Annotated in this window: 80 protein-coding genes and 1 tRNA gene (2 of these 81 running past the window's edge); 32 read left to right on the top strand and 49 right to left on the bottom strand. The window is 69.5% G+C overall.

All coding sequences use genetic code 11. From position 1 onward, the window contains the following. The 5 genes from ACQP2F_RS04850 to ACQP2F_RS04830 form a co-directional block, all read right to left on the bottom strand. Nucleotides 1–53, bottom strand: the beginning of a protein-coding gene (locus tag ACQP2F_RS04850; RefSeq protein ID WP_433301003.1) for a Bax inhibitor-1/YccA family protein. Its footprint begins 739 nt before the window's first position; the window shows 53 of its 792 coding nt (coding positions 1–53); its start codon is at nt 51–53; the stop codon falls past the left edge of the window. 116 nt (nt 54–169) lie between these two features. Further along, nucleotides 170–2590, bottom strand: a complete 2421-nt coding sequence (locus ACQP2F_RS04845) for a penicillin-binding protein (protein WP_433307349.1) — start codon at nt 2588–2590, stop codon at nt 170–172. Between the two features lie 85 nt (nt 2591–2675). Further along, nucleotides 2676–6620 (bottom strand): LamG-like jellyroll fold domain-containing protein, encoded by a 3945-nt coding sequence (locus tag ACQP2F_RS04840; protein ID WP_433301001.1) that lies wholly within the window; start codon nt 6618–6620, stop codon nt 2676–2678. 108 nt (nt 6621–6728) lie between these two features. Continuing rightward, nucleotides 6729–6896 carry a hypothetical protein gene (locus tag ACQP2F_RS04835; RefSeq protein ID WP_433300999.1) on the bottom strand — a complete coding sequence of 56 codons (168 nt, stop codon included), beginning with the start codon at nt 6894–6896 and terminating at the stop codon, nt 6729–6731. Then, entirely contained in the window at nt 6869–7033 is a 165-nt protein-coding gene (locus ACQP2F_RS04830; protein WP_433300997.1) for a diguanylate cyclase domain-containing protein, read from the bottom strand. Before ACQP2F_RS04830 ends, ACQP2F_RS04835 begins: the two co-directional genes overlap by 28 nt. A 374-nt stretch (nt 7034–7407) precedes the next feature. Between ACQP2F_RS04830 and ACQP2F_RS04825 the strand changes: the two genes are divergently transcribed. Then, nucleotides 7408–8610, top strand: a complete 1203-nt coding sequence (locus ACQP2F_RS04825) for a sensor domain-containing phosphodiesterase (RefSeq protein ID WP_433300995.1) — start codon at nt 7408–7410, stop codon at nt 8608–8610. A 40-nt stretch (nt 8611–8650) separates the two neighbouring features. Here ACQP2F_RS04825 and ACQP2F_RS04820 read toward each other — a convergent pair whose 3' ends face one another. Then, the gene (locus tag ACQP2F_RS04820; protein WP_433300993.1) at nt 8651–10468 is read right to left on the bottom strand and encodes a hypothetical protein; all 1818 of its coding nucleotides are present in this window, start codon (nt 10466–10468) and stop codon (nt 8651–8653) included. Between the two features lie 167 nt (nt 10469–10635). Between ACQP2F_RS04820 and ACQP2F_RS04815 the strand changes: the two genes are divergently transcribed. The 4 genes from ACQP2F_RS04815 to ACQP2F_RS04800 all read left to right on the top strand — a co-directional run bounded on the left by ACQP2F_RS04815 (nt 10636) and on the right by ACQP2F_RS04800 (nt 19335). After that, nucleotides 10636–12258, top strand: a complete 1623-nt coding sequence (locus tag ACQP2F_RS04815) for a glycoside hydrolase family 44 protein (protein ID WP_433300991.1) — start codon at nt 10636–10638, stop codon at nt 12256–12258. Nucleotides 12259–12372: 114 nt separating this feature from the next. Next, nucleotides 12373–15069, top strand: coding sequence for an MGH1-like glycoside hydrolase domain-containing protein (locus tag ACQP2F_RS04810; RefSeq protein WP_433307347.1), 2697 nt, complete (start codon nt 12373–12375; stop codon nt 15067–15069). 52 nt (nt 15070–15121) lie between these two features. Beyond that, nucleotides 15122–17878 carry an ATP-binding protein gene (locus ACQP2F_RS04805; protein WP_433300990.1) on the top strand — a complete coding sequence of 919 codons (2757 nt, stop codon included), beginning with the start codon at nt 15122–15124 and terminating at the stop codon, nt 17876–17878. Between the two features lie 92 nt (nt 17879–17970). Further along, nucleotides 17971–19335: an alpha/beta hydrolase gene (locus ACQP2F_RS04800; protein WP_433300988.1), complete on the top strand. Its 1365-nt coding sequence runs from the start codon at nt 17971–17973 to the stop codon at nt 19333–19335. On the opposite strand, the gene ACQP2F_RS04795 is transcribed toward ACQP2F_RS04800, so the two are convergent. Further along, nucleotides 19336–20547: a monooxygenase gene (locus ACQP2F_RS04795; protein WP_433300986.1), complete on the bottom strand. Its 1212-nt coding sequence runs from the start codon at nt 20545–20547 to the stop codon at nt 19336–19338. It abuts the gene before it with no gap. A 118-nt stretch (nt 20548–20665) separates the two neighbouring features. Then, nucleotides 20666–21385, bottom strand: a complete 720-nt coding sequence (locus ACQP2F_RS04790; RefSeq protein ID WP_433300984.1) for a spermidine synthase — start codon at nt 21383–21385, stop codon at nt 20666–20668. 300 nt (nt 21386–21685) lie between these two features. Between ACQP2F_RS04790 and ACQP2F_RS04785 the strand changes: the two genes are divergently transcribed. Both ACQP2F_RS04785 and ACQP2F_RS04780 read left to right on the top strand, forming a co-directional pair. Continuing rightward, the gene (locus ACQP2F_RS04785) at nt 21686–22852 is read left to right on the top strand and encodes an FIST signal transduction protein (protein WP_433300982.1); all 1167 of its coding nucleotides are present in this window, start codon (nt 21686–21688) and stop codon (nt 22850–22852) included. 6 nt (nt 22853–22858) lie between these two features. Continuing rightward, on the top strand, nt 22859–25075 hold the full coding sequence (locus tag ACQP2F_RS04780; protein ID WP_433300980.1) for a putative bifunctional diguanylate cyclase/phosphodiesterase: 2217 nt from the start codon (nt 22859–22861) through the stop codon (nt 25073–25075). An 856-nt stretch (nt 25076–25931) separates the two neighbouring features. On the opposite strand, the gene ACQP2F_RS04775 is transcribed toward ACQP2F_RS04780, so the two are convergent. The 8 genes from ACQP2F_RS04775 to ACQP2F_RS04740 form a co-directional block, all read right to left on the bottom strand. Next, on the bottom strand, nt 25932–27221 hold the full coding sequence (locus tag ACQP2F_RS04775; protein WP_433300979.1) for a DUF2399 domain-containing protein: 1290 nt from the start codon (nt 27219–27221) through the stop codon (nt 25932–25934). Then, complete coding sequence (locus ACQP2F_RS04770) at nt 27218–30304, bottom strand: hypothetical protein (RefSeq protein WP_433300977.1); 3087 nt, start codon at nt 30302–30304, stop codon at nt 27218–27220. Before ACQP2F_RS04770 ends, ACQP2F_RS04775 begins: the two co-directional genes overlap by 4 nt. Before the next feature lie 3 nt (nt 30305–30307). Further along, entirely contained in the window at nt 30308–30958 is a 651-nt protein-coding gene (locus ACQP2F_RS04765) for a hypothetical protein (protein WP_433300976.1), read from the bottom strand. Then, nucleotides 30955–31374 carry a hypothetical protein gene (locus ACQP2F_RS04760; protein ID WP_433300974.1) on the bottom strand — a complete coding sequence of 140 codons (420 nt, stop codon included), beginning with the start codon at nt 31372–31374 and terminating at the stop codon, nt 30955–30957. The genes ACQP2F_RS04765 and ACQP2F_RS04760 overlap by 4 nt, the downstream gene beginning before the upstream one ends. Before the next feature lie 125 nt (nt 31375–31499). Then, nucleotides 31500–32699, bottom strand: a complete 1200-nt coding sequence (locus ACQP2F_RS04755) for a hypothetical protein (RefSeq protein WP_433300972.1) — start codon at nt 32697–32699, stop codon at nt 31500–31502. A 70-nt stretch (nt 32700–32769) separates the two neighbouring features. Beyond that, nucleotides 32770–35349, bottom strand: coding sequence for a pPIWI_RE module domain-containing protein (locus tag ACQP2F_RS04750; protein WP_433300970.1), 2580 nt, complete (start codon nt 35347–35349; stop codon nt 32770–32772). A gap of 1 nt (nt 35350) precedes the next feature. Next, on the bottom strand, nt 35351–38686 hold the full coding sequence (locus tag ACQP2F_RS04745) for a transposase (RefSeq protein WP_433307345.1): 3336 nt from the start codon (nt 38684–38686) through the stop codon (nt 35351–35353). Continuing rightward, entirely contained in the window at nt 38683–39795 is a 1113-nt protein-coding gene (locus tag ACQP2F_RS04740; protein WP_433300968.1) for a hypothetical protein, read from the bottom strand. The genes ACQP2F_RS04745 and ACQP2F_RS04740 overlap by 4 nt, the downstream gene beginning before the upstream one ends. 197 nt (nt 39796–39992) lie before the next feature. On the opposite strand from ACQP2F_RS04740, the gene ACQP2F_RS04735 reads away from it, so the two are divergent. The 13 genes from ACQP2F_RS04735 to ACQP2F_RS04675 all read left to right on the top strand — a co-directional run bounded on the left by ACQP2F_RS04735 (nt 39993) and on the right by ACQP2F_RS04675 (nt 63531). Next, the gene (locus tag ACQP2F_RS04735) at nt 39993–41843 is read left to right on the top strand and encodes an N-6 DNA methylase (protein ID WP_433300966.1); all 1851 of its coding nucleotides are present in this window, start codon (nt 39993–39995) and stop codon (nt 41841–41843) included. Nucleotides 41844–41926: 83 nt separating this feature from the next. Then, a complete protein-coding gene (drmD, locus tag ACQP2F_RS04730) occupies nt 41927–43420 on the top strand; it encodes a DISARM system SNF2-like helicase DrmD (RefSeq protein ID WP_433300964.1) in 1494 nt (497 codons plus the stop codon). Next, complete coding sequence (drmD, locus tag ACQP2F_RS04725; RefSeq protein WP_433300962.1) at nt 43318–45069, top strand: DISARM system SNF2-like helicase DrmD; 1752 nt, start codon at nt 43318–43320, stop codon at nt 45067–45069. Before drmD (ACQP2F_RS04730) ends, drmD (ACQP2F_RS04725) begins: the two co-directional genes overlap by 103 nt. Further along, entirely contained in the window at nt 45066–48509 is a 3444-nt protein-coding gene (locus tag ACQP2F_RS04720; RefSeq protein WP_433300960.1) for an Eco57I restriction-modification methylase domain-containing protein, read from the top strand. The genes drmD (ACQP2F_RS04725) and ACQP2F_RS04720 overlap by 4 nt, the downstream gene beginning before the upstream one ends. A gap of 33 nt (nt 48510–48542) precedes the next feature. Beyond that, nucleotides 48543–49103 (top strand): hypothetical protein, encoded by a 561-nt coding sequence (locus tag ACQP2F_RS04715; protein ID WP_433300958.1) that lies wholly within the window; start codon nt 48543–48545, stop codon nt 49101–49103. Then, nucleotides 49103–50356, top strand: coding sequence for an AAA family ATPase (locus ACQP2F_RS04710; RefSeq protein WP_433300956.1), 1254 nt, complete (start codon nt 49103–49105; stop codon nt 50354–50356). Before ACQP2F_RS04715 ends, ACQP2F_RS04710 begins: the two co-directional genes overlap by 1 nt. Continuing rightward, nucleotides 50356–54198 carry a DISARM system helicase DrmA gene (drmA, locus tag ACQP2F_RS04705; protein WP_433300954.1) on the top strand — a complete coding sequence of 1281 codons (3843 nt, stop codon included), beginning with the start codon at nt 50356–50358 and terminating at the stop codon, nt 54196–54198. Before ACQP2F_RS04710 ends, drmA begins: the two co-directional genes overlap by 1 nt. Beyond that, nucleotides 54198–56090, top strand: a complete 1893-nt coding sequence (drmB, locus tag ACQP2F_RS04700) for a DrmB family protein (RefSeq protein WP_433300952.1) — start codon at nt 54198–54200, stop codon at nt 56088–56090. Before drmA ends, drmB begins: the two co-directional genes overlap by 1 nt. Then, nucleotides 56087–56854 carry a DISARM system phospholipase D-like protein DrmC gene (gene drmC, locus ACQP2F_RS04695; RefSeq protein WP_433300951.1) on the top strand — a complete coding sequence of 256 codons (768 nt, stop codon included), beginning with the start codon at nt 56087–56089 and terminating at the stop codon, nt 56852–56854. The genes drmB and drmC overlap by 4 nt, the downstream gene beginning before the upstream one ends. Nucleotides 56855–56868: 14 nt before the next feature. Then, entirely contained in the window at nt 56869–58779 is a 1911-nt protein-coding gene (locus ACQP2F_RS04690) for a protein kinase domain-containing protein (RefSeq protein WP_433300949.1), read from the top strand. Beyond that, nucleotides 58776–60932: a UvrD-helicase domain-containing protein gene (locus ACQP2F_RS04685; RefSeq protein ID WP_433300947.1), complete on the top strand. Its 2157-nt coding sequence runs from the start codon at nt 58776–58778 to the stop codon at nt 60930–60932. Before ACQP2F_RS04690 ends, ACQP2F_RS04685 begins: the two co-directional genes overlap by 4 nt. Nucleotides 60933–61134: 202 nt before the next feature. Continuing rightward, complete coding sequence (locus ACQP2F_RS04680) at nt 61135–61305, top strand: hypothetical protein (protein ID WP_433300945.1); 171 nt, start codon at nt 61135–61137, stop codon at nt 61303–61305. A gap of 96 nt (nt 61306–61401) precedes the next feature. After that, nucleotides 61402–63531, top strand: a complete 2130-nt coding sequence (locus ACQP2F_RS04675) for a DUF262 domain-containing protein (protein ID WP_433300943.1) — start codon at nt 61402–61404, stop codon at nt 63529–63531. Here the strand turns inward: ACQP2F_RS04675 and ACQP2F_RS04670 are convergent. From ACQP2F_RS04670 to ACQP2F_RS04630, 9 genes are all read right to left on the bottom strand, one after another. Further along, nucleotides 63517–67533, bottom strand: a complete 4017-nt coding sequence (locus tag ACQP2F_RS04670; RefSeq protein WP_433300942.1) for an Eco57I restriction-modification methylase domain-containing protein — start codon at nt 67531–67533, stop codon at nt 63517–63519. The two genes, ACQP2F_RS04675 and ACQP2F_RS04670, sit on opposite strands and share 15 nt — an antisense overlap. 647 nt (nt 67534–68180) lie before the next feature. Next, nucleotides 68181–68618 carry a MazG nucleotide pyrophosphohydrolase domain-containing protein gene (locus tag ACQP2F_RS04665; RefSeq protein WP_433300940.1) on the bottom strand — a complete coding sequence of 146 codons (438 nt, stop codon included), beginning with the start codon at nt 68616–68618 and terminating at the stop codon, nt 68181–68183. Continuing rightward, nucleotides 68615–69244 carry an AAA family ATPase gene (locus ACQP2F_RS04660; RefSeq protein ID WP_433300938.1) on the bottom strand — a complete coding sequence of 210 codons (630 nt, stop codon included), beginning with the start codon at nt 69242–69244 and terminating at the stop codon, nt 68615–68617. Before ACQP2F_RS04660 ends, ACQP2F_RS04665 begins: the two co-directional genes overlap by 4 nt. After that, nucleotides 69241–70473, bottom strand: a complete 1233-nt coding sequence (fxlM, locus tag ACQP2F_RS04655; protein ID WP_433300936.1) for a methyltransferase, FxLD system — start codon at nt 70471–70473, stop codon at nt 69241–69243. The genes ACQP2F_RS04660 and fxlM overlap by 4 nt, the downstream gene beginning before the upstream one ends. A gap of 340 nt (nt 70474–70813) precedes the next feature. Then, nucleotides 70814–71440 (bottom strand): 3'-5' exonuclease, encoded by a 627-nt coding sequence (locus ACQP2F_RS04650; RefSeq protein ID WP_433300934.1) that lies wholly within the window; start codon nt 71438–71440, stop codon nt 70814–70816. A 72-nt stretch (nt 71441–71512) separates the two neighbouring features. Beyond that, complete coding sequence (locus ACQP2F_RS04645; protein WP_433300932.1) at nt 71513–72742, bottom strand: hypothetical protein; 1230 nt, start codon at nt 72740–72742, stop codon at nt 71513–71515. Beyond that, nucleotides 72739–73263, bottom strand: coding sequence for a nucleoside-diphosphate kinase (locus tag ACQP2F_RS04640; protein ID WP_433300930.1), 525 nt, complete (start codon nt 73261–73263; stop codon nt 72739–72741). The genes ACQP2F_RS04645 and ACQP2F_RS04640 overlap by 4 nt, the downstream gene beginning before the upstream one ends. Further along, a complete protein-coding gene (locus ACQP2F_RS04635; protein WP_433300928.1) occupies nt 73260–74258 on the bottom strand; it encodes a thymidylate synthase in 999 nt (332 codons plus the stop codon). Before ACQP2F_RS04635 ends, ACQP2F_RS04640 begins: the two co-directional genes overlap by 4 nt. Then, on the bottom strand, nt 74255–75274 hold the full coding sequence (locus tag ACQP2F_RS04630; protein WP_433300926.1) for a hypothetical protein: 1020 nt from the start codon (nt 75272–75274) through the stop codon (nt 74255–74257). The genes ACQP2F_RS04635 and ACQP2F_RS04630 overlap by 4 nt, the downstream gene beginning before the upstream one ends. A 145-nt stretch (nt 75275–75419) precedes the next feature. Between ACQP2F_RS04630 and ACQP2F_RS04625 the strand changes: the two genes are divergently transcribed. Further along, complete coding sequence (locus ACQP2F_RS04625) at nt 75420–76694, top strand: helix-turn-helix domain-containing protein (protein ID WP_433300924.1); 1275 nt, start codon at nt 75420–75422, stop codon at nt 76692–76694. On the opposite strand, the gene ACQP2F_RS04620 is transcribed toward ACQP2F_RS04625, so the two are convergent. After that, nucleotides 76663–78429 carry a S9 family peptidase gene (locus ACQP2F_RS04620; RefSeq protein ID WP_433300922.1) on the bottom strand — a complete coding sequence of 589 codons (1767 nt, stop codon included), beginning with the start codon at nt 78427–78429 and terminating at the stop codon, nt 76663–76665. The genes ACQP2F_RS04625 and ACQP2F_RS04620 overlap by 32 nt on opposite strands. A 930-nt stretch (nt 78430–79359) precedes the next feature. On the opposite strand from ACQP2F_RS04620, the gene ACQP2F_RS04615 reads away from it, so the two are divergent. The 4 genes from ACQP2F_RS04615 (at nt 79360) to ACQP2F_RS04600 (ending at nt 82321) form a co-directional block, all read left to right on the top strand. After that, a complete protein-coding gene (locus tag ACQP2F_RS04615; RefSeq protein WP_433300920.1) occupies nt 79360–79563 on the top strand; it encodes a hypothetical protein in 204 nt (67 codons plus the stop codon). Between the two features lie 85 nt (nt 79564–79648). Then, nucleotides 79649–79963 (top strand): hypothetical protein, encoded by a 315-nt coding sequence (locus ACQP2F_RS04610; RefSeq protein WP_433300918.1) that lies wholly within the window; start codon nt 79649–79651, stop codon nt 79961–79963. Further along, a complete protein-coding gene (locus ACQP2F_RS04605) occupies nt 79960–80304 on the top strand; it encodes a hypothetical protein (protein ID WP_433300916.1) in 345 nt (114 codons plus the stop codon). Before ACQP2F_RS04610 ends, ACQP2F_RS04605 begins: the two co-directional genes overlap by 4 nt. Before the next feature lies 1 nt (nt 80305). After that, nucleotides 80306–82321, top strand: coding sequence for a recombinase family protein (locus ACQP2F_RS04600; protein WP_433300914.1), 2016 nt, complete (start codon nt 80306–80308; stop codon nt 82319–82321). Here ACQP2F_RS04600 and ACQP2F_RS04595 read toward each other — a convergent pair. The 8 genes from ACQP2F_RS04595 to ACQP2F_RS04560 form a co-directional block, all read right to left on the bottom strand. After that, nucleotides 82285–82368 (bottom strand) — tRNA-Leu (locus ACQP2F_RS04595). The two genes, ACQP2F_RS04600 and ACQP2F_RS04595, sit on opposite strands and share 37 nt — an antisense overlap. A gap of 46 nt (nt 82369–82414) precedes the next feature. Beyond that, on the bottom strand, nt 82415–83773 hold the full coding sequence (locus tag ACQP2F_RS04590) for an NAD(P)/FAD-dependent oxidoreductase (protein WP_433300912.1): 1359 nt from the start codon (nt 83771–83773) through the stop codon (nt 82415–82417). 98 nt (nt 83774–83871) lie between these two features. After that, entirely contained in the window at nt 83872–84441 is a 570-nt protein-coding gene (locus ACQP2F_RS04585) for a hypothetical protein (protein WP_433300910.1), read from the bottom strand. Further along, nucleotides 84441–85808, bottom strand: a complete 1368-nt coding sequence (locus tag ACQP2F_RS04580) for a DUF58 domain-containing protein (protein WP_433300908.1) — start codon at nt 85806–85808, stop codon at nt 84441–84443. The genes ACQP2F_RS04585 and ACQP2F_RS04580 overlap by 1 nt, the downstream gene beginning before the upstream one ends. Continuing rightward, entirely contained in the window at nt 85801–86799 is a 999-nt protein-coding gene (locus tag ACQP2F_RS04575) for an AAA family ATPase (protein WP_433300906.1), read from the bottom strand. The genes ACQP2F_RS04580 and ACQP2F_RS04575 overlap by 8 nt, the downstream gene beginning before the upstream one ends. A gap of 7 nt (nt 86800–86806) precedes the next feature. Then, complete coding sequence (locus ACQP2F_RS04570) at nt 86807–87379, bottom strand: hypothetical protein (RefSeq protein WP_433300904.1); 573 nt, start codon at nt 87377–87379, stop codon at nt 86807–86809. Then, a complete protein-coding gene (locus ACQP2F_RS04565) occupies nt 87376–88077 on the bottom strand; it encodes a DUF4129 domain-containing protein (protein ID WP_433300902.1) in 702 nt (233 codons plus the stop codon). The genes ACQP2F_RS04570 and ACQP2F_RS04565 overlap by 4 nt, the downstream gene beginning before the upstream one ends. 64 nt (nt 88078–88141) lie before the next feature. Then, complete coding sequence (locus tag ACQP2F_RS04560) at nt 88142–88867, bottom strand: uracil-DNA glycosylase (RefSeq protein ID WP_433300901.1); 726 nt, start codon at nt 88865–88867, stop codon at nt 88142–88144. Nucleotides 88868–88902: 35 nt separating this feature from the next. Between ACQP2F_RS04560 and ACQP2F_RS04555 the strand changes: the two genes are divergently transcribed. Continuing rightward, nucleotides 88903–89583: a GNAT family N-acetyltransferase gene (locus ACQP2F_RS04555; RefSeq protein WP_433300899.1), complete on the top strand. Its 681-nt coding sequence runs from the start codon at nt 88903–88905 to the stop codon at nt 89581–89583. 457 nt (nt 89584–90040) lie between these two features. Here the strand turns inward: ACQP2F_RS04555 and ACQP2F_RS04550 are convergent, their stop codons facing one another. The 8 genes from ACQP2F_RS04550 to eno all read right to left on the bottom strand — a co-directional run bounded on the left by ACQP2F_RS04550 (nt 90041) and on the right by eno (nt 96900). Further along, nucleotides 90041–91117: an IS110 family transposase gene (locus tag ACQP2F_RS04550; protein ID WP_433300897.1), complete on the bottom strand. Its 1077-nt coding sequence runs from the start codon at nt 91115–91117 to the stop codon at nt 90041–90043. Nucleotides 91118–91618: 501 nt separating this feature from the next. Further along, on the bottom strand, nt 91619–92683 hold the full coding sequence (locus ACQP2F_RS04545) for an HAAS signaling domain-containing protein (protein WP_433300895.1): 1065 nt from the start codon (nt 92681–92683) through the stop codon (nt 91619–91621). Beyond that, the gene (locus ACQP2F_RS04540) at nt 92680–93009 is read right to left on the bottom strand and encodes a PadR family transcriptional regulator (RefSeq protein ID WP_433300893.1); all 330 of its coding nucleotides are present in this window, start codon (nt 93007–93009) and stop codon (nt 92680–92682) included. Before ACQP2F_RS04540 ends, ACQP2F_RS04545 begins: the two co-directional genes overlap by 4 nt. A 62-nt stretch (nt 93010–93071) precedes the next feature. Then, nucleotides 93072–93980, bottom strand: a complete 909-nt coding sequence (locus ACQP2F_RS04535; protein WP_433300891.1) for an exopolyphosphatase — start codon at nt 93978–93980, stop codon at nt 93072–93074. Beyond that, the gene (locus ACQP2F_RS04530) at nt 93977–94468 is read right to left on the bottom strand and encodes an amino-acid N-acetyltransferase (protein ID WP_433300889.1); all 492 of its coding nucleotides are present in this window, start codon (nt 94466–94468) and stop codon (nt 93977–93979) included. Before ACQP2F_RS04530 ends, ACQP2F_RS04535 begins: the two co-directional genes overlap by 4 nt. Beyond that, on the bottom strand, nt 94469–94978 hold the full coding sequence (locus tag ACQP2F_RS04525) for a DUF501 domain-containing protein (RefSeq protein WP_433300888.1): 510 nt from the start codon (nt 94976–94978) through the stop codon (nt 94469–94471). 2 nt (nt 94979–94980) lie between these two features. Further along, complete coding sequence (locus tag ACQP2F_RS04520) at nt 94981–95535, bottom strand: FtsB family cell division protein (RefSeq protein WP_433300887.1); 555 nt, start codon at nt 95533–95535, stop codon at nt 94981–94983. An 81-nt stretch (nt 95536–95616) separates the two neighbouring features. Beyond that, nucleotides 95617–96900 carry a phosphopyruvate hydratase gene (gene eno / locus ACQP2F_RS04515; RefSeq protein ID WP_433300885.1) on the bottom strand — a complete coding sequence of 428 codons (1284 nt, stop codon included), beginning with the start codon at nt 96898–96900 and terminating at the stop codon, nt 95617–95619. A 166-nt stretch (nt 96901–97066) separates the two neighbouring features. Here eno and ACQP2F_RS04510 point away from each other — a divergent pair, with 166 nt between their 5' ends. Further along, nucleotides 97067–97690: a hypothetical protein gene (locus ACQP2F_RS04510; protein WP_433300883.1), complete on the top strand. Its 624-nt coding sequence runs from the start codon at nt 97067–97069 to the stop codon at nt 97688–97690. A 146-nt stretch (nt 97691–97836) separates the two neighbouring features. Next, nucleotides 97837–98520: a hypothetical protein gene (locus ACQP2F_RS04505; protein ID WP_433300881.1), complete on the top strand. Its 684-nt coding sequence runs from the start codon at nt 97837–97839 to the stop codon at nt 98518–98520. A gap of 4 nt (nt 98521–98524) precedes the next feature. On the opposite strand, the gene ACQP2F_RS04500 is transcribed toward ACQP2F_RS04505, so the two are convergent. From ACQP2F_RS04500 to mfd, 7 genes are all read right to left on the bottom strand, one after another. Then, entirely contained in the window at nt 98525–99280 is a 756-nt protein-coding gene (locus ACQP2F_RS04500) for a DUF1206 domain-containing protein (RefSeq protein WP_433300879.1), read from the bottom strand. A 106-nt stretch (nt 99281–99386) separates the two neighbouring features. Further along, nucleotides 99387–100178: an HAD-IIA family hydrolase gene (locus ACQP2F_RS04495; protein WP_433300877.1), complete on the bottom strand. Its 792-nt coding sequence runs from the start codon at nt 100176–100178 to the stop codon at nt 99387–99389. Between the two features lie 31 nt (nt 100179–100209). Continuing rightward, nucleotides 100210–101826 carry a DUF885 domain-containing protein gene (locus tag ACQP2F_RS04490; RefSeq protein WP_433300875.1) on the bottom strand — a complete coding sequence of 539 codons (1617 nt, stop codon included), beginning with the start codon at nt 101824–101826 and terminating at the stop codon, nt 100210–100212. Between the two features lie 10 nt (nt 101827–101836). After that, a complete protein-coding gene (locus ACQP2F_RS04485; protein ID WP_433300873.1) occupies nt 101837–102805 on the bottom strand; it encodes a nucleoside triphosphate pyrophosphohydrolase in 969 nt (322 codons plus the stop codon). Nucleotides 102806–102808: 3 nt separating this feature from the next. Beyond that, a complete protein-coding gene (locus tag ACQP2F_RS04480; RefSeq protein WP_433300871.1) occupies nt 102809–103543 on the bottom strand; it encodes a hypothetical protein in 735 nt (244 codons plus the stop codon). Between the two features lie 56 nt (nt 103544–103599). Beyond that, nucleotides 103600–104499: a rhomboid family intramembrane serine protease gene (locus ACQP2F_RS04475; protein WP_433300869.1), complete on the bottom strand. Its 900-nt coding sequence runs from the start codon at nt 104497–104499 to the stop codon at nt 103600–103602. A 795-nt stretch (nt 104500–105294) separates the two neighbouring features. Beyond that, a complete protein-coding gene (gene mfd, locus ACQP2F_RS04470; RefSeq protein ID WP_433300867.1) occupies nt 105295–108912 on the bottom strand; it encodes a transcription-repair coupling factor in 3618 nt (1205 codons plus the stop codon). A gap of 171 nt (nt 108913–109083) precedes the next feature. On the opposite strand from mfd, the gene ACQP2F_RS04465 reads away from it, so the two are divergent. The 4 genes from ACQP2F_RS04465 to ACQP2F_RS04450 form a co-directional block, all read left to right on the top strand. Beyond that, complete coding sequence (locus ACQP2F_RS04465; RefSeq protein WP_433300865.1) at nt 109084–110835, top strand: enoyl-CoA hydratase-related protein; 1752 nt, start codon at nt 109084–109086, stop codon at nt 110833–110835. A gap of 123 nt (nt 110836–110958) precedes the next feature. Further along, nucleotides 110959–113754 (top strand): phosphoenolpyruvate carboxylase, encoded by a 2796-nt coding sequence (ppc, locus tag ACQP2F_RS04460; protein ID WP_433300863.1) that lies wholly within the window; start codon nt 110959–110961, stop codon nt 113752–113754. A gap of 382 nt (nt 113755–114136) precedes the next feature. After that, nucleotides 114137–115126: a glycoside hydrolase family 5 protein gene (locus ACQP2F_RS04455; protein WP_433300861.1), complete on the top strand. Its 990-nt coding sequence runs from the start codon at nt 114137–114139 to the stop codon at nt 115124–115126. Nucleotides 115127–115217: 91 nt separating this feature from the next. Further along, nucleotides 115218–115343, top strand: partial view of an ABC transporter ATP-binding protein gene (locus ACQP2F_RS04450; RefSeq protein WP_433300859.1) — the beginning only. It continues 789 nt past the right edge of the window; 126 of the gene's 915 nt are visible here — the first part of the coding sequence; the start codon lies at nt 115218–115220; its stop codon lies beyond the right edge, outside the window.

Genomic DNA, 115343 nt, shown 5'->3' with positions numbered 1-115343 from the left:
TGCTGATCGGCCGCCTGGCCCAGCCGGGTGAGAACCGGGTTCGAGGATTTCACTGCGTCCAGCCTCCCTTGAGGTTGAAGCACGTCATGTGTGCGACTGTTCCAGGGTACGGGGTCCGTCCCGCGGATGCCTGCGACAGAAGCTGTGAGCAGGCTGGGAAGATATCCGTCTACCTACGCGGGGGCGGGAAGATCGGCGGCGGCGTCTGGCCGGGGCCGGGCAGCGTGGGCGGGGGCACCGCGCCCTTGCCGTTGCTGACCTCGATCTCGACCACGCCGCCCTTGATCGTGCGGCCACTGGGATTGGTGCCGGCCGCGGTGCCGGCGGGGCACTTCGAGTCGACCGACGACGAGCTCAGCCAGACCGAGAACCCGGCGTTCTCCAGGCGGTTCCGGGCGCTCGAGACCGAGTCGCACTCCACGTCGGGAATGCGGCGCTGATCCCCGTACGCGATCTTGCGGTTCTCGGGTTTCTTGAATTGGATCTTGGGCTTGCCCTTCATGTAGTCGGCAAGCGTGTAGTAAACAGCGGGATTGACCTGGTAGTGGCGCAAGTGGTCGGAATGGTTCTGATAGTCCGGGTTGACGAGATAGCCGGCGACCACCAGCGACGTCGTGCCCGCGATCAGACCGGCCGTGCGGTCCTTGTCGGTGGTGCCGGTCTTGCCGAAGACGGGATGACCGACCACCGACCGTACGGCGCCGGCCGTCGCGCCGTGGCACGAGCCCAGCTGGGCCGAGTCGCCCACCGGGCAGCGCGTCGCGTCGAGCGCCGCCCGCGCCACGTCCTTGCTGGTCGCGCGCATGCAGTGGGATCGGCCGACGTCCAGCTTCTCGCCACTCTGGGTGCTGATCCGCTCGATCGGCGTGGGCTCGCAGTACATGCCGTCGGCGGCGAGCGTCGCGTACGCGTTCGCCATGTCCAGCGGCGTCGTCGCCGACACGCCCAGCGTGAACGCCCCCCACTGGTGCGCGCGGCCGGGCGAGGCGTACCCGGCGTCCTCGTCCGAGCGGAACTGCACGCCGAACCGCTTGGCCACGGCGACCACGTTCTCGGCGCCGACCCGCTCCTCGAGCGGCACGAAGAACGTGTTGATCGAGCGGCCGAACCCGGTCCACATGTTGTAGATGCCCTCGCCGCCGCCACCGGAGTTCATCGGGCACCAGAAGTGGGTGCCCTCGCACGCGGAGTCGCTGCCGGGCTCGATGATGTAGTGCGTCTTCGCCTGCTTCTCCGCCTTGATCGTGTACGCCAGGGGGTAGCCCTTCTCCAGGGCGGCCACCATGGTGAACATCTTCATGACCGAGCCGGCCTGGTACCCGGTGATGTCCCCGCCGCCGGTGAGCAGCGGGTTCGTCGTGTTCGGATAGGTGCCCCGCTTGCCCTGCCGGGCCTTGCGCGGGTCGGCCGAGATCCCGTTCTGCGGATGGGCGGGATCGTCGAGCTTGTACCGCCGGTTCGCCGCCAGCGCCCGGACCTTGCCGTCGCCGGGCTCGACCGCGGCGATCAGCAGGGCGTTCTTGCTCGTGTCCTTGATCTGCTCGGCGATCCGCTTACGGGCGCTGGCCTGCGCCTTGACGTCGAGGGTGGTGGTGATCCGGTATCCGCCGCTCTTCAGGCGACGCTCCCGGTCGTACGGCGTCTGGCCGAACTCCTCCCGGCCCATCCACCAGCGGTAGAAGTAGTCGCAGAAGAAGCCCCACATGTTCTTGGCCACCGAGACGCAGCCGTTCGCGATCGGCTTGGCCTTGCTCGGGATCGCTTCCTTGATCGCCTTGGCGGCCTGGGCCTGGGTGATCGACCCCATCTCGACCATGCCCGGGATGACGTAGTTGTTGCGCCGCTCGGACAGCTCCTTGTGGCCCTCGGCGCTGGTCGGGTTGTAGCTGGTCGGCGCCTTCACGATGGCGGCGAGCATGGCGGCCTGGCCGATCGTGAGGTCCTTGGGCTTCTTGTTGAAGTAGACCTGGCTGGCGGCGAAGACCCCGTACGCCTGGTTGCCGAAGGGCGCGATGTTCAGGTAGCGCTCGAGGATCTGGTCCTTGGTGAGCTCCTTCTCGACCTGCAGCGCGTACTTCATCTCGGTGACCTTGCGCTTGGGTGTGTCGACGGTGGCCGCCACCACCTCCTGCGGGTTGGTCGCCGAGTAGGCCAGCGACATGCGTACCCACTGCATGGTGATCGTGGAGGCGCCCTGCTTGGACTTGCCGTTGTTGTTGTTGACCAGGGCGCGGGCGACACCCTTGATGTCGACGCCGCGGTGGTGGAAGAACTCGCGGTCCTCGGCGGCGACGATCGCATCGCGCATGTACGGCGAGATCTCCTTCAGCGGTACGTCGCTGCGGAACTCGTCGTAGAACTGCGAGATCTGGGTCTTGTTGTCGGACGCGTAGATGCGGGTGATCTGCGGCGAGCTGAAGTCCTTGAGCTCACTGGGGAGGCTGGCGAAGGTCTCGCCGCCGGCCTTGGCGGCCAGGCCCGACATCGCGGCCGCCGGGAAGACCCCGGCCGCCACCACGACTCCGGCGAGGGCGCCGCAGATCAGCAGGTTTGTCGTATTGAGGAAGATGTTGTGATCACGCCGGCGCATCCAGGACGTCACCGCATCACCATCCGCGACTCGACTGACTCGGTTGTCAGACTGTAGAGATTCGAGTCAATCAAACATCTCCATGTCAAGACCTCCAGGTCACGACGACCGCCGTGGTGGCGCGCAGCGGGTGCCCGGCCCGGTCCACGGCGACCACCTCGTACGACCATCGGCCGGGCCGGTGAGCCACCTTCACGGCGCAGCTCAGGCCCGTCCGGCACGACTTCAGCACCCGGGTGTGGCGACCCTGGAGCTCGACGATGCGCAGCTGGGCGCCGGCCGGCCAGGAGCCCTTCGCGACGCCGGTCAGGGTGATCGCCTTGCCCGCCTTCGGACGGCGGTTGCTCACCGTGAGGCCGAGCGTCGCGCTGCGGACGGTGAGCGTCACCGTGGCCGAGGACGACGGGAAGGAGCCGCTGCCGGCGTACGTGACCCGCAGGTGGTGCGTGCCCGGCGCCGCCACCGGGATGGTCAGCGTGGCTTGGCCGGTGCCGTCGAGTGTGGGCCGGCCGAGCACCCGGCTGCCGTCGGCGAAGGTCACCACGCCGGTCGGGATGCCCGCCGCCGACGAGACCCGGGCGGTGAGCCGGACCGGGCCATACCCCGGAGCCGGGTTGGGCGACGCCGTCAACTGGGTGGTCGTGGTGACGGGTGGCGTGACCGGTGGGGTGACCGGAGGAGTGACGGGCGGGGTGACCGGCGTGGAGGGAGTCCGAACATATTGGACGCTGGCGGAGGGCGCCGAGGTGCCGCCGGGGCCGGTGACCCGGACCGCGGCGGTGCCGGTGCCGGCCGGGACGGAGACGGTGAGCGCGTACGGCGAGAGGATCGTGAAGGCCGCGGCCCGGCCACCGACCGAGACCGCGGTGGTCGCGCCGAAGCCGGCGCCGGTGACCGTGACGGCGCCGCCGGCGGCCGGCACCGCGGCCGGCGCGACGGCGTCGACCCGCGGCGCCGCCGGGGTGGCGATCGCGCAGGGCAGGCGCAGGAGCAGGCCGAGCGCCGGCGGCGGCAGGGTGAACGGCCCGGCCTCGGCGGCGCCGGCGCAGGCCGGGGAGGTCGCGGTCACCTTGTACGTGCCGGCCGCCGCGTCCCAGTGGAAGGCGCCGCTGTCGCCGGTCGTCTCCGGGTTGACCGACGGGGCGATCGCGTCGCTGCCGCTCGGCACCGGTTCGAAGACACCGCCGGCGTTCTGCCGGCTCAGGGTCACGGTCGCGCCGGCCACCGGCGAGCCGTTGCGGTCGACGACGTTGCCGCTGGGGTCGATCAGCACGTCGAAGTGCTCGGCCTTGATCGCGTCCTGGAGAAGCTTGTTGATGAGGTACGCCGCGAGCACGCCGCCCACGATGAGCAGGACGCCGCCGCCGGTCAGCCCGATCCCGCCGACCAGCAGCCCGGCGTCGAAGCCGCCGAGCGTGATCGCCTCGCCGGTGACCACCATGTCGCCGAGGTCGAGGACGGTGCCGAGCAGGGCGGAGACGAGCTCGCCCTCCTCGACCGCGGTGGCGCCGGCCGAGGCGTCCACGATCGTTCCCCACAGCTGCGAGTAGGTGATGCCGGCCTGGAAGTAGCGGATCGTGTCGACCGCCACCGCGCCATAGTTGATCCTCGGGCCGGTCGCCGGGCCGCCGCCCGAGTACGTGGTGAGCTGCTGGGCGCCGCTGTTGGCGGGCAGGGTCACGTTCACCCGGGTCGACGAGACGTACTCGACGTGGGCCGGGACGGTGCCGACCAGGGCCGCGGTGCTCGGGGTGAAGCCGGTGCCGGTCACCGCGACCACGGTCCCGGCCGTGTTGCCGTCCGAGACGTTGGTGATGTGCGAGTAGTGGAACGTGCCGAGCGTGCGGCTCGCTCCGCCGGCGAGCCGGACACTCAGCGGCACGTCCCCAGTGCCGGCCGGGCTGGTGAGCACGAACAGGCGGGACTGGTTGCGGCTCCATTTCGCGGCGGCCGCCGAGCCGAAGGCGAAGCCGGTGACCGCGGAGTCGTCGATGTCGTCCGGCAGGTGCACCACCACGGTGGTGCCGCCCGCGCCGTCGCCGCCGGTCGGCGCGAACGTCAGCTTCGGCTCGCAGCTGATGAACGGGGTGACCTGCGCGGTGCCGTGCATCGGCGCGAGCGCCGGGATCAGGCCCACGTACTTCCCGGAGCCGGCCGGCGACTCGCGCAGCGAGAAGACCCGGCGGCGCAGCGTGCCGGTGGCGGTGTCGGGGGCGACCATCAGCAGCAGGCCGGAGCCGTTGGCGCAGCCGGTGGTGCGGTAGACCGACGGCTCCGACCAGTTGATCTGCGGTACGCCGGTCTGGGTGCCGCCGGTCGGGCTGGTCAGGGACGCACCCGGGGGCAGGGCCGGCACCGGCAGCGCGATGTCCAGGGTGGTCGTGTCGGCGGTCTCGGCGACCACGACCGGGACGGTCGCCAGGGAGCTGGTCGAGCCGGGGCCGCTCGGCGGCGGGAACGCGGTCACGCCGTACGGGCCGGCCGGCACCGTCATCCGGTAGACGCCGTTGAGGTCGGTCACCGCGGTGAAGCAGCTCGCCGGGGTCTGGCAGGCCTGCACCCGGGAACCGGCCGCGGCCTGGCCGCCCGCGTCCACCCGGCCGGTGAGGATCACCCCGGTGGCGCCGGAGAGCGCGACCGCATAGTGCCGGGCGATCCTTTCGGCGGCCAGCGCCGAGGGATAGATCGAGACCTCGTCGACGGCGCCGTGGTAGACGGTCCGCAGGGGCGCGTCGGCGCCGCTCAGCGACACGTTCGCGGTGGTGCTCACCGCGGCGCCGTCGACGTAGAGCGCGACCGTGCGGGCGCCGGCGTCGTAGGCGTACGCGACCTGGTGCCAGCCGCCGTCGGTGAGCGTGGCCAGCTCGTTGCGCGCCTCGGCCCGGTTGCCGGTGGCGTCCCGCAGCCGCAGCGCGGCGTCGCCGACGCAGCCGTTGTCGGCCAGCACCGACAGTCCGTTGACGGTGAGGTAGCCGGCGGCGCCGCACGGGCTGCTCTCCTGGCCGCCTTTGACCCACAGCTCGACGGTCTGCGACGCGGCCGGGCCGGGCAGCTCGGTCGCGCTCGCGGCCAGGCCGCGTCCGTCCGGGTCGGCCTGCATGGCCACGGCGCCGGCCGGCCCGGCGCCCTGCACGGCGGCGGTGCCCGGGGAGCGCGTGCCGTTGCCGCAGTTGCCGGAGGCGTCCAGGGCGACCCGGGCGCCGGTGGCCTCGTCGAGCGGGAAGTAGCGGACCGCGCGGTCGGCGCGCACGACGTTGCCGTACGCGGTGGTCGAGGCGGGCGCGCACACCGCCCCGGTTACCTGGGCCGCGGTGTAGTGGGCGGCGAGCCGGCTCGGCGCCAGCGCGGCCGGATAGACGGCCAGCTCGTCGATCCCGCCGGTGAAGCGGGTCTGCAGCGGCGCCGGCGAGCCGGTCAGCGTGACGCCGGTGGTGACGTCGACGGCCACGCCGTCGACGAAGAGGGTGACGGTGTGGGCGGGTGCGTCGTAGGCGTACGCGATCTGGTGCCAGGAACCGTCGGTGAGCACCACCAGCTCGTTGTTCGCGCCCGCCCGATTGCCGCCGGCGTCGGCCAGGCGCAGCGCGCCGGCGCCGACGCAGCCGTTGTCGAGGTACAGCGAGAGCCCGTTGAGACCGAGGTATGACGAGGATCCGCAGGTGGCGACGTCGGACGCCTGACCCTGCACCCACATCTCGACCGTCTGCGACGCACCGGCCGCCGGCAGCCCGCTCGCCGGGACGGTCACCACGTTGACGTTGCCCCCGGACCGCAGCGAGCCGTTGGCCTCCGAGCCGAGCGCGCCGTCGGCCCGGTACACGGCGTCGGCCGCGATGGCGCCCGTACGACCGTGTCCCGACGAGTCGGCGGCGGTGCTGCCGCTGTCGTCGAGCCGCAGGTAGACGGCGGGGTCGTCGGCCTTGACCGCGGCCGGGTAGGCCGGCTCGGTCGCGGCCGACGCCGGCCGGCCCGCCGCCACGAGCAGGCCGCTGACCAGCAGGGCGACGCCGAGGAACGATCGTTTGCGCACGCTAGGTATCTAAGGCGAGCACCCGTCGTACCGGATCATGCGCTTCCCCATCCTCGGCCGACGCCCGGCCGATCTTTCGACCCGATCGGCTCGCTTCGACCCGGCCGGTCAGGTTCCGGCCGCGGCCAGGTCGCCCTCGGTGCGGTGCAGGACCCAGTCGTCGGTGGCGCCGCGCTTGGCCGAGTACATCGCCACGTCGGCGCGGCGGAGCAGCTCAGCGGCGTCGCAGTTCTCGGCCTGCTCGCCGGTCACCGCGACGCCGATGCTCGCGCGCAACCGCACGGCGTGGCGGCGAGGGTCAGCGGCCGCCGGCAGTCGGCCAGGATGCGGTCGGCCACCCCGGTCGCCTCCGCCGCGCTGCCCACCGTCGGCAGCACGACGGCGAACTCGTCGCCGCCCAGCCGGCCGGGCACGTCCGAGGCGCGTACGGTGCGGCCGGGCGCTGAACGACAGCAGCGCGGCGAGCAGCAGCGGAACGACCGCCAGGCGGCCGGCGAGGGCCAGCACCATCAGCGGCGACCAGGTCCGGATGCCGAGCGTGAACACCAGCGAGAATCCGACGCCACCGGCGATCAGGGCGACCAGGGCGACGCTGACCAGGCGCCAGGGCCGGCGGGCGCGAGGACGGCGAACACCACGTACGGCAGAACCCGTGCCGCCCGCTTGCTCACGCTGCGTTCCTTCCGATGGCTTTCGAACCTTTCATCGGCGATACGGGGGTTGAGCTGAGCGGCTCGATGCCCGTTCCGCTCAACCGGCGGCCGCCGGAGCCGATAGGTGCTCTGTCGTGGCAGTAGTGACCGAGGAGATGTCGATGGCGCAGCGCACCGAAGCGGCGCAACAGGTCGCCGAACTGCTACAGACCGCCCGCGAGGCGCTGGGCTTGGATCTGGCGTTCCTGAGCCGGCTGGACGGCACCGTGCAGCACCTCGAGGTGGTCGAGACCGAGTTGCCGGTGCCGGACGGCACGACGCAACGCCAAGAGACCTCGTTCTGCCAGGCGATCATCGACGGCACGCTGCCGGCGGTCATCCCGGACGTCACCCGTTTCCCGGGGGCCATGCGGCTTCCCGCGACCGAGCAGGGCATCCGCAGCTTCATCTCCGTGCCGGTCGAGCTGAGCGACGGCACCCTGTACGGCACCTTCTGTGGCGCCGGACTCACCGCCGACCCGGGACTGGCCGAGCGCGACCGCGCCCTGATGCAGGTGCTGGCGCGGGCCGCGGCGCTGATCCTGGAACCGGACGTCCGGCACCGCCGCCGCACCGCCGCGGTCGAGAGCCGGCTGCGCCCGCTGCTCGAGACCGGCCCGGTGGTGCTGCTGCAGCCGATCGTCGACCTGGCGACCGGCCGCCGGGTCGGGACCGAGGCGCTCAGCCGCTTCCCGGCGGAGTGGAACCAGCCGCCGGACGAGTGCTTCGCCGACGCCGCGCTGATCGGCGAGCGGGAGCGACTCGAGCTCGCGGCGCTGCGGCGGGCCGCGGACTACCTGCCGGACGTGACCGGATACATCGCCATGAACATCTCTCCGGCCACGCTGTTCACCCCCGGCGCCGTCGAGTGGCTGTCGGGTCTGCCGCTCGACCGCATCGTGCTGGAGCTGTCCGAGCACGACCCGATCGACGACTACGGGCACCTGGCGGCCGTGCTCCGGCCGCTGCGGACCCGGGGCATGCGCCTGGCGATCGACGACGTCGGCGCCGGGTTCTCCTCGCTGCGGCACATCGTCGCCACCGCGCCCGACGTCATCAAGCTCGACCGCAGCATCGTCAGCGGGGTCGCCGGCGACGCGGTGCTCGCCGTGGTGACACGTGCGCTGGTCGACCTGGCCCGGGCGGTCGACGCCAAGGTCGTCGCCGAGGGCATCGAGACCGAGGCCGACGCGGTCGCGCTGGCCGGCCTCTGCGTCGATCTCGGCCAGGGCTGGCATTTCGGCAAGGCGACAACCGTGGCCGAGCTGCGCGACGACTATCGGCTCGCCCCGGTCTAGCGCGGCCCGGCGCGGCCGCCGAACCTTGCTCCGCGCCCGTTCAGCCCGGCCCCGCGCCCCGGTCCAGCCGCGTGGCTCCGGCTTGCGGAAGCTGGCCGGCGGTGAAGGCGATCCGCTCGGCCAGGACCGGGCTCGCCTGGGCCAGGTCGTGCCGCATGATGTCGAGCACCAGCTGGACCCGGGTGATCGGATCGCCGGGCCCGATGCGCGGCCACGCGTGGCTCTTGGCGAACCGCCGATTGATCTCGGCCAGCCGTTCGGCGCACCGCTGCACGGCGTCGTAATAGGCCTGCTCCCAGGAGATCAAAATCGTGTCGACCTGCTGGTACGCCTGGCCGGACGCCGGCGGGGTCGGCGTGGCGAGCGGTGTGCCCTCGGAGACGGTCGCCTCGATCTCCAGCGCGTAGTTGCCATCGGCCGGGTCGGCGGTCAGCACCAGCGTGTTCGCGGTCACCGACCAGGTCAGCGTGACGTTCTGCGACTGCTGGGTCTTGCTCGTCGGCCGCGGATACGTCGAGACGGCCGGCACGCTGACCGTCGGCCCGGCGCCGAGCGGCACGCCGTTGACGCGCCACGACGCCCGCGGGTTGTCGTAACCGAACGACGTCGCCGTACAGGTGAGCTGGGTGTGTTGATGGTCGATGAAGTAGCGATAGTCGCCGCGGCCACAGATGAGGATCGGCACGTCGTGCGCGACGCCCTCCTCGGCGAGCTCGCTGTACCCGCCGACCGCGACGTCGACGGTGACGGCCCCGGCGTGCAGCAGATCGGCACCGCCCAGGGTGAGATCGACCTGGCCCAGGTCGTCGTCCACGTCGTCGACCCGGACGACGAAGTCACCCGAGGGTGAGTGCCAGTCGGCGTCGCCGGACGTGATCGGCAGCGGCAGGACGCCCTCGTAGACGACGACCGGATCCTTCTCGAGGTCGTACGTGCCGGCGGGGAACTCGTCGAGGCTCTGGAACGAGTGGATGACGACCCCGGGCGAGGTCAGCCCCTTGTCCCAGTCGACGGCGCGACGCAGCTCCACGGTGTAACCCTGCCGGCCGCCGGTCACCCCCGCACCGGCGACGGCGACGGCCAGCACCGGGTGGTTGCCGTGCGTCAGGTCGCGGGCCCGCAACGTCACGGAGCGCCGCCACCCGGCCGTGATCGTCCCGAGCTGCCGGCAGTTCGGCGTGCCGGCGAAGTCGGCGATGTTCGAGTACAGCGTGGCGGCGGCCGGCATCGGCGCCATGCTCGCCCAGAAGTTGTCGCCCGTCGGCGGCCCGCCCACCTGCGCGGTCTGCTTGAAGGTGGCGGTGGTGTTCCCGTAGAACTGCGCGGACATGATGCAGTACGGGTCGTTGTACGGCTGCGGGCTCGGCTGGCCGCCGCGATAGCCCCAGGTGTGCTGAATGCCGAGGGCGTGGCCGTACTCGTGCGCGTAGAAGTCGTGGTTGCTGCCCTCGTACAGCACACAGAAGGGCCACTTGCCGTTCAGCTTGCTCGGCGACGACCCGGCATCCTGCGGGTTGCTAGCCGACGGCGCCACCCAGACGACGATGCCGCGGAAGTCATCGAGCGGCCACCCTTCGTCGAGCGCCTGCTTCACCGCCTGCGCCGCGATCGCACCGCGCAGATAGTTGACGCCGGCCGGCGGCGCGTTGAACCCGGCGAGCTTGCGCCAGGGAAAGACCTGCGTGCCGCGTACGTCGATGGCACCGTACGAGCAGTATTCCCAATATTGCCCGATTCCCCACCAAGGCGTCCCGAGCGGAAAGAACAGGCGATTGAGGACGTTGTCGTCGTAGCTGAGGCCGATCGGGGTGTCGCCCTGAAAGGGCGTGTCCGACCAGGCGAATTTGAGCACTGCCATCGGAAATTGCGCCATGTCACGCTCCGGGCCGCCGCAAGGGCCCTCATCGTCGCAGCGTGGGCGCAACACCGAAACCGCTGCGTCGGGTTGGCGACCTTCTTGACCAGGGGGCCGCAGCCATTCTTTAATCGAAGTTCATCTATAGGTATGTGCTTCGGGAGTCTTCGATGGGTCTTCAACGGTGGGGAGCGGTCGGCGCGGCGGCGACTCTCGTGGCGGGCGCGCTCGCCTTCTCGTCCCCGGCCGCCGCGGCGACCGGGCTCACCCTCTCGCTGAACGTGTCCGCCGCCCGGCACCCGATCAGCCCGGACATCTACGGGCTCAACGGCGCCGACCCCGCGTTCGCCGCCGAGATCGGCATGCCGGTGGCGCGCTGGGGCGGCAACGCGAGCAGCCGCTACAACTTCCGGAACCACACGTACAACACCGGCAGCGACTGGTTCTTCGAGAACATCGTCGCGGGCGACAGCAACACGCTCGAGTCGTTCGTGCGGACCAACCGCGACCGCGGTACCAAGCAGGTGGTCACCGTGCCCATGATCGGCTGGGTGGCCAAGGACTCGCCGTCGTCACACCCGTTCGCCTGCGGGTTCCCGGCGACCCGATTCCCGCAGCAGGACCAGTTCGACCAGTGGGACGCCAACTGCGGCAACGGCAAACTCAACGGCTCGAACCTCACCGGAGCGGTGCCCACCGACACCTCGATCCCGGCCGACGCGTCGTTCGACGGCGAGATGGTCTCGCACCTGGTCAGCCAGTTCGGCACCGCGGCCAACGGCGGCGTCCGGATCTACGAGCTCGACAACGAGCCGGTGCTGTGGAGCTCCACGCACCGCGACGTGCACCCCGACGCGGTGACCTACGACGAGCTGGGCGGCAAGGGCACCGCGACCGCCGCCGCGATCAAGGCGGCCGACCCCACCGCGGCGGTGCTGGGCCCGTCGGGCTGGGGTTACTGCGAGTGGGTCGCCTCCGGGGCGGACGGTTGTGCGCCGGGCGCCGACGCGGCCGCGCACGGCGGCCTCAACCTCTCCCAGTGGTACCTCAAGAACATGAAGGACTACGGCGACGCCCACGGCGGCAAGCGCTTCCTCGACTACTTCGACCAGCACTACTACCCGCAGATCAGCGGCGGCACGGACCCCGGGTCGAACGCGCTGCGGCTCCGGTCCACCCGGTCGCTGTGGGATCCGGCGTACGTGGAGGAGTCGTGGATCGGCCCCAGCGGCGTCAACGCGCCGCCGCTGCAGTTCATCCGCACGATGAAGGCGTGGGTCGCGCAGTACTACCCGGGCACGAAGGTGGCCATCACCGAGTACAACTGGGGCGCGCTGGACGACATCAACGGCGCGCTCGCCGAGGCCGACGTGCTCGGCATCTTCGGGCGCGAGGGACTCGACCTCGCCACCATGTGGGGCGAGCCGCAACCGGCGCAACCCGGCGCGTACGCCTTCCGGATGTACCGCAACTACGACGGCGCCGGCAGCCGGTTCGGCGACGTGAGCGTCTCCGCGACCAGCAGCGACCAGGGGCAGTTGGCGATCTACGGCGCGCAGCGCTCGTCGGACAAGGCGCTGACCGTCATGGTCGTCAACAAGACGGGCGGCGACCTGACCGCGCCGCTGTCCGTAGCCGGCTTCCACCGCACCGCCACGGCGCAGCGGTTCACCTACAGCCCCGCCGACCTGACATCAATCGTTCGGGGTGACGACCTGTGCGTGGACCGCGGCACGGTCACCGCGACATACCCGGCAAACTCCATCACTCTGCTGGTTCTGCCCCGGCGATGACGACCGGCCGGGGCGGAGCGCGCCCCGGCCGTGACTCACCCCGTGCAGATGAGCCGATCGAGAATCGAGGGATGCCACGTTGTGGGCATCCAGCGACGAAAGGCCGTGACTTCGATGGGTGCCGAGCGCGAGCGGGTGGCAGGTTTCGGGCGGCTCGAGGAGGGCCTCAGCCAGGCCGGCGAGTGGTATCGATGGGGACCGTACGTCAGCGAACGACAATGGGGCACGGTCCGCGAGGACTACAGCGAGGGCGGGGACGCCTGGGACTCGTTCCCGCACGACCACGCGCGGTCCCGGGCGTACCGCTGGGGTGAGGACGGCCTGGCCGGATTCTGCGACATCGAGCAGCGGCTGTGCCTTTCGCTCGCGCTCTGGAACGGGCGCGACCCGATCCTGAAGGAGCGCGCCTTCGGCCTCACCGGGACGCAGGGCAACCACGGCGAGGACGTCAAGGAGTACTGGTGGTACCAGGACGCGGTGCCGAGCCACGCGTGGAACCTCTGGCGGTACCACTATCCGCAGGCCGAGTTCCCGTACCAGGACCTGATCGACGAGAACGGCCGGCGCAGCCGATTCGACCCCGAGTACGAGTTGCTCGACACCGGCGTGTTCGACGGCGACCGGTACTGGCAGGTCGAGGTCCGGTACGCCAAGCGGAACGCCGACGACCTGCTCATGGCGATCTCGGTGACCAACGCCGGCCCGGAGACCGAGACGCTGCACGTGCTGCCGACCGCCTGGTTCCGCAACACCTGGAGCTGGGAGATCGACGGCGCGCGTCCGGCGATGACGGCGTCCGGTGACGCGTCGGTACGCATCGAGCACCCCACCCTCGGCCTGCTCGAGCTCACCGCGGACGCGGGCCCGGACGGAACGGCGCCGACGACGCTGTTCTGCGAGAGCGAGACGAACATGGGCCGCCTCTACGGCGTACCGGGAACCACGGAGTATCCCAAGGACGGCATAAACGATCACGTGGTCAACGGCGCCACCACCGTCAATCCCGACCGCACCGGCACCAAATGCTCGTTCTGGTATCGGGTCACGGTCTCCCCCGGCGAGACGGCCGTCCTCCGGGTGCGGCTGCGACCGGCGACGACGGCGGCACCTGCTTTCGGGCCGGAGTACGACCACGTGCTCGACCTGCGGCGGGCCGAGGCGGACGAGTTCTACGCCGAGCTGACGCCCTCGAAGGCGAGCGCCGACGAGGCGATGGTGATGCGCCAGGCGTTCGCCGGGATGCTGTGGAGCAAGCAGCTGTTCTACTACGACGTGAACCGCTGGCTCGCCGGGGACCCGGCCGAGCCGGTGCCGCCGGCGGCCCGGCTGACCGGACGCAACTCCCGATGGCGCAACTTCAACGCGTTCGACATCATGTCGATGCCGGACAAGTGGGAGTATCCCTGGTTCGCGGCCTGGGATCTGGCCTTCCACTGTGTCGCGCTGGCCCACGTGGACCCGGCGTTCGCCAAGTACCAGCTGATCCTGCTGTGCCGGGAATGGTTCCAGCATCCCAACGGGGCGCTGCCCGCGTACGAATGGGATTTCGGTGATGTCAACCCGCCGGTGCAGGCCTGGGCCGCCCTCGAGGTGTTCGCCATCGACGGAGGCCGGGACATCGATTTCCTCAGCCGAGTGTTCGACAAGCTGCTCGTCAACTTCACCTGGTGGGTCAACCGGGAGGACGGCGAGGGCAACAACCTGTTCGAGGGTGGCTTCCTCGGGCTCGACAACATCGGCCCGATCGACCGCTCGCACCTGCCGGTCGGCGGCATCCTCGAGCAGTCGGACGCGACCGGGTGGATGGGGTTCTACGCGGTCGCGATGGGGACCATGGCCGTGGTGCTGAACCGGTCCGGCCGCCGTCCCGGGCAGGATCTCACCCTCAAGTTCCTGGAGCACTTCGCCGCCATCACCGACGCGCTGGACGGCCTCGGACTGTGGGACGAGAGCGACGGGCTCTACTACGACCGTCTCAAGACGGCGAGCGGCGACGTCGTACCGGTGAAGGTGCGGTCGATGGTCGGCATCATTCCCGCCCTGGCGGCGGTGGTCATCGGCGAGGACGATCTGCAGGGCTCGCTGACGGTCGGCAAGCGGTTCGCCGACTTCCTCGCCCGCCACGGCATGACCGACCGGCAGAAGCTCGGCGAGCGCGGCCTGCTGCGGGGCGAGCCCGGCGAGCAACGGCTACTGTTCAGCCTGTGCGGGCCGGACCGGCTGGAGCGCCTGTTCGCCAAGTTGTTCGACGAGGGCGAGTTCCTGTCGCCGCACGGGTTGCGCGCCCTGTCCGCGTACCACCGCGACCATCCGTACCGGCTCGAGATCGAGGGCTTCACGGCCGGCATCGACTACGAACCGGCCGAGTCGACCACGTCGATGTTCGGCGGCAACTCCAACTGGCGCGGGCCGATCTGGTTCCCGCTCAACTACCTGGTGATCAGCGCGCTGGACCGGTATCACCGGTTCTACGGCGACGAGTTCACCATCGAGTACCCGACCGGCTCCGGTCAGCAGCACACCCTGGAGGAGGTCGGCGACGACCTGGCGGACCGGTTGATCTCCATCTTCACGCGGGACGGCAACGGCCGGCGGGCATGCTTCGGCGGCACCGAGCGCATGCAGACCGACCCCGCCTGGCGCGACAACCTGATCTTCAGCGAGTACTTCCACGGCGACAACGGCGCCGCGATCGGCGCCTTCCACCAGACCGGCTGGACCGGCGTCATAGCCGACCTGATCCGCCGCCGGCACGGCGAGGTGGAGGCGGTGGGCGACGTCGTCCGGCGGATCGGCATCCCGGCCGCATGACCGCCGGGTTCGGGCCGGCCGCCACGATCGATGCGCGGCGTATCGTCACCGTGTGCTGCACGGGAGGGACGCCGAGCGGGCCCGTCTGGCCGGTGTCCTGCGCGACGCGCGGGCGGGGCGGGCCCGGACGTTGGTCGTGCACGGGGAGCCGGGCGCCGGGAAGTCCGCCTTGCTCGACGACCTCGTCGCGCAGGCCGGCGACGACGTGTGCGTGCTGCGGACCCAGGGCGTCGAGTCAGAGGCTCCGCTCGCGTTCGCGGCGCTGCACCGGCTGCTGCGCCCGATTCTCGGACTCCTCGACCGGCTCCCGCCGCCACAGGCCCGCTGCCTGCGGGTCGCGTTCGGCCTGGAGTCCGCGCCCGCGGCCACCCTGCAGCCGTTCCTCGTGGCGCTCGGCACGCTGTCCATGCTGACCGAGGCGGCCGAGGCGGCCGAGGCGGCCGAGGCGGCCGAGGCGACCACGGTGCTGTGCCTGGTAGACGATGCGCAATGGCTGGACCAGGCGACCATCGATGCTCTTCTCGTGGCCGCACGCCGGCTCGACGCCGACCACGTCGCCGTCGTGTTCGGCGCCCGCGACGGCGACGACCGCCGGTTCGCACCCGACGGTGTCCCGAGCATGGCGCTCGCACCGCTGACCGCCGAGGCGGCGCGGGCCGTCGTGACCGCCTCGGCCGGCGGCACAGTGGCCGACGAGGTCGCCGACCAGCTTGTCGCCCAGGCCGCCGGGAACGCGCTGGCCCTCGTGGAGCTGCCCACCACCCTCGACGCCGACCAGCTCCGCGGCGCCGCGCCCCTGCCGGCCCAGCCGCACCTGACGGCCGGAATGGAACGGGTCTTCCTCGACCGGTGCCGGCGGCTCCCCGCCTCGGTGCAGACGCTGTTGCTCGTCGCGGCGGCCGACGACTCCGGCCGGGTGTCGGTCGTTCGTCGCGCCGCGGCCCGGCTGGGGGCGGACGAACGGGCCATCGACGCCGCGGAGCGCTCCGGCTTGGTCGTGGTCGAGGATGGTCGCGTACGGGTGCGACATCCGCTTGTCCGCTCCGCCGTCTACCAGGCGGCCACCAGCGGCGAGCGACGCCAGGCACACCGGGCGATCGCCGACGTCCTCGATCCCGAATTCGAGCCCGATCGGCACGCGTGGCATCGGGCGGCATCGGTCGACGGCCCGGACGCCCTGGTGGTGGCCGCGCTCGACGCGGTTGCCCACCGGGCGGAACAACGCGGCGGGTACGCAGCGGCCGCCGCCGCGCACGCACGGGCGGCCGACCTCACCGAGGGCGAGCCGGCCCGCGCCACCCGTCTGTTCGCCGCCGCCCGCAACGCCTGGGCCGCCGGCCAGGCCCCGCGCGCCCGCACGCTGGTCGCCGCGGCGAGAGAAGGCGCCCGCGACCCGTTGCTGCGGGCGGACATCGAACGGCTCCGAGGTCGCATGGAGGTCAACGTCGGTTCCGCCGTCGACGCCCACCGCACCTTCACCACGACGGCACGCAGCGTGGCGGGCACAGATCCCGCCCGGGCCTTGGAGCTTGCGGTGGCGGCGGCTCTGCTACGCACGTACGGGCCCGACAGCGGGACCACCTACGATGTGCACGCCCTCGCGACCGCCGCTACCACCAGCCAATCCATGCGCGAACGATGCCTGGGGCACCTCCTGCTCGGTCTCACCGCGGCCGCCGCACAGGATTGGCCGGCGGCCAGGGCAGCATGGCGAACCGCTCTGCGGGAAGGCGCCGACCTCGACGACCCGGACGTCCTGGCGCATCTCGGCAACACCGCCCTGCACCTCGGCGACGACGAGGCGCACAGGCGCTGCTTCACCCGGATGCTCACCGGCGCCCGTGATGCCGGTGCGGTCATGCTCGTCCTGTACGCGCTGCCCCGGCTCGGGTTCACCCAGCTCAGCACCGGCCGCTGGACCGATCTGCGCCGGAATGCCGAAGAGGCGATCTCGCTGTGCGCCAGCATCGGGCAGCGGGCGCTCGGGGCCGTTCCGCTCGGCTTGCTGACCGTGCTGGCCGCGGTCCAGGGCCTCCCCGGCGACCAGTTCGACGAACTGCTCACCGGCCTCGACGCCGCGGCCCGGCAACCGCTCGGCGTGCTGGCCGACCCCGTCCATGACCTCGGGCGCTGGGCCCGGGGCACCCGCGCCGCGCACGACGGCGACGCCAAGTCGGCGCTGCACCACTTCGCCGGCATCCGGGTGAGCACCCTCGGCCGCCTCGCCGCGCTGGACCGGATCGAGGCGGCCGTCCACGCCGGAGATCACTCGCAGGCAGCCACCTGGATCGCCGACCTGGACCGGTTCGCCGCCGATGACGGGCCGGCGTGGGCGAAAGCCGTCGCCGACCACAGCCGCGCGCTGCTGTCCGCACCCGCGGACACCGCCGATCTGTTCGAGAGCGCCCTCGCCCACCACGGCGAACGGCACCCCTACGAACAAGCGCGGACCCATCTCGCGTACGGGGAATGGCTGCGCCGGACGCAACGCCGTATCGATTCCCGCACCCACCTGCGCGTCGCTCTCGATGTTTTCGAGGATCTGGGCGCCACTCCCCTCGCCGCCCGCGCCGCCCAGGAACTGCGCGCCTCCGGTGAGACCGCCCGTAAGCGCGACGTGTCCACCGTCCTGCACCTCACGCCCATGGAACGGCAGGTGGCGGAGCTTGCCCGCCAGGGGCTGTCGAACAAGGACATCGCCGCCCAGTGCTGGGTGTCCCACCGGACCGTCGCGTTCCACCTGCGCAACATCTTCGCCAAGGCCGGTGTGGCCTCGCGCGGCGAGCTCGCCCAGCTCGTCCGGTCGTAGAACCCTGGTCACTTGACCGGGGCGACGGCACGCCGCAACCGCGAGCGTGGAGCCGTAAGCATCACCGGCCCACGCCCGAGGAGCCAGCCGTCATGACCAGCCACATCCAGACGTCCCCTACTTCCACGCCCGCCACGGTCACCGGACCACGCCGACGCACCGGGCGGGTCATTGCCGCCTCCCTGGCGACCGGGCTCATCAGCGCGCTGCTGCTGGTCACGGCCCCCTTCGTACCGGCGCAGGAGGACGGCGTCATGGGAGCCGTCCTGATCGGGTTCGCGGTCGGCTGGGCGATGATGGCGGTGCTCACCACCCGGCTCACCGCCGCACCACAACGCTGGGCGATCGCCCCCGCGGTGTTCATGGGCCTCGGCGGCCTCCTGCTCGTGACCTTCGGCCCCGCGGCGCGCACGGTGCTCGACTGGGTGTGGCCCCCGGCCATGCTGGCGCTCACTATCTGGATGATTTTGCGCGTACGCCGGATGCCGAGCCGGGGCGGTCGCCGGCTGCTCTACCCGGTGGTTGTCTTCCTGGCTCTCGCCGCCCTCGGCGCCGGCTACGAGACCGCGGCCGAGGCCGTCGACGCCCGGGCTCAGCTCATGCCCGGGCAACTGGTCGACGTCGGTGGGCATCGCCTGCACCTGAACTGCACCGGCTCGGGAAGCCCGACGGTCGTGCTCGAGCCCGGAGCCGGCGCGATGGCCGCCAACCTCGGGTGGATCACTCCGGCAGTCGCCCGAAGCACCCGCGTCTGCACTTACGACCGTGCCGGTCGCGGCTGGAGCGAGCCGGCGGACGGCCCGCAGGACGGCGTCCAGATCGCCGCTGACCTGCATACGCTGTTGCGTAGCGCCGGCGTCCCCGGACCGTACGTGCTGGCCGGGCACTCCTTCGGTGGTCTCTACGTGCTCGCGTTCGCCGACCGCTACCCCGATGAGGTCGCCGGCATGGTTCTGATCGACTCCACCGCCCCCGCAGCGCCCGGAACCTCGGCCGCCGGCGACCGCCGCGGCGAGCCGGAGGCCGTGCGGCGGATCTCCGCACTGACTTCGGCCGCCGCGCGTTTCGGCGTGGTCCGCGTCTTCACGCAGCTGTCTTACCGAGACATGCCGCCCCGGTCCCGCGACGAGCTTCGCGCCGGCGGCGCGACGGCGAGCACCCTTCGGAGCACCATCGACGAGTACGCGCAAGGCTCGGCGTCGGTGCGGGAAGCCGCCGCGATGCAGGACTTCGGCCAGAAGCCGCTGGTCATCCTGACCGCCGGCGCCGGGCATGACGCCACCTGGGCCACCGCACAGGACCGCCTGGCCCGGCTGTCGACCAACGCCGCCCACCGCATCATCGACGGCGCCGCCCATGAAGACCTCGTCGCCGATCGCCGGTACGCCGCGATCAGCGCCCAGGCCGTCGTGGACGTCGTCACCTCGGTCCGGACCGCGCAGCCTCTGCCCCACTGATCAGGTCTGCGGTGACCAGATCACCAGGCCCAGGCACATCTCGTCGCTGGTGCCGTCGCCCCAGACCACGTAGCGCGGTGGGAGGGTGCGCAGTTGGGGCAGCAGTTTGCGCAGTCCCGCGTCGTGCGTACAGGTCACCCGCAGCGTGTCACCCGGCTTGATCGTCAGCGGTGTCGCCAGCGGGTGGATGGCCTGGTCGTCGAAGTTGTACTGCGGGATGTCGAGCAGGGTCCGGGCGCCCGCGGTGCCGGGGTTGAGCTCTATCTTGATCGAGCGGCCCAGCAGGTGCATATGCCCGGCGACCGCGTAGATGGTGCCGGCTTGCGGGACCGGGCGGTCGCAGTGCTGGGTGGTGCCGGGCGTCGGGGCGCCGTGGTCGCACATCTGCACCAGCCCGTCCTCGGTGGAGCCGACCTCCTCGCCGAAGCGGCGGGTCACGTCGGCGACGGCCTTGTTCCGGTCGCACAGCGGGCCGGACTCGCCGGCCGCACAAGGCAGTTCGATCGGGGCGGGCAGTTGCGCGGTGTCCAGCGGCGCGAGCTTTTTCGAGCCGTCGGTGAGGCGCAGCCGGATGCTGGACTGGTCGGTGCCGGCCGGCTTGCCGCCGCTGGCCAGCAGGTTGTAGTGCACCTGCATGACGAGCAGGCTGCCCGGCGGCATCGGGTAGCCGACGCCGGGGGTCAGCAGCGTCTCGTTGGCGCCGGGTGCCCAATGCGCCACCCAACCCGCGTCGCCGCCGATGCCTGCGTCACCGAAGCAGGTCCACCCCTCGCCCGGGTCGGCGGCGTCGACGGCGCGCGCCTCGGCCGCCTGGCCCGGCTCGACCCGGAAGAAGATCGCGTGGTGCACGATGTTCGTGTTCTGCGGCAGGAACTGGCTTCCGGTCAGGTACGCGTTGGTGGACACCTTCGGGTCGACCAGGAAGCACCGGTATTCGTCGGTGCCACCCTGGGGCGGCACCGGCTCGTACGGTTGCGGCATCTGCAACGTGACGAACCGCTCGCCCGCGCGCAGCGGAACGGCCGCCGGGATCGCCCCCGAACCGTGCTCGTGCCCCGCATGCCCGGCCGCCGCCGAACTGGCACCTCCGCCGGTCGCCGCGCCGCCGGTGGTTCCGCCGCCGGTGGTTCCGCCGCACCCGGCCACGATCATCGCGACCGCCAGGCCGGTCGCGATGATGCCGAGCCGGCGTGTTCTCCGTGTCGTCCGCACTGCAGTTCGCCTCCATCCCCGTAGGCACATCCGTATCGAGCATGGACAAGCCGCCCGTGCGGGTACATCCGGGAAAACCCGGGGAGTGTCCCCTGAATCACGGTTGCTGGTCAGGGAGTCAGCAGGCGACGGTTGCGAGGTAAACGGTGTTGGCGGAGGTGCCACCGGTCAGCGGGTTGGCGAAGGTCACCACGTGGGCGGTTGCCGTGGCGAAACACTCCCGCAGGACGGCCAGGAATGCCTCGTCGGGTGCGTCGTCGGACCACAGTCCGAACGCCCCGCCCGGCTTCAGGAAGCGGCCGAGCCGACGGAGTCCGCTGGTGGTGTAGAGGTCGGCGTGGGTGGGATCCAAGACGTTGACGGGCGAGTGGTCGATGTCCACCAGGATGGCTTCGAAGCGGCGGTCCGGGGCGGCCGGATCGAAACCCGTGCCGTCGCGCAGCAGCGCGAAGAAGTCGCCCTCCACCAAGGTGGTGCGCGGGTCGGTGGTGAGTTCGCGGGACTGCGGGAGCAGCTCACGGCGATGCCAGTCGATCACCGGTGCCAGCGCCTCGACCACGATCAGGGACCGGACCCGGTCATCGGTGAGGGCGGCGCGGGCGGTGTAGCCGAGACCGAGGCCGCCGACGACGACGTCCAGCGGTGCGTCCGGCAACGCCGCCAGCGTGATCCGGGCCAGTTCCTCCTCGGCGACCGTGAACAAGCTGGACATCAGGTACTCGTCGCCGAGCTTGACCTCGTACACCTCGGTCCTGGTGGTGGGCTCGACGCGCCGGCGCAGGCTGATCTCGCCGATGCGCGTGGCGGCCCAGTCCAGTTCGGCGAGTCGCGAATGCATGGGCTTGTCCTTTCGGCGCTGCGGGATCGCGCCGGCGAGAGTGGCCGGATGCCGGGAACGCGACATAGCCGACAATAGTCCTGCGGCTCCTCGTAAAGAGAGCCGGCTCCAGGCGCGACAACATCTGATCACGGACCCGTTGACAGGCCCGGCCGGGTGCGTTTCGATCGAGGACCACTGGAGGACTTCGTCGGCGCGAAAGTTCGCTCTCCTGATGGGCTCGACCGGCTTGGGAGTCGATGGCTGCACGTGGACGACTTTCGCCATGCGTACAAATCTCCGAGCACCCGCTGGTTCGAAGTGGGGGTCAGCTCGGAGCCCGATCCGCACCGTGCCGGCGCGGCGGCGGCTTCTCGCGCGCTCACCGGCCCGGATCCTCGGTTGCTGGTGGTGTTCTGCTCGATCCGGCTGGACCCGCACGCGGTGCTCGCCGGCATCAAGGAGGTGGCCGCCGGGATCCCGCTGATCGGCTGTTCATCCGGCGCCGAGCTGGGTCTCGAGGGACCTGGCACGGGTCAGGTGGCGGTCGCCGCGTTCGGCGGCTCCGGCTTCACCGTACGGACCAGCGCCGCGACCGGAACCAGGACGGCGCCGCGCGAAGGCGGCATCGAGGTGGCCCGCTCGGCCTTCGCCGGGATGGACGGCGCCAACCAGCTGATGCTGCTGCTCACCGACGGCCTGGCCGAGGACCAGGACGACATCATCGGCGGGGTCTACGAGATGCTGGGCGCCGGGGTGGCCCTGGTGGGTGGCGGCGCAGGCACCGCCCTCCTTGCCGACGGAGCCACTGCCGACACCTTCCACCTGTACGACGGCGAGGTTCTGACCGACGCCGTCGTGGGCGCGGCGATCACCTCCGACGGGCCGTTCGGGGTGGCGATGCGGCACGGCTTCCGGGAGGTCGGGGAGCCCATGGTGGTCACCCGCAGCCGCAAGGGCCGCATCTACACCCTCGACGATCGCCCGGCCCTGCGCGCCTATCTGGACCGGCTGGGCGCGCCCGAGGAGGCCTATCACGACCGGAAGGCGTTCGTCGCCTTCTCCCGGCTGCGGCCACTGTGCGTCCTGGGACGCGCGACGGAGGAGGTTCGCTTCATCACCGAGCACGCCGACTTCGATGACGGTTCGCTGGTGTGCGTCGGCGACGTTCCGGAGGGTGGCGTGGTCTGGCCACTGGAATCCGATGCGGACAGCACCATCGCCGTCGTCGACCGCGCCTGGCCGGCCGCCGTCGAGGCGCTGGGCGGCCGGCCGCCGCTGGGTTTCCTGGCCTTCGACTGCGGCATCCGGCAGGACCTCCTGAGCCAGACGCCCACCGGTGACCGGGTGGCCGAGGAGGTCGACCGGATGATTCGCCAGGTGGGCGAGCTGCCGTTCACGGGCTTCTATACATGGGGTGAGATCGCCCGTACCCGCGGCGTCAATGGACTGCACCATCAGTCGCTCGTCGTCCTGGCCATCGGCTGATCGCATATGTACGACATCGCCGCTGCCCTCGTCGTACAGCAACTCGCGGAGTTCCTCGGCGCGCTGTCCGCGGTCTCCGACGTGCCGAACAGCTATCGCATCGCCACGATGCGCGCGGCGCGCGCTCTGGACGCCGAGATGGTCGCGGTGCTGCGCGGCGGCGCGATAGCTGCCGCCGTCGGGTTCCCGGCGGGTCAGGCGCCGGTGCGGGACCTGCTGGCGGTGGTGTCCGGTGAGCAGGCCACGGTGGACGTGCCCGGCTGCGGCCCGTGCCGTGCGATCGTCGCGCCCAGCACCGACGAGCCGGCCGAATACCTGGTGGTGGCGCGCAGCGCTCCCGATGGCTTCACGGTCGAGGAGGTCAGCCTCGTACGCGGCATGGCTCGGGTGTTGGAGTTGCACGTCCACATGGTGCAGAGCCTCGCCGCCGAGCGCCGCCAGGCGGCACGCAACAGCGAACTCGTCGAATCGCTGAGCGAGCGCCAACGCCTGCTGGAACACCTGTCCGGGATCCAGCGTGCCATCGCCCGCCGGGCGCCGCTGGCCCGCGTCCTCGACATGATCGCCGTCGGCGCCCACGAGATGCTCGGCGAGGACGGCGTGGCTCTCTGGCTGCTGGACGACGACGAGCCGGACATGCTGGTGATGGCCTCGGAAATCGGTCTGCCGAAGCAGATCGCCCGGCGACGCCCGGCCATCCTCGACGACGGACTGCCGACCGGCGCGGACCCCGGTGTGGTCAGCTTGGCGGTGCCGGTGCACCAGAGCGGCACGGTCGTCGGCGCCCTCGAGGTGACGGCCTACGGCAGCGGGCGCGAGTACGGGAAGCGGGATGAGGACATCCTGCACGCCTTCGCCGAGCACGCCAGCCTCGCCATCACGGACGCGAAGACCTTCCACGCCCTCAACAAGGCCAGTCACGACCAGGTCACCGGGCTCGTGAGCCGTAGCCCGTTCATGGAACAGCTGCAACGTGGCCTGTCCATCGCCGGCCGTGCGGGCGATCGGCTCGGCCTGTTGTTCGTCGACCTGGACGGATTCAAGCTCGTCAACGATTCGCTGGGCCATGCCGCCGGCGACGCGGTGCTGGCCGAGGTCGCCGCCCGGTTGCGGGCCTGCGTCCGCAGCATCGACACCGTGGCCAGGCTCGGCGGTGACGAGTTCGCCATACTCCTGGCCGGTTTTGAAACCGAGGACGAGGTGATCGCCGTCGCCGACCGGGTTCTCGACCAGATCGGCCGGCCGTTCGACCTGACCGGGCAGGACATCTTCATCGGCGCGAGCGTGGGCGTCACGTTCAGCACGCCCGCCTCGCCGGATGCCGACGCGCTCGTCCGCGACGCCGACCTTGCGATGTACCACGCCAAACGGACCGGCAAGGGCCGGTACGAGGTCTTCCGTTCGGAGATGCAGGAAGCCTTCGAGAAGACCGTGAACCTCGCGACGGACCTTCGCCTGGCGCTGGAACGTGACGAGTTCGTCGTCTACTACCAGCCGATCTGCGCGCTTGCCGACGGCGAGCTGACCGGGCTCGAGGCGCTGGTCCGCTGGCGGCACCCGACGCGCGGGCTGGTCGCTCCGATGGACTTCATCCCGGCGGCCGAGGAAACCGGGCTGATCATCCCGATCGGTCATCGGGTGTTGTACGAGGCCTGCCGCTCGACGTCCGCATGGAACCAGCGGCGGGCACTTGCCGGAATGCCGGAGTTGACGATTCACGTCAACGTCTCGACCCGGCAGCTACGGGACGACACGGCCGGCCTGGTCGCCGAGGTGCTGCGCGAAACGGGGCTGGCGGCGTCCCGGCTGGTCCTGGAGATAACCGAATCGCATCCGGCGCTCGATCTCGCAAAGGTGCGCGAGCAGCTGCTGCGGTTCAAGGACCTGGGTGTCGGGCTCGCCATCGACGATTTCGGAACCGGGTACTCGTCCCTGCTCGCCCTGCGCCAGTTCCCGGTCGACACCATCAAGGTCGACAAGTCGTTCGTCGACGACGTGGACGGGTACGACTCGGACCTCACCCGCGCGATCGTGGGCCTGGGGCTGACGGTGCGGCGGGGCGTGATCGCCGAGGGGGTCGAGTCGGAAAGCCAGCGGGCGGCGTTGCTGGACTATGGATGCCTACTCGGCCAGGGCTACCTTTTCGCCCCGCCGCTGGACCACGCCGCGACGACCGCGCTGGTGTCGGAGGAGCCGGCCGCCCGCGGGCCGGAGCCTATTTAACGTCGGGGACGGCGGACGTGAGGGTGGTCGTGCACCCCCGCTCCGCGTATCGCGGGCAGCTCCCCTGTGTGCCCAACATAGGTCACACAACGCACCTCAACCGGAGGCGAATGATCTCGTTGTGGATCTTCTGGGTGCCCGGGGCGGGTCACGCAAAGCACCTCAACCCAAGGAAGGATTCCACGGCGAGCTGGTTATCACCGAAACGGTCTTGCTTAATTACCAATAGCCGGGCGCCGCGCCTTTGCCCCGATGGCGCCGTACCCTGCATCGTGCCTGCGCGGTCCGCGACCGCAGATCGGACGGCTGCGCCACGGCGGCGCAGCCGTCCCGTCGTCGTTGTCGTAATCGGGCAGCCGGTGGCATGACGAGCGTCGATGATCTGCCCGAGGTCGCCTCCCGACGCCTCGCCGCGGACAGGCGGGGTCACTGTCGACGGCGCCCCGTTCACACCCAGAAAGGTCACCCTGGGCCGAGCGCTCGACGGCCAGGGTGGAGTCGAGTTTAAAACCTGCTCCGGATTAGCGTCGGTAGGGCTCACCCTCGCCGACGAGTTCGTCGATCACGCTGAACGCGTCGTCGACTACGTGGGTCGGGTCGTCCATGTCGTCGATGACGAAGGCTTCGATCGGTTCGTCGTCCAGCAGCTGCGGGTACTTCTCTGGCAGGAATCGGCGCCGGTAGGCAATCTCAGCTGGTCAAGCTCGGTCGGCCCGAACGAAGAAGCTCGCCTTTCGATTCATGACCTTGAGCCGCGCGTACCCTCGGCGCCGATGTCTAATCGCCCTCTGGTGGGGCCCAGGCGACGTCCCGCCGTCGTCGGAGCCACATCTGTGCGGCGGTCGGGATCGGCCGATCACCGGTTCACCGAGCTGAGCGCCTCGCGAAGGGCAGCTCGTGCAGTTGCCTCCTGTTCGATCGGATATCCACGGTCCAGGCAATGCTGGGCAAAGGTCCCGATCTGGTCGGTTCGGGCGGCGAGTTGCTGCAGCCGGACCCGGCTGTGGGTGTTGAAGAGCCGCCCGGCATCGTGCTCAGCAGCACCGACGTCGACGACGTGCACGGCAGTACCTGCCGGCAGTTCGTCATGAATCCGGGCGGCGATGCGTACTCCGCCGAGGTCGGCGTCGGTGCAGATGATCGTGACTGTGGCTTGGTGAGCGGCTTGGACGATGAGGGCAAGTACGGCGTCGGGTGGTTGTCCGTGGCACCAGACGACAGGTTGGGAAGGGCGGATGTCGCAGATGGTCTCAGCAGCCTGCCGGTTCTCGATGACGAGTAAGGACTCGGCATTGTCCGGCAGCTTCAAACGGAGCTGGTGGTGCGGGCTGAGCCGAATGTCGTGCGGGCCCGGCAGGACCGACAGATCGAGGAATCCGCCGGCGGAGTGGAGTTGGATCGGGCCGCCGAGGCCGATGTACGGGCTGCGGGCCAGGCCGAGGGCCGAGAGCGCTTCTGGTTCGAATCCCATGTCGGCGAGCAGATGGTGGACATCGTCGCGAGCTTTGGTGTGTCCGGCGTGGTGCTGCACGAAGGCGCGGACGGAGTCGTGGATCCGGCCGTCGGCGAGATCGAGTGCGGCGTTGATGGCCCAGCCGAGCCGCTCCGGGTTATCGGTTCCGTGCAGCGCCTGAGCCACGCCCGGCCAGTCGTCGACGATCATGGAGGCGAGCTCGACCGCCTGGTTCTGCAGGGCGGTGCGATTGTCGCGGCGCCGGTTGCGGCGTTCGTTCTCGCCCGCAGCCAGGTCGGGGTGTGGGTAAACCCGGCGTGGTGGCTGCACCAGGGAGCTGCCGTTGAGGTTGTGGCCGATCGTGATGCAGCCAGCTTGAGCGAGGGCGACCGCGATCGGGTATGCCTGGTCGCCGAATCGGGCGGCGAAACTGCTCCATGTGTGCTCGGTACGGATGATCCATGCCCAGTCACCGTCGCTGAGCAGACCTGGTGGCCGGGTTGGCGGCAGGTCGGGGTCGGCGCGGCGTAGCCGGGCGTTCCTGGGGCGTGGCCGGTTCCGGCTGTCGCGCGGAAATCGACCGCTGGCCGGAACCGGCGCGTAGGCGGTCAAGCCGGGGTGATCCCGGATCCACGTGAGCGCTATCTCGGTGTCCTGTTCGGGTTCCGGGATGTCCTCGTTGGGGTTCGTCATGTCTCTGGGTCCGGCCGGAAGGACGTCATCCAGTTGGCGAGCAGTTGTACTCGTGCGGCGTCCGCGTCGCTGCCGACGACGACGGGGGCCTGGTTGTACGGCACGATGTCGGAGGGCCGTCGCAGCTTGATGTACAAGCTGGAGGACCCGATCGCGTATCGCTCCATGTCGTCCTGCAGTGCGCCGACGACGCTGATCGCGCGGTCGCGACCGATGTTCTCGAAGAGGGCGACGGCATCGCGACGGTGAGCGGAGCCCAGGTTCCGGCCGAGTTCGTCGAGCACCAGCAGGAGCGGCCGATCGCGGCAGCCGGCGAGTGCGGCGGCGCAGACGAGCTTGACGGCCTTGTCGTCCATCTGGGCGGTGTTGCCGCGGAGCCGGTATGAAGAGGGCGGTTTGCCCTCGCCACGCCGCCACCGCGGCGTGATGCTCCACTGCCAGGCCTTTTGCGGGTCGGCGGGCGCCTCGGGTTCGGGGAAGTCGAGACCGCCGCCATATCCGCCGTACGCCTGGTCGAGCCGATCGAATTCCTCGGAGACCTGCCGCAGCTTCCTCTTGATGGCGGTAGCGGTCGTGGCGCGCAGGGCGTTGGACGCCTTCTTGGCCTCGTCGAGAGCGTCCTGGGCGCCACGCAGGGTGAGGGTCTTGTCGGCCCGCTCGTGGCGTATCTGATCGCTGTTTCGCTGGTCGAGGAGTTCGCGTTCTTCGAGGTATGAGCCGACGATCCGCAGTACCTCGGGGATCAGGCGGATGTACGCGGCGGAACGGCGGTCGCGGCGCTGGTCGTCGACGACCCGTAGTTCCTCTGGCAGGTGCTGCTCGGGCGCGTCGGCGGGAAAACACGTGTGCCGGGTCTCGTCGGTGAGCCGGGCACTCAGGTCGTCCCACTCGGCAGCTGATCTGAGCTGTTCCTGCTCGTCCAGGGTGAGCAGGTGCTGCCGGGCGGTGTCGACGGTGCCGGTCCAGGCAGCCTGCCGACCGGGAAGGTCGAGGGCGGCGCGCTGGTCGGTCAGTGTGTTCCAATCCTTCCGGTTTTGCTCGAGTTCCTTCCTGAGGTTGGTCAGGGTGGCGTTAGCCGCTTCGATCTGTTGATCTCGCGCGACGCGCTCGCCGAGCGCGGCCTCCCAGCCTTCCTTCGCCAGCCGGAGGGGGAGAGCGAGATCTTTCTGCGCCTGCTCGATCTCGGCGTTACGCGTTCGCAGCGCGGAGATCGACGCGTCGACCCGTTCGGCTTCTACCTCGGCCTGTGCCCCGCGGACGTGTCCGGCTGCGCGGTCTCGTGCACGTTTCGCGATCCGGATGCCCTCATCGGCCTCCTTGTCGGCGTCCGTGGCCCTGGCCAGGGTTTCCTGTGCCGCCCGGATCCGGCCCGCCCTGCCGGTGAGGGCGTCGGGAAGGTTGGCGACGCCGTGCACTCCGGCGATCGTGTCGATGTGTTGCTCCACACCGCTGCGCTCACGCAGTGCCGCAAGGAAGCCGTTGACCGTCAGGGCGGTGTCCGTGCTGCTCGGCAGGCCGGCGGTAGCCACCTGACCGGTGCGGTCCGCCTCGACGAGTAGCGATCCCGGCATCGCAGTCAGCAGGGCGACGGCTCGCCCGGCAGCGTGGTGTTCGACTACGACGGCGTGCCGGTAGGGCAGGAGTCTCGGCTCCCAGGTTGCTCGTTGGTCGTCGGTCAACGACACCGCGTCGACGAGCGGGACCGCCGTGATGCCCTCTGTCCGCAACGCGCGTACCTGCTCCACCGCGACGTCCTCGCCGCGTTCCGCGGCTTCCAGCGCCTCGAGCGCCGCCTTACGGGCGTGATCGGTGATGCCCTTGGCGCGCTGCGCCGCTCCGACTCCCTCCTCGGCAACCCGGAGTTCGTCCTCGGCTTCCGCCACAGTGCGTCCATCCGCGCCATCGGCCTGCTCTCGCAGCGTTCTGAGCTGCCCGGAGAGGGTGTCGGCCTTGCCGACGTTGCGGCTGTGCTCGTTGTGCAGGTCGTCCGCGGTGTTCTTGACGTCGTCGTAGGCCTTCACCCGGGCGCGGTAGCTGGCCTCGAATGCCTTGTCGTCGGACAGCCGGGTCACCGCTTGGTCGGCTTGGTCGATGGCCTCGTCCAACTCCCGGCGGTGGCGTTCGTTGTTGTCGAGCGTGGCGGCGATGCTCTCTGCCTCGTCCGTGCCGTCGACGAGGCGTCGGGCGCAGCGGTGGCGCCATGTGTCGCGGGCCTCCGAGAGCAGACTTCGAGCGCGTTCCCTGTCCTCGATGCCTTTCTCGACCACGGCCATACGCTCGTCCCAGAGTTCGAAGTCTTTCTGGGCCTGCTCGGCGGTGGCGGCGTGGTCGTGTTCCTCGGCCCGAGCCTTCTGCTCCTGCTCGATCTCCCGAGTCAGTCCGGTGAGCGCGCCGATCGCGTCGAAGATCCGCTCCGGAGACAGTTCGTTCAGCGGCTGGGCGAGTAGGTTCGCGGTCGGGCTGGCCCGCACCGACGTCGACAGGAACGAGACGCATCGCACCGTGCTTCCGTACAGCGTGCGGGCGAGCCGGTTGGCCCGGATGTCCGTACGCCCGTTGCTCCTTGGCAGCGCGTCCCACAACCGGTCGACGCCGCCGGCCCGCTCATCCTCCGTGTCGCCGTAGGCGACGTGCAGGCGAGACGCCCACCGCAGCTCCAGATGAGGACTCTGCCGGTTGATCCGCAGCCAGACGGTCAGCGCGGACGCGTCCAGGTCGTCGACGGTGTCACTGTCCGGCGGGACGAACACCCCGATGATGTAGCCGCGTTCCGCGTTGGCATGCATCGCCTCCTGGCCGGCGAGTTCGGCGGTGAACAGCAGTTCCGCCGCAGCCTGGGCACCGGATTGCAGCCGCCATTGATCGTCGGCGTGCAGCAGGCTGAGGCCGGCGATGAACGAGGACTTCCCGGCGCCGTTGGAGTCCGAGGGCCCCTGCCCGGCGACAGTGATCAAACCCCGCGCGGTGATCGGGACCGGATGGGTCGACAAGCGCGAGATATTGATCATCTGAATGCCCGCCAGGACGCGGGCCCCGACGAGGTCCTCGACGGGGCCGTCCGAGGACGCGACCGGAGTCGTCAACGTTCACGCTCCCTGCTGGTGACTCTGGCGGCGCTCGCGGACGACTGCCGCGAGGGGGTGATCCGGTGCCGCAGCGAGGATGAGTTGATCCTGCAACCGCTCGCGGGCCGCCGGGGTCAGCCGGAGCAACTGCGGGCCGGGCACGTAGCCGCCCTCGTGCTCTTTGCCCCGAACGTTCCGCAGCAGTCCGCTGGCGGTAAGCCGGCCCAGCGCCGCCCGAGCCTCCGCGACCGGCACCTTACTGTTTCTGAAGATGTCGCCGGCGGTGGTCGGGTATGGGCTCGTCCAGGCATCCGGACCGATTTGTTCCTCGCTGCGGGGGATCGCAATCGAGTAGACCAGGACGAGCACCAGCACCGCGCGGTCTACCAGCGGCAACGGTTGCCAGTTCATCGTCGTCAACTCCGCAGCCACGGTGTCGTCGAATCCCGAGGTGAAATGCAGGCCATCCACGGCGACCAACGTGCGGCCGGTACGGCGCAGCAGCTGCTCCAGCCGCTCATGACTCGTCGCATCCTGCAGCGCAGGCAGGTACTGGCGGTGAACGGGCTCGCTGCTGTGCTCCAACACCGCGTAAGCCGCCTCGACCAGTTCACGCTGCCGATCGGGCAGCGAGCCCAGGACCTCCTCGAATATCGGATTAGGTCGCGTCACGACGCCTCCCGCCGGTCGTCCGGCGCGGTGTCGTCGGGTATCACCCGCCACAACTCTCGAATCGTGCTCAACTCGAGGGCACCCCAGGACGCAACCCGCGGCCCGAGGCGCACGGTGTCCGTCCGTTCCTGCAGCAACACCCAGCCGTACGTCGCAAGCCGGCGCAAGCCACCGGACAGCAGCTGCTGCCTGCTCAGCCTCGTGCGCCCCGGCACCAGCCGCTCAAGCACCCGGCCGACATGAGTGATCGAGGCGGACTGGCCGGGCCACAGGTCGGTCCCCGGGTCCGGCCAGCAGCAGCGTATGCAGGCGCCGAGCACCCGAAGCGTGCCCTTGCTGTCGGGCATCGCCGTACCCGGCAGTCCGTACTCGGCCAGCACCACCGGACCGGCACTCTCCGGCAGGTTGGGGATCATCCAGACCCCCTGAGCATCGGCCTCGACGAGTCTGCGTAGCCCAGCCGGTGTGGGCCCGCCCGCGGAGACCCGCTGCGGGCCACCCGACCGGATCCGAGCCCACCACAGTGCCGTGTCACGCTCGCTCATCCCGCAGCCGTCCCCCGACGGGTAAACCAGCCGTCGCTGACCCAGGTGCGCGGCGACGTCACGTCGATGCGCAACCCGTCGCCCCAGGCCAGCCCGTACGGAAGCTCGGACCTCAGATGGATCGCCGTCAGGTCGGACAACACGCGCCGCCCAGCCGGCCAGTCACCCGCATCCGCGAGCAGCTCCGCCACCGTCACCGTCTCACGTCCGTCGAGCAATTCCTCGGCCCGAGCCGCCAGAACCTCTGCCTCCGGGTCGGAATCCAGATCGGTCGGCGGCGGCTCGTCGTCGATACGGGGCCGGGGCGGCGGCAACCGACCCGTATCGGTGCGAAGCCCTTCCTCCACCGCATCCAGCAGGTCGTCCGCGCTGAAGAACGGCGCCGGCGCGTCGAAGAGCAGGCCATCCAACGCTTGTGCCAACACCTCGGCGCTGCTTTCCCGGGCGAAGCTGCGCCACCGCTCGGCCGGCAACAGCCCAAGGGCTCGCGTCTTCCCTGCGTGAGCAAGCAACCGGCGCGCCGCGGTGTTCACCGCATCTCGGTACGCAGCCAGGGCCATCCGCAGCTCGGTGCACTCCGGCAGCAGCTGCGGCCACCGGGTCGCCGCCGCATCGTGATAGATCCGCGCCTTGTCCAGCAGATCGCTGTTGCCCAGTAGCGGTTGCGCTTGCGCCCGCAGCGCCTCCACCGTCGCCGACTTCGCCAGCTGCATGATCGGATTAGCCAGTAGCCGGAAGACGTTCGTCATCTCCCGCAGGTGATCCCGGGCATCCTCCAACGTGGTGGAGTCGTCCTCGACGGCCAGCCGCGCCATCGACAGCATCCGGTGCAGTTCGGCCTGGCCGCCCGTTTCCGAAAGCCGCCGCAGGAACAACAGCATCACGTACGGGGCGAAGGCGGCCTGGTAGAACATCTCGTGCGCCCGCTCGTTCACCCGGGTGACCGCACGGTAGGACTTGAGCACATCGAACCGGCTTCGCACCGTCGAGGCCGGGAAGCCCGCGCAGGCTGTGATCACCTGTTCGATCGTCATGCCGTTCGGCCCGGAGCCGGCGAAAGCTTGCAGGATCGCCTCGTCGATCCGGACCGATTCCGCATCGTCCACCATCCGGTTGGCCTCGCGAGCGAGCACCGCGAAGACCTGCCGGTAGATGCCGAGCACAGCCGACTCCGCAGCGTAGTCGTCGAAGGTCAATGCCGTAGCGTCCGTCATAGCCCACCGACGATATCGCGACGGCCTATCGCCTCGTCGACGATCAGAAGCCTCATTCCGATTCCGACGAGTCGGCGGAGGGCGTCGTGCCGACCTTGGAGGGCAGCAGGTACTCCTCGATCTGCTCTGCCAGGTGCAACGGCCAGGGAAGGATGGTGGTGTTCCGGGCGTAGGGTGCTGCGTCGCGGAGGTCGTGGGCGAGGGCGGCCCAGTGCTCCGGGCTGTCGCCGTCCTGGAGCCCAGCTACGGTCAGTTCGATGAACTGGGGGTTCCAGACCTGAGCCTTCGCCTTCGGTGCTTGGAGCTTCCCGTTGTGTTCGCCGGGCACAAGTTTCGATACGCCCTTGAGTGCTCCGGAGCTGGTGCTGGGTTTGGTGCTGGTGCTGCCGTAGACCCGGCCGAGCAGGAAGCGCCAAAGCCCCCTGGGTTGGCCAGTTTCGGTGGCGCTGACGCCGTAGCACTCCGGAGTTTCGCCGCCTTCCGCGGTGCGCACCCGCACGTGGCGTAGGCCGCGGAGCTTTCCGATCGGCTGAGGTTCGCCGGCACCGAAGCCGAGAGCGTCCAGCTGCATACGGCTGTTGGCGAGGGTGTTCCAGACCGAGCGGAGGTTTTGGGCGTGGGTGAGCAGAAGCGTGTCGGGGTAGGCGTCGACGGCCTGGTCGACAACGTCCTTGATGAACCGGACGACGTCTTCCGGTCCGCATTTCAGATTGGCCTCGACGTAGCGCTTGCCGATCTCGATCAAGCCGGTGCGCAGCGGCTGCCACGGCACTTGGGGTGCACAGACCTGGACCTCACGACCGGTCGGGTCGGCGAGTACCGCGACCGGTACCTGTCGGGCCACTCCCCAGACCTGTCCCTTGTTCTGCCGAATCATCCAGATGCCGAGAACCGCTGGTCGGCGCGGTATGGTGCCTCGGACCGGCTCGGGAAGCGGTTGCGGTCGGACGCCGAGCTGGCGGAACAGGTCGTCGACGGCTGCCGCGAACCGTTCGCGGTTGGCATCGGAGGGTTCTTTGCCCTCACGAACGCGCGGCGGGCGCTTCGGGTCGGCGACCGGGGTGATGAACTGGCTGAGCCGACCGGTCTGCAGCAGACCCTGGCGGATGGCGAATTTGGGATCGTCGCCGCGGCGTCTCCCCTGGTAGTCGTCCGGGTGGCCGATCTCGACCAGGCTGATGGTGGGGTGTGACGCAGTCCCGAGAGTATCGATGATGTCCTCGATGCGGGCCTGCACGGCAAGGCGAGTGGAGCGTCCGGCGCGTTCGAGGTCAGCGCGGATGCTGGGCGCCGGGATGTGCCGAATCCTGACGGTGAGGTCGCCCAAGTCGAGAAGCGTCCCCGTCCCGTCGAGGTCGGCCGAGGAGGGTGCGCTGACGCCGAGGCGGGTGGCCAGTCGGTCGAGGGCGTACCTGGTGGCGGGCTCGGTGTCGGTGAGTAGTTCGATGTCCAGGCGAGGGCCGACGATGTCGCGGAGGTAGCTGGCGGAGATGGGGCCGTCGATGGCGCCGCCGAGGCCCTTGTATACCGCGCATTTTTCGCGTGGCAGCGGGGTGGCGAGCCGGAATTGCGGGTTCAGCTCGGTGGCGATCCAGGTCATCAGCGGCTCGCGGTCGGCGACGGACAGTCCGGCGCTGACCTTCTCGCTCGACAGCATTCCGGTGCTGTAGACCAGCGCTGAGGCGTCGCCGTGGCGCTGCAGGTAGTCCATCGGCTTGTCGACCAGTTGCGCCGGGTCGGGGAGCCGGTCGAGGCAGCCGGCTTCCTGGAGGACCTGGGCGACTGCGTCGTCCCAGCGGGCTTCGTAGGCCGTCGTGCCGTCGGCAGCGGTAACCCTGGTCCGCCGGATGCGGGCGGTGCCGAAATGGCGGGAGTTCTCCAGTCCGGTCAGGTAGGGCACCGTGGGGGCAAGGTAGACCGAGTGGCCGTGGTCGGAGGCGAGCTTGCCGCGGACCGGCATCCAGCGCCGGACGCCGAACGACAGGTAGATCAGGACTTCCTCGCTCGTCGGCAGGGTCTGCGCGGTGATGCCGACCTTGACGGAGAACGGCGTCTGGTCCTCGATCCGCTCGGCCGGCCAGGAGATCAACTCTGCACCATCGGGGCTCGGGCATCGGAGGAACCGCAGGTTGTTGTGCGGACAGCAGGCGTCGGGGCGGGACAGGGTCGCGGCGATCTCCATGGGCAGTAGACGCATGGCGCGCTGGCGGTCGTCGGGCGTGGTCAGATCCAAATGCACGGGCGACCAGGCCAGATCCGTGGCATTCAGCTGGGCAAGCGTCAGCTGGATCTGGTCCGGTGTGGCCTTCTGCGCCCGGACCCACGCGGCGACCAGGGCGAATATCGCCGCAGGGTTGATCTCGCGGTAGGCGAGCAGCCAGTCCTGGTCTGCGTCGCCGCGGCCGGCGTACGGCAGGGTGACGACGCAGTCGGGGACCAGCGCGGTGATGGCCTCGTTGAGTGAGCCGATCGGGATGCTCGCGACATCACCGCCGCGGCGCGCCTGGGCCAACCGGCGCAGCGGTTCCTTCCAGCGGCCCGGGAAGCGCATGAGCTGATATCCGCGGCGGATCGGATGGGCCGGGTCCAGCCGGAGCACGGTGACCGCGAGCTCGTCGTAGCGGGGTGCCATGTCAGTGGTCTCCCATCGCGCTGAGGGCCTGGTAAAGGGGCTGGTAGAGGGCTTGAACGAGGTGCCGGTCGGCGTGAGTGCCGGTGGAGTCGAAGTACGGCTGGAGGATGTCGCGCATGCCGTACAGCAGGCTGGAGCTGGCATCGTCGAGATCGGCGACATCGTCGCCACGGCGCGCGGTGTTCGGGGCGAAGGCGGCGTCGCAGAAATAGACCTTGGCGGCCTGGCCACCACGCAGGAGGCGGCCGACCACCTGCCAGATCGTGACCAGCTGGGTCCAGGCGACTCGGTTGCGTTCGCTGGTGCCGAGCTGGCTGTAGGCCACGAGCGCGTGCAGCAGCCGGCGCCATTCACGCTGCGCGGCACGTCGGCGTTGCCGACCCGCGGTGGCGGGTCGTTCGTGGTCGGGTCCTTCGTCGATCGGAGTCGGTGCGAGCTGTTCCAGGGCGTATTGGTTGATGCGCTGGGTGACGTAGCTGAGGTCCTTGGGCCGCGGGTGAGGGCGGACCAGGAAGAAGGCGGCGCCGATCGCGGCTACGCCGGCGGTGTTCAGGATGTTGTGCCCACGCTCGACGGCGAGGATCGGCGCGACGAGTAGCCACGCGTCGTCGTCGGTGCCGAACTCGGCGACGTCCGTGCGGCGCAGCAGATGGGTGTCGTCCCAGCCGCTTTCCTGCTCGTCGTCGCCGACGAGGCAGCGCACCTGCCCCTGCCAGGAGGACTTCTGCCGCAGCAACTCGTCGGTGACCGTGCGGGCCTCGGCGTAGCTGCCGACCAGCAGCATGATCTTCTCCCGGTCGGGCGGCAGGCCAGCTCGTTCGCGTTCGAGCCGATTCGGCTGCCGGGGTCCGGCGCCGGGCCGGGTCAGGGCGGCCACCATCTGCTTCAAAGCGGCGGTCCGTTCGAGGCCGTATCGGCCGGACACCCAGATCGGTGTGCTGCGCTCCCCCGCGTGCTGGATATCGAGAGCGAATGTGGTCCGGGCGATCGCGGCGAGCTTCTCAGCTGGAGGCCGCAGGATCGCGCCCACCGGCACGTCGATGTGGTAGCGCGGTGAGGTGCCGGCCCAGCTGGTACCGGAGAGCAGCATGACGTTCGGGCCGTGGCCGTCGGCAGGGAACAAGTCAGGCATGTTCACCAGAAGCGCTCGGCCGACGCCGGTGTAGCGGAAGAAGCGGAACTCGCCCAGCTGCCCGTCGCGGCGGCTTGTCTCGTCCTCGATGTACTGGAAGCCGAGCACGTTGCCCATAGGCGACTCGGGAACGGCCACGGCCAGATCGAGCGGCGGGCGCCGCATCTCGGTGGGCAATGTTTCGAAAAGCTCGAGCTCGGCAGCGACCTCGGGCCACATCGCCAGCATCAGGTTGAGCCGGTGCGCCATCACGGCCACCGCGATCGCAAACTCCAGCCGCCACACGTTGCGATCCAGGTCGCTGGGCGTGACCTTGATGCCCTCGACCAGCTCCGTACCGGTGAGATCGGTGAGCCACCGACGGACGTCGCTTTCGCGTACGTCTTCATCCGTGTCCGAGAGCAGGCGCTCCGTCAGATCGGCAAGGCCCCTAGCTACGCCGTCCTGGGCGATGTCCGTGGGCGCGTCGATGAAGGCGTTGAACTGCCTACGCAGCGCCTGGTAGAGCGGGTCATCATCCCACCCTGGGTCCTTGCTGCCAGTCAGCCCGGCCCAGTCCTGGGCGAGGCCGTCGAACAGCGACCACGCGGTGAAGTAGTCGGGGTCGAGCCAGCTCAGCACCGGCTGCCCCGGACGTACGCGGTCGCGGTGCAGCAGTTGGTAGATCACGTCGGACGCCGTGCGGGCGTTGTTGAGGGCGAGCATGAACCGGCGGATCTGTCGCGAACGCACCTGCGCCCGGCCTGCCGCGCGGAGACGGTCGCTGACCCGAGTGCCGATCTCGTCGATCCACGCCTCGTCGCTCCGGCCGAGCAGGACTTGCGAGTTGGCGAACATCGCGTCGAGATTCGCCTGCACCTGGTCTGCCTCGTCGACGAGGATCAGGTCGCTGCGGCGCCACGCGGCTTCGAGGTAGCGGAGCTGACCGTCGCTGAGCGGCGCCGGAACCCGGGTGTGAACGAGGCTCCATGGGGTTGCGATCCAGATGTTCGCGGTAACCAGCAGCCTGGCCGCTTCGTGCCGCTGGCAGCGATGCCACAGGGGGCAGGTCCGGCGTGTTCCGCTGCGCCACCCGTCGAGGGGTTCGTCGCCGTCAGCGGTGATCAGGTCTTGGCACGGGGCCTCCCGGACCGCCAACGGCGTCGCGGTCTCGCGCATTCCGTCCAGCCCGCAGGCGGTGCTCACCAGGTCGAAGCCGTACGGCGACCGCGGCAGCAACCGCCCAGGAGACGGCGGCTGCAGCCGGTGCAGTCGTTCCGCGTGCCGGGTCCGGTTCTGACCCATGACGGGAGCGGCGGCCACTCCCTCGTACGCGGACAGCTCATGTGCCGCCCGCAGCGCAGCCGAGTTGTCGCCGACCACGATGGTGACCTGGAGTTGATGCCGGACGGCCCAGACCGCGAGGATCATGACGAGGGTGCTCTTGCCGACGCTGACCATGCCGACCAGGTGCAGCATTCGGTCTATACGCAGCGAAGACGACTCCACGAAGGTGTCATCGCCGCGGCGGACCTGAACGATGATGTCCTGCAGGCGTTCGGTCCACTTGTTATCGGGCCGGCCCGCGGTCGCGTCGGCGTTGTCCATCCACCGGGCGGTCGCCACCAAATTGGACCACGTGACCTCGACCGCCTGCCGGGCGCGCACCGTCATGTCGTGCCGTGCCGGCGGCGGCGACTCAGGCAGATCGTCCGGGATGGCGATGCCGACGCCGCGTGCCGTCGACGCCATGCGGTATCGGCCGGGTTCGGCGAACCGGGCCTGCACCGGGGCGAACGGCAGCGGGGCAGTGAGTAACTCCTCGAACCAGTCCCACCGCTGCGGGGCGACACGGCACTCGCGCCGGACCGGGCGCCCGAGGTCGTCCAGGCGGAAGCCGCGGACCTCCTCAGGTACCGCCAGGTAGGCGCGCAGTTCGTTGTCCCACCCGTAGGACCGGCGGCTGGGCCAGAGGATCGTGCGCGCGTTCGTCAGCCGCACGACGGCGTCGGCGGGCGGGTCTTCGACGGCGTCCCACAGCGCTCGATAACCGTCGAGCAGCGCCGGCACGCCGGTCGCTGCCTGGCCCTGCGCTACGCCCGCCAAGAGGTAGAGGCAGAGTTCCGTACGCATCAGGGCCGCCGCCGACGGCTGCCCTTCGGTCGGCGTGTAGCTGCCTTCCAACGCCCGGCGAAAGCGGTTCTCGATCGTTCTGATCTGCCTCACGACTCGTTCTCCACCCGTCGGCGTACGGCTTCCAGGAACTGCTTTTCTGAAACGGCGAGAACGCGCTGGCCAGGCCGTACCGCGGGGCAGGCTCGGCGGAGCCGCTCGATGTAGCGCTGTTGGGCCCTGACCTGCTCCTGCCCGATGACGATGAACGCCCGCTCGGCGTCGGCCGGCACTGTGAACATCCGCGCCCGCAGAGCCCGCCCCAACCGGGTGGGGTTCCGCCATGCCTTGACGTCGGCGACCCACGGTCGTTCGGCGAACACGGACAGGTCGCATGCGTCGAAGTCCGGCCACAGGGCGACGGATGCTCCCATGCCCTCTATCGCCTGGGCGATCCGCAGCTCCGCTCGGCCCGGAGCGGCGATGAACGTCCGAAGTTCTCGCCGGAGCCACCGCACGCCTTCTGCGGCCGGATGCTTCGGGCCTGCCCGTCCTGGATCGGGACACGAGTCGTCTTCACAGGTCCAGGTGCGGTCATCGTCCAGCGGGAGCAGAAGCCCGCCGCAACCGCCACACGTGCGGACGACGCCATCCGCTGCCGCTTCCGGCGGCGCGTCGGGGTATGCCTGGCGGACCTGATCGGCGACCAGTGCCAGATCCGGGTCGGCCAGGCGCACGTCCAGCTCGAGCGCGGTGAGCACCGGGTGCTCCACCAGAAGGCGACGGAAGGCCACGTAGGAAGCCGGAGCCTGAGCGGCCTGCGTCCGGTCCATCACCGCGCGGATCAGCGCGTTCTCCCGCATCTCCCCCTCGACGTCACCCCGGAGGCTGCCAAGTTCCTCGCAGATCGCCGTTGGGCGCCCATGAGCCAGCAGGGACTCTTCCGGGTCGACGTCGGCGTCCGGCAACGTGAGCGGCCAGTCGGCGAATGGGGTGCCGGCCCACTGCAGCAACTCCACGACGCTCGCCGGAGCCGCAGTCTCCTGGTGCCAGGCGAGCAGACTCAGCCGGTCCAGCGCGAGTTGGAGATTCGCCGGGTACGGCAGCCGAAACGCGGATCGGTCAGCGGTCTCCTCCGCGTATCGCAGGATCCCGCTGGCGAGTTGGGCCAGCACGATCCGCGGATCGGGAACCCAGGCACGAACAGTGGACGGACGGGACATACAAGAACTTTCTGATGAGAAGGAATCGACACCAAGCCATGTCGTCAATCCGACTCGACGACGGGTGCATCTGAGAAGCCCTCGATGGACTGACGGACGGCGGCTCGTCGCGGAAGTCTCAGTGCGCCGTCAATAAGAGCAGCGTCCGTGAACTATGTCAACGTAGATATCGCGGTGGGATTGTGTACACTGCTCGCATGCAGCCGAGAGCGAGCGTCACCGCCGCCGACATCGCGCGGCTGGCTGGCGTCGGCCGGGCCGCCGTCAGCAACTGGCGCAAGCGCTACGAGTCGTTCCCTGCCCCGGTCGGAGGCACTGCCGTAAGCCCGCAGTTCGACCTTGACGAGGTCGAGAAGTGGCTCGCCGGGCAGGGAAAGCTCACCGAAGTCGCGGCAGAGGACCGGCTGTGGCGTGCCCTGCTCGCCGCGGCCGGAGATCCGGCGGCGGCCCTCGCCGCTGTCGGCGATCACCTGCGCGGCGTACGGTCCCTGCCGTTCGAGAATCTGCGACCAGACCTCGACTCACTCACCGCTCACCACGGCCACCGCAAGGTCTTTGTGGATCTCTGGCAGCGCTTCGCCGACCTGCCCGGCCAACGTGCCGTCACCACACCGGACACGCTTGCCGATCTCATGGTCACACTGGCCGGAGTCCGCGGCCGAACGGTGTTCGACCCCGCCTGCGGCACGGGACGGCTGCTGCGCGCGGCCATCAGCCGAGGCGCCACCGAGGTGTACGGCCAGGACAACGACCCCGCCGCCACCCGCCTCGCCGAACTCTGGGTCGCCGTCGACGACTTGGCCGGCCACATCCACACCGGCGACTCGCTACGCCACAACGGGTTCACCGGCCGCACGTTCGGCGCCGTCGTGGCGAACTTGCCGTTCGGTCTAACCAACTGGGGTCACGAAGAGCTCGGCTACGACCGCCGGTGGGAGTTCGGCGTCCCACCGCGTACCGAACCGGAGTTGGCCTGGGTGCAGCACAGTCTCGCCCACCTTGAGCCCGGCGGCCGGGCGGTCCTGCTGATGCCTCCGTCGGCGGCCAGCCGGCGTGCGGGTCGCCGCATCCGCGCGGAACTTCTGCGTCGCGGCGCAATCCAGGCCATCATCGCGCTTCCAGCGGGTGCCGCCGCGCCGCACGCGGTTGGCCTCCACCTATGGATCCTGCACCGGGACACCGCTGCCTCCGCTGTACTACTCATTGATGCCACAGCGCTAGACGTCAACGACAGCAACGCGAAGCTCGTCGAGGCGGTCGAGACCGGCGCCGGTCTGGCCCAAGCTGTTCCGCTGATCGACCTACTCGACGAGGAAGTCGACCTCACGCCGAGCCGACACGCTCCCGCTCCCGCCTCGGGACCGAACAGCGCAATCACCGTCCAGGAAAGCCAAGAACGCCTGGCGGAACTGGTCGGGTCGGTCCGAGACCTGATGCCCTGCCTCAGCCCGGCAACCGACCCTGCCGGTCCGCTGCCGGCAGTCGCGGTCGGCGACCTGATCCGCGCCGGGAACCTCCAGTTGCTCGGACCGGTCCGAGCAGCATCGGCAGACACCGGCCCCATCCCGGACTATCCGGTACTGACCAGCGACGACGTCCTGTACGGGCGACCAGCGTCCGGCCAGATGGACCGGCGGATCGCGCCGGCCATCCCGCTGCGACCCGGCGACGTCGTGGTGCCGGTGCTCGCGCCGCACCTCACCGCCCGGATCATCGGCGACGAGCCCGCCATGCTCGGCCGCGGGCTGCACCTCCTGCGCTGCGACCCGGACACGCTCGATCCCTGGTTTCTCGCCGGCCACCTGCGCACCTCCGCAAACGAGCGACAGGCGGGCGGTTCATCGGCCACGCTGAGATTCGACGTACGCCGGGCCCAGGTGCCGCGGATTCCGCTCGCCGAGCAGGTCCAGCACGGTGCCGTGTTCCGCGCACTGCAACAGTTCGACGACACGGTTCGGGCGACTGCCGCGCTTAGCGCAGCGCTGATCCGACACGCCGCCGACGGCCTGGCGGCAGGCCTGATCCGCGCGCAAGCCGAGAAGCTTTGACCGATTGTGCGACGAGCGTCCGCGAACAAACCACGTAGGGTGCTCGAACGGCATCGCGTAGCACACGCGACAAAGGGGGAACGATGTCCGTAACGGCGACCTCGGCACCGGCTGATGGCAACCTCGTCTCGGTTCGTGGCCAGCGGTGGGTGGTCAGCAAGGTCGACGGGGCCGGACGAAGCACGCTGGTCAGCCTGCAGAGCGTCGAAGACGGCCGCTACGGCGACACCCTCGAGGTGATCTGGGAGGTTGAACCGGGCGCCGAGGTGCTGCCCACCGACGCGTTGCCTCCGGTCGCTGTCGGCAAGTTCGACCCGCCCCAGCGGCTCGCGGCCTTCCTCGACGCGGTCCGCTGGTCTGCCATCACCTCGGCCGACGTGAAGACCCTTCAGGCGCCGTTCCGCTCCGGCGTGGCGATCGAGGACTACCAGCTGGAACCGGTGGCCCGCGCGGTCGACGCACCCCGCGTCAACCTGCTGCTCGCCGACGACGTCGGCCTCGGCAAGACCATCGAGGCAGGTCTGGTTGCGCAGGAACTGTTGCTGCGTCATCGGGCCCGGCGCATCATGATCATCTGCCCGGCGGGGCTGACCACCAAGTGGCGCGACGAGATGGCCGAGAAGTTCGGCCTCGACTTCGCTGTCATCGACGCCGAGCGGGCAGCTACCGTACGCCGCACTCACGGCTCGGCTGCCAACCCGTTCCAGGTCTACCCGCTGACCATCGTCAGCCTGCCCTGGCTGCGCGGACCGAAGGCGCAGCGGTTGCTCGACGAGGTCCTACCGGCCGACGGACCATCCCATCCGCGTACGTTCGACCTGCTGATCCTCGACGAGGCGCATCACGTCGCACCGGCCGCGCCCAAGCAGGTCTATGCGGTCGACTCACAGCAGACCAAGCTGATCCGCCGCATTGCCCCGCACTTCACCAACCGGCTCTTTCTGTCGGCCACCCCGCATAACGGCTATCACGAATCTTTCTGGGCACTGCTGGAGCTGATCGACGACCAGCGGTTCCTCCGTAGTGCCGAGCCCGACGCGTCCGCCGTCAAGGAGACCGTGGTCCGCCGACTCAAGCGACACATCGAGAACCCTGACGGAAGCGCCCGCTTCGTCGAGCGGAAGGCCACCGCCCTTCCGGTCGAGTATCCGCCGGAGGAACGCGAGATCCACGCGTTACTGACCCGCTTCGCCGAGCTACGCCGCGCCCGGTTGAAGACCCAGCGCGGCCGCAAGGCCACCGACCTCGTCACTCTGCTGCTCAAGAAGCGGCTGTTCTCCAGCCCCGCGGCTTTCGCCCACACCGTCGCGGTCTATCTGGAAACGCTCGCCAGCCGGTCCGGCCGCAGCACGGTAGCCACCGCTGAGGACGACATCCCGGAGTGGATGGACGATTTCTTCGACGACATCGCCACCTACGACGACGAGCAACTCGCCGAGGCTGAGGACGACGCGCTCAACCGCGCGTGGCACCCATGCAGCCGGACCCGGCTGAGGACGAGGAGTCCCTGCTCAAGCGGATGCTCGAATGGGCCGAGGCGCAGGAAGCCCGGCCCGACGCAAAGGCGCAGGAGCTGATCTCCTATCTCACGGCCGTCTGCCGGCCGGACGGCCGGAACTGGACCAACGAGCGGGTTGTGGTCTTCACCGAGTACCGCGACACGCAGATCTGGCTCGAAAGCCTCCTCCGCCAGGAAGGGTTCGGCGCTCCCCGTGTTGCGCTTCTGCACGGCGGCACCCCGCCCGACGAGCGGGAACAGCTGAGACTGGCCTTCCAGGCCGACCCCAGTGAGCAGCCGGTGCGCATCCTGCTGGCCACTGACGCGGCCAGTGAGGGCATCGACCTGCAGAACCACTGCCACCGGCTAGTCAACTACGACATCCCGTTCAACCCCAACAAGCTCGAGCAGCGCATCGGCCGCATCGACCGGTACGGGCAGAAGGTCCCCCCAGAGATCCGGCACTTCGTCGGCACCGGATTCGGGCAAGCCGTCGACCGCTTCGAAGCCGACCTCGAGTTCCTGTCCCGGGTCGCCGACAAGGTTGTCAAGATGGAAGCCGACCTCGGCTCGGTGAACGCGGTCATCGCCGACGCCGTTCAGCGCAAGATGACCGGCCACCAGGTCGACATCGACCTCGACAAGATCGGCTCGAAGAACGCCGGCGACGTGCCCAGCGACACCAACGTTCGCGAACAGGTCCGCCGCCTCCGCGCCGACCTAGACAAGACGGTCGAGGAGTTGGGCATCACCCCGCAAGCGGTGAAGCGGGTCGTCGACACAGCGCTGGAGCTCGCCCGCCAGCAAAAGCTCCGCCGGCACATCGACGACAAGCACCTGGGCGTCGAGCTGTTCGAGGTCCCGCCCCTGACCGGATCCTGGCAGCGCGCCACCGTCGGCCTCACCGCCAAGCTGCACAAAAAGGACGAGCCGCCGCGCCAGCTACCGATCACCTTCGACGCCAGTCAGGTCAAGGACCGCGACGAGATCGTCCTCGCCCACCTCAACCACCCGCTGGTCGCCATGTCGACCCGGCTCCTGCGCGCCGCCGTCTCCAACCCCGATCTGGGCCTGCACCGGGTCGCCGCCGTGGTCAGCGACGACCCGGCACTGGAGGAGGTGCTGGTCGGCGCCTACTCGCGGTTCGTCCTGGTCGGCGTCGACGGGGTTCGCCTGCACGAAGAGGTCCTCTACGCCGGCGGCTGGACACCCGCGCAGGGTCGCTTCCGTCGCCTGGAGAACCTCACCACCCTGGGAGGCATCCTCGACCGGGCGCTCAGCCACGGCACTGCTGCCACCGAAATCGTCCAGACCCGGCTGGCTGAGCGCTGGCCACGCGTCTCCGACGGTCTCAACGCGGCAATCGGCTGGCGTACGTCGATCCGTGAGGAGGCGCTCTCGCGCAAGCTCGACCAGCGTCAGCAGGCCGAGAAGGATCGGATCAACCACAACTTCGACCAGTTCGAAGCCAGCCTGCGCAAGGCCATCGACGTCGACGACTCGGAGAAGGAAGATGCGTTGTTCAGCCGCGCCGAGGCGAGCAAGAGCAAGGAAGAGCTGGCCCAGTACCGCCGGGACCGGCATCGGCGTGAGGAACGCTTGGCCAGCCTGACCAAGGAACGCCGCAGCGAGCTCGAAGCCGTCGACGCCCGCTACCGCGAGCCGAAGTCGCACAGCTTCCCGGTGGCCGTGGTGTTCGTCGTGCCGAAGCGGGAGGCCACCCGATGAGAGCCAGCTATCGCCGCCACAGCACCGCCAGCGACTACGACCACAAGCGCTGGCTCAGTCTCATCGAGATCAGCGGCCCGTTCCTCAGCGTCCCCGTTCTTCGGCAAACATGGCCCACACTCGACGCCCTCGAAAAGCCGGCCCGCGAACGGCTGCGCGCCCGGCACGCCGACTGGCTCACCGACCAGGCCGCGGGTCAGGCGGACTGGCTCGGTTACGTTCTCGGAGACCTGCTCGGCTGGGCCGACGCGCTGCATCACACCGGCCTAGACCGCCTCACGGTCACCGTCGCCGAACACGACAGCCTGCTCACCCCCGATTTCGCGCTGGTGCAGCCGGGCGAGGAGATCAAGCCCGACACCGTGCGCCTGCTTGGCGTGATCTGTCCCAGCGGAAGCCGCCCCACCGCCCGGGTCAAGGACAGCACCTGGGCCGCCACACCGGCCGACCGTCTGGCCCTGATGTGCCGCCACCACGACATCGAGCTGGGCCTGGCCAGCGACGGCCGATTCTGGACCCTGATCTGGGCACCACGTGGTGGCGCCACCACCATGGCGACCTTCGACGCGATCGCCTGGCCCGAAGCCGCCGAACGCGACGTGGTCCGGGCGTTCCGCTCGCTGCTGCACCGCCGCCGTTTCTTCTCCGTTCCCGACGGCGAAAAGCTAGTGCCGCTGCTGCGGAAGAGCCTGGACAACCAGGAAGAGATCACCGAGGCGCTCGGCGTCCAGGTCCGCCAGGCGGTGGAGCTGCTGGTCGGCGCGTTCGGCCGGATCGACGTGCGGGACCGGGAACTGGGTGGTCGCGGCCTACAGGATGTTGACGCGCACGAGGTCTACCGCGGCGCGGTCTCGGTGATGATGCGTATCGTCTTTCTGCTCTTCGCCGAGGAACGCCGCCTCCTGCCGGCCGACAACGAGCTGTACGCGACCGCGTACTCGGCCGGGCGGCTCTGCGCCGAGCTGGAAGAGCGCGTCACCGAAGGCACCGAGGAGGACCTCGAGCACAGCACGGCCGCCTGGCAGCGCCTGATCGCGCTGTTCAACGCCGTCTACCATGGCGTTGACCATCCTCGGCTGACCATGCACGGCCACGACGGGTCACTCTTCGACCCGGCCGGCATGCCGTGGCTACCCCTGAACGTCGACGACCGCACCGTGCTGCACATGCTTCGAGCGGTGCAGTACGTCCAGATCGGCCGCGGTGCGAAGACCTCGGAGCGCCGAACGGTCAGCTTCCGCACACTCGACGTGGAACAGATCGGCTACGTCTACGAGGGCCTGCTGTCGTTCGAGGGTTTCCGCGCCGAGGACGTCACCGTCGGCCTGGTCGGCAAGGAGGGCTTGGAGGAGGAAGTAGGCCTCATCGAGCTCGAAGACCTCGCCGCCCGGCACCCGGACGGATCCGAACTCGCCAAAGCGATCGCCGAGAAGTACAAGGATTCGAAGATTGGCTCCGCAGCGGCCGTGGCGAAGCGACTTACTCCGCTAGAAGGCATCGAGCAGGAGGAAGGCCGAAAGAAGCTGCTCGCAGTGACCGGCGGCGACTACGAGCTGTCGAACCGACTACTCCCCTTCCACGGCCTAATCCGCACCGACTTGCGGGATCTTCCCGTGGTCGTGCTGCCCGGCGCCCTGTTCGTGACCGAGTCAGCGCTGCGCCGTAACACCGGCACTCACTACACACCCCGCAAACTGGCGGAAGAGATCGTCGAGGGGGCGCTGGAACCGCTGGTCTACGAACCCGGACCGCTGCAGACCGCCGACACCGAGCATTGGAAACCCAAGACCAGCGAGCAGATCCTCGCGCTCAAGGTCGCCGACATCGCCATGGGATCAGCGGCGTTCTTGGTCGCAGCTGCCCGCTACCTCGGCCAGCACCTGCTGGACGCGGCACTGCGAGAGGGCAAAGAATGGGCAAGCACCTATAGGGCACCCGCGGACACGTCGGCACTAGACCTTGACGACGACCCCGCCATTGTCGAGTCGCGACGTCAAGTCATCGAACACTGCCTCTACGGCGTTGACATCAACCCCATGGCCGTCGAGATGGCCAAGCTCTCGCTGTGGCTGGTATCGATGGAGCCGCAACGCCCGTTCACTTTCCTCGACGACCGCCTCGTCGTCGGGGACTCGCTGCTCGGCATCGGCAACGTGAGCGCCCTCTCCCCCGACGCCATTCGTGACCTCCGCCTGGAACGCGAACTGTCGAAGGTCAAAGAGCTGCGGGCCCAGATCACTGAGCTGCACGACACCGAGCAGGAGCAGGCGCAGAAGAAGCACCTACTCGCCGAGTCACGGGCGCTGACCCGGCGGGCCGCCCATTACGCCGATCTGGTCACCGGCGGTTGGCTCGCCTCGGTGGCCAAGGGCCAGGACCCCCGGGTCATCGCCGAGCACACGGCCGCAGAGGTCGGACTGCTGGCACAGGAAGGCAGCACTGAGCCGGCACGCGGATGGGCCACGACCTGGCTGGCGCTGGACCTGCCGGAGGGCGCGTTCGGCCGTCGGCCGCTGCACTGGCCGCTGGAATTCCCAGAAGTCTTCGATGGGGACGGCTTCGACGCTATTATCGGCAACCCGCCCTTCTTGGGCGGTCTCAAGATTGCCGAACTGACTGGCCGCGCATATCGGGACTATCTGGTCGAGAGCCTAGGAAGGGGGGTTAGAGGAATTCGAGGAACTTCCGATATCGTTGCGTACTTTTCCCGCCGAATCGCGGAACTGCTAAACCAGAGTGGGCAATTCGGAATTGTGGCGACAAGCACCCTTGCTGAAGGCGATACGCGTAGAGTTGGCCTCGATCAGATCCTAGGCGATGGTTGTGAAATTCGGCAGTCAATAAAGAGTAAGCCATGGCCATCAAAGGCGGCGGCGCTTGAGTATTGCGCCGTATGGGTCAGCAAGGCAAAAGTTGAACCTGATGCAGCACGCATTGCCGATGGAGTTAAAGTTCGAGGGATCAAATCTTCGCTTGATCCATTTTCGTCAGTCATGGGCGACCCGCATCGTCTTGCTGCAAACAGGGCCAGGCTTTTTCAGGGCTCCAACGTGCTGGGCGAAGGCTTCGTTGTGGACGAAAGCTGGGCGCATCGACTCATAGAAGCAGACCGCAGTAACTCCGAGGTTCTATTCCCCTTCCTCGGAGGCCAAGACCTAAATGGCAGGCCAGACATGTCTGCCAGTCGCTGGGTAATCAACTTTCACGATTGGCCAGAGGAAAAAGCCATGCAGTATACCGAATGCTTCTCTCGGGTGCGCGAACTCGTGAGGCCCGCACGATCTACGAACGCCCAGAAATCTAGGCGCGAAAGATGGTGGCAGTATTCGGAGTACCGTCGCGGTTTGGCCACTGCCAGTTCGACACTGAGGCGCATCATAGCCATCACTTTGGTGAGCAAGACTTTGATGCCAGCAATGGTTGAAACGGGCCAGGTTTAATCTCACAAACTGGGGGTTCTCTGCTCTGACGACGTGGCCGAACTGGCGCTTCTGTCGAGTTCCATTCATCACGTCTGGACGATATCTAGGACTTCAACTCGAGGAGTAGGCGGGGCGCCGAACTATTCACCGTCGGACGCCTTCGAAACCTTTCCGTATCCGAAGCTTTCGAGTGAGCTCCGCACGGTCGGCGAATACCTGCATGGGTATCGCAACGATCTGATGCACTCCCGGCAAATAGGTTTGACCTCGACCTACAATCTCATGTTCGATGAAGATTGCAGCGATCCAGACATCGAAGGGCTCCGGAAGGTTCATCGTGACATCGACAAGATTGTCGTGCGTGACTACGACTGGGCGGACCTTATCGTTGAAGGATTGGATCATGGATTTCACAAAGTAGGTTCGCATGCCCGCTACACCATTGGGCCCGCGGTGCAACAGAAAGTCCTGGATCGGTTGTTGGAACTTAACCAAGCGCGCTACGCCGAGGAGGTCGCCAACGGCCTACACAACAAGAGGGGCGGAAAGGCCAAGGGCGGAAAGGCCAAGGGCGGAACGCAGGCGAGTCTCTTCGAGGAGATAGGCGGCTGATGGAGCGGCTGCTGATGGAGCTGAGCGTGGAGAACTTCCGCAGCCTACGCCGGATGACCGTGCCCGTTGAGCCGCTCAACGTGCTGGTCAGGCCGAGCGGGGCGGGTAAGACCAACCTGCTGGAGGTCTTCTGGTTCCTCGCCGACGTGATCAACACGGACCTCCAGCCCGCGATCGACCTGCGCGGCGGCTTTTCCGAGGTCGTCTTCTGGCGCGGCGATAAGAGGAAACCGCCGACCCGTATCCATATGAAGCTCAAGGCAACCTGGACGACCAACAGCAGCACCAGCGCGCCGGACGGGTACTTGCTTCGGATTGGACATACCGACCGTGGCCTAACGCGGCGGGGATCCTTCCAATCCAAACGCACCCGGGGCGGTGGTCGTCGGATCGCCATCACTGGACAGAAAGTCAGTGTTGTCGATTCCGGGGCCGATGCTGGTCACCAGCAAATGGGCATCAACGCTTTCAGCAGCGGTCTCGCCGCTCTCCCACGGCTCTCCGAGGACCGGGGTGGGACCGAGGTGACCACCGTGGCTCGACAACTCGCCTCGTTCCGGGTCTTCGACGTCGCCGTGAATGCGGCACGGCAGCCGTCCCTCTTCGTCCGGCGCAGCTTCGAGGCGCTGGACGACGACGCGGCGAACCTGGCGGGCTTCCTTCTACTGGAGGCGTTTTGCCCGGGCATGAGCGGCCGGATCGTTGAGATCAACGATCAGGTGCGGCTACGGGGTGCCAGCCAACAGAACCTGTCGGCGCGTGTCAGCAAGCTCGCCAGCTTGGTGCGGGCCAGAGCCGCCCGGGAAGGCACGGATCTGGCCTGCGTCTTCGTCCGCGAGGACCTCGACCGGGTGGACGGCTCCGAGTACGACGCCGCACCTGCTCGGGTCCAGGCAGCTCTGGCAAAGGAATTCGGTTCCCTCCACTACGTGCTCTCGGTCTGGGAGATTGAGGCGTGCCTGCTGCTCTTCCCCGATGCGCTGACGGGAGGGATGAAGTCGTGGAAGGCGCCAGCGCAGTACCGCGACCGTGACACCGGCACCCTGAGCGACCCGAAGAAGATCCTCAAGCACAAGTTCGGCGGCGCACCCCGCCGCTACCGCGAATCCGACGCTCCCGAAGTGCTTGCCCAAGCCGTAGCGTTGGCGTGCGTCCATCGGCCGGAAGGCACCAACCGTTCCTGGCAGCAACTCCACACAGATGCCGTCGAGTGCTGCCGAGCCCATCTCAGCTCCCGGGGGAGAGCCCGATGATGACTGCGGACCCAGAGGGTCTTTTCCCACACCCGAAGGGCGAGCAGCAGGCGCTCGCCTTGCCCGCCGAACCCGCGTCACCGCGGCGGGACCCGCTCGTCCACGACCTCGACCTGCCCCAGAACTTCGCCGAGACATCGTCTTTCCAGGTGCGTGATGAGCTGGAGAAGCTTGTCCGGCTGGATCTGCTCGGTCCGTGGGACGGTGAGCAGGAGGAGTTCGCGCCGAAGGCCATGGGGCCGCGCGAACGCTACCTGGTCGGCATGCTGGGCCCGAAACAGCGCGAGAAGACCGCTGGCACCACCGAGGTCATCGAGGTGGACGCGCCCGTCCAGGGCGACGGCAGCGAGCCCGAACTTCCCGAGATCGTGTCCCCGCAGAAGCTGGGCCGGATGTGGGCCTCCTCCATGGGCTTGGCCTTCGCGGTCCCTGGCGACGTAGACGTCCTGACCGTGCAGGCCGGCTGGGGGCGCTACGACATAAGGGAGACCGAAGACGAGAACGGCAAGAAGTCGCGGGCCTGGTATCGCGAGCCGGTGTCGTTCACTCGCGAGGTCCGGCTCGACGAAGACGACTGCTACCGTGTGCCGCTGACCGCTGCCGACATCGGCAGCCCCGGAGTCCAGCTTGCCGTCGACGTGCGGGCGCGCGACGGCCGCCGGATCGTCCAGCTCGCGCTGATCAACGCTCAGCTGGAGGCGGAAAGCAACAGGGACAAGAGTTGGCTCTTCCAGGCCGGGCTGACCGTGACCGCCCTGGACGGCCATGAAGCTGTCTTTCTGCCCATCGACGACCCTCTCGACGGCGTGCACGACACGGTCCCCGACCTGGAAGAGGCCCACCTTCGGCTGCTCTACCGGGCCCAGCGCCGCCACGCCTCGGGCCGCAACGTCGCCGTGCACCCATCGGTGCGGGACGGCGAGCGTTGCGCGCACCAGCTGGAGACCACCTGGCTGCCCGTGTACAACGTGCCGGCCACGGTCGCCGAAGTCGGCGAGGGCAGCAAGCTGGCCGGTGTCGAACTGTCCATGGAGGCCCTCGCCACGGCGGACCTCGGCGCGCTCGCTGAGGGCCTGGCCCCGCTAGCCAACGGCTACGCGGCCTGGCTGAAGGACGAGGCAGACAAGATCCCGGAGCTTCCGGAGAAGCTACGCCCGGCGGCCGTTGACGCGATCGAGACGGCGACGAAAGCCGCCGAGAGGATCCGGTCCGGCATCACGCTACTAACCGATCCGAGCCAGCCGCGGCACGCCGACGCGCTGCGGGCTTTCCGCTTCGCCAACGAAGCGATGGCGCTGCAACGCCAGCACAGCGAAGCGGTCCGGCTTCGCGAGGAGCGCTCCCTCTCGTACGCGGAAGCCATCGACGCCATCAAGGGGAAGGGCGCCGCGGCAGCCTCCTGGCGTCCCTTCCAACTCGCGTTCGTTCTGCTCAACGTGCCATCGATCGCTGACCCCGCCCACAAGGAGCGGGCCGCGGATGCCGCGGCCACCGTCGACCTGCTGTTCTTCCCCACCGGTGGTGGCAAGACGGAGGCCTACCTCGGGTTGACCGCGTTCACGTTCGCCATCCGGCGGCTGCAGGGCGTCGTCGGCTCCGGGGCGGACGCGCGCAGCGGCGAGGCCGGCGTCGCAGTGTTGATGCGTTACACGCTGCGGCTGCTCACCGCGCAGCAGTTCCAGCGGGCCGCCGCCCTGGTGTGCGCGGCCGAGGTGCTGCGCCGGGGCGACGAGCCGACTTGGGGCGCCGAGCCGTTCCGGATCGGCCTGTGGGTGGGTAGTGGGGTATCGCCAAACTGGTTCGGCGAAGCAGCCGAGCAGATCGCCGAGGCGCGGGAGGCCGGCGACAGCAAACGCACAAGCGTGCTGCAGACGCTGAACTGTCCATGGTGCGGGGCGAAGCTGCTGGGCCACCGCGATCTCGAACCGAGGTCGGACGAGCGGCGGGTCTACCTGTACTGCCCGGAGGCGGAAGGGGCCGAGGCCTGCCCGTTCGCGAGGACCGTGTCCAGCGAGGGCCTGCCAATCCTCACGGTCGACGAGGAGATCTACCGCTACGCGCCGAGCCTGGTCATCGCCACCGTCGACAAGCTCGCGCAGCTGCCCTGGCGGGGTTTTGCCGGCCTGCTGTTCGGCCGGGCGCGGGAGCGCTGCCCACGGCACGGGTACCGGCATGACGATCTCGACAGCAAGGTCGACTGCGGATCCCGGCACCGCGCCACGAAGGACGGCAGGTTACCGGCTGTCACGAGCCAGCCAGTGATCCGGCTCCGTCCGCCGGACCTGATCATCCAAGATGAGATGCACCTCATCTCCGGAGCGCTCGGCACGATGGTCGGATTGTTCGAGGCCGCGGTCGACCAGCTGTGCACGTGGCTGCTGCCCGGTGGCGGCGAGGCCGGTCCGAAGATCGTGGCATCCACCGCGACCACCAAGCGGGCCCGCGAGCAGGTGCTCGGGGTCTTCGGGCGGCAGCTGGCCGTTTTCCCACCCCCGGTGCTCGACATCACCGACACGTTCTTCAGCAAGCAGGTGCCGGTCACCGGGGACGACCCGGGCCGGCGTTACCTCGGCGTGTGCGCGCACGGCGTGCGTATGAAGTCCGCTCAGATCCGGGTCGCCGAGATTCTGCTGCTGGGCGGTCAGGCGCTGTTCGACAAGTACGGCAAACCTGCTGATCCCTACATGACCACGGTCGGTTACTTCAGCTCGACCCGGGAGCTGGCCGGGATGCGCCGCATCTTGGATGACCAGGTCGCCAACCGGGTTCGTTCGCACGGTCGTCGCAAGGGTCTCGCCGACCGACTGACCGGTGTGCAGATGCTCAACGTCCAGGAGCTGACCTCGCGTATCTCGTCCGGCGACATCAGCGAGGTACTGAAGCGGCTGGAGATCGGCTTCGACTCGGAGATCGACACGTCGTCGCGGAACCGAGGTGTCCTCGACGACATGCGGGCGGCGATGAAGGCCAAGACCGCGTCGCACCCGAAGCTCAACCTGCACCGGATCACGGCGCGCTTCTACGACCGGCAGAACGAGGGGCAGCTCCCGGTCGACACCGTGCTGGCCACCTCGATGCTGCAGGTCGGCGTGGACGTTTCGCGGTTCGGTCTCATGGTTGTCACTGGGCAGCCGAAGAACACCGCGGAGTACATCCAGGCGTCGTCGCGCGTCGGCAGGGACGCCGCCCGGCCCGGCCTGGTGATCACGCTCTACAACTGGACGCGGCCCCGCGATCTCGCCCATTACGAGGACTTCGAGTATTACCACGCCACGTTCTACCGGCAGGTGGAGGCGCTGTCGGTCACCCCGTACACCCGGCGAGCGCTGGACCGGGGGACCACCGCGACGTTCGTCGCGGCCGTGCGCAACATCGAGGAGCGTTTCTCCCGCAACACCGACGCGTACGACGTGCCGTTGGCCGGCCCGGAGGTGACTCGCGTCATCGACCGGATGAAGTTGCGGGCCGAAGAGGTCGGGGGCGTACGCGGCCGGGAGTATCTGGAAGCGCGCATCGACCGGGTGCGTGACCTGTGGGAGGCGCGGAAGACCGGTGCCGTTCGCCTGGGCTACTCGCCGGGCACGCACCAGCAACAGCAGCTGGACGGCCTGTTGAAGGTCGCCGGCGGCGACCGGTGGACCGACCTGACCGTGGGCATGTCGATGCGGGAGACCGAGAACGAGGTCAACCTGATCGTGCCGGCCGGCGACAAGCTGTTCGAGCCGACCTACCAGGCACCCGAATGGTCGTTCGGGCCGCCGCCCGAGGACGGACCGGACGACGACGACCTGCCCGACGGTGACGAACTGGGCGAGTCGACCCTGGCCGGGAAGGGAAACTGATGGCGGGCAAGCACTTCCGGCGGGTCGGCTCGGTGCGGCCCAGCCACCTGATGTTCACCACCGGCGTCGGTGCCATCGTCGACCTGCCCAACATCTCGGTGCTGGTACGTGGCCTGGACGACTGGAACTACAACGCGGTGCCCGACTGGGAGCCGATCGCCGAGCCGCGGCTCCTCGCCGCGACCCGCAAGCTGCTCCGCCAGGATTCGATCAAGGAGCTGCGGCCGGCGCCGTGGATGGAGGGTGCGGACGAGCCGAACAGCCCGGCCTCCAAGGTCGGCGTCCCCATCACGCCGTTTCCCGGATGGCTGCGGTGCACCGCCTGCGACGAGCTGGCACCCATCGAGGGCGGTGTCTTCGGTTTCGAGAACGCCAAGGCGCGCAAGCCGCACGAGGCTCGGTTCTTCCACTCCACCTGTCCGCGCAAGAAATCCGGGCGCCGGCCGATGGCCGTCGCGGCCCGGTTCGTTCTGGCCTGCACCGCGGGGCATCTAGACGACTTCCCCTACGTGCACTACGTCCATCAGGGTGGGGCCTGTCCCAACGCGAGCCATCCAAAGCTCAAGATGGACGACCGAGGCGGGAACCTAGGCGCCAACGTGGAGATCAAGTGCGTGGCGTGCACCTCCCGCCGCAACATGCGCGAAGTACTCGGCCGTGGGGCCGACAAGCTTCCTCGCTGCCGGGGTCGCCGGGCTCACCTCGGCGACTTCGAGACCAAGGCGTGCACGGCGGACCTGAAGCTGCTAATCGTAGGTGCCTCAAACCAGTGGTTCGCCCAGACGTTGTCCGCGCTGGCCGTGCCGCGCACCGGCGAGAGTGAACTCCAGGCCAAGGTCGAGCAGCATTGGACAACCTTCAAGGATCTGCCGGGTCTCGCCATGCTTCCGTGGGCGCGCCAGAATGCGCCCGCGATGCGGGAGTTCGAGAGGTGGACCGACGAGCAGATCTGGGATGCGGTCGAGCAATTCCGCAACAAGCCCGCTGACGAGGAGGACATCAAACGCTACCCGGACTTGCACACCGCCGAGTGGCAGGTCTTCTCGGCGGCCGAGCTACCAGGGCCGAGCGACGACTTCACCCTTTACCGCGACCCGGACGGCGTGCCCGGGCAGCTCAAGGAAATCTATGCCGACGTCATCCAGGCGGAGCGGCTGCGGGAGGTGCGCGCCCTGGTCGGCTTCACCCGGCTCGACGCTCCTGACCCGACCGACCCCGACCTGGTGCTCCGCGCACCCCTGGCAAAAGGCGCCCCGACGTGGGTGCCGGCGAGCGAGGTACGCGGTGAGGGCATCTTCCTCCGGTTGCCCGAGAGCATGCTGGCTGACTGGGAGCGAGCCGTGCAGGGCACTGAGGTGATGGAGGAGCACCGCGACGCGTACGCGCGATTCCGCAAGAACCGCTACTCGGGCCGGATATCCGGGCCGTTCGATCCGATGCGGAACTGGCCAGGTGCTCGGTACTACGCCCTGCACACCCTGTCCCATCTGCTGATCCGTACCATCGCGCTGGAATGTGGATACAGCTCGGCGAGTCTGTCGGAGCGTATCTACTCCGGTACTCCGGACGACCCGCAGCGGGCCGGCGTACTGATCTATACGGCCGTGCCGGACGCCGAGGGCACTCTCGGCGGGCTGGTGTCGCTGGCCGAGCCCGAAGAGCTGGTTCGGATCACCCGGCGGGCTCTGACCGACGCGATGCACTGCTCGTCCGACCCGCTCTGCGCCGAGCGGCTGCCGCAGGATCCGGACGAGTTCCTGCACGGCGCGGCTTGCCACGTCTGCCTTTTCGTTTCGGAGACAACCTGCGAGCGGGGCAATCGGTTCCTGGATCGGCGGTTCGTCGTACCGATCGACAACCCCAACCTGGCGCTCTTCCCCACCCTGCCATGAGCTGGCACCCGGCCTTCGAGGCGGCGGCCGAGCGAGCAGTGCACCGGATCAGCCCGGTGCACTTGCGGCAGCTCGCCGACCGTGTCGGCGCCGGCGCATCCGACGAGGTCGCGGCGGAGGCTGTCCCGGTACCTGGGTTTGCCGAGGCTGTCGTGCCCCTGTTGGCGGCTCGTCGGGCGGCCGGCCTGCCTGCCGCGGAGGCGGCTGCCTACCTGCGTGGTCTCGCGGCCGGGCGGGAGCAGGGCGCGGCAGCGGTACAGGTCGAGTCGGTTTGGAGTGGTCCGAAGACCCATCCGGTGCCGGTGCGCTCCACTGCCCAGGTGCTGGTCGGCCTCGTCGGGGAAGCGCAGCACGAACTGCTGCTGATGACCTACGCGGCGCGTGACCATCCGCCGCTACGGGCCGCGCTAGCCGCCGCGCTCGGCCGAGGGGTGGCCGTCACGATTGTCGTGGAGACCTTGCAGGGCGCGGCCGGTGCGTTGGTGGGTCAGGAGCCCGCGGCCGCTTTCGCCGGCTTGGACGGCCTTCAGCTCTGGCACTGGCCGATCGACAAGCGTGGCGAAGAGTACGCAAGAATGCACGCAAAGATAGCGGTCGCTGACCGTCGGCTCCTGCTCGTGTCCAGCGCGAACCTCACCCAATCCGGCGTCGACCGGAACATCGAGGCGGGGCTGCTGGTCCGAGGCGGAACGGCACCACAGCGCGCCGCCGAGCACATCGCGGAGCTGCGCAGCCGCGGCGTGCTCGCCCGACTGGCCAGCTGACGCGGGGAGGGGTCGTGCCGGTCCGCAAGCTCGGCGACGGACGCTACGAATTGGACAGCCCACTGGCCCGTGGCGGGATGGGCGAGGTCTGGCTGGGCCGCGACACCAAACTTGACCGGGAGATCGCGGTCAAGTTCATTCGGACGCCCGGTGGCCGAGCCCCGGAGCCAGAGCAGATCCGGCGCTTCGTCCGCGAGTCCCGAATCACTGCCCGTCTCCAGCATCCCGGCGTACCCGCGGTTTACGACGGCGGCACCGACGAGCACGGCTGGCCATTCCTGGTCATGCAGCGTGTGCACGGCATCAGCGTCGCCCACCTGATCTCCGAGCAGGGACCTCTGCCGATCGGCTGGACCGCTGCCATCGCCGCGCAGGTATGCGCCGTGCTGGGTGCGGCCCACGCAGCCTCACTGATCCATCGCGACCTCAAGCCGAGCAACCTCATGCTGGAGCCCGACGGCTGCGTCAAAGTGCTCGACTTCGGGCTCGCCGTCGCCCCGACGCTGGCCGAGTTCTCCCGGATCACCATGACCAACCAGCCACTCGGCAGCCCGCCCTACATGGCGCCCGAGCAGGTCGAGGCCAACCTCGCCGAACCAGCGACCGACCTGTACGCACTCGGCTGCACCATCCACGAGATGCTCACCGGCGAGCCTGTGTTCAGCGGATCCACCTCGATCTCCGTCATGCTCAAGCAGGTGAAGGAGACGCCGCCCGCGCTGCGTACCGTGCGTGCGGATGTGCCCGAGGCGCTGGAGGCATTGGTTCTCGCGCTCTTGGCGAAGAAGCCCGAAGACCGCCCAGAGAGCGCCGGAGCCGTCTATCAGCGCCTACTGCCCTTCGCCGGAGGACTCGGCCCGATAGCTGGGGTGCTGGATCACCCGGCGAAGATCAGCCCGGTTCGGCAGTACGCAGAGGTGGTTAGCCGGGTCCTCGCCGACGGCGCCGTCCCGTCCCTCACGCCACCAGCCGTGAGGCATTCACCTGCCGAGACGCAGAACGCGTTGCCCTCGCGCCGGGACAGCCAGACCGTCGGACCGCAGGCGACGGCGTTACGCGCGGAATTGCGTAAGGCTCACGACGACGCTCAAAAGCTGGTCCGACAGTCTCGGTTCCGGCAAGCCGCGGACGCGTTGGGTGAGGTCACGCGCCGGGCGGCAGAGGCGTTCGGTGTTACCGACGCCGATGTGCTGCGGGCCAGGCACGATCTGGCGGCGGCGCTGTTCGACGGTGGCGACTACCGGCAGGCGGCCCCGCTGTACCGGGCCCTCGCGCCTGATCTCACCGGCTCCGCTTGGGCTCAGCTGCGATACGACTGCCGGCTCAAGGAGGCGACCTGCTATGCGTTGATCGGCCGTACCCCGGATGCGCTGCGGCATCTCGGCGACTTGCTGGCCGACCAGCGGGCGGAGGGCGGTGACGAGGATCCGCAGACGCTTGAGCTACGCAAGCAGATCGGTCTGCTGCTGCTCGGCGCGGGCCGCCGCGAAGAGGCGAAGCAGACCCTGACCAGTCTTCTCGCTGACCTGCGCCGGTTGCCCGGCCAGGGCCGGCTCGACCCGGACGAGATCGCCGGCCTGCTCACCTCGCTCGGTCTGACCGCCCCGGATGAGGTGACCGGCGGAGCAGTCGGCGAAGAGTGGTCTACGGTGCTGCGCCACATCGACGATGCCAAGATCAAGGAGTTGCTGCGACCATTGGCGATCCGCGGCCTGCCTACGCCGGTGGTCGGCTATGAGCTGGGTGACGAGGCATGGCCGGCTGAGGTCGCCTGGCCCGGCCCGCGGATCGCCATCCTGTGGACCGACCCGCCTGACGATCCGGAGACCATCCGTCGCGACAGTGCCTACTCGGCAGAAGGCTGGGACGCCCGCACCGCTGACCGATGGACAGCAGAAGAACTCGCGGAACGGATCACCGGATGAGCGGCGTTGCAAAGCTTCAAGTCCTGGAACGGGCCGAGAAGGAGATCATGAAGCTTGACCGCACCGACATCGGGGCGGTTTACGAATTCATGCACAAGTTCCGCGCTAACCCGGATCAACCCGGGCTCGACCTCAAGAACCTGCGGGGCGACAGCAGGCTCATGGCGGCTCGAGTCAAGCGTGACCTTCGCGCCCTGCTCCTCCACATCGGCGAGCGGGACTACCTGCTGGTTGGTGTCGAGCATCGCAGCGCGGTCTATGCCGATCTGGACCGGTTCACGTACCGGATCAACCGGATCACCGGCGGCATCGAGGTGATGGACCTCCACCCGATCGACACCCAACCGGTCGGTGACAGCATCGTCGGCAGGGTTCTTGCCGGCGCCGCGGACGCAGTGCCTCTCTTCGCCGCCATCTCAGACGCCCAGTTGATCGAGTTGGGCGTCGCCGAGCCTCTGCTACCTGAGGTCCGTCAGCTGACCAGCGAAGACGAACTGCTCGACCTGGTCGACCGCGCGCCGCAGCTCACCATCGACGTGCTTTTCGCCCTGTATGACGGCAAGCCCTACGCGGACGTGCTGGACCAGGTCACCCGGCCGGTGCGAACCACGGAGGCTGTCGATACCGAAGACTTCGCAGCGGCGGTGCGGCGGCCCGCGACCTCGGTGACCACCGACGACGAAGCACTCAACTTCATGCTGGCCGAGTCGTTTGAACGGTGGCAGATCTTCCTGCACCCAACCCAGCGGCGGCTGGTGGAGCGCCACTACAGCGGCCCCGCCCGGGTCGGCGGCGGTCCCGGCACCGGCAAGACCATCGTGGCGCTTCACCGGGTCGCCCACCTGGTCCGGAGCCTGCCCCCGGGCGACGACCGGGCGGTGCTGCTCACCACGTTCAACCGGAACCTGGCGGCCGATCTGCGGACCCGTCTGGTCGCTCTCGCCGGCGAAGAGATCCAGGCCCGCGTCGACGTGATTAACATCGACCGGGTGGCCGCTCGGGTGGTCGCCGAGGGCGACCCGGGCGCGCCCAAGCGCAAGGTCGACGACAGCCAAGCCCCCCAGCTGTGGCGCCGGTTCTTGGCCGCCGAGATCGGCGAGATCGCATGGGACGCCGACTTCCTGGCCGCGGAATGGGAACAGGTCATCCTTGGGCAGGCGCTGGCGACCCGAAGCGATTACTTCCGCGCCCGCCGTCCTTACCGTGGCCGCAACCTCAACCGGATGGAGCGCGACCAGGTGTGGGAGCTGGCCGAACGGTTCGCCCGCTGGCTGACGGCCCAGGACATGAGCACCTGGCGACAGGTCGCGGTACGAGCCGCCGCGCTGGAAGGCGCCCGAGCCGCGGCCGGTAACTACCGATATCGGCATGTCGTGGTGGACGAGGCCCAGGATCTGAGCGCCGCGCACTGGCGGATGCTCCGTGCCATGGTCCCGGCCGGTCCCGACGACATGTTCCTCACGGGAGACACCCACCAGCGCATCTACGATAACCAGGTCACACTCGGCAGTCTCGGCATCAACATTCGAGGCCGATCGTCAAGGCTCACCCTCAGCTACCGCACCACCCGACAGATCCTCGCCGCGGCTCTGGAGATCATGAGCGGGGAGGTATATGACGACCTCGACGGCGGATCCGAGGACCTGGCTGGATACCGCTCCCTGCTGCGCGGAGCACCGCCTCGTTTCCGTAGCGCCGGGACGTGGACGGAAGAGCTTGACCTCATCGCCGAACAGCTGGCCGACTGGAATACGCCACAGGACGGCTCCGTGGCGATCTGCGTGCCGACCCGCGAGTTGGCCAACGACGTAGCCGCCCGCTTGGCCACCGACGGCGTCACCGTGGTCGAGATCGGCCCGGACGGTCCGAAGCAGTCCGACGAAGTGCACCTAGGCACGATGCACCGGTTCAAGGGACTCGAGTATCAGAAGATGATCATCGCGGGCGTCGTGGACGGCCTCGTGCCACGCAACATGATCAATCGCTACCGCGACAGCGACCCGAAGAAGTTCCAGCGCGAACGGCAGCGCGACCGGTCTCTCCTGTTCGTGGCTGCCACCCGAGCCCGCGACGAGCTCGCCGTCTTCTGGCACGGTATCCCCAGCCCGTTCCTCACCGATCGTCAACTCCAGCCCGCCGGGGAGGGCCGATGAGTCACGACCTGAAGCAGCTCACCAACCGCTACAACGCCTACATCCATGCAGCAATCCCACGGCTGCGGCGACTCGGCTACAACCCGACCCAGTTTCTGGAGATGGTCCAAGCTTCCGGCGACGCCGTACAAGCGACGAAGCGCCTCCTCGCCGACCCTCGGCACACCTCGTACGGTTCCAGCGGCTCTACACGCTCGGACGATTGGCGGACAGCGTCGAGTTCGCTGCACTCCTTCCGTGGTTCGAGTCGCTGTTCACGAACGCCGAACGCGAGGAAGCCCGGACCCGTTTGATCCTCCACGAGTTCCCGGTCGACGCGGAGCTGCGGGCCGTGACGGCGGCGCCACCCGGCTGGGCGGAGCAAGACGAGTAGCGAACGCCGAACGATTCCCAACGGCCGGGCAGAAGAGACTTCTCGGTCACGTGCGATGAACTCTTGGCACACCAGCGTCGATAGGAAAGGAACCCCGTGCAGGCGTTTACCCGGAGCCCCGCAGAGATCTTCGGCTACGACATCCGCTACGTGATTCCGCTGTTCCAGCGGCCCTATGTCTGGGATGAGGAGCTGCAGTGGGCGCCGCTCTGGGCGGACGTCCGCACGGTCGCGGAAAACATGTTGAACGCTCCGGTCGGCTACCTCGGCCCTCAGACATCGCCGCACTTCCTCGGCGCGATCGTGCTCGATCAACCGCTCGTCCCCACCGGATACATCGCGGTGCGGAACGTGGTCGATGGACAGCAGCGGCTGACCACGCTGCAGTTGCTGCTCGACGCCGCCCAGTGGGTCGCCCAGCAGCACGGCTCTCCGATGGACGCCCAAGCGCTGCGTGCCCTCGTGCAGAACACACCGGCGATCACGCAGCAGCGCTGGGAAATCTTCAAAGTCTGGCCGACGGACCGCGATCAGGCAGCGTTCGAGGCGGCGATGGATGACGACCAGGAAGTGCCGTCGGAGCTGGCCGCGACCCGAATCGCGCAGGCGCACGCCTTCTTCGTAAAGGAGATCACGGCGTGGGCGACGGCACCGGACGGTCCGGCCGACCCGGTCCCGAGGATAAGAACGCTGGCGCAGACGTTGCGCGATCATCTGAAGCTCGTCGTGATCGATCTCGAGCCGGGCGACAACGCACAGGTCATCTTCGAGACCCTCAATCATCGCGGGGCGCCTCTGCTGGCGGCCGATCTGATGAAGAATTTCGTGTTCCAGCTCGCCGGTGCGCACGACGCCGACGTGGTCGGGCTGTACCGCAAGTATTGGCAGGACCTCGACAGCGACTACTGGCGGGCGCGGGTGGCCCGCGGTCGGCAGTACGTGCCGCGTGTCGACATCTTCGTCAACCATTGGATGGTCGCCAGGTTCCTCAAGGAAGTGCCCGCCGACCGGATCTTCACCGCGTTCCGCGACGAGGTCCGCGCCGGCAAACTGGAGATCGAACCTCTCCTGGCCGACCTCGACGCCGGCGCGAAGACCTTCGCCACCCTTGACAGCTGGCCGGTCGACTCCGCCGTCGGCCAGTTCCGCTACCGGGTGCTGCAGGCGCTGGATTCGGCGGTCGTCACGCCGCTTCTGCTCTGGTTGCTCCGGTGGCCGGAGAAGGAGATGCCAGCCCAGCAACGCGACAAAGCCCTGACGAGCTTCGAGAGCTGGCTGGTACGGCGTACGCTGTGCCGGCTCACCGCCAAAGACATCAATCGGCTCGTACTTGACCTCCTCCGGGAGATGAACGCCGCCGGGCCAGCAAACGCCGGCGACGTCGTTGAGAGGTATCTGGCCACCCAGACCGCCGACTCCCGGGTATGGCCATCGGACGACGTAGTCCGGACGGCTCTGGAGACCGAGCCTCTCTACAAGTCACTCCTACGGGCGCGACTGCGTATGGTGCTGGAAGCGATCGAGGACAACCGCCGCACCGCCAAGAGCGAGGAGGCCCGCTGTCCACGCGGGCTCACCGTGGAGCACGTCCTTCCCCAGGCGTGGCGCGAACACTGGACCACCGGCATAACAAGCGAGAGTGACGCCGCCGAGCGCGACAGCCTCATGCATACCCTGGGAAACCTGACGCTGGTCAACGGCAGACTCAACCCAGCGCTGTCCAACCGACCCTGGACCGACGAGCAAGCCCTCGAACGTGGCCTCGGCCCGACGGGTAAGCGCACCGAGCTTGCCAAGCACAGCACCCTCAAGCTCAATGCCGATCTTGTCTACGGCGCCGCTACGGCGTGGGATCACGAACTCATCCGGGCGCGCACTGCCGAGTTGACCGAAGCGGTGCTGGAAATCTGGCCGGCGCCTCAAGACCTCGCGCTACGAGCCGTACCGGCCCAGCGTGATCCGTTGCCGTCCGGCGACGAGCCCTCCGCCGAGGGCAAATACCAACCGCTCACCCAATGGCTGCTCGCCCAGGCCGCCGAAGAACTGCCAATCACCTTCGACGACTTGGAGGACGTCCTCGGCACTCCGTTGGCGCCGTCCGCGCGCCGGCACCCACCGTACTGGTATTCGCCCTCCAACTCGCTGGGCAAGGCCATCGCGGCCGCCGGTTTTAAGGCGACCGGGGTCAACCTGACCGCGGAACGGCTCGTCCTACGGCGTAAGTGAAGCTGACGTCTCCGAATCTTCGCCGAGTCTGAGCTGGCGGGGAAGCCGCCCGGCCGCGCCACGGCGTTCGTCGGCGTGTCTGGCGTGATTGAGTTCCAGCAGCCGATCGAGGATCTCCTGTTGCGCAGCCGGGCTAACGGTGTATCTCATTCCTTGGCGGGTGTCGTGGAAGTCGTGATCCATGACCATGTCGTCCCAGCCGTAGGCGCGTATCACCGCGCCGTCGATATCCACGTGAGTCTTGCGGAGCTCCGCAATGTCATCGTCATGGCAGCCTTTGTCATGCACCAAGTTGTACGTTGAGGTCAGTCCTGCCCGTCGAGCCAGCATCAGCTGGCGCCGGGAGTCGTCGAGGCGTTCGCCCAGTCGCCGCAGCTCGACCGTTGGCTCCGGCCGGGCGAAGGTCTCGAACACATCGGACGGGGTGTAACGGAGGTCGCTCCTCATCGACGACGCATGGGTAACGGCCCACCAGTAGTGCGGCGCGCTGGAAAGTAACGCCAGCATGGCCGTGTCGTCTGTCGCGAACACGACCACCATCTCGCTTACGACCTGCCCGGTTGGCACCCTAACCGGCATCACGGTCTTGCTGACCCTTGCGATGACCAACACATCCGTCAGCCCTGCAATCGCCCGGTAGAGGTTCGGTGCCTGTTCGGCGAACTGCCACCACCGCTCTCGACGTACTTTCCGTGAGTTGCGATCACGTTCGGGCTTCACCAGCCGGAGGACCTGGTCGTAGCAGTCAGGGTAGGAGCGGGCTCGGTCCTCCGGCCAGTCATGGAAGTTGATTACGTAGCGGCTGCCCGAACAGTCCGGGCGGCTGTTCAGGTCCTGGCCGTTGATGTAGGGGAAGAGTACGTCTCGATTGCGCTCGTCCTTCTCGATCAGCGCACGCCCCTCCTCTGGGGACATCGTGAATCCGAGCCCGAGAACGTAGGAACCAATGAACGAGAGACGGGCGTTCTCAGCGATGCGGTACGCGGTTCCGGTTACCCGCGAACGGACGTCAAGTGACGAGGTGATGCCGGACACCCGCCGTCCGTCCAACTCGGCCGCAGCATTCGGAGCCGTCGGCCGTCGGCTGGTGTGCACGATGCAGACGTTGAGGCTCACTGAGGATGTCGGCCACGGTCGGCTCTTTGTGGCCCGACGGATGGTGACCCCCCGGTCGAGGAGTCGATCAAGGCTGACCTCGCGGCTGTCGCCCTGCGACAGCGTGTTGGTGGCGATAAGAGCCGTTACGCCGTCGGGTTTCACCAAGTCATGGCTGCGTACGACGAAGTACGCGACCAGGTCGGCGCTGCCCCGTACCCCGCCGCCCACCCAACGCACCAGAAGCTCACGATATCGCCGCCCGAGCACACCGGTCAGCCCTTGGCCGCCGAGATAGGGCTGATTGCCGACCACCGCGTCGAATCCACCCCTATCGAAGATATCGGCGAATACCAGCGGCCAGTGCAGCGGCAACCGCGGCGCCTTACCGTGTGGCTGCTCCACCGAAAGCCAGCGATCCGCCACCTCCCGCGCTTGTTCGACCGCGCCAGGCAGCTCCGCCGTGACTCGACGTGCTAGCTCCGCGACGGCGACCACATCGTCGTCCATCTCGCTCTCTGGCCGGCCCGCGTTCTTGATCATGGCTCCGGATACCAGATCAGCGATCAACATCGCAGAGCTGGTACGGATGAGAACCCGTCGCCACTTTCTGGACTTCTCCACCACGGTAGTCAGGCTGTCGTCAGGCTGCTCCGCAAGCTCCCGGCGGGTTCTGACCAGGTCGGCGACCATGTCCCGAACGCCACGGCTGGGATCCCCCAGCCATCTCCCTCGCAGCCGCCGTCCGGCGGACTCGTCGAAGTGCAGCTCCCTGAGCTGGCCCAGCGAGTGAATGCCGATCATTGAGTCGCCCACCACGATGTGGTGATCCAGGAAGTTGAACGGCTTTGCCGGATCCAACGCGATCAACCACAAACTTAACCGCGCGATCTCGGTCGCCATCGGGTTGATGTCAACGCCGAACAGGCAACGCTCGATGATCGTCCGGCGAGCTCGGATGACCAGCGGATCGGCCTCGACATCGTCAGGAGGCCCATGCTGGCGGACGGCCTCCACGAGTTCAGCTGCGGTACGGTCGCCATCTTCTGCCCATGCCTCCACCAGGCGCTGTGCCAGATAGCGGCAAGCCGCGACAAGGAACGCACCCGAGCCGACCGCGATGTCGGCAATCCGCAGGTCGAGCAGCTCCTCGCCGGGCCGGACTCGCCATTGCGATCGGTCAGCCGTCTCCCGCGGACCTGGGCGGTACGCCAGGTCGTCGAGCGCCCCGTCGACGACCTCGCTGGCGAACTCCGGCGGAGTGTAGTGCGCGCCGGTCATCGAGCGGTCCTGCGACGCAGTCATGTACAGCGCTCCGGGCGCGACGACCAGCGGCATGCCACGGAGATCACGACGCAGTATGCCGAGGTAAGGCAGTACGCGACCGGTTAGTTCCCGGTCACCGCCGGACGCGGCGTAGAGAAGGGGCATTGCCTCGGCGCGAGTCTGGTCGTAAGTGTCCAGCCGGCGGCCCAGCCCTCCGACCGCTTTATCGCCTGGCTTCGCGAAGAAGCCGATCAACGTCTCGGCTCGTTGTCGCGGAGTGCCAGCGGGTCGGTCATGACGTTCCAGGTCGGTCAGAGCAACCTCCGCCGTCTTGCCCGCCGCCCATTCGACACCGAGCATGACCTCGCTGGAACGCTTCGCGTCGTATGCCAACAGCATTTCGTAGACATGCCCGATCTGCTCGACGCCGAGCGCCCGGAAGGACAACCGACGCAGCTCGCGGCCCAGTACGACGTACCGAATCGCCTTCAGCAGATGAAGGACAGTGCGGTCGTCGATCCACACCTCCGCCAACCACGGATGGACACCCGGATCGAACATCGGTCCGTCGTAGGTCGGCAGCCTGAGTCGTTCATGAACCACTCCCGAATGGATCGCCTCGCTGAGAGCAAGCAGTTGCAGCCATGCGCCGCGGGAGTGCTCGAGATCCTGCTCGCTGGCCTCCTGACTGCGGATCTCCAGGCGTTCGGCTAAGTGCCGGACCGAGTAGGAGGCGGCGTACAGATCGTTGTCCGCCGGGAGTAACCGACGTTCCTCTGCGTAGAGGAGGAAGACGACTCGGATGACCATCGTGACCGCCGCGCGGTACACGTCATGACTTGGGACATGGGCAAGGCCGGGACGGTGCGGCTCGATCGCATGCAGGTCGTGCCAGCTGATGGCGCGGACCAGCATCTCCACCGCCTGGCGGACCTGTACGCCGAGGACGCCGGTGACCTCAGCCTGCCGTTCCAGGCTCTCCCGGAGGAGCGCTGGCAGCTTGTCCCCTTCGGGGACGCCGAAGAAACGGCGACGTTCCAGAAGAGAGTAGAAAGCCCTGATTACGGTACGTTCCGACGACTCCGGCCAGGTCGCAGTATCGAAGATCGCCGTCGACGTGACCGACTGCGGCGGTGCCACGACAAGAGCAAACCAGCGTCCGTTGGTCACCAAGCCGAGCGGCACATCGTGGTGTCGGCACAGCCGAGCGATGCGATCCACTGGCGTCGCAGGCCAAGCATCGCTCTTCGGGCGCGTAGTTGGATGTTGGCCAGGTTTGAGCGTCATCCCCAGCAGCTTGGGGACGTCGGTCCGTCGTTCGACCAGCGCGAAGTCTGGCTCGACCGTCGTGCTGTGCTCAGGGACGTCAATGCGAAGATGGCCGAGGTCATTTCTGATGAATTGGTCGCCCCAGCCACAGAGCCGGCGCAACAGAAATTCGATCCAATAGTCCGGGTCTTGGTCGCCGCCCATACGAGCTGCCCTCATCTTGGGCCACCAGTCTGGATCGACCGCCGCTAGGGTCGGCCACACCCTGGTCAGCACAGGAAGGGCCAGGAACGGCCCAGAGATGCCGACCAGGGCGAGCCAATCTTGGTGGTCCTCGGCGGAGACTTTGCGCGACCGCGCGCTACGACTCATGGGCGGGCCCCTCGCCTAACTAAGCCGGCACGGGGAAGCACGACGCCTTCGACGGTCTCGGCCGTCATCAGACTGGCAACACCGCACTTCGGACCCGTGGCGCTACTCACTGCACTCTGTCGATGACTTAAAGCGACTTCACTGAGGGCATCGTGCCTCAGGTCAATCAGAGGCGACAAGAGCCTCGCGACCATGTGGTTGTTTTGCCCCCGTATTGGCCGTGCGGTCGCAGCGGGTGGGGCGTGGATGGCGCTGAGGCGGTGGGCTACGGTGCCGTAAGCATTCCTAAGGTCGACCTTGCCGGCTGATCCGCGATTTTGGCTTGCCTTTTGAACGTACGAGTGCCGTTGCCAGTCACCGGCGATGAGGTCGGGGGGAGCGGGACGCCCGCTGGGTCGCGTCGCGCACCAGGCGCAAGAGTTCATTCTTTTCTCCTGGGCCTCTATGAGAGTGGCCAGGTGTCGCCGGAGCCCCACTGAACAGAAGCCCGCTCGACCGCCGAGCCAAGGCCGCCGACCTTTCCGCCCGACCGGCGTTTCGCAATCCGCGTTGTAACGGCTCGACCACCAGGACCCGGCCTGGACGGGTCAGCCATCAGCAGGTCGGCGCCCATGCGTTTGCGAGGCAAGATGCCGTGAAATCGTCGGTCAGCGTGCCCTCCGGGGTTCGCCCGGCGATCCGTCAGCGATCACGTGCGACGGGGTCGGCGCTTGCGTGTCGGTCAGGCGCGTGCGCACCTTGGTGGCGATCTGGGCGAGGACCTCGCGTGGGTCGTAGCCAAGGCTCGCTGCCGCGACCAAAGCGGTGAAGGCGACGTCGCCGAGTTCGTCGGCCACGTCTTGCCGACTGTGCGTGATCCCTTTGCGAGGGTTTTGGCCGAGAGTGCCGATCCACGCCGCGGCGGCCTCGCCGGCCTCCTCGACGATCTTCAGAATCCGCAGGCCCAGTTCCGGTGCGGCATCGCCGTTGCGGTCATCCAGCCAGGCCCGGGCAGCGGCGATCGCCTCCCAGATCCCCGCCTCCTGATCCCCGTCTCGGCCTGTGCCAGCGTCGTCAGCCACGTCGTTGCGGTCCGGGTCCGTCACGACTCCGGCCTCTTCCCAAGCCCGCCTTGGGTGGCGGCAGGAGCCTGGTGGCGTTTCTCGGCGCAGCGTCGGCACACGAGCGGGCACGGGGTCAGGGCGGCGGCCCCGGCGAGGCCGCTGTCGTGCAGGATCGCCGACACGCTGTTCTCGACGCTGGACTCCTCGGCGATGATCCGTTCGCCGGGGACGCCGAGCAGATCGTGCGGGGCGTACCAGGAGGCCATCGTCTTGGCGCTGATGTGGGCCAGGCCTGGACGGCCAGCATGCCGACGCAACGTCTCGTCGAATGACACCTGCATCCAGAACACGGCGGACGGCCCGGGATGCTCGGCGATCAGCTTCCGCAACGGCGCCCCGTTCGTGTCGGTATGCAAGATCCCTTCAAGGACCACGTGATAGTTCGAACTCAAAGCCGCCCGCACCATGGTCATGATGAATTCGGGCGCGACCGTGGGCGTGCCATTGCTGCCGTGTTCACGCAGTACGACCCGGCGCAGATAGTCCTGCTCTATCAGCGCGATCCCGCGGCCGAACCTGCGGCGGACTTCGCGGGCGATCGTGCTCTTTCCGCTTCCGCTGTTCCCGCGCAAGATCACCAGTATCGGCGCCGACCTGATCTCGGTCATTGAGTACCGCCGGGCCAGGCGATCGCGACGAGGCGGTGGCGTCGAGGCACGAGTAGCCGCAGCCCATAGGCGGAGGGCAGAGTCGTATCGGCGGGGTGTGCGGTGATGGCCGGTCCTGGCCCGTGCCGGTGGTTTCGATCCCAGCCGACGATCAGATTGGCGAGTTCGGCCGCCAGATCACCGGCGTCAGGCCCGAACCCACGCGCGCCAAACTGGTAGACGCCGCTTTCCGGCTGGCGCAGGGTCAGGTGGGCGAAGCTGGTGGGGCTCAGCAGCGTGGGACAGGTGAATTTGTTGTCCGGGTCGAGCAGATCGCCGGCCCGGGCGCGGTCGACGGTCAGGACACCGTATGGGCGCGGTTGACATGCGAGCCACAGATGGATCGACTCGAAAGCCCCGCTCTCGTCCATCTCGGCGGTCACCGCCGGCCAGACTTCTACGCGCGGAGATTCCAATGCGACTGCGAGCGCCTCACCGTTGACCTGCGTCGTGGTGTCGTCCACGCTCAGCACGATGTCGTCGCCGCGTAGCCGGAAACGGCGCATCGGGGTGTTTCCCTCGCCCTTCATCGACACGAAGCCGCATTGAAGGGCGGCGACGGCGGTGAGGTGATCCCCGCGGTTCTCGAAGGTGAGGCAACGGGTGTTGGCCCGGAACCGTAACGGCGCCACCAACAGCCCGCCTTGGGCGAGCTGACGTGTCCAGGCTGGCGGAAGGTCGGCGGCTTCCACCGTGACGATGATCGCGTCGTACGGGGCGTTGCTCGGAAAGCCGTGTTCGCCGTCGGCCTGAACCACCTGGACCTGTGGGTAGCCAGCGCGGTCCAACGCGACTCGCGCGCTGGTGACGACGTCGCTGTCGATGTCGATACTGGTCACCGCTCCGGCCGGCCCCACCAGCTCGGCGATCAAGGCCGCGTTGTAGCCGCCACCGCCGATCTCGAGGACTCGCGATCCTGGCCGCAGCTGGGCCGTTTCGAGCATGTACGCCTGGAGCCATGCCGCCGAGATCGAACTGGAGGCCCTGCCGTCAGAGTCTCGTTTGGTTACCACTACGCCGTCGGAATATGCGTTGCGCATGCTGGTGCCGGCTGGCGTGAAAACGTCCCGTGGCACCGCCAAAAACGCGGCGGCCACGTCGAGGCGCGTGATATGGCCTTTGGCCATTAGCCGCTCGACCAGCTGCCGCCGTGCGACTGCCGGGGACAAGTCCTCGACCAGTTTGTTCACCGTTCCTCCCTACCGGTCCGCCGATGCGACCGGCAATCAGCCGTGCGCCAGATCGCTGGGTCGGGTACGGAGGGCGCAGCCGCGCCAGCGCCGGTAGCTACCCATCCCGATGTCGGCCGCAAGCTCAAGGAGCTGCGTGAGCAGCACGGATTGTCTCTGCGTCGGCTCGGCAGAATGATCCATTGCTCGAACGGCCTATGTCGCATGGTCCGCTTTTACTCCAGCCTCGCGATGGTTTCAGGGATCAGTCGGCGCGCAGCGCGGCCGTAGACGGCTTCGGCTTGCAGCTGATCGAACATCGCGACGTACTTGGCACTCTCGTCCGGGTCGGGCCTGCCACTCAGCTTGTCGGGTCGAAGAGGCTGGGCTGCGTGGCGATGGGTGTTGCCGGCTTGCCGGTGGGAATGCCGGCGGCTTCAAGGAGGGTTTCGGGGTCTGGCCGCTCGCCGAGTACCCGTGTAGCGAGCGTCGCGAGGAGCAGGGCGGATCCGGCGGTGTCCCAGAGTGCCCGGTGCGGGGCGCTGCCTGGTGCGAGGCGGTGTACCCGGCTGGTGAGTCCGTGCCGTTCAAGCAGGGTGGCGAGGCCGTGTTGGGTGTTCGGTTCGATCGTGCGGGCCAGGCGGAGGGTGTCGATGAGGCCGGCTGGGGTGATGGCCGGGCAGCGGCGGTGCAGGAGGCGCCAGTCGACGCCGACGTTATGGCCGACGAGGTATTTCCCGTTGATCCGGTGGGCGAGCTCTGGTTCGACGGTCGCGATCGTGGGCGCTGTGCGGAGACTGTCGTCGGTGAGCCCAGGAGAGATCCATGGTCTGCGGGGCATCGGGCGTTGGGGGTTGACGAGGGTGCAGTAGGCCATGGTCATGTCGGGTTGCCAGTCGACGATGGGGACGAGGGCGATTTCGAGGATGGCTTCGTGATCGCGGTCCTGGGCGCCGCTGCCTTCGAGGTCGATCGCGACGAGTTCCACCTGTCTGCACCTCCGTGCCGAGTCTTCCATGACGGTCGCCGGCTGCGACGCGTCCGGGACCGTGTCGGTGGGTCAGTCATCCTCGTAGCGGGCGGCGTTCTCGAAGTGCTCGCGGATTTCGGTGAGGGCTGCGACCTGGTCGGGGTCAGCGGCGTGGCCGTTGAGGGAGCGGCCGTGGGCGTGCAGGTAGTGTGGCTGGTCGAGTTCCCAGATCTGGTGGCGCAGGGTGTGCTGGATGGCGTAGCGGCGTTGTTCGCCGAGGCCGTGGGTCCAGACATGGCCTTCTTCGATGAGGTAGTCGGTGGTGTAGCCGAGGTGGACGAGGACGGCGTCGAGGTCTGCCGGGGTCGGTTCGTGGTGGTCGTCGGCGCAGCGCTGGCGCTGGGCGGTGGGGCAGATGTCGCAGAGTTCGCGGACGCCCCAGTGGCCGTTGTAGTCGGGGGCGGCGTGGGCATAGGCGACGCCGCAGGAGGTCTTGCGGAACAGCGGGGTGGTGATGCCAGAGGCGCGCCAGGCGGCGATGACGCGGGCGTCGAGGTCGGCGGGCATGACTTTGCGGCGGGCGTATTCGTCGGCGTAGGGCACGTCGACGCCGAGGTTGCGCAGGTGGTCGGCGTTTTCGGGTTTGTGGTAGTAGCCGGTGAACACGATGGCGTCGACGTCTCGGCCGGCATCGAGGACGTGGGCCATGGTGTCGGGCGCGTCGTTCCAGCCGGGGACGATGGGCCGCCAGTAGAGGACCACGCCGGTTCGGTTCTTGTGGCTGGCGGCGGTGCGGATCGAGGTGAGGGTGGTGTTGCTCTTGCCGATCGGTTCGATGCGGGGGTCGGTGATGCCGGAGTAGGTGAACAGCAGGGTGACTCGCAGGTGATGGAGCTGTTCGAGGGTGGCCATGTCGGCGGCGGTGACCTTGAAGCGGGTGATGACCAGGACGTGGTTGGTGAAGCCACGCTGGTCGAGGGTTTGCAGGACCTGGAACAGGTGGGGTTTGACGCCGGGGAGGAACGGGTCGGTGGCCTTGTTGAACAGCTGGATCGGGGTCACGTGGTGTTGGAAGGCGTGGTGGTTGACCAGCTGCTCGATGGCCTGGTCGGTGGGGCAGAGCAGGTGGGGGATCTTGACGTCGTAGTTGCCCCAGAAGTGGCGTACGCAGTAGCCGCAGTCGAGGGGGCAGCCGATGATGTGGTTGAGCGACAGGCCGGATTTGCGGTAGCCGACGATGAGCGCCATGTACGGGTCGAGGTTGGCTTTGGCCTGGTCGGAGAGCATGGGCAGCAGGCGCGGGCCGGCGGCGATGGTCATGGTTGGCCTCCTTGAGTAGGCGGGTGCAGCAGCTGCCGGTGGGCGGGGCCGTACCAGATGGCGAATTCGCGTTCGGCGCCGGCGGGGTCGTCGGAGGAGTGGATGACGTTGGCGATGAGCCGGTGTTCGACCTGGGCTTGTTGCAGGGAGTCCTGACCGAATCGGCCGCGGATGGTGAACAGGCCGGCGTGGGTGGGGTCGTAGTGGCCGAGCAGGTCGCGGAGCCGGGGCGCGGCGTTGGGGGCGTAGCCGAGCGCGATGCCGACGCGGCGGCCGACGTAGGTGCGCCGCAGGTCGGACCGGACGTCGACCCAGGTGAAGTGGGCGCGGCGGGTGGTGAGCAGGTCGTCATAGTGGGCGAAGATCTGCTGCTCGGTGGGGCTGACCACCCGGTGGTCAACGAGCGTGACTTCGGTGCCGACCCAGGTCAGGACGGGATCGATGATGCCGCGGTCGACGCAGTCAGGCTTGAGGAGCACGACCGTCCAGCGCGTCCAGTCGACGTCGATGGCGGTGGTCACGGGGTCACTCCGATGGGCATGCGATCAGGCCAGCGCTGCTCGACGAGCCAGCGTTGACCTGGCCGAAGCAGGGCGAGCGCTTCCGGGGTGACGGGTCGGTTCGGGTCGTGGGTGAGCTGCCGGTGGACCTCGAACAGAGCAATCACCTGCGTCCAGTACGGGTCGAGATGCGCCGCGTCGGGAGTGAAGGCGAGCTGGTCGCGCCGGAGCCGTTCCTCCCAGGACAAGACGTTCCGGATATCGGCCCAGCCGGTCGTGGTCGGCATGGCGGCGTGGGCGAAGTGGGGAGGGGGCGGTTCGGCGAGGATGCGTTCGGCCTTGGCGAGGTCAAGCGTGTTGATGTGCATGGAGCCGACGTGGTGGGCGTAGGTGCCGACTTCGACCCCGAGCAGGCGAGCCGCGAACTCCTGGATGAAGGTGAAGGCGAACGTGTCGCCGTACAGGCCGATCATGGCGTCGTTGCCGCGCATGTAAGCGCTGGCGTGCAGGCGGCCGGCGCGGAGCATGAACTGGAGGCCGAGGGTGCAGGCAACGTCCGGGTTGGCCGGGTCAGTCAGCTCGTCCGGCCGCATGATCAGCATGGTGGCGCGTTTGGTGTCCGGGTCATCCCGCAGCAGGGCCAGGACCCGGTCGAACTGCGCGCGGCCGTCCGGTGGGCTGGATCCGAACAGGCGGGGGCCGTATGCGGTGCCGGTGAGCGTCGTGCCGTTCTCGGACAGGCCATGCAGCCGTGGGGCGTAGTGGGCGATCATGTCCAGGTCGTCGCGGCCGGACAGGTACCACAGCGCCTCGGCGTGGTTGAAAACGATGTTCGCCCGGCGGGCCGCCAGGTACGGGGTGCGCGCGATCGGATCCTGGATGGTGAAGCTGGCGTTCGGAATCTCCATCGCGGTCTTGGCCCGCGTGACGGTGGAGTAGCTGGGCTGGTCGTAGATCTCGCGAAGGACGGCCAGGTAGGCGTCGGTGAAGGTGCCGAAGACGGGTCCGGTAATCATGACAGCCTCTCCAGGACGGTGAGCGCCGTGGCGACTTGGGTGGAGCAGCTGAAGGGCTCCAGCAGTGGCAGGCACGCGGCGATCAGGTCAGCGTGATCGGCGCTGCCGGCGATCGACTGGAGCCAGACGAGCTTGTCGATCACGTCCTCGCCGGTGGCCACCTGTAGCTCGCGGGGTGCATAGGCGTCGGCGAAGCGGATCTCAGCTGGCAGCAACGGTAGGCAGCCCGCGAGCAGCGCTTCAAACCAACGCGAGGTCATGTGGCCGACGTACGCGTACCGGTCGGGAAGAAGGAGCACGGTGGCGAGCGCACGGCGGTGCAGGGCCTCGACCTCGGCGAAGCCGCACCGGCCGGTGAACCGCACCTGCGGCCACTGCTGAGTGCGGGTCCATTTTCCGGCGACCTGATGAGCCACGCGCGCGGCAGCAGGGGCGAAGTAGCGGTCGAACGCGTCGTCACGGTCGTACTGGTTGCCGACATACACCAGGGAGACCGGCCGAGGCCGGCTCGCGAGCAGTTTCGGATCGGCAGCGTCCAGCAGCGCATCGGGCACTGGGCACAGCAGCGACACCGCACCGGGAGTGGGCATCAGAGCGAACTCGCCCACCGCGACGTTCGAGAACAGGCGGCGCGGATCGTCGCCGGGAAGTTGCCGGTCAAGGTCCCAGATCAGGGTCGGAGTGCCCATGCGGGTGTAGTGGTCGAAGAGGTCCGTCTGCCGATGCAGGTCGCAGGTGTGCCCCGGGGCGTCGCAGTCGGTGGTGTTGCGGCCGGGCAGCGGCCATCGCCACTCGAAGATGATCGCGTCCAGGTGGGGGTAGCCGGCATCCCATCGGTAGCGGCCCCGCGGTGTCTGTCCGGCTTCGAGCAGGTCACGGTCCGGTTGGAGGAACACCACCGCGTGACCGGCCGCGATGAGCCCGTCGATGAACGGCCGCCGGTAGGCGCGGGAACCGTCCGGGGTGTCCACGATGCCGAGATCGAGGAAACCCCACATGCTGTAGCCGATACGCATGCATCGAGCAGAGCGGACGTGCCCGGGCCACAGGTAGGGGGTGGATGCGGACAACCGGCCTGTCCCCATCGCGGGCGACGGCGTTGTCGCATGTCCGCGATTTCATCGACAATAAACGCTCCGTTCGATCCCGATGGTGGTGGCGATGGGCCAGACCCCCAAGCAGTTGCAGCCGGCTCGGTCCGTGCTGCACTTCTTCGGGGCGGAGGTCCGGCGCCTCCGCCTCGCTCACGGCATGTCGCAGGCTGATCTCGGCGCCGCATTGTTCGTACACAAGGACCTGGTCCGAAAGATCGAGTCGGCGGAACGGATGCCCACCGACGACCTGGTAGACGCCTGCGACCGAGTCCTGAACGCCGATGGCGGGCTGCGCCGGCTCCTACCGATCCTGCGCCGGGAGCGAGTGCTCCGGCTGGCCCGCGACACCGTCGGCGCGACGGCCGGGTTCCGGTCCGAGGCGACGGACCGACCCGTGCTGGACTGGCTGCTGTCGACGACTCGTGACGCCCGGCGTGCCCTGGACGGCGACGACCGGTCCACCGCGGACCGGCTCCGTGATCTTCGCGGTGCCGACCACCAGCACGGCGCAGGATCCACCTATCCCGACCTCGTCGGCGTGCTCACCGATCTCGACGACCTGACCACCCGGGCGCCGCAGCTCGCGACCGGATGTCTCGAACTCGCCGGCTACGACGCGGTGGACCTCGGCGACGACGGACTCGCCCAACAGCACTATTTGCAAGCGCTGGAGATCACGACGAGGTCGGCCGATCGTCTCTACGGCGGCTACCTTATCGCGGTCAGCCTCGCCCACCTCGCCCTGCACTGCGGCGACCCGGACCAAGCAGCCCGGCTTGCCGTTGCCGCGCTACGCGGCACCGAACACGCCAGCACCCCGGCGGTACAGGCGGCCTGCCGTACGGTGCTGGCCCGCGCACACGCCCGGCGTGGCGACGAACCCGCCTGCGCCAGCGCCCTGTTGCAGGCCGAAGCCGACCTTGCCCGCAGCCGGTCCGGCGACGAGCCTGCCTGGATCGGCTACTTCGGGGAGGCGGACCTCGCCGACGAGAAAGCGCACTGCTTCTTCGACCTGGGCCTGCACGAACTCGCCCAACGCGAGGCGACCCGAGCCGTCGACCTGCTCGAACCCCACCGGGTCCGCAGGTTGGCCATCGACACCGCCCTGCACGCCACCTCCCTGGCCCGCAGCCGCGAGATCGAACACGCCTGCGCGGTGGCTCGCCAGGCGATCGACCACGCCGCGACCGTCGCGTCGTTCCGCGCCGCGCACCGCATCGTGCTCATGCTGGCCGAACTCCAACCGGACCTCGACCAGCCTGAGGTACAGGCGGTCACCGAGTACGCACGACTCCGGCTGCCGGTGCTGTTCAGCCCGGCACCGGTAGGCCGGCGTCCTTGAGCACGCTTCGGTAAGCATCAAGCTCCGCCTCCAGCGCCGCCACCAGCCCGGTCCCGGACACGTAGTGCCCGACGTTCTCCAGCGTCAGCAGGCCGACCAACAGGCCACGCCCGCGCAGCCCGTCCGCCAAGGCCGTCGTGTCGCCGATGGGGACGATCTCATCCCGTTCGCCATGAACCAGCAGCACCGGCCGGCGCACCTGGTCGGCTCGGACCGCCGAGTCGGGAGGAGCCAGGATCGCGGCGTGCGGCCGCTGGAACCTCGGCGCAGTCGTCGTCCATCGCCGCGGATCGACGATCGCCGACCGGGCCACCGCCACCGCGAACGGCCCCTCCTCACAGACGGCCCGCAGCGCCGTATAACCGCCCGCGCTGGCCCCGGAGATGAACACCGCACCCGGTATCGCCCGGCCGGTGTCGATCAGATGCTCGGCGACGGCACGACAATCCGCCACGTCCAAACGGCCCCACTGCCCGTCGAGCGCCTTCCGGAACGCCCGCCCATAGCCGGTGCTACCTCGATAGTCGACATCGACCACCGCGAACCCCCGGCTGGTGAAGAACTGCACCTCGCCATCCAGCCGAAGATCGCTGTGGTAGGTCGGCCCGGCATGCGGCCGCACGATCACCGGCGCAGGCCAGGCATCGCCGGAGGCCGGGTAGAGGACCGCCGTCACCTGGGCGCCGCCGGACTGGACCTGAATCAGCTGCGGCACCGACACATCAGCGAACCGGTAATCCGCGCCGGGCCGGACCACCTCGACGCGACCGGAGCCATCCGTGCTCACCAGCGCGATCTCCTGCATCCGGGTCGGCGAGGAGCCGATCACCGCGACCCGGTCACCCACCACCGCCAGGAACGGCTTGATCGACGTGTACGGCACAGGTAGTCGTGCCACCGAGCCGGAGGACACCACCGCCAGCTCGTGCACCGGGCCTCGCTGGACGGTCATCACGATCCGCCCGTCCGGCAGCAGCGCGTAGTTGGCGTAGCCCGACTCCCACGGCGCGGCCGCGCACTCAGCCTCAACCGGGGCGACCGGCTCGGTCCGCCCGTCACGCCACCGGTAAAGATTCCACCACCCAGTCCGGTCCGACATGAAATACAGCCACCCGTCAGCGCCCCACTGCGGCTGGACGGCCGACTCCTGCGGTCCACCGGCGACTCGCACCGGAGCCATCGGCCGCCCGCTCGGGTTGTAGCTCGCCACCCACACCTCGCTGGAATCCCAGGGCATCACACCCTGGTCCCAGCGCACCCAGGCCAGCCGATCCCCGGACACTCGAGGTGTAGCGAGAAACCCGCCCGTCGCCTCCAGAACTCGCAGCCGCCCGGACGCCACCTCGACCGCGACCAGCTCATCGCCACCGGCATCCTCCCGGACGCCCAGCAGCTCACCGCCCGACCAGATCAGATCCCCGTAGGTATGGGCTGTGGTAGACACCGCGACCGCGCCGGTGAGCTGCCCCGACTCGCCGTTCACCCGAGTGACCTCACCCGACGGCAAGACCACGTACGGCATTCCCCCGTAGGCATGTAAGCCGCTGCCCACCCCGTCACCAGGCAGAACGGCAACCGACCCGGCCGACCACGCCACCACCGCATCACGGCCGGCGTCCGGAGACGACTCCACCCAGTACAACCTGTCGCCAATGCTGGTCAGCCAGTCGTACGAGACACCCGCTCGGACAACGTCGACAGCCGTCGGCGCTGATTCCCACTCGTCGTCGACCACCAACGCCTCCACTCCGCCCGCATGACGGCGACCGATGCGGACACCGCCAGTGTCCGCGCCCCACCGCTGGCGGCAACCTCGACCCACCGGATGAATGGAACCCATCACCTCACCGCTGTACCCGCCGCCCAGGCTGTGGCGGTGAGCGATACCGGCGGGCTCGCCAGAACCAGCCCCCAGCACGCAACCTGGCGAGCCCGCCCTCCAACACCATCGCCGACAACCACGCGACGGTGACCGCAAGCCTGAGGGAGATGTCACCCATGACGACGACCACGAACCACCCCGTTCGCGGAGGTGAACCCCAGTGGTGGCGATAGCGGCGACGAGTGCGCTCCTGGTGGGGTTCCTCGCGGGCCTGATCAGCTTCAAGGTCAAGAGCCGGTGGTGTCCGCAGTGTGGCGCGATGACCACCGCCGTCCTGCCCGCAGCGGTCAACCCGCCACGCCCTGCCAGCACGTCGAGTTGGGCGACGCGACCGACGCAGTCATACAACCTGGTCGGGCGCGCGGGGGCACTCACCCCGGCTCAGCGGCACCGCGCGAACGGCGGCCATTGATGCTGGTCCCGAGCGCGCCACATCAACCCGGAACGCCGACAGCATAAGCTGCTCCCCGGTCGGGAGACTTCCCCTATAGGGAAGAGTCGGGCCAGCCGAGTAGCTGGCACAGCGGCTCCTAGCTGCGGTGTTGGGCATGGAGGGTCGGCCTGAGGTCGGCCGGGCGGTGCCGGGTCCGGGCCGACATCTGGACCGGACAACAGACCGGGCTCAGGCCGACAGAGCCAATTCGAGCCAAGGCCACGACGACAGCGCCGGTCGGGCAGTCGCATTGGGCGGTTCAGACCGGCGGCCGCCGCAGGATGGCCTGAGCAGCCTTCACAGTTGCGCGTCAGGTGGGCAGCCGAGCATTAGTCGCCCACCGAGGTCGAATGCTGGTGCGAACGAAGCCCGCTCAGGCCGACGCCGACGCGATCCCCCCGAGCGCGGACGGGGGCGCCGTACGGCTGGACATCCTGTCTGCCAAGGCCTCCGGTTGGGCGCCCAACGCGGCATCCGTCGCGGCCGGGCCGCCCAACACCGACCCAACAGGACCGCGAGGAGATCACCTGACCGCGTTGGGCCTGGTCACGTGATCCAACACGGCCAACAGAGCAGGTCGGAGCGCTGTTGGCCGATGACCGTTGGAATCACCACCGCCCAACAACAGGTCTCTGTTGGGTGGCTGTTGGCCTGGAACGGCCCCACGAACGCCGCGTACCGGACCGCAACGACGCCTTTGTGAAGTGCGAACACGGCCGGTCGGCACGGGGCAACCCGCCGATGACTGCTCACGACACGGCACCGATCATCCTCTGGCGCACCGCCCTGGGCGGCACCGTCGCGACAGAGGCGCCCACGACGGCACACGTCACCTCCACCTACGCGGCCGGCCATGAGCCGGCGGCGTCAGACCGCGACAGCGACGCCGACACCCCACGACAGACCACCCGCTCCACGCCGGTGAAATTCGGACGTCCGGGGCGGCGGCCGTGACACCCCATGACAGCGGCGACAGCGGTCGCGGCCCGGGGCGTCAGAATCCGCGCCAGTTCCTTGTCACCCGTGACACCGCGACCGGCCAACGCGACAGCGCTCTGTCGCCCGGCGACAGAGCCGACAAGCCGAGCCCGCCGGCAGATGAGTCAAGTTATGGTGCGTCGGCCCAGGCCGGCGCGACGCAGCACCCTGACACCGATCCGCTCAGCCTGAAAATCACGTTCGTGGTGGTTCACGGAATCGCCGCCGAGGAGCTGATCAAGCGGCAAGGGGCGGCCATCAGCGACGCGCTCGAGTGGTTCGCCAGCCACCTACCCGACGAGAAAGACGGAGGATGACATGACCGCGCAACCGCCCGAGGTTTCGCACCCCATCGAGGCTGGTGACGAGGCGACCCTGCTGGATTGGCTTCGTGTCGTTGCCGACCAGAACGTCCCCGAAACGCTCCAGCAGGCAGCGGTGCCGGTCGCGTGGATGGGCCGCACCTCGACCGACGACGCGCAGGATCCCACTCTCTCCCTCCCCCGCCAGCTGGAGAGTTCGCGCAACGCGCTCCCAACAGGATTCGTCATCGTGGCGAAGTTCTACGACGTCGAATCCGGGCGCAAGAGCGTCGAACGCCGAGGCTCCGGCACCGCACACGAGCAGTTCGATATCCCCATCCCGCGCGACGGCGGGATCGCGGACCTGCTCGCCGAGGCGCAGCGCCCGGACCGGCGCTTCGTGGCGGTGGTCTGCGAATCGATCGAGCGGGTCGCCCGGACCACCTACTTCAGCACGAAGATCGAATACGAGCTCGAGCAGGCCGGCGTCGCTCTGCTGGCCGCCGACGAGGGCATCGATCCGTCCGCAGTGCCGGGGCTCGACAAACGCGCCGCGCCATTCCGCCGGGCCACACCCACCCTGACCCGGCGCATCAAGCAGGCCATCGCCGAGTGGTACGTGCTGAACATGCTGGAGCTGTCCTGGGGCGGCACTAAAGCCCACACCAACCAGGGCTTCAACATCGGCAAACCGCCGTACGGCTACGCGGCCGTCAAGACGCGGCACCCCGTCAAGAACAAGGCCGAGCAGGGTCGGACTAAGCACCGCCTGGTCCCGGATCCCGTACGCGGGCCGGTGGTCACCCGAATCTTCCTCCTCCGAGCTTTGGATCGAATCGGCTACCAGGCCATCGCCGACCGCCTCAACCGCGACCCCGACAGCTACCCGCCACCAGACCCGATCATCGGAGAAGGCCGCCGCCACCGGGTCGGCGCTTGGACGGCCAGCAACGTCCGCGAGGTTCTCGACAACCCCAAGCACACCGGATACATGGTCTGGAACCGCCGTAAACGGCCCCGGCCGGAACGCGGCATCCGCGGCAAGGTTAACCCGCCCTCCGCCTGGGTGTGGTCCGCCCTGCCGACCCACGAGCCCTTGGTCACTCGCGAGATCTTCGAAGCGGCCAGCACGGTCGGCAGATTCCGCCAGGGCTCGCGGTCCGACGCCACGCCGAACCCGTTAGCAAAGAAGACCTACCTGCTCCGGAGCTATCTACGCCACGCGCTCTGCGACCGACGCATGTGGGGCCACACCGTGCACAAGAGCACGTACTACCGGTGCACACCGAAGCCACGACACCACGCGCATCTCCCATGGTTCGACGCCCATCCGCCGCACGTGACCGTTCGCGAAGACGAGATCATCCCGCTGCTCAACAGCTTCTTCGAGCGACGGATCTTCGGCGAAGCACGCGCCGGATTCCTGGCCACGGAGGAAGACCGACCCACCACCCGCAACGACGTCGAGGAACACACGGCTGCACTCACGAGGGAGATCGCGGCTCTTCAGCGCCGCCAGACCAACCTCATCACCGAGCTCGAGCAGTTCGAGCCGTCCGGAGACGAGAGCTTCGACCAAGCCTGGCGGTCCGGAATTCAGGAGCGATTCCGGACAATCATCGCCGACCTGCGAAAGAAGACGGACCTGCTCGCCGAACTCACTGAGCAAGGCCAGGCCACGCGAGAAACCAACCCGGCGCTATTGGAAGCGATTCCCAAGACAGATTTCGCCGTCAGCCGACTTCCGGAAGCGCAACGGCGACGCCTTTTCGATGCCTTCCACCTTGAACTGCGCTACGACGACCGCACCAACGAACTGGACCTACGCGTCACGATCACCGGAGAGACCGCGACCATGCTCAGCGCCACCGTGCAGAGGATCCTCGACTCGGCGGACGGCACGCCCGACCCAGTTGCGGATCCCTTGCGTGTCCCCAGTGGGTCACACAGCGCAGCTCAACCGAAAGCTGATGATCTCGTTGTGGATCTTCAGGGTGCCCGGGGCGGGTCTCGAACCCGCACGCCTTTGTGAGGCAGCCGCTTTTAAGGCGGCCGTGTCTGCCATTCCACCACCCGGGCGGGCGAGTAACACCGTATCGGTTGCCGCCCGGGCGGTGGAATCGGACTAGCGGACTCCGGCGCCGACCGGGTGGCGGTCGTCGGGGAGGGCCACCGGCGGCGTGACGTCGGTGAACTCTGAGCGCGGGGCGTGCAGCTGGCCCAGGGCGACCGTCTCGCGGCGCAGGACGAAGGCCAAGGTCCAGTCGGCGAGGACCCGGACCTTTCGGTTGAACGACGGGATTCGGCTCATGTGGTACGTGCGGTGCATGAACCACGCCGGCCAGCCCTTGACCTTGATGCCGTAGACGTGGGCCACGCCCTTGTACAGGCCGAGGCCGGCGACGCTGCCGACGTACTTGTGGCGGTATTCCTTGGGCAGGCCGCCCAGGATGACGGTACGGATGTTGTCGGCCAGGACCCGAGCCTGGCGCACGGCGTGTTGGGCGCTCGGCGAGCAGTACGCCCCGGGGTTGGTCAGGTCGGGCACCTGGGCACAGTCGCCGGCGCTCCACACCCCGTCGAGGACCGTCCCGTCGGCGGAGACCACCTGCAGCGTGGGCAGGCAGGTGACGTGCCCGCGGGGGCCGCGCGGCAGGTCGGTGCGGTCGAGCATCGGCGACGGCTTCACGCCGGCCGTCCAGACCAGGGTCTCGGCCTGGAAGCGGTCGCCGTCGCTGAGGACGATCTCGCCGTCGACGCACGACTCGAGCCGGGTGTCCAGACGCAGGTCGATGTTGCGAGCCGTGAGGGCGCGGGCGGCGTACGCGCCCATTTGTGGTCCTACCTCGGGCAGGATCCGGTTCGTGGCCTCGACCAGCACGAACTTGAGCTCGGACGGGTCCAGGTCGGGGTAGTACTGCAGCGCGTCGCGGACGACGTCCTCCATCTCCGCGAGCGCCTCGATGCCGGCGAAGCCGCCGCCGACGAAGACGAACGTGAGCGATGCCTTGCGCACCGCCGGGTCGGGGGTGACCGCCGCGACGTCGAGCCGGTCCAGGATGTGGTTGCGCAGGTAGATGGCCTCACCGATGGTCTTGAAACCGATGCCGCGCTCGCGCAGGCCGGGAACCGGCAGGGTGCGCGAGACCGAGCCCGGAGCCACGATGATGTGGTCGTACTCCATCTCCGTGGACGGGCCGTCGATCGGCTGGATGGTGACCGTCTTGCGCGCGTGCTCGATCTTCGTGACCTCGCCGGACACGATGCGGCACCGGGAGAGCTCGCGACGGAGCGGGACGACCGAGTGCCGCGGGCTGATGTTGCCGGCCGCCGCCTCGGGGAGGAACGGCTGGTACGTCATGTGCGGCTGGGGGTCGACGACGACCACCTCGGCGCGGCGCCGGTTGAGCTTCTTGGACAGGCGCAGGGCCGCGTACAACCCGACGTGGCCTGCTCCTACGACAACGATGCGCTGCGGATTCACGTGAATATTGTCGCGCGTCGCGCCCCGCGGTGCGCTGTTCTGTGATGTATCACAAGTCGGTTTGTCAAGTGCTGTGACGCACATATTTCCAGCAGATTTCACGCTCTCTGCAAAAGGCGTGCTATGACCAGCGTGGCGCCCACGGCGCCGGCGATGCCGACCAGCGTGGCCAGCAGGAACGCGCCGCCGGCCAGATCAGCCGACAGTCCCAGCGCGACCACCGTGAGTACCGCCGAGACCAGCACGACCGCCGCGGCGCGGAGCATCCACCCGCCGACCATGTCGAGACTCACCATCGCGTCGTACGGGAGGACGGCCGCGAGCGCCGTGAGACTGTGTCCGATGTAGAGCAGTGTGGCCAGCGTCAGCACCGGGGCGAGCCCGACCCGCGACCCGAGCTCCCCGGTCGTGGCCGTGATCCACCCGGCCACCACGACCAGCGCCGAGAACGTGGCGCCCCGGCCGCGCGGCGCGACCGCCGGGTAGAGCGCGGTCAGCACCAGCAACGGCGACGTGTACTGACTGGTGGTGACCTCGGTGGGCCAGGCGACGAACATCGCGGCCAGCCCACACAGACCGATGCCGCACCGCACCAGGAACGGGATCGCGGTGGCCCGGGACAGGACCACCCGGACCGCCTCGACCTGCTTGGCCATGACGCTCGCCATCAGCGCCCCCTCGGCGCCGACGCGAGCCGGGCCACGTCCCGCAGCACCAGGTCGAGGCTGCCGGCCCCGGCCCAGGCCACCACCGGCACGCCGTGCTCGCGCAGGCGGCCCAGCACGTTCTCCCGCTCGATCCGCCACAGCCGGGTGGCCAGCGGCGTCCACTGGTTGCGGTTCGCCGGCGCCGCGCCCGCGGGCAGCGTGTCGACCGCCACCACGTACCGGCCGGAGCGGGTGAGCTGGGCCAGCATGTCGGCCGAGCGCGGGTCGACCAGCGGGGTCAGCACCATGACCAGGGCGTCGGACGAGACGTGGTGCACGCCGAAGACGTTCTCGTAGTCGTCCTCGTCCAGCTCGACCGGGTCGGGCCGCACGTCGAGCAGCCACTCGAGCACGGTCAGGTACTGCCGGCGGCCGGTGGCCGGGCGCAGCCGGCGGGCCTGGGCGCCGTACTCCAGCAGGGACACGCGGTCGCCGCGCTGCAGGTAGTGCTCGGCGATCGCGGCCGCGGCCCGGACGGTCGTGTCCAGGACCGACGCGCTGCCCCCGACGCCGCCCGAGACGCCCACCTCGCCGAGCACGTCGAGCAGCAGGAGCACCTCGGCGTCGCGGTCGGAGAGCGTGGAGGCGACGTGCAGATCGCGCGTCCGCAGCGAGACCCGCCAATCGATGCGCCGGAGTCGATCGCCGGGCGCGAACGGGCGTACGCCCGCAAGCTCTCCGCCCTCGCCGGGACGCCGGGAGCGATGGTTGCCCACCAGGCCGGCCGCGGCCGGCATCGCCTCCGTCGCGTTGAACGGCTCGGTGACCGGATAGACCCGCACGCCCTGGCCCGACACCACCACCGGCCGGCAGGCGAGCAACCCGTTGCAGGCGGCCACCCGCGCCGCCGCCGGACCCACCTGTTGCCGGCCCCAGCGCAGCGCGTCGCCGGGCAGCTCCACCGAGTACCAGCCGTCGCGCGGCACCGAGATCGCGAACGGCCGGTCGGCCTGCTCCAACTTCAACCAGCGCGAAGTGCGGGTGCGAAGGACCACGAGGTCGTACGGGATGACGTCCGGATTGCTGACCGTGACGGCGGCCTCGACATGGCCGCCCTCCACCGTGTGCTCCTCGTCCCCGGAGATCAGCAGCTCGGGCGCCGAGCGCGGCATCCGGCGCAGCCCCACCGCCGCGCCGATGGCGAACGGAGCGCCCAGCAGCACCAGGTCGACCCGGCCCAGCGCCACGCCGAGCAGCAGCAACAGGCCGGTGAGCAGCACCGATCGGCCGAGCGCCCGGGTCGGCACCCAGGCCGGCGCCGACCACGCCTCGGCCTCGGCGACCGCGGACGGCGGCACCGAGTGCCGCAGCGTCACCCGGTCAGTCATGCCGCGCATAGGTCGGCAGCGCGCCGCTGGCCGGCGCCGGCACGTTGGTCAGCACCTCCTGCACCACGAAGGCCGGGTCGACGCGGCGCAGCCACATCTCGGGCCGCAGCGTGATGCGGTGGGCCAGGGCGGGCACGGCCACGTCCTTGACGTCCTCGGGGACCACGAAGTCGCGGCCGGCCATCGCCGCCCGCGCCCGGGCCAGCAGCAGCAGCGCCAGCGAGCCGCGCGGCGAGGAGCCGACCAGCACCGATGCGTGCTCGCGGGTGGCCGCGGTCAGCGCCACGATGTAGCGGCCGATCGAGTCCTCGACCGTGATCGACTCGAGCGCGGCCTGCATCGCCTGCAGCGTCCGGGCGTCGACCACCGGCTGCAGGAACGCCTCCTCCTGGCGGCGGGACATGCGGCGGCGCAGCACGTCCCACTCCTCCTCGGCGGTCGGGTAGCCGAACGAGACCCGGATCAGGAAGCGGTCGAGCTGGGCCTCGGGCAGCGGGTAGGTGCCCTCGTACTCGATCGGGTTCGCGGTGGCGAGCACGTGGAACGGCGGGTCGAGGCGGTAGGTCACGCCCTCGACCGACACCTGCTTCTCCTGCATGGCCTCGAGCAGCGCGGCCTGCGTCTTCGGCGGCGTCCGGTTGATCTCGTCGGCCAGCAGCATGTTGGTGAAGACCGGGCCGGCCCGGAACGCGAAGTCGCCCTTGCGCTGGTCGTAGAGGAACGAGCCGGTGACGTCGGCCGGCAGCAGGTCGGGCGTGAACTGCAGGCGGCGGAAGTCGAGTCCGAGCGACTGCGCGAAGCTGCGCGCGGTCAGCGTCTTGCCCAGGCCCGGCAGGTCCTCGAGCAGCACGTGCCCGCCGGCCAGGATGCCGGCCAGCACCAGCTCCAGCGACTCGCGCTTGCCGACCACGACACTGCCGACCGAGTCGAGGACGGCACCGGCCAACCTGCCCACCTCGTACGGGGGAAGGGCGTTCTCGGTCACCGGCACACCTTTCTCACAGTCGTTCCAACGCTGTCACGTAGGTCTCGAGCTCACTCGCCTTGGCCGCGCGCCGACCCGGGTCGTGCAGCGCCGCCCACAACGGGTCGCCGAGCAGCTCACGGGCCCGGCGTGGGTCGGAGGCCCGGGTGATGCCGTGGCGCAGCCGCAACCGCTCGTCGGTGAGCTCCGCGAGCACCGGCAGAACGTTACGCGCATAGAGATCCGCGTCGGCGTGCGCCCGGTCGAGGTTGCGCTCCCACCGGCGTACGGCCGCCCGCAGCGAGTCGCTCGCCGTGTCCTCCTTGCCCGCCCCGCCGGCCCGCCGCTTGGGCAGCGCGGGCGGCGCCACCTCCTGCACGGCGAGGACGACCAGCCGCAGGCCGGCGTAGAAGGCCGCCACCAGCAGGACGGAGACCTGGTTGCCGGAGTAGCGGATGGCGGCCACGGTCACCACCGTCAGCGCGGCGACCAGCAGCAGGTTGCGCAGCGCCCACATCGCCCGCGAGCGCTGCCTGGTCACCGGCTCGGACTGGTCGGCCGGCTCGTCCGGGGCGCTGAAGAGATCGTCGAGGCCGCCGTCGCTCACGACAGTGCCCCCGCGCCGGCGCCGAGGTCGGCCCGCAGCCGCTCGAGCGCGCTGATCGCCTGCCGGCGCATCTGGTTGTCGACGGTGTGCGTCGCGTAGCGGGCCTCACGGTAGACGGCCAGCAGCGCGGCGAGCACCTGGGCGTCGACCTGCTGCTCGCGCAGCAGCCGGCCGACCAGGTCGGTGGGGCTGTCGCCGGGGTGGCGCGGGGTGCCGGCCGCGGCGGCCGCCTGCTCCAGCCGCACCCAGCAGGCGATGATCGCCCGGCGCGGGTCGCGGTCGGTGTCGGAGAGCTCCTCGAGCCCGGCGTCGAGGGCGGCGACCAGCTCGTCGGCGGTGCGGCCGCCCTGCTTGGCCGGCCCGGCGCCGCGGCCCCGGCGGCGCCCGCGGCGCTTGACCTGGTCGCGCGCGAACGCCCAGATCACCAGCCCGATCACGACCAGCGCCACGACACCCAGCAGCAGCAGGGCCGCGGTGCCGAGCCAGTCGGGCAGGCCCTTGGCCGCATCCGGCGGCTGGGGGGCGCCGGTGGTGGCGCTGGGCTCGGTGCGCGGCAGAAGAGGCGCAGTGGTGGGCGTCGCGTCGGGCTGGATCTGGTCGAGCTGGGGCGCCGACCGGGTGGCCGTCAGCGCGGTGACGAAGAGCAGCACGAGGACGGCGGCGAGGGGCCACCAGCGGCGCACAGCGGCGAGATCCATCAGTGCAGGCTCAGTTTCGTTCGGCGATCCGGAGTTCGGCGATCCGGAATTCGGCTGTGCCGAATCATGCCAGGCCCGCGAGTGTCTTCGCACGGCCGAACACGTCGTCGAGCATCGCCGGGGTGAGCCGGCCGGTGAACGTGTTCTGCTGGCTGACGTGGAAACATCCCAGCAGGACCGGCAGGCCGTCCTGGTGGACCTCGGCGCCGTGGCCGAACTTGGGCCGAGGCACGGGCGCCTTTGTGCCATATACCGCGGTCACCGCCGGCCACCAGCTGGCCCAGGCGAAGGCGCCGAGGGCGACCACGACCTTCAGCGCCGGCCGGATCAGCTGGAGCTCCCGGTGCAGCCACGGGGCGCAGGTGTCCCGTTCCTCGGGGGTCGGCTTGTTGTCGGGCGGCGCGCAGCGTACGGAAGCGAAGATCCTGGTGTTGTTGATTGTGAGTCCGTCGTCGGCCGCGACGCTGGTCGGCTGGTTGGCCAGACCGGCGCGGTAGAGCGCGGCGAAGAGCACGTCGCCCGAGCGGTCCCCGGTGAAGATGCGGCCGGTCCGGTTGCCGCCGTGCGCCGCCGGCGCGAGGCCGAGAATGCCGATCTCCGCGTCCGCCGGGCCGAAGCCCGGAATGGGCCGTCCCCAGTAGTCCTGATCGCGGAAGGAGGCACGCTTCGTGCGCGCAACTTCCTCACGCCAAGCGACCAGCCGGGGGCAGGCGAAGCAGTCAGTGATCCGCTCGTCGAGCACGCTGAGTGAGGCGGAGCTCGCGGCGCTCGCCTTCGGATCCTTGATCATCGTCGCTCACCCACCCACGCTACCAAGATGGGCCTATGGGACAGACGCTGGCAGAGATCTTGGAAGCGGTGGCGGCGGGAACGTTTCCCCCCGACGACGGTACGACGCGGATCGTCCCGCAGCCGTCGTACCGCGATGCCGGGGTCGTCGCCTTCACGGCGCACTCGGTCGTCTTCACCGACGAGGACCCGGCGTGGGTGCGCGCGGCGCTGACCCGGACCAGCGCCGACTCGCTGGCCGCGGCGATGAGCCCACCGTTCCTGGCGGCGCTGCTGGCGCGGACGGGCCGCCGCACGGACACGATCGACGTGCTGTCGGTGGCGGCGGGGCTCGCGGGGCCGCCGTCGTTGTCGTCGTCGTCGTTGTCGTTGTCGTCGTCGTTGTCGTTGTCGCTTCGGGAGATCACCGACCCGGGTCACCCGCGCGTGCGGCGGGCGCTTTCGCATCGCGACGACGTACGGGTGTGGACCGCCTCGGGCGCGGTCGTCATCCTGGGGCGCGGCGTCGCCGGGCGGTGGGAGGTGGCGCTGGACGTTTCGCCGGAGGGGCGCGATCGGGGCCTGGGGCGGGCGCTCGCGGTGGCGGCCCGGCACCTGATTCCGCCGGGCGAGTTTCTGTGGTCGCAGGTGGCGGCGGGTAACGCGCGGAGTTTGCGGGCGTTCTCGGCGGCGGGGTATCGGCCGGTGGGTGCTGAGGCGCTGATGACGCCCCTTTAGCGGGGAGGGCCGGCGCCGGGAGGGCCGGCACGGCGCGGACCGGCACGGCGCGGACCGACGCGACGCGGACCGACGCGACGCGGACCGGCGCGACGCGGACCGACGCGACGCGGACCGACGCGACGCGGGCCGGCGCAGGCTGCGCGCACCGGCGCAGGCCGAGCCCTCGATCTTGATAAGTTGCGGCGCCGTGGAGACGGCAATTCATCAGGCTGCGGTGTGGGCGCGGGCGAGCGGTCCAGTCGCATCGAGGCGTGATGAGTCGACGTGCCCGTCTCGCCGGGAGTCATCAAGATTGCCAGGAGAAGTGCGGCAGTGAATGAGGGTCACCGGGCGTGGCGGCCCGCGGACCGGCATGCCAGGCGATCCCGCGCACCGGCAGGTCGGCGGTCCAGCGGCCCCGCGGCGTCGCACAGGCACTGTGGATAACTCGCCGAAAATGATGCCCCTATGGGTGTCAAGTGGTGGAGGGGCTGGTGAGGAGGGGGTATAGCTGGCGGGCTATGTAGCGTTTGAGGCAGCGGATGATCTCGCGTTTGGTTTTGCCTTCGGTGGTGCGGCGGGTCATGTAGTCGCGGGTGGGTTGGTGGGTGGCGAGTCGGGTGAGGGCGATGGTGTAGAGGGCTCGGTTGGCTTGGCGGTCGCCGCCGCGGTTGAGTCGGTGGCGGTTGGTTTTGCCGGATGAGGCGTTGATCGGGTTGCTGCCGCAGAGGGCGGCGAACGCGGCTTGGTTATGGATGCGGTGCGGGTTGTCGCCGATGGTGATCAGCAGGGTGGCGGCGGTGTCGGGGCCGACGCCGTGTTGGTGGAGCAGCGCGGGGCGGCTGGCGGTGATGGCGCGGGTGATGTGTTGGGTCAGTTCGTCGCTCTGGTTGGTGAGGTCTTGGATGCGGCGGGCGAGTAGTCGCAGGGTGTAGCGGGTGGCGAACAGGGTTTCGTCGAGGGTGTCGCAGGTCAGCTCGGCGCAGGCGCGGATCAGTCGAGTGGTGCCGAGTCCGGACAGGGTTTCGCGTAGGGCGGGGTCGGCGCCGACGAGGATGGCTTTGAGTTGGTTGATCGCTTGGGTGCGGGCTTTGACCGCGGAGGTTTTCGCGAGCTGGAACAGTCGCAGGCGTTCGGTGTGCCCGTCGCTGGTTTTGGCCAGGGCGGTGCATCGGCCCGATAGCACGGCGCGGGCTGCGGTTTCGGCGTCGATGGTGTCGGTTTTGCCGCGGCGTCGCCGGTCGTGGCGGTCGGGCTGGTTGACCTCGATAACCACGATCCCGTGGGTGTGCAGGTGCCGGGTGAGGGCGGCGCCGTAGGAGTGGCTGCCCTCGATGCCGGCCCGCCAGATCCGGCCGAAGGTGTCCGCCCAGGCGTGCAGGGCTTGGTAGCCGAGGCTGGTGGCCGGGAAGGTGCGGGTGTCCAGCAGGGCGCCGTGGTGGTCGAGGACCGCGCCGGTGTGGGTGTCGGCATGGGTGTCGATGCCAAGAACGATTTCTCCGGTCCGGGGGTGGTCCTGGCCGGCGCTGCGGTGGTGGGTGATGCTGGGCATGGTTGTTCGGCTCTCCTGACGGCTCAGGCGGACGGACGCCGTCGCCGGGCCGGCCCGAAGCGGTCAGGACTGTGACGGTGCCTTGTTAGCGGCAAGGCCCCTATCGGGACACGCTCGTGTGCCGGTCCGGCGGCAGTAAGCGCTGCCCGGGACGGAAGCCGACAGATCATTTTCAAGGCATCACAGGCCTGTCGTAACCCGGGTCAGACCCCAGCCCCGAGCAGCACTCAACATCCTCACAGTCGTAGCCGCGCCGTAAAGTCGCCCCACCCAGTCGAGGGTGGGGGTGGGTTGAGCGAGGCGGGGGTGGGTTGAGCGAGGCAATCGGCGGGGCTAGGCGCGGCAATCGGCGGGTTGGAGACTCACAGAGCTGCCAACGCGAGCCGCCCGACGGGCTGCAGGGACGAGCTACGACAACGAGTTGCCGCGGTGAGACCTCCGCCGGAGCCACCGAACGGCGGTGCCACCAACCCCCGCGTCTCGCCGGCAGCACCCCCGGACTCAGCGCGTCAGGAACGACGCGGTCGGAGAAGGCGCGACCGCCGCTGATCGCGACGCCTCCTGCGCCCTGGGCGGCGCGACCGCTCCCGACGGCGCGACCGCTCCCGACGGCGCGACCGCCCCTGACGGCGTAACCGCCGAACCCGAACCCAACGAGGGCGACCCTGACGACGAGCCCGAGGGGGACGCGGAAGCGCTCGGCCCGAACGGCGCATTCTCGGGACAGAACGGATACCCCATGTTCCGCGACCGCACGCTCTCCCCCGTCACCTCGTCCAGGCAGTAGTTGTTGCCCAGTTGGATCGGCGAACCGTCCTGGTCGTACAGCCGCGCCCCGGGGACCAAGCGGCCCTGGCTGTCGTAGACGTATACGTCCATGATGTTGCTGTACGGGTTCGCGTCGCTGTAGCCGTAGTTGGCGTCGCTGAAGTTCGGGTCCCGGACGTCGCTGTCGGCGCTCGCGAAGCCGGCCAGCGCGAAGATGAGCAGCACCGCCGTGGCCGAGCGCAGGGCCAGGCGCGGCGTGCGGGCCAGGGACGCCGAGCGCTTGCCGAGGACGATCGAGAGGATCACGCAGCCGCCGAGCAGGACGATCGCGACCAGGGCGCTGCCGCCGATGCGCGGGAGCAGGCCCAGGTTGCTGCCGCCGGACGACTCGGAGAGCAGGTAGGCCACCGCCATCGCGGCCAGGTAGCCGCGCAGCACCCACCACGCGGGACGCAGCAGCACGAGGAAGTCGGCGGCGCGCTCGTAGCCGATCATCGGGCCGACCCGGCGGTCCACCCGGTCCACCACCTCGAGGGCCTGGTCGCGCGCCTCCAGCAAGGCGGCGAAACGGGCGGGCGGTGGGTCCGGGAAGCCGCCGACCAGGCCGGCGGTGGCGCGCAGCTCCGACGCGTACGCCCGGGGAGAGCCCAGCCTCTCGACCAGCGTGCCGCCCCCGTCCGCCAGCACCTCGGCCAGGTGTTCCGGAAGGTCCTCGAGAAGCTCCTCGCGCAGCTCCGGGGAGAGGCCGGCCAGCTCCCGCCGCACCTCGTCGACATACGCGTTGATCTCGTGGTTCACGCCGCCCCCCGCTCGCGCAGCAGATCGTCCATGGTGGATGCGAAGCCGTGCCAGATCTTGCCCGACCGGTGCAACTCCGCCCGGCCGGCCGCGTTGAGCCCGTAGTACTTGCGGTGCGGGCCCTCGTCGCTGGGCACCACGTACGTCGTCAGGAAGCCGCCGTTGAACAGCCGCCGCAGCGTGCCGTAGACCGAGGCGTCGCCGACCTCGTCGAGCCCGGCCGCCCGCAACCGGCGCAGGATGTCGTAGCCGTAGCCGTCCTCGTCGCGCAGCGCCGCCAGCACGGCCAGATCCAGCACGCCCTTGAGCAGTTGGGTCGTGTCCACGCGGTGCACAGTAGTGTGCACTGCGAAGTACCGTCAAGAAGACAATAGCGGCACCAGCACCGTCAGCGAGCGATCGAGAACGCGATCCCGTCGAGGATGTCGTGTTCGGACGCGATCACCGACGACGCCCCGGCCCGGTCCATGATGATCTGCAGGATGAGCGCGCCCCCGCCGATCACGTCGGCCCGCCCGGGATGCATCACCGGCAGCGCCAGCCGCTCGGCCACCGTCATCCCGAGCAGCTTGCCGGCCACCGCCGCGACCTGGTCGCGAGTGATCCGCGCGTGGTGGATGCGATCGGCCTGGTAGGACGGAAGGCCCAGAGCCAGCGCCGTCACCGTGGTGACCGTGCCGGCGAGCCCGACGAGAGTGACGCCCGCCGGAGCGGAGACAGCAGCCAGCGCCGCATCAACGGCGTCCGAAATGTCCGAAGAAGCCGCCGCGATCTCGGCCTCCGTCGGCGGATCGCTGTGCAGATGCCGCTCGGTCATCCGCACGCAGCCGATGTCCATCGAGATCGCCCGCTCGACGGCACGGGAGCCGGTCACGAACTCGGTCGACCCGCCGCCGATGTCGAAGATCAGATAGGGCGGTTCGGCGTCGAGACCGGCGACCGCCCCCGCGAACGAAAGCCGCGCCTCCTCGTCCCCGGTGATCACCTCGGGGTCGACGCCGAGCACGCCGCGGACCATCGCCCGGAACTCGGCCGCGTTGGACGCGTCACGGGACGCCGAGGTGGCGCACATTCGTACGTGAGAAATGCCAAGATCGGCGATCTCCGACGCGTACGAGATGAGGGCCTTTCGGGTTCGGGAAAGCGCGGCGTCGGAGAGCCGTCCGGTGCGGTCGACACCCTCGCCGAGCCGCACGATCTCCATGCGCCGGCTGATGTCGGTCAGCCGCCCGCTGGCCACGTCGGCGATGAGCAGGCGGATGGAGTTGGTCCCGCAGTCGATCGCGGCGACCCTCATAGGTGCAGCAGCATTCTCGTGTTCCCCAGCGTGTTCGGCTTGACCCGTTCGAGATCGAGGAACTCGGCGACACCCTCGTCGTACGAGCGGAGAAGTTGCTCGTAGACGGCATGCGGAACCGGAGCGCCGTCGATCTCGGTGAACCCGAAGGAGCCGAAGAACCGGGTCTCGAAGGTGAGGCAGAAGACGCGGCGGACGCCCAGGTCACGGGCCACGTCGAGGAGCTGGGAGACGATCTTGTGCCCGATCTTGCGGCCCCGGCAGGCGGGATCGACGGCGACCGTGCGGATCTCGGCCAGGTCCTCCCACATCACGTGCAGCGCGCCGCACCCGACGACGGTCTCCCCCTCGACGGCGACCCAGAACTCCTGCACCGCCTCGTAGAGCGTGACCGTGGCCTTGCTCAACAAACGGCGGTCGGCCGTGTACGCGTCGACCAGCGCCCGGATCGCCCGGACATCACCGGTCTTGGCCCGCCGGATTTCCACCTACTCGTCCTTTTTGTCGGCTAAAGAAACGCACGGCCCGTCGGCCCACCAGGGTTCGACCGCGTCCCGTACCTCGTCGCCGAAGGGGTTTACCCCGCGGCCGGCCGCCAACGCGTGCCCGAGGTGCACATGCAGGCACTTCACCCGGTCGGGCATGCCACCGGCGGCCACGTGCGCGATCTCCGGCACGTCCTCGATGGCTTTGCGCCGGGCCAGATAGTCCTCGGCCGCCTTCTCGTAACGCTCGGCCAGCTCGGGATCGGTGGACAGCCGCTGCTGCATGTCGCGCATGACCCCGGCCGACTCCAGCCGGCTGCAGGCGGCCGTCGCGTGCGGACAGGTCAGATAGAAGAGCGTGGGAAAGGGCGTGCCGTCCGGCAGGCGCGGCGTCGTCTCGACCACGTCGGGGTTGCCGCAGGGGCAGCGGTGCGCGATCGCCCGGGTGCCCCGGGGCGTGCGGCCGAGCTGCGCCGCCACGATCGCGAGGTCGGCTGGGGAGGGTTGTTCCATGGTCAGTTCGGAGACTCCGCGTCGGCGGCTCGGACGCTGTTCCACAGCGTGTCGTACCAGCGGTCGGGCGCGGCCGCCGCCGGCTTGTTCGGGTCGGCCGCGGCGGCGGCCGGATTGTTCAGCACCAGCAGCGGCGTCTCGCCGGGCCGCACGTAGAACAGCTTCTCGCGAGCCTGGGCCCGCAGATATTCCGGGTCCTGCCACTTCTGCAGCTCCTGCTGCTTGTCGGCGATCGCCTTGGTCTTGGCCGTGCGCGCGGCCTCCAGCTGGGCGATCTGCGACTCCTGGGCGAGATAGACCCGCAGCGGGTACGTGTAGGCCAGCGCCAGCGCGACGAAGACGACGATGAGGACGGTCGCCCGGCCGGTCAGCGCCCGCGGCCGTGGTGCGGCGGTGCGCTTGGCCGGGCCCGTTCCCACGTTCACGGTGCGGCGGGTCGGCGCGGGACGGGCCCGGGTGCGGGTCTGCACCCGGGTCGAGCCGGTCGTGCGCACCCGCGACGATCCGGGTCGGCGGGCCGGGCCCTGTCCGCTCGGTGCGCGTCGCTGTGTCGTCACCCCTGCTCCCCCGCTCGGCCGTCATGGATTGTGGCACCCGGTTTCAGGGTGCCACAAACTCCATGATCTGCGGCCCGGGCGTTACGCGGCCCGGTAACGCGGGAAAGCGCCCGCACCGGCGTACCGGGCCGCGCTCTCCAGCTGCTCCTCGATGCGCAGGAGCTGGTTGTACTTGGCGACCCGGTCCGAGCGGGCCGGGGCGCCGGTCTTGATCTGGCCGCTGCCCACCGCGACGGCCAGGTCGGCGATCGTGGTGTCCTCGGTCTCGCCCGAGCGGTGCGACATCATCGTCTTGAAGCCGGCCCGGTGGGCGAGGTCGACGGCGTCGAGGGTCTCGGTCAGCGATCCGATCTGGTTGACCTTGACGAGCACGGCGTTGGCGGCGCCCTCGGCGATGCCCCGGCCGATGCGGGTCGGGTTGGTGACGAACAGGTCGTCGCCGACGATCTGGATCTTGCCGCCGAGCTGCGAGGTCATCGCGCTCCAGCCGGCCCAGTCCTCCTCGGCCAGCGGGTCCTCGATCGAGACGATCGGGTAGTCGCCGGCGAGCTTCGAGTAGTAGTTGATCATCTCGTCGGTCGACTTGGGCGAGCCCTCGAAGACGTACGACCCGTCCTTGTAGAACTCGGTCGCCGCCACGTCCATGGCCAGGACGATGTCGGTGCCCAGGGTGAAGCCGGCGGCCTGCACGGCCTCGGCGATCAGGTCGAGCGCGGCCGCGTTGGCCGGCAGGCTCGGGGCGAAGCCGCCCTCGTCGCCGAGGCCGGTCGAGAGGCCCTTCTTCTTCAGCACCGACTTGAGCGCGTGGTAGACCTCGGCGCCCGTGCGCAGCGCCTCGCGGAAGGTCGGCGCGCCGATCGGGGCGATCATGAACTCCTGCACGTCGACGTTCGAGTCGGCGTGCGCGCCACCGTTCAGGATGTTCATCATCGGGACCGGCAGAACGGCCGCGTTCGGGCCACCGACGTACCGGAACAGGGGCAGCTCGGCGCTCTGCGCCGCCGCCTTGGCCACGGCGAGCGAGACGCCCAGGATCGCGTTCGCGCCCAGCTCGCTCTTGTCCGCGGTGCCGTCGAGGTCGAGCATCTTCTGGTCGATCAGGCGCTGCTCGCTCGCCTCGTAGCCGACCAGCTCGTCGGCGATCTTGTCTTCGATGTTGGCAACGGCTTTCTCCACGCCCTTGCCCAGGTAGCGACCCTTGTCGCCGTCGCGCAACTCGAGCGCCTCGAATGCGCCGGTCGAGGCGCCCGAAGGCACCGCGGCGCGGCCGACCGTGCCGTCGTCCAGCCCGACCTCGACCTCGACGGTCGGGTTGCCCCGGGAGTCGAGAATCTCGCGGGCGACGATCGCTTCGATGGTGGCCATGTGTCGTGTCGCTCCCATTCATAGGCTGCAGTTCTCCGACCGCGACCCTGCGGCCGACCACGGGTCTGAGCGTATCGGGGACGGTTGACGGCCGTACGCGCGGCCGGTGAACTTCGGTCCGACTATCGCTAATGGGTGCGAGCGGGTTGCCGATATCCCGGGCACTATGAGTGCTGACATGCTCCCGCCGGACGGGTCTTACATCGAGATGACCTCGTACGGCGAAACGCTTCCCGAAGTCCGGGTGGTGCACGCCTCGGGCACCGTGATCACGCTCTCCCTGGCCCGGGCGCACGTGCCGCCCGAGCATTCGACGGTCGAGCTCCGCTGGGCGGCCGCCCCGCGCGGCCGGTACGCGCAGGAGGGCCACGTCGCCGCCGTCGACGGCAACCGGGTCGAGATCCACTTCACCGGCGAGCCGCTGGTGCTGCAGAGCCGGTCGTTCGTGCGCGGCGGCGGTGGCGAGCCGATCGTGATGAGCCGGGACGACCACGAGGACGCCACCGGCACCGTGCACGACATGAGCGAGCGAGCCGTCCGCGCCCACTTCACCGACGTGCACGTCAAGCCCGGCGACGAGATGACGCTGCGCATCAACGTCGGCGGCGAGCTGGTGGCGTTCCCGGCGACCGTGCTCAAGGCCAGCTCGATGCGGCAGCAGGTGCCGGTCCGCGGCCCGCTCTCGGTCGAGATGGTGGCGCTCTTCGACGACCAGGACGAGGGCCAGGCGAAGATCATCCGGCGCTACATCATGCAGCACCAGCTCCTGTCCCGCCGACGGGGACTCTGAGCCGGCGCCGCCCCGCCGACGCGACATCGCCGCTCTGATCGCCACGGCCCGCGGCGCATCGCACCGGTGGACCCGGGCCCGCACAAGGCTCGCCCGCGCCGATACTCGTTTGCGCGGGCTTGCGCGCATGGGCCAAGGTGGCAGGCGTGCCGTCCCGTCCCGCGCCGCTCGCCGTCGCCGCCTCCGCGGCGATGCTGCTGGGCGCGACGCTGCTGGGCGCGACCGGGTGCACGGGCCTCGACGAGGCGAGCGCGGCCGGCATCGGCCACGACGACCTGGTGTCCGAGCTGTCGGTGCAGCTCGCCCGGGTGACCGGCCTCACCTACACCGCGACCTACCACCTGGCCGGCGGCGCCACGGCGACGGTCACCCAGGCGCAGCAGCCGACCCGCACGACGTACGTCTATCCCGGCGGCCGCCTGCTCGAAACGGCCACCGGGACCATCCGCTGCGCCGGCGACGCCCGACCGAAGTGCACCGAGACCGACCCGGCGCCGGCCACCGCGCTGCCGCTGGCCGGCAGCGACCTGGTCACCGCGGAGGCGGCCCTGGCGCTGCTCAACACGGCCGCCCTCGATCGCGACGTGAACGCCACCCAGCGCGACACCACGATCGCCGGCCGGCACGCGACCTGCCTCGATCTCACCCGCGTCGACGGCACGCCGGCGTCCGAGTTCGGCCTCTGCGTCACCAACGAGGGCGCGCTCGGCAGCTTCACCGCCACCATCGCCGGCAAGAGGCTGGAGCAGGCCCTCATCGCGTACGACGACAAGGCCGCCCCGTCGTCGTTCGACCTGCCCCCTTCGGCCCAGCTGTCCGACAAGCGCTGATGCGTCAGACCTTGCGGTAACGCGCCTGCACCAGCCCGAACAGCCCGTAGGCCGCGATGCCGAGCGCCGTCACCGTCAGCAGCCAGGTTCCGTACGCGTGCCCCGCCATCGCCCGCAGCGCCGCGTCGAGCCCCCGCGCCTTGTCCGGGTCGTAGCGCACCGCCGCCAGCACCAGCAGCACGCCCGCGATCGCGTAGGCGCCGCCCTTGGCCGCATAGCCCACGATCCCCAGCGTGCGGACCGCCGGATTCCGCCGTCCCGCCTTCAGGTGCTTCTCGAACTTGCCGGCCAGCCCGTAGATCGCCAGCCCCGCCCCGATCACGACGACCGCGACCCCCGCGGCCGCCACCGTGAGACGCCCGCCGCCCGACACCATCAGATCCTGGCTGGCCTGCTCCTGAGCATCGGCGCTCGACGTCTTCTTGCCCTTCAAGACCTTCACCCCGCTCCAGGCCACGTACGCGTAGAAGGCCGCCCGCCCAGCCGAGGCGACCCGCTCGTAGACCCGGTGCCGCCCGCGCTCGTCCCGATGCCCGGCGACCGCCTCGACGGCCTGCCACACCGTCATCGCCACCAGCCCGACCACGATCGCCGCGATGAGGGCGGCCCCGAACGGCTTGCTGGCGACCGTGTGCAACGCCCCCGACTGATCCCCGTCGGCCGGCGCCCGCCCGAACGCGATGCGCAGGATCACCCACGCGAACAGCAGATGCAGAGCGCCGTAGCCCACCAGCCCGGCCCGGGTGAGGTGCTCAAGCAAGGGAGACCGAACAGCACGCGCGGCGACGGCATTCACGCGCCCAGAGTCACCGAACGGCCGCCCGCCGAAACCTCCGCCGACATCGCGCCCGCCTCGGCCCGCGGCATCAGCCCCGCTTCGCGCCTCGCAGCAAGGCCGGCAGAACGGCCAAGCTGTCGATCACGTGGTCGGGCGTGCCCGGCCGGTCGCGCTGCAGCCGATATTTCCCGGTGCGCACCAGCACCGTGCGTGCCCCGGCGTCGCGGCCCATTCGCACATCCGTGGTGACGTCGTCGCCCACCACCCAGATGTCTCCGCGCGCGAAGACTTCCCCTGTCGAGCGAACCGCAAGCTCGAGGAAGGCGACGCTCGGCTTCCCGACCACGGTCGCCTCGACCCCCGCCCCGAACTCGAGCCCGGCCACGAACGCGCCGGTGTCGAGATGCGCCTCCCCGCCATCGAGAAAGAAGCGCCCTTTCTGCAGCGCGATCAGGCGGGCGCCGCCACGCAATGCCCGGAACGCCTCGTCGAGCAGGTCGTAGGAGAGCGAGGCCCGCACGTCGCCCACCACCACATGGGTGACTCCCGAGCCGCCTCCGAGCGAAAAGCGCTCGCCCAGCTGGGCGGCGACCTCGTCGTTGGTCACCGCAAAGACCCGCACGCCACCGTCCACCAGCGGCCCCTCAGCCGCCAGCAGCTCCTCGGCGGCCGTCAGCGACGTGAACAACTCGTCCCGGGCAACCTCGGCCCCGCGTGCGCGAACCAACGCCAGCATGCTTGCCGTGGAGCGCGAGTCGGTGTTGGTGAGGAAGCGAAGCATGTGGCCCTCGGCCCGCAGTTGCGCCAGCGCCGCGGCGGCGCCCTCGATCGCCCCCTCGCTCGTGTAGGTCGTCCCGTCGAGGTCAATCAGCAGTAGCATCGGACGCCCACCACCGCGGCGCAGAGCGCCATCAGACGCCGAGCAGCGTGCGCAAGTGGCGCGGCGGCGGGGAGCCGTGTGCCAGCATGGCGTCGTGCCAGGCCTTGGGGGTCGCGCCGAACGGGCGGGCGGCGGCGATCGCGGCGACCTCGGTGTAGCCGACGAAGTACGTGCTCAGCTGGGTCGACGTGAGCAAGGCGCGGCGCCACTTGCCGGCCGCCTCGCCCTCCTCCTGGAAGCCGGGGCCGGTCATCATCGCCATCGCCTCGGCCTCGGGCAGTTCCTCGCAGTGGACCAGCTGGTCGATGACGGCGTTGAGGCTCATCCGGAGCTGCATCTTCAGCTGCTGGAGCCGCACCGGCAGCCCGCCGAAGCCGAGGCCGGCCATCAGCTCCTCGGTGTAGACCGCCCAGCCCTCGACGAACGGGCCGGACCAGCCGAGCGCGCGCACCCGGGTCGCGGCCCGGAACCGGCGGGCGTGGGCGAGCTGCAGGAAGTGACCGGGCATCGCCTCGTGGACGGTCAGGTTGCGCAGCATGTGGTCGTTGTATTCGCGGTAGAACGACTCGACGCGCTGCGGCGACCAGCCCGCGGGGGTCGGCGAGATGCAGTAGAACGTGGGCACGTCGGCGGTCTCGAGCGGGCCGGGCGGGTCGCAGTACGCGGCCGAGACGCCCCGGGCGAACTCCGGCATCTCCTCGATCACGCACGGGTCGTCGAGCAGGGTGAGCACGTCGTTCTTCCGGACGAACTCGGTCGCCTCGTCCATCGTGCGGCGGGCCAGGTGGATGATCGTGGCGTCGTCGGGGTGATCGGCGGCCAGCGTGCCGAGCGCGCGGCGGACCGTCTCGTCGGTCTCGGGGCCGCCGACCAGCTCGGCCGCGGCGGCGCGCAGCTCGGCGCCGACCCGGTCGAGCCGCTCGCGGGCCCGGGACAGCACCTCGGCCGCGGGCAGCTCGGTGTCGAGCGTGTGCCAGAGCCGCGCCTCCCACAGCGGACGGCCGAGACGCGGGTCGCGGCCGGGCTCGCCGCTGTCGAGACGGGCCCGCAGCCAGTCCTCGAACTCGGCCAGCGCGCCCAGCGCCGCCGCGGCCGCGGGCTCGACCGCCGACCGCATGCCCGGCTCCTGCTCGAGCAGCGCGGGCAGCTCGTCGCGGATGAGCGCGGCCGTGCCGGCGAACTGGCCCACCGCGGTCTCGGCGTGGATGCGCGGCACGTCGCGCAGCACGGCCCGGGCGGTGGCCAGCGCGTCGGGGATCGCCGCGAGCCGGCCGCCGAGGCTGGCCAGCCGCTCCTCGACCGGCGCGAAGGGCCGGGAGATCAGGGCGTGCAGCAGCGGGCCGGGGTTGTGGTGAAGCGGGTTCCACTCGTGTTCCCGTACATCCGTCAGCTCGAAAAGCCCGCGCTCCACCATGGCCGAGAGAATCGCGTGATCGACCTGGTCTTCCGGGCCGAAGGCCTCGGGATCGATGCCGGCCAGCGCGTCGGCCGCGTCACGCAGCATCGACACCCGCTCGGACACCGCGCCGGGCGAGAGATCGGGCAGGCGATCGTCGTAGCGGTGGTCGCCCGCGCCCGAGGCCAGGCCCGGGTCGCTGCGCAGGACGGCGTCGACGATGCTCTCGGCTAACGGCACAAACTCCGGCATGCCGTGAAACCTACTCGCGGGGTCTGACAATTCTCTGTTCGGCGCTCCGCACGTCCTCGGCGTAGTCCAGAGTCGCCCGCCGGACCTCGGCCTCCGGGTCGGCGCCCGCCGCCCGCGCCTCGGCGACCAGCCGCAGCAGCGCCGATCCGAGGTCATCGCCGGCCGGCAGCGGCACGTCCAGACCGGCCCGCTCGACCCGCTGAAGGATCTTGGCGGCCAGCGCCAGCGCGGGCTGGCTCAGCGCGATGCCGTCGAGGATCGAGTCGCGGGACTTCTCGGCCTTCTTGATCCGCTCCCAGTTCTCGGTGATCTCCTCGATGTCGGCCGCCTCGACACCGGCGAAGACGTGCGGGTTGCGGCGCACCATCTTCTCCACCAATACCCCAGCCACGTCGTCGATGCCCCAGGCCGCGCCGTCCGGCAGCTCCTCGGCCAGCCGGGCGTGCAGCACCACCTGCAGCAGCACGTCGCCGAGCTCCTCGCGCAGCGCCGACAGGTCGCCGGCCTCGATCGCGTCGTAGGCCTCGTACGCCTCCTCGAGCATGTAGGGCGCGAGGGTGCGATGGTTCTGGGCACGCTTCCAGGGGTCGCCCCCGGGCGAGACGAGCCGGTCCATGACGGCGACCGCGTCGAGCAGCCGGGCGCCGGGCGGGTCCCACGAGCCGTACATCAGCTCGAGCTCGGCCAGATCGGGCTCCCGGGTCAGGCGCAGCCCCAGGTGGCGGGCGAAGTCCTGGTCACCGGCCGGCCCGGCGAGCCAGACCACGGCCTCGTGCTCGGCCAGGGCGTCCAGCAGCCGTTGCGGGTCGGGCTCGACCACGCTCACCGGCACGCCGGACTGCCGCAGGACGGCCGACTGCTCCGACTCGGTGGCGGTGAAGACCGGATGCTGCCGTACGACGTCCCACGCCGCGGCGGTCAGCAGGCCGGCCGGCAGGCGCGGCGAGGTGACGAGCAGGACGATGCGACGATCCGGCATGCGTCAGGAGAGGTCGGTGACCGGAGCCGACGTGTCCTCGCCGAGCGGGGCCGACACCAGCGGGCGCACCTCACCGTTCTGCGTCTGGAACTGCAGGACCGGGATGGTGGCCGGCTGGTAGCGCGGGTTGACCTTGACCTTCAGCGGTCCGGTGACCTCGTTGATCTCGCTGCGCACCGCGGTGGCGGTCTGCACCAGCTGCTTGTTCTCCGCCGGCAGGCTCTGCTTGAACTGCTCGAACGTGCCGCCCTCGGGGACCTGCCCGCTCTTCACCAGTACGTCGTAGATCTCGCGCAGGTCGGCGTCGGTCGGCTCGGGCGCGTTCTTCACACCCTGGCGCAGGAGCCGTACGTACTGGTCGGCCTCGGCGTAGAGCTTCAGGTACTCCGTGGTGGCCGGGACGTGCAACGTGCTCGCATAGTCGTCGAGCTGGAGGTCGGCCGGCAGCGACACGCTGTGCTGCTGGGCGACCTTGGCCAGCACGTCGGCGCTGACGATCGTGCGAACCACGTCGGCCCGGGTGATCTGCGGCGCCGCCGCGGCCGTGTCGCCGGCGGCGGCCGGTGCGGCCTGGGTGGCCGCGCGGACCTCGTCGTAGACGCCGTCCACCCGGGACTCACTGATCTTGGAATCGCCCACGTAGGCAGCCACGGACGGCTCGGAACGGCAGGCGGAGAGCCCGGTCACGGCCAGGGTGGCGACGGCGGCAACGGAGGCGAAACGACGAGCACGCTGCATGGCCATGACTCTCTCACGTCTGTTGTGACGCACGTCGCCGACCCCCGGAAACCGGATCACATGGCCTTCGCCGCGATCGCGGCGATCAGCACCACGGCGACGACGATCAGCGCGGCCACCTGCACGGTTTCTCGGCGCTGCCGGGGCGCGTACGCGAGACCGGCCGCGACCGCCGCACCCGTGACCAACCCGCCGAGATGTCCCTGCCACGACGTGAACCCGGCCGCGAACACCAGCCACAGCAGCGCCGTGAAGATCAGCCGGTTCCGGTCGATCGGATACTCGTGCAGCTTGCGCGTGATCACGAAGTACGCCGCGGCCAGCCCGAACCCGGCCCCCGACGCCCCGATCGCGCCCTGGTGCGGGTCGATGAGCACGATGAAAACCGATCCGCCGAGCGCGGACAGCAGGTAAAGCGCGAGGTAGCGCCCCCAGCCGAGCTGCCGCTCGAGGAACGTGCCGAGCGTCGCGATCCACATCATGTTGAACAGGATGTGGGTGAGCCCGGTCCCGTTGCCGCCCGGCAGCTCGTGCAGGAACGCGCCGGTGAACAGCCGCCACCACTCGCCATGCAGCACGCCGATCAGCTCGTACCCGGCGACCGGCACCCCGTCGTCGACGTAGTACCGCCCGTCACCACCGATCAGCCCGATCCCGAGGACGTCGAACCGGTTGATGACCGCCGGGTGGACGAGCTCCACGACGTACGCGAGAACGTTTATCGCAATGATCGTGTACGTGACGTAGGCCGTCGCCACGCCCGCCCGCGCCCCGAAGATCGTCCGTGCCTGCCGCACCGTCTTGTTCTCGCCCTTGACGCACTCCGGGCAGCGCTGGCCGACCGGGGCCTCCCGCATGCAGTCCGAGCAGATGAACCGGTCGCACCGGCTGCACCGGACATACGTCTCCCGCTTGGGATGGCGATAGCAGGTGGTCTCGGCACCTACGGTCTCCACGAGCGCTCCCCCGGTGATCGGCTGTTTTGGGCCCGGCGATTGTGCCCGTTCGATGGCGTTCGCGGCAGTCACCGATACACACATGCAATCTGGGGGTGCGGCTCGAGCGCTCGCCAGGCCACGGGGTGCGTGGTCGCGGTGCGTGCCGCCCGTCGCGGTGGGGTGCGGCTCAAGCGCTCGCCAGGCCACGGGGTGCGTGGTCGCGGTGCGTGCCGCCCGTCGCGGTGGGGTGCGGCTCAAGCGCTCGCCAGGCCACGGGGTGCGTGGTCGCGGTGGCTGCCGCCCGTCGCGGTTGGGGTGCAACTCAAGCGCTCGCCAGGCCAGGGGGTGCATGGTCGCGGTGGCTGCCGCCCGTCACGGTGGGTGCGGCTCAAGCGCTTGCCAGGCCACGGGGTGCGTGGTTGCGGAGCCTGCCGCCGGTCACGGTGGGCGACTTTTCGTATTTGTCTGGCTCAAGCGGCGCGATCCGCTCAGATCTTGATGAGTTGGGGCACCACGGGTGCCTAAAAGTCATCAAGATCTGAGGGAACTGGTGGCCGCAACCCGAGCCGGAGCGCGACGGGCCGCTCGAAGCGCGACCACGCAGCGCCCCGGGCCATGGCAGCCCACAGCGGCCACCCACCGCCCGCGCCCGGCCACACCGACCGCCACCAGGCAGACGCCGGCCGCCGCTCGCCGGCGCAAACGCCCTGCCGCGACACGACCAAGCCGGCAAACGCCCAGCCGGCAAACGCTCGCCGCCCGGCAAAGCCCAGCCGGAGCACGCCCACGCCGGCCAACAGCGCCACCGGAGCGTCAGACGGCGGCCTTCGCCGGCACCTCCCCCAGCACGTCCTTCAGCAGCTGCGCGCACCACTGCAGCAACGCCTGGTCGCGCAGCGGCTCGCCGCCCACGCGGCGGGTGGCCGGCCTCGGGACGCTCACCTGATCCGTCGCCGGCTTGTAGACGGCGTCGGGGTGGTAGCGCTTCAACCGCAACTGCTTCGAGTCGGGCAGCGGGAGCGGGGAGAAGCGGATGTGCTTGCCCTGCATCGAGACGTCGGTCAGGCCGTAGGCGCGCGCGAGCTGGCGGAAGCGTGCGACGGCGATCAGGTTGGCGACCTGGGCGGGGGGCTCGCCGTAGCGGTCGGTCATCTCGGCGATCACCTCGTCCAGGGCCTTGTCGTCGCGGGCCTCGGCCAGTTTGCGGTACATCTCCAGGCGCAGGCGCTCGACGGCGATGTACTCGACCGGGAGGTGGGCGTCGACCGGGAGGTCGATCTTCACCTCGGGCTCCTCCTCGGGGCGCTCGCCCTTGAACGCCTGGACCGCCTCGCCGACCATGCGGACGTAGAGGTCGAAGCCGACGCCCTCGATGTGGCCGCTCTGCTCGCCGCCCAGCAGGTTGCCGGCGCCGCGGATCTCGAGGTCCTTCATCGCCACGTACATGCCGGCGCCGAGCTCGGTGTGCTGGGCGATGGTGGCCAGCCGCTCGTGGGCGTGCTCGGTGAGCGGCTTCTCGCGCGGGTACAGGAAATAGGCGTACGCGCGCTCGCGGCCCCGGCCCACCCGGCCCCGGATCTGGTGCAGCTGGGCCAGGCCGAGCAGGTCGGCCCGCTCGACGATGAGGGTGTTCGCGTTCGGGATGTCGATGCCGGACTCGACGATCGTGGTGCAGACCAGGACGTCGAACTCCTTCTCCCAGAAGCCGACCATCACCTTCTCCAGCTGCTCCTCGCTCATCTGGCCGTGCGCCACCGCGACCCGCGCCTCGGGAACCAGCTCGCGCAGCTTGCGGGCGGCGCGGTCGATCGACTCGACCCGGTTGTGCAGGTAGAAGACCTGGCCGTCGCGCAGCAGCTCGCGGTGGATGGCGGCGGCCACCTGCTTGTCGTCCTGCGCGCCGACGAAGGTGAGCACGGGATGACGCTCTTCCGGCGGGGTGGCGATGGTGGACATCTCGCGGATGCCGGTGATGGCCATCTCGAGCGTACGGGGAATGGGCGTCGCCGACATGGTGAGCACATCGACCGAGGCCCGCAGGGCCTTGAGCTGCTCCTTGTGCTCGACGCCGAACCGCTGCTCCTCGTCCACGATGATCAGGCCGAGGTTCTTGAACCGGGTCGAGTTGGCCAGCAGGCGGTGCGTGCCGATCACGATGTCGGCGGTGCCGTCGGCGGCCTGCTCGAGGGTCAGCTTGGCCTCGGCCGGGGTCTGGAAGCGGGACAGCTGCTTGATCTTGACGGGGAACTGGCCCATCCGGTCGGTGAACGTGTTGAAGTGCTGCTGGGCCAGCAGCGTGGTCGGCACCAGCACCGCCACCTGCTTGCCGTCCTGCACGGCCTTGAACGCGGCCCGTACGGCGATCTCGGTCTTGCCGTAGCCGACGTCGCCGCAGATCAGCCGGTCCATCGGGACGGCCAGCTCCATGTCGTGCTTGACCTCGCTGATCGCGGCCAGCTGGTCGGGGGTCTCGGTGTAGGGGAACGCGTCCTCCAGCTCGCGCTGCCAGGGTGAGTCGGGACCGAACGCATGCCCCTTCGAGGCCTGGCGGGCCGCGTACAGCTGGATGAGCTGCGCCGCGATCTCGCGCACCGCCTTGCGGGCCCGGGCCTTGCTCTTCTGCCAGTCGGAGCCGCCCATCTTGTGCAGCGTGGGCTGCTCGCCGCCGACGTAGCGGGAGAGCTGGTCGAGCTGGTCGGTCGGCACGTAGAGGCGGTCGCCGGGCTGGCCGCGCTTGGACGGCGCGTACTCGATCACGAGGTATTCGCGGTCGGCGCCGTTGACCGTGCGCTGGACCAGCTCGACGTACTTGCCGATGCCGTGCTGCTCGTGCACGACGAAGTCGCCGGGCTTGAGCTCGAGCGGGTCGATGGTGTTGCGCCGGCGCGACGGCATGCGCCGCATGTCCTTGGTGGACGCGCCGCGGCCGCCGCTGATGTCGTTGCCGGTGATGACCGCGAGCTGGGAGGCGGCGTCGACGAAGCCGTGGTTGAGCCCGCCGCAGGTGACCAGCAGCTGACCCGGCTCGATCGGCGTCTCCAGCGAGTCGACCGGGGTGACGCCCAGGCCCGAGTCGCGCAGCACCTCGGTCGCGCGCTGCGCGGTGCCGTGCCCCTCGAAGACCAGCGCGACCGACCAGCCGTTGCCCGACCACTCGGCGATGTCGGCCACGAGCCGCGAGGTGTCGCCGTGATAGAGCGGCACGGGCTGCGCGGAGAGGGCGATGGCGTCGCCGAGATCGGGCGAGACCGAGACCGCGGGCGTCTCCAGCCACGGCTGGTCGTCAGGCGCGGCCTCGGAGTCCGACTCGACCAGGCCGAATGGCGAAACCGTCCACCACGGCTGCGACAACGTGGCGGCGTGCGCGCGCACGTCGGCGAGCGTGCGGAACGCCGCGGCGCCGACGTCGATCGGCGCCTGGCCACCGACGGCGGCGGCGGCCCAGGACGCTTCCAGGAACTCGTCGGACGTACGCGTGAGATCGTGCGCCCGGGTGCGGATGCGCTCGGGATCGCAGAGCAGCACGTGGGTGCCGGCCGGCATGCAGTCGAGCAGCAGCTCCATGCTGTCGGTGCCGTCGAGCAGGGCCGGCGCCAGCGACTCCATGCCCTCGACCGGGATGCCCTCGGCCAGCTTGTCGAGGATCTCGGCCAGCTCGGGGTGCGCCGCCGACAACTCGGCCGCCTTCGATCGCACCGCCGGGGTCAGCAGCAGCTCCCGGCAGGGCGGCGCCCACAGCCGGTCGACCGGGTCGATCGTGCGCTGGTCGGCGACCGCGAACGTGCGGATCTCCTCGACCTCGTCGCCCCAGAACTCGACCCGGGACGGGTGCTCGTCGGTCGGCGGGAAGACGTCGAGAATGCCGCCGCGCACCGCGAACTCGCCGCGCTTGGTGACCAGGTCGACCCGGGCGTAGGCCATGTCGGCCAGCCGCCGGGCCACCCCCTCGAGCTCGGCCTCGCCGCCGGTGGTCAGCTCCACCGGCTCGAGGTCGCCCAGGCCCTTGAGCTGCGGCTGCAGCACGCTGCGCACGGGCGCCACGACCACCTGCACCGGGTGCTCGCCGGGGTGGGCGAGGCGGCGCAGCACGGCGAGCCGGCGGCCGACCGTGTCGGACCGGGGGGAGAGCCGCTCGTGCGGCAGCGTCTCCCACGAGGGGAAGACGGCCACCCGGTCGGGGCTGATCAGGCAGCCGAGGGCGTCCGCCAGGTCGTCGGCCTCGCGGCTGGTGGCGGTGACCGCCAGCACCGGCCGGGCGGCGCCACCCAGGTCGGCCGCGCCGGCGACGGTGGCGACCACGAACGGCCGCAGCGAGGCGGGCGCGGTCAGGTCGAGCGAGTCGGAGTCGACGAAGCCCTTGCGCGCCAGGTCGCGGGCGCGCGCGAGGCCCCGGTCGCGCAGTGCAGCCGGGATCAGTCCGGAGAGTTGCATGCCGATTTCCCCCACGTCGAATAACCCCAGACGTCCATCGGACGGGGGTATGCGATCGAGTCTAGTCCGGCCCTCCGACATTCTCGGGACGGACAACATGTCCGACATGGGCGTCGATACCCGGAGAAAACTGCCGTTTCGTTGTCTATGTGGGCTCCCGAGGAGGACAACGTGCGCATCCTGCTGCTCGTTACGGCGTTCAACGGACTGAGCCAGCGTGCATGGTGCGCCCTGCGCGAGGACGGACACGATGTCGGTGTCCTGCTGGCGACGAGCGGGCGGGACATGATCGACGGCGTCCGGCGGGCCGCGCCCGACCTGATCATCTGCCCGTTCCTCAAGGACCGGGTGCCGGCCGAGGTCTGGCGGCACTGGCGCACGGTGATCATCCACCCCGGCCCGGTCGGCGACCGCGGGCCCTCCTCACTGGACTGGGCGATCAGCGAGGGCGCCCGGGTCTGGGGCGTGACCGCGCTGCAGGCGGTCGAGGAGATGGACGCCGGGCCGATCTGGGCCACCCGCACGTTCGGCGTGCCGGCCGTGCCGCCGCGCAAGTCGTCGCTCTACAACGGGCCGGTCGCCGACGCGGCGATGGAGTGCGTCCGCGAGGTGGTGGCCAAGGCGCAGGACAAGTCGTTCACGCCGGTCCCGGCCGACCGCGTGCCGACCGAGGCGCCGGGCGCGCGGCTGCGCCCGCTGATGCGCCAGCCGGATCGCGCGTTCGCCTGGGACGACCCGACCGAGCAGATCGTCCGCAAGATCAGGGCCGCCGACGGCAGCCCCGGCGTGCGGACCGAGCTCGGCGGCCTGCCGGTCTTCGCCTACGACGCGCTGCCCGGCGTCGGACGGGCCGGCCGGCCGGGCCGGCTGCTCAGTCGGCGGCAGGGCGCGGTGCTGGTCGGCACCGGCGACGGCAGCGTCTGGCTGGGCCACCTGCGAGCCGCCGACCCGGAACATGCCCGAGCGGGCATCAAGCTGCCGGCCACCACCCTGCTCGGCGCCCGGCTGCGCGGGGTGCCGCACTCCCCGCTGCCGGCCGGGAGCGAGCCCGAGCATCCGGCCACCTACCGGCAGATCCGCTACCGGCGCGCGGGCGCGGTCGGCTGGCTGAGCTTCGACTTCTACAACGGCGCGATGGCGCCCGGGCACTGCCGGCGGCTGGCCACCGCGCTGCGCCACGCGGCCGGTCAGGACACCGAGGTCCTGGTGCTGCGGGGCGGCACGGACGCGTTCAGCAACGGCATCCACCTCAACGTCATCGAGGCCGCCGCCGACCCGGCCAGCGCCGCCTGGGCCGCGATCCGGGCGATCAACGAGGTGTGCCGGGAGATCATCACGTGCACGCGGCAGGTGGTCATCGCCGGATACGCGGGCAGCGCCGGCGCGGGCGGGGTGATGCTCGGCCTCGGCGCCGACATCGTGGCCGCCCGCGACGGCATCGTCCTCAACCCCTACTACGACATGGGCCTGTACGGGTCGGAGCTGCACACGTTCACGCTCCCCCGCCGGGTCGGCGCCGGCCGCGCGCAGCAGCTGATCGACGACAAGCTCCCGGTGAGCGCGGCCCGGGCGGCGGAGATCGGGCTGGTGGACGAGGTCGGCCCGCGGCATCCCGACGCGTACACGGAATGGCTCACCGAGCTGGCCGCCCGCGAGAGTGACCCCCGCGCGGCGCGCAACCGGCGGCAGGCGAAGTCCCGACGGCTCGCCGCCGAGCGGGTCCCGCTCGAGGTCTACGAGGCCCGCGAGCTGGCCGAGATGAGCCGCGACATCTACGCCGACCGGTCCGGTTTCGCCGCCGCGCGGCACGCCTTCGTCCGCAAGATCAAGCCGGGCGAAACCCCGGCCCGCCTGCTGCCGGGCGGGAAGGCGCCGCGGCTGCCGAAGCCCATCCTGCGGCCGGCGGTTCCGATGTCGGCTTGAGTTGTTCCCGGGGCTGAGGTGAGACTTGCCTCAATTCACCCGGTACATGGGTCACGCCGATACCATCGGCGGAGTCGGGACAGCGCCGTCCTGGAGCACCGAAAGGCTTTAAGGAGCGCCCCGATGACCGACCAGCACGGCCACCTCGACCCCGACGGGCCGGACGCGGCTCTTCGCGCCGACATCCGGCGCATCGGCACGTTGCTCGGCCAGACCCTGGCCCGGCAGGAGGGCCGGCCCCTGCTCGACCTGGTCGAGGAGGTCCGGGCCCTGGTACGGCAGGACGCCGCCGGCGCGGCCGACCGGCTGGCCGCCATGGACGTGACGACCGGCACCAAGCTCGCCCGCGCGTTCTCCACCTACTTCCATCTCGCGAACATCACCGAGCAGGTGCACCGCGCCCGTGACCTGCGCCGGCGGCGCGCCCGCGACGGCGGCTGGCTGGACCAGGCGGCCAAGCTGATCGCCGAGCGCGGGGTGCCGGCCGACGAGATCGCCGCGGCCGCCCGCCGGCTCGCGGTGCGGCCGGTCTTCACCGCGCACCCGACCGAGGCCGCCCGCCGCTCGATCCTCTCCAAGCTGCGCCAGGTCGCCGACGAGCTGGACCACGAGGCGGCGGCCGCGGTGCTCTACGGCGCGTCGGACACGACCGCCTCGACCCGGCGCTTCGCCGAGCTGATCGACCTGCTCTGGCAGACCGACGAGCTGCGTCTCGACCGGCCGGACCCGACCGACGAGGCCCGCAACGCCGTCTACTACCTGCGCGACCTGTACGCCGAGGCGGCGCCCCAGGTGCTGACCGACCTCGCCGAGACGCTGCGCAACCTCGGGGTCGAGACGGCCCCGACGGCCAAGCCGCTGACCTTCGGCTCGTGGATCGGCGGCGACCGGGACGGCAACCCGTTCGTCACCCCGGCCGTCACCCGCGACGTCCTGATGATCCAGCACGAGCAGGGCATCCAGGCCACCGAGAAGGCCATGGACCTGCTGATCGACGAGCTGTCGGTCTCCCGGCGGCTGCGCGGGGTCTCGCTCGACCTCTCCGCGTCGCTGGCCAAGGACCTGGACAACCTGCCCGAGGTCGCGCCCCGGTTCCGCAAGACCAACGCCGAGGAGCCGTACCGCCTCAAGGTCCGCGCGATCAAGGCGAAGCTGGCGAACACCCGGGAGCGGCTGCGCCAGGGCACCCGGCACGTGCCCGGCCGCGACTACCTCGGCAACGACGAGCTGATCAGCGACCTCGAACTGATGCGCGCGTCGCTGGCCCGCAACTCCGGCCAGCTCACCGCCGTCGGCGTGGTCGCCTCGGCGATCCGCACCGTCTCCGCCTTCGGCCTGCAGCTGGCGACCCTCGACGTACGGGAGCACGCGGAGAAGCACCACGAGGTCCTGCAGCAGATGTACACCCAGGTCGGCGAGGTCGAGGACTACGACGCGCTGGACCGGGCCGAGCGCACCAAGCTGCTGGCCACCGAGCTCACCGGCCGGCGCCCGCTGGCCAGTGCCGACACCCCGCTCACCGACTCGGCCCGCAAGACCTTCGACGTGTTCAACACGATCCGCGAGGTGCAGGACCGGTTCGGCATGGACGTCATCGAGACGTACATCATCTCGATGACCCTCGGCGTCGACGACGTGCTCGCCGCGGCCGTGCTGGCCCGCGAGGCCGGCCTGGTCGACATCCACACCGGCCGGGCCCGGGTCAACATCGTGCCGCTGCTGGAGACGCCGGCCGAGCTCGACGCGGGCGGCGACCTGCTCGACGAGATGCTCTCGCTGCCGGCCTACCGGGAGATCGTGCGGGCCCGCGGCGACGTCCAGGAGGTCATGCTCGGCTACTCCGACTCCAACAAGGAGGGGGGTATCACGACCAGCCAGTGGGGCATCCACAAGGCGCAGCGCGCGCTGCGGGACGTGGCGGCCCGGCACGGCGTGCGGTTGCGGCTCTTCCACGGCCGGGGCGGCACGGTCGGCCGGGGCGGCGGTCCCACGCACGAGGCGATCCTGGCCCAGCCGTACGGCACGCTCGACGGCGCGATCAAGGTGACCGAGCAGGGTGAGGTCATCTCCGACAAGTACACGCTGCCGGCCCTGGCCCGGGAGAACCTCGAGCTGACCGTGGCCGCGGTGCTGCAGGCGACGCTGCTGCACACCGAGCCCTCGGTCGACCTCGAGCGGCTCGCCCGCTGGGACGCGACCATGGACACGGCGTCGGACGCGGCCTTCAAGGCGTACCGCGCGCTGGTGGAGAACCCGGACCTGCCCGCCTACTTCTGGGCGGCCACCCCGACCGAGCTGCTCGGCCAGCTCAACATCGGCTCCCGCCCGGCGAAGCGGCCGAACGCCGACGCCGGTCTCGGCGGCCTCCGCGCGATCCCGTGGGTCTTCGGCTGGACCCAGACCCGGCAGATCGTCCCGGGCTGGTTCGGCGTCGGGTCGGGCCTCAAGGCCGCCCGCGAGGCCGGGCACACCGAGGTTTTCCAGGAGATGTACGGCAACTGGCAGTTCTTCAAGACGTTCCTGTCGAACGTCGAGATGATGCTGAACAAGACCGACCTCGACATCGCCCGGCGGTACGTCGAGACGCTCGTCCCGGCCAACCTCCACCCGATCTTCGACACGATCGTGGCCGAGTACGAACTCACCGTCCGCGAGGTGCTGGCGATCACCGGCGGTGACGACCTGCTGGCCTCGCAGCCCGAGCTGAAGCGGACGCTGGGTGTGCGCGACACGTACCTGCTGCCGCTGCACCACCTGCAGGTCGCCCTGCTCCGGCAGTACCGCGATCTGGGCGATCAGGAGCGGCAGCCGGCCTCGGCGCCGGGTGCGCGGCGGGCGCCGTCCGACTCGACCGCTCTCGAGCGGGCGCTGCTGACCACGGTCAACGGCATCGCCGCCGGCATGCGCAACACCGGCTGATTCCCTTCCGTACGCGGCCGGGCAGCGCTTTCGGGCGCCGCCCGGCCTTCTTTTTGATCCGTCGGACCGCCGGCCGCGTATTGAGGGGCACCTGTCTCGGGAGCGCTCCCACGCTCCCCTGCCCCTGGGAGCGGTGGCTATGCGTGACTGGAGACTGCTCGCGGCGTCGGCCGCCGTCGTACTGGCCATCTCCGCGGCTACGGCCGCGGCTCTGACCGTCACCACGTTCAGTTCCGCCGGCACCGCCGGTTCCAGGGGCGCTCCCGATCCCGCGAGCGCCACTGGGCTTGCCGGCGCCGGCGGCCCCGCCGGTGCCGCTCCCGCTACTCCGTCACCCACCATTTCCGAAATTCCGGGCCAGCAGCGGCTAGCGTCGCCTTCCGTGAGCTCCTCGCCGCGCCAGTCATCGCCGAGCCAGACATCGCCGAGTCCGAAGGCGGCCGCCACCGGATCCACGCCGGTCGAGATCAACGGGAAGCTGCGCGTCTGCGGCACGCACCTGTGCAACCAGAGCGGCCAGCCGATCCAGCTGCGCGGGGTCAGCACGCACGGCCTGCAGTTCGCGCCGGACTGCTACCCCGACGCCGCGCTCGACGCGATCGCCCACGACTGGCACGCCGACCTGCTGCGGATCGCCATGTACGTGCAGGAGGGCGGCTTCGAGACCGACCCGGCCGGCTTCACCGCCAAGGTCAACTCGCTGGTCGACAAGGCGTCGGCGCGCGGCCTGTATGCACTGATCGACTTCCACATCCTCAACCCCGGGGACCCGGCGTTCAACCTCGAGCGGGCCCGGACGTTCTTCGCCTCGGTCGCGAAACGCAACGCTGCCAAGCGGAACGTGCTCTACGAGATCGCGAACGAGCCGAACGGCGTCTCCTGGGCGGCCATCAAGGCGTACGCGCAAAAGGTCATCCCGGTTATCCGCCAGCAGGACCCGGACGCGGTCGTCATCGTCGGGACGCGCGGCTTCTCCTCGCTGGGCATCGCCGAGGGGTCGGGCGCGGCCGAGACCATCGCCGATCCGCTGGACTTCGCCGATGTCATGTACGCGTTCCACTTCTACGCCGCGTCGCACAAGGACAACTACCGGGCCGAGCTGACCAAGGCGGCGGCCCGGCTGCCGATGTTCGTGACCGAGTTCGGCACGGTGACCTTCACCGGTGGCGGGACGTTCGACGCCGAGAGCACCAACACCTGGCTCGATCTGCTGGACCGGCTGAAGATCAGCTACGCGAACTGGACCTTCTCCGACATCGACGAGTCGAGCGCCGCGCTGCGACCCGGCACGTGCCAGGGCGCGCAGTTCGCGGACACGGGCGTGCTCAGTCCGTCCGGCAAGCTGATCCGGGCCCGTATCCGGGCCCGCTGAGCGTCTTGCTGAGAGCCGGCTGAGAAACCCCGAGGGCCTCTCAGGGATTCTCCGGATCCGCTGAGGTGCGGCCGGTTCCTAGGCTGAGCCCGTGACCATCATCGCGACTCAGGCGCTGACGAAGACGTACGGCGGCAAGGTGACGGCGTTGTCCGACCTGACCGTCGAGGTCGACGCGGGCGTCATCGGGCTCGTCGGGGCCAACGGCGCCGGCAAG

The sequence above is a fragment of the Actinoplanes sp. CA-030573 genome (assembly GCF_050951115.1).
In the GTDB taxonomy this organism is placed as follows: Bacteria; Actinomycetota; Actinomycetes; order Mycobacteriales; family Micromonosporaceae; genus Actinoplanes.
This window is presented reverse-complemented; position numbering and strand designations above follow the sequence as displayed.

Coding starts and splice junctions, on each gene's coding strand:
- ACQP2F_RS04560 (WP_433300901.1), bottom strand. CDS start 88,867: ATGATCAAGGATCCGAAGGCGAGCGCCGCGAGCTCCGCCTCACTCAGC.
- ACQP2F_RS04510 (WP_433300883.1), top strand. CDS start 97,067: ATGAGTGCTGACATGCTCCCGCCGGACGGGTCTTACATCGAGATGACC.
- ACQP2F_RS04780 (WP_433300980.1), top strand. CDS start 22,859: ATGTACGACATCGCCGCTGCCCTCGTCGTACAGCAACTCGCGGAGTTC.
- ACQP2F_RS04625 (WP_433300924.1), top strand. CDS start 75,420: ATGGGCCAGACCCCCAAGCAGTTGCAGCCGGCTCGGTCCGTGCTGCAC.
- ACQP2F_RS04635 (WP_433300928.1), bottom strand. CDS start 74,258: ATGATTACCGGACCCGTCTTCGGCACCTTCACCGACGCCTACCTGGCC.
- ACQP2F_RS04760 (WP_433300974.1), bottom strand. CDS start 31,374: ATGATCCCCAACCTGCCGGAGAGTGCCGGTCCGGTGGTGCTGGCCGAG.
- eno (WP_433300885.1), bottom strand. CDS start 96,900: ATGGCCACCATCGAAGCGATCGTCGCCCGCGAGATTCTCGACTCCCGG.
- ACQP2F_RS04565 (WP_433300902.1), bottom strand. CDS start 88,077: ATGGATCTCGCCGCTGTGCGCCGCTGGTGGCCCCTCGCCGCCGTCCTC.
- ACQP2F_RS04735 (WP_433300966.1), top strand. CDS start 39,993: ATGCAGCCGAGAGCGAGCGTCACCGCCGCCGACATCGCGCGGCTGGCT.
- ACQP2F_RS04775 (WP_433300979.1), bottom strand. CDS start 27,221: ATGACGAACCCCAACGAGGACATCCCGGAACCCGAACAGGACACCGAG.
- drmA (WP_433300954.1), top strand. CDS start 50,356: ATGACTGCGGACCCAGAGGGTCTTTTCCCACACCCGAAGGGCGAGCAG.
- ACQP2F_RS04525 (WP_433300888.1), bottom strand. CDS start 94,978: ATGGAACAACCCTCCCCAGCCGACCTCGCGATCGTGGCGGCGCAGCTC.
- ACQP2F_RS04740 (WP_433300968.1), bottom strand. CDS start 39,795: ATGTCCCGTCCGTCCACTGTTCGTGCCTGGGTTCCCGATCCGCGGATC.
- ACQP2F_RS04820 (WP_433300993.1), bottom strand. CDS start 10,468: ATGGCAGTGCTCAAATTCGCCTGGTCGGACACGCCCTTTCAGGGCGAC.
- ACQP2F_RS04555 (WP_433300899.1), top strand. CDS start 88,903: ATGGGACAGACGCTGGCAGAGATCTTGGAAGCGGTGGCGGCGGGAACG.
- ACQP2F_RS04845 (WP_433307349.1), bottom strand. CDS start 2,590: ATGCGCCGGCGTGATCACAACATCTTCCTCAATACGACAAACCTGCTG.
- ACQP2F_RS04710 (WP_433300956.1), top strand. CDS start 49,103: ATGGAGCGGCTGCTGATGGAGCTGAGCGTGGAGAACTTCCGCAGCCTA.
- ACQP2F_RS04585 (WP_433300910.1), bottom strand. CDS start 84,441: ATGGCGAGCGTCATGGCCAAGCAGGTCGAGGCGGTCCGGGTGGTCCTG.
- drmD (WP_433300962.1), top strand. CDS start 43,318: ATGCAGCCGGACCCGGCTGAGGACGAGGAGTCCCTGCTCAAGCGGATG.
- ACQP2F_RS04660 (WP_433300938.1), bottom strand. CDS start 69,244: ATGACCGAGATCAGGTCGGCGCCGATACTGGTGATCTTGCGCGGGAAC.
- ACQP2F_RS04810 (WP_433307347.1), top strand. CDS start 12,373: ATGGGTGCCGAGCGCGAGCGGGTGGCAGGTTTCGGGCGGCTCGAGGAG.
- ACQP2F_RS04750 (WP_433300970.1), bottom strand. CDS start 35,349: ATGGCACCCCGCTACGACGAGCTCGCGGTCACCGTGCTCCGGCTGGAC.
- ACQP2F_RS04685 (WP_433300947.1), top strand. CDS start 58,776: ATGAGCGGCGTTGCAAAGCTTCAAGTCCTGGAACGGGCCGAGAAGGAG.
- drmB (WP_433300952.1), top strand. CDS start 54,198: ATGGCGGGCAAGCACTTCCGGCGGGTCGGCTCGGTGCGGCCCAGCCAC.
- ACQP2F_RS04490 (WP_433300875.1), bottom strand. CDS start 101,826: ATGCCGGAGTTTGTGCCGTTAGCCGAGAGCATCGTCGACGCCGTCCTG.
- ACQP2F_RS04800 (WP_433300988.1), top strand. CDS start 17,971: ATGACCAGCCACATCCAGACGTCCCCTACTTCCACGCCCGCCACGGTC.
- ACQP2F_RS04550 (WP_433300897.1), bottom strand. CDS start 91,117: ATGCCCAGCATCACCCACCACCGCAGCGCCGGCCAGGACCACCCCCGG.
- ACQP2F_RS04645 (WP_433300932.1), bottom strand. CDS start 72,742: ATGACCATCGCCGCCGGCCCGCGCCTGCTGCCCATGCTCTCCGACCAG.
- ACQP2F_RS04535 (WP_433300891.1), bottom strand. CDS start 93,980: ATGAGGGTCGCCGCGATCGACTGCGGGACCAACTCCATCCGCCTGCTC.
- ACQP2F_RS04485 (WP_433300873.1), bottom strand. CDS start 102,805: ATGCCGGATCGTCGCATCGTCCTGCTCGTCACCTCGCCGCGCCTGCCG.
- ACQP2F_RS04495 (WP_433300877.1), bottom strand. CDS start 100,178: ATGCTACTGCTGATTGACCTCGACGGGACGACCTACACGAGCGAGGGG.
- drmC (WP_433300951.1), top strand. CDS start 56,087: ATGAGCTGGCACCCGGCCTTCGAGGCGGCGGCCGAGCGAGCAGTGCAC.
- ACQP2F_RS04580 (WP_433300908.1), bottom strand. CDS start 85,808: ATGACTGACCGGGTGACGCTGCGGCACTCGGTGCCGCCGTCCGCGGTC.
- ACQP2F_RS04670 (WP_433300942.1), bottom strand. CDS start 67,533: ATGAGTCGTAGCGCGCGGTCGCGCAAAGTCTCCGCCGAGGACCACCAA.
- mfd (WP_433300867.1), bottom strand. CDS start 108,912: ATGCAACTCTCCGGACTGATCCCGGCTGCACTGCGCGACCGGGGCCTC.
- ACQP2F_RS04615 (WP_433300920.1), top strand. CDS start 79,360: ATGCTGGTGCGAACGAAGCCCGCTCAGGCCGACGCCGACGCGATCCCC.
- ACQP2F_RS04815 (WP_433300991.1), top strand. CDS start 10,636: ATGGGTCTTCAACGGTGGGGAGCGGTCGGCGCGGCGGCGACTCTCGTG.
- ACQP2F_RS04480 (WP_433300871.1), bottom strand. CDS start 103,543: ATGCAGCGTGCTCGTCGTTTCGCCTCCGTTGCCGCCGTCGCCACCCTG.
- ppc (WP_433300863.1), top strand. CDS start 110,959: ATGACCGACCAGCACGGCCACCTCGACCCCGACGGGCCGGACGCGGCT.
- ACQP2F_RS04600 (WP_433300914.1), top strand. CDS start 80,306: ATGACCGCGCAACCGCCCGAGGTTTCGCACCCCATCGAGGCTGGTGAC.
- ACQP2F_RS04720 (WP_433300960.1), top strand. CDS start 45,066: ATGAGAGCCAGCTATCGCCGCCACAGCACCGCCAGCGACTACGACCAC.
- ACQP2F_RS04790 (WP_433300984.1), bottom strand. CDS start 21,385: ATGCATTCGCGACTCGCCGAACTGGACTGGGCCGCCACGCGCATCGGC.
- drmD (WP_433300964.1), top strand. CDS start 41,927: ATGTCCGTAACGGCGACCTCGGCACCGGCTGATGGCAACCTCGTCTCG.
- ACQP2F_RS04630 (WP_433300926.1), bottom strand. CDS start 75,274: ATGCGTATCGGCTACAGCATGTGGGGTTTCCTCGATCTCGGCATCGTG.